This window comes from uncultured Shimia sp. (assembly GCF_947493595.1).
In the GTDB taxonomy this organism is placed as follows: Bacteria; Pseudomonadota; Alphaproteobacteria; order Rhodobacterales; family Rhodobacteraceae; genus Shimia.
Window position 1 is genome coordinate 1 of record NZ_CANLRL010000006.1, and the last position, 113033, is coordinate 113033.

The following is a 113033-nucleotide window of genomic DNA, read 5'->3' on the forward strand; positions in this document are numbered from 1 at the left end:
ACCGCAGCCGTTGTTGGCCTGGCCGTTGCAGCGTTCACCGCTATCGAAACCACAACTGGCAACCTGACAACCGAAGCAGCGCAGGCTCTGAACGCTGCTGACGCAACTTCCGGCGCCATCGCAACCGAGTAATTTCGGCTGACACACTTGGTTGAGCGCGGGGTGTTCCATCCCGCCTCCCATGTCTGACACAAAATTTCTGGAGAATTCCAATGATCAAGTTTTTCAAAAACTTCCGCAAAGACGAAGCTGGCGCAGTAACCGTAGACTGGGTTGTTCTGACCGCAGCCGTTGTTGGCCTGGCCGTTGCAGCGTTCACCGCTATCGAAACCACAACTGGCAACCTGACAACCGAAGCAGCGCAGGCTCTGAACGCCGCTGACGCGACTTCCGGCGCCATCGCAACCGAATAATTTCGGCTGACACAATCAGAAAGGGCGCCAGGTGAGCGCCCTTTCTTCTAAAGAGGCCATCCCTCAAACATTGTCGGAGAACGCAAATGAACACGTTCATCAAAAACTTCCGCAAAGACGAAGCTGGCGCAGTCACTGTTGACTGGGTGGTTCTGACCGCAGGCATCGTTGGTCTGGCCGTTGTTGTTTTCGCAGCCATTGAGTCCGCAACAGCAACCCCTGTGACCGCCGCAGCAATTACAATCAACGCTGCTGACGCGACAAGCGGCGCAATTGCGACCGAGTAATCTGCTTCCAAGCTTTGAACTTTGTACAGGCGCCCAGAACGGGTCGCCTGTTCGCGTTTTTAACGACGGCAACTGATAAAATTGCCCTCAAACCAGCCCTGTGGCTCCCAGAATTCGCCACATTTGCCGGACAGACTGTCCTGGAACCATTCCCGCCGCGCGTTTCGTGCCGGGATAAAAATACGAGGTGGAACCCATGCGTGCTATATTTGCAGCCGTTTTGCTTTTTGGATTGGGGATCGCGGGATTCGCAGTCTACATGGCGCAGAACTACATCAAGGGCTATGAAAACGCTCTGGCTCAACAGAAGACCGAGAACCCAACCGTCGAACTGGTGGATGGCTTTGTGGTCGCGCGTCCCATGAAATTTGGCGAGAAACTCGAACTGAAAGACGTGCGCCGGGTGGCATGGCCCAAGAAGGCCGCGCCAGAAGGCATGTTCACTGATGCGGAGGTCCTGTTCCCTGACGGCAACAACCGCCAGCGCGTGATCCTACGGTCTATGGAAAAAGGCGAGATCCTGTTGGCCGCCAAAGTGACCGAGCCAGATGAAGAAGCCGGCATCACCTCGCGCCTGAAAAATGGCGAGCGCGCCTTCACCATCAAAGTGGACGTGACCAGCGGTGTCTCCGGCCACATTCGCCCCGGTGACCGTGTGGACATCTATTGGACCGGCCGCATCGAACGGGACGAAACCAACCGCGGTGAATTCACCAAGCTGATCCAAGCCAACGTAAAATTGGTCGCTGTGGACCAGTCCGTGAACGAAGAGCAGGCAGAGGCCAAGGTTGCCCGGACCGTAACTGTTGCCGCCACAACCGAGCAGGTGCCAGCCCTGACCCAGGCGCAAAGCTCTGGCCGACTGTCGCTGTCTTTGGTGGGTGCAAACGATGACACCATCGCGGAAGTGTTTGAGGTAGACCAACGCATTTTGCTTGGCATCGAAGAGGCTGAAGAAGCGCCAGAGGTGCAGAAAATCGTTCAGGTTCAGCAGCCAAAGGTCTGCACAATCAAAAACCGCAAAGGCGCGCAGGTCGTCGAAATTCCGATCCCCTGCACCAACTAACGCAAATTTTAACGATCTGACCTGCCGCAGGTCATCAAAGGCGCCCGCCACCTCGGGCGCCTTTGTTTGTTTGGGCAACGCGATCTCATCCCCGTTTCCCCTGTGACACTTGTCCCACAGCCCAGCACCTCAACAGACCGCGCGAAACCATTGATTCTTGCAATATTTCGCCACTTGGCGCAGAGTGACGGAAAATGTGGGCAAAAGACCCGCGAACCGAGGCGTGATCGAGAGGCAGGTCACAATGACACTGAAAAGATTTTTTGGGGCGGCCCTATTGGGAGTCGCCGTTGGGGTTTTGCCGCTTGTGGCTCCCCCGTCCTTCGCAGAATCCCTGCGTGTGGTGCGAAGCGGGACATCCTCTTCGCTCAGCGTTCCAATGAACCGCGCTGTAGTGGTTGAAAGCGACGTACCCTTTGCGGAACTGTCGATCGCCAATCCGGCGATTGCGGATATTTCGTCGCTGTCAGACCGCACAATCTATGTTCTGGGCAAATCGCCAGGGCTGACCACGCTGACGCTGCTGGATGCCACCGGCAAGCTGATCACCAACGTGGATGTGCGCGTGGCGCCGGATCTCTCCGAGTTCAAAGAACGCCTGAAGCAGATTTTGCCCAATGAGAAGATTGAGGTACGATCTGCCAATGACGGTATTGTCATGTCCGGCACCGTTTCCTCCACCCAGCGTTTGCAACGTGCGTTGGATCTGGCGGAGCGCTATGCGCCGGAGCGGGTCTCCAATCTGATGGTGGTCGGCGGCGTGCAGCAGGTGATGCTAAAAGTACGCTTTGCCGAGATGCAGCGGTCCGTGTCCAAGGCCCTCTCAACCGATTTCCAGATCACCGGCAACGGGAACATCTTGCAAACCGGCTTCTTTAATCAGGTGCCAGATGCAGAAACAGGCACCCGTCCACTGAACGAGGGGACTCGTGGTGCTGGTTTCTTCAACTTGAATGCCGGTGCCTTTGAGATCAACCTGATGCTTCAGGCGCTGGAAAGCAAAGGCATGGTGCGCACACTGGCGGAACCAAACCTGTCGGCTCTTTCAGGGCAAGAAGCGAAGTTCCTGGCCGGTGGCGAATACCCAATTCCGGTCGCTCAAGACGGCGGCGAGCTGTCGGTTGAATTCAAACCCTTCGGTGTGGAACTCAACTTTGTGCCACGCGTTGTGGACGGCGATCTGATCAACCTGGAACTGGCGACCGCCGTGTCCGCCCTGGACACTGCCAATGGCTATTCTGACGGCAGTGTGACCATCGCAGCCTTCAGCCGCCGCGAAGCCTCCACCACCGTGGAAATGCGCGACGGGGAAAGCTTTGCCATCGCTGGACTTTTGCAGGATAACTTCCTGGACAACAACTCTCAGCTGCCATGGCTTGGGGACGTGCCTGTACTTGGAACCCTGTTCCGCAGTGCCGACTACTCCCGTTCACAATCCGAACTGGTTGTGATTGTAACTGCACATCTTGTGACACCGACCCGCGGAGAAGCGCTGGCACTGCCAACCGACCGGATCAAGCCCCCCACCGAACAAGAGCTGTTCCTGTTTGGTCACACAGCCGGCGGCCCCAAAAAGCAACGCGGAGCGGCAGGTGAAGTGGCCAAACAAGACTTCACCGGCTCCTACGGCTACGTGATGGACTAAGGAAAGGCTGAGAGATGTATAAGAAACTCGCCGCACTTGCGCTCCTACTGATCTCCGCCTGTTCGGACGGCGACAACAGCGCCCTGCCCTCCTGGGTCCGTGAAGCCGGCTCCGTGGTGGACAGTGGCACCTTTGGTGAAGCCACTGCCAACAACATCGGCATTCACAACGGGGACAAGTCTTACGTTCTGAGCCTGGCCACCCGATTTGCCGAAGAAGTGCCCACTATGGTGAACTTCGACTTCGACAGCGCTGTACTGGATGAGAACGCCCGCACCATTCTGCGCCAGCAGGCCGTGTGGATCCGTCAATTCCCGGAAGTGCGCTTTAAAGTCTATGGTCACACTGATGCGGTTGGCAGCAATGCCTACAACAAATCCCTCGGCCAGCGCCGCGCCCGGGCTGTGGTTTCTTACTTGTCGAGCCAAGGCATCGGCCGTGAGCGCCTGGAAGCGGTTGTTTCCCTTGGCAAAACCCAACCTCTGGTCGTGACGCAAAACCGCGAACGCCGGAATCGCCGCACGGTCACTGAAGTGACCGGATTTGTCTCAAATCATCCAAACATTCTGGATGGGCGGTATGGATCGGTCATCTACCGCGAATATCAAGCCAGCGCGATCCCGCCATCCAAAATTACCGGACTGGCCCTGGGCGGCGACGGCGGAGAATAACGCACAACTTCAACACTTTAGAGAAAGCCGACCCTTGGGTCGGCTTTTTTGTGTTCCGGAAACGATCCGCCGCATTTGTCCGGATCGTCGCATAATACCGCACAATTTCGGCTTTTTGGCCCCAATGTTGCCCAAGTTGAGGGTGATCTTCAGTCCCGAGGCAAGCTGTGTCTGGCGCGAGTCGGTCCGCCATCAATCGGGGTGATTGACTGGCATCTGCCAAAAAGAGGTGGGCACCTCTGCACAACAACAGGCGCTCCATGCGCCAGAGGACTTGAGGCTGAAGATGAGTAGCGAAGCGCTGCAAACCGATCAAAATCCAATCCTGGCATGTACAATCTGCCGGGACGTGCAGAATTTTGAACTTCTGATCGTGGATATGGAAGAGGCTCTTGGGGAACAATGGGGCGACCTCGGCTTTGAGGACGCCGTGCCATTCATGGCGCAACCCGAGGCCGAACAGCTTGAATTCATTGCCATCGCCATGGACGACATGGACGAAGATTCGCTCGACGAGTTGACCGCGATCATCACGGAAGCGCGCAACCGCAACATCCGCACCCTCTTGATTGCCGAAGATGTGACCCCGGCGTCGCTGCACACTTTGTTGCGCCACGGAGCCGACGAATTTATCCCCTACCCGCTCCCACCGGGCGAGCTGCAGGCCGCGATTGACAAGATCCGCGCGGCCGCCAAAGCCGCAGAAATTCCCGCCGCGTCACAAGTGAAGCTTGCCGCCTCCGAGGACTCCCGCGAAGGTGTCTTGATTGCGGTGCACGGCCTTGCCGGCGGCACCGGCGCCACCACGTTGGCCACCAACCTGGGATGGGAATTGGCCACAACCGGATCAGAACCGCCAAGCGTCTGCCTGGTGGATCTGGATCTGCAATTTGGCACCATGTCCACCTATCTGGACCTGCCCCGCCCGGACGCCGTTTTCGAATTGCTGACAGACACAGAAAGCATGGACAGCGAAAGCTTTGGTCTGGCGCTGCAAACCTATGAAGAAAAATTGCATGTGCTGACCGCGCCAGCTGAGATTATTCCTTTGGACCTTGTTGCGCCGGAAGACATCGAACGCATGTTGGAAATGGCGCGTAAGCACTATGACTATGTGATTGTCGATATGCCATCGACCCTGGTGCAATGGTCCGAGGTCGTCTTGCAAGCCGCGCATGTGTACTTCGCCACCATGGAAATCGACATGCGCTCAGCACAAAACGCGATGCGCCTGAAGCGGGCTTTGCAGGCCGAAGATCTGCCGTTTGAAAAGCTGCGCTATGTGATGAACCGGGCGCCGAAATTCACCGATCTGGCGGGTAAAAGCCGCGTGAAACGCTTGGCAGAGAGTCTGGGCATCTCGATCGACCTGAACATGCCGGATGGTGGCAAACAGGTTTCGCAGTCCTCAGACCACGGTCAGCCTCTGGCCATCAGCGCGGCCAAAAACCCGCTCCGTAAAGAAATTGCAAAACTCGCCGCCAGCCTGCACGCGCTGGATCAATCCAGCGACAAAGCTGCGTAACAAAGGACACAGGTAATGTTTTCCCGCTACAAAAAGTCCGATGCAAAACCAGCCGCGGCGGTGGCCCAGAAGGTTGCCAAAACCGACCCCCAAAAGGCGGCTCCAGCGCCAAAAGCTGCGGCCCCTGTTGTGACTCCCGACGCGGTGGCCGCCGAGAAGAAGGTGATGCGCCGCCCTATTGTTGAGAAAGCGGCGGGCGCGGTCGCGCCGGGCGACAAAGAGCGCCGCCGCAAAGAACGGTTGGGTGAGATCAAGCTGGAGCTGCACCGCGAGCTGCTCGACAACCTGAACCTTGCCGCATTGGACAAGGCGTCTGAGCGCGAGTTGCGCGCGGAAATCACCGCCATCGCCACGGAAGTGCTGCAGGAAAAAGCGATTGTTCTCAATCGTGAAGAGCGCACCACCGTGTTTCAGGAGCTCTATGACGAGGTCACCGGTCTTGGCCCTCTGGAAACCTTGCTTCAAGATGAAACCGTCAACGATATTCTGGTCAACGGCCCCAAGCAGATCTTTGTCGAACGTGCGGGTAAGCTGGAACTTACAGACATCGTCTTCAAAGACGAGCGCCACTTGCTGCGCATCATCGACAAAATTGTGTCCGCTGTGGGTCGCCGCGTCGACGAATCCAACCCTTATGTGGATGCCCGTTTGGCTGATGGCTCACGCTTTAACGCGATGGTGTCCCCCATTGCGGTGGACGGCTCGCTGGTCTCCATTCGTAAGTTTAAGAAAGACAAGCTGGGCATTGATGACCTGGTGAAGTTTGGCGCGTTTTCCGAAGAAATGGCCGCCTACTTGCAAGCCGCTGTGTCCACCCGCCTCAATGTGATTGTGTCCGGTGGTACCGGTTCCGGTAAAACCACAACCCTGAACGCGCTAAGCTCGTTCATCGACAATGCTGAACGTATCCTGACCATCGAGGATACGGCAGAACTTCAACTGCAACAGACCCATGTGGGCCGAATGGAAAGCCGCCCGCCAAACGTCGAAGGCAAAGGCGAAGTATCCCCACGGGACTGTTTGAAAAACGCCCTGCGTATGCGCCCTGACCGCATCATTGTGGGTGAGACCCGTGGCGAAGAAGTGATCGACATGCTGCAGGCGATGAACACCGGCCACGACGGCTCGATGACCACCATTCACGCCAACAATGCGCGCGACGGTATTTCTCGACTGGAAAACATGATCGCCATGGCTGGTATCGAGATGCCCCTAAAGGCCGTGCGCTCTCAGATTTCTTCGGCTGTGAACCTGATTGTACAGGCGTCGCGCCTACAGGACGGGTCGCGGCGTATGACCTCGATCACTGAGATCACCGGCATGGAAGGCGACGTGATTTCCATGCAGGAGATCTTCCGCTTTCAGCGTACCGGCCTGACACCGGAAAACAAAATTATCGGCCACTTCACCGCCACCGGCGTGCGCTCTCACTATTCCGAGCGCTTCCGCCTCTGGGGATACGACTTGCCGCCTGAAATTTATGAACCTTCTGCGGGGTAATCAGACATGCCATTTTCACCCGAACTCATTGTCTATGCCCTTATTTTTGTCGGCGTCTTTATATTGGTCGAAGGCGTCTACCTGACCGTCTTTGGCAAATCCATCAGCCTCAACAGCCGCGTAAACCGACGTCTGGAGATGCTGGACAAGGGAACCAAACGCGAAGAGGTACTGGAGCAACTCCGCAAGGAGATGAAACAGCACAGCGAGAACAAAGGCATCCCGCTGTACTCCATGCTCGCCGAGAAGGCGCAGAAAGCGGCCATTGCGTTTACGCCAATCCAACTCATCATGATGATGGGCGCGGTGACCGTGTTTGCGTTTATGGGCCTCACCGTTGGCACCCAAACCGGTGTGATCACTCGTGCTGCCATCTCCGTGATGATGGGGGTGGGTGGCGTCTACACCTGGGTCTCGATGAAAGCTGGCAAACGCATTTCGATGATCGAGGAGCAGCTCCCGGACGCCATCGAATTGATGGTGCGTTCCCTGCGGGTTGGGCACCCTTTCTCAGCCGCGCTTCAGATTGTGTCCAAAGAAATCGAAGATCCGCTGGCCACCGAGTTTGGGGTGATTTCTGATGAGGCTGCCTACGGGCGTGACCTTGGCGAAGCTCTGAAAGACATGGCCGAACGTCTCGACATGCAGGATATGCGTTTTTTGTCCGTGGCGGTGACCATTCAACAGCAATCCGGTGGTAACCTGGCCGAAATTCTCGCCGGACTGTCCAAAGTGATCCGCGCCCGCTTCCGCCTGTTTCGCCGGGTAAAAGCGATTACGGCCGAGGCTAAATGGTCCGGCAAGTTTCTGTCCGCCTTCCCGTTGCTTGCGCTGATCGCAATCAACGTGATGGATCCAAATTACTATGACGAAGTGAAAGATCACTGGCTCTACATCCCAGGCTGTATCGCCGTTGGCGTATTCTTGGGCATGAACCTCATTGTCATGAAAATTCTGACCAACATCAAAGTTTAAGGAGATCCCGCTATGACTATTTTGGAAGCCCTGAACATGATGTTGACCGACATGCTTGGCCCCCGTGGTCCGATGATCGCGATCCTGGTCCTGGGTTTGTTTTTTGGCCTTCTCGTGGCCGCCGGCGTAATGGCGCGCCAAGACGACCCCATTGCCAAACTGAACAAAGCTAAGAGCGCAAAAACGTCTGCGCGGTCCACAAAAGAAGAGCGCCTGCGCCGCAAGGCCTCAAATGCCAAGCTTGATAAATACAAAGCCTTTCTGGAGCCGCAGAGCGAAGAAGAGCTGAGCTCGGTGCGTCTTAAGCTGATGCAGGCTGGATACCCATCTCGTGACGCGGTTCGGGCTTTCCACTTGGCACAGATGGTGTTGGGCATTGGCGGTTTGGCGCTTGGTGTGGCCTACTTTATCCTTGTGAAGCAGACCGATCAGTCCACCCCCACGGACATTTTGTTCTGGACACTCGGCCCTGGTGGCGCTGGATATTTCCTGCCCAAATACTGGGTCACCCGCCGTGTCGCAGAACGCAAAGAAGAGATCACAGCCGGTTTCCCCGACAGCCTCGACATGATGCTGGTCTGCGTCGAAGCGGGTCAGTCGTTGGATCAATCCATTGTGCGTGTGGCCGGTGAACTGCGCGCCTCCTACCCTGCGCTGGCACAAGAGTTCGAGATTGTGGCCCACGAAATGAAGGCCGGTAAGGAAAAATCTCAGGTTTTGGCTGATATGGGCGAACGGTGCGGCGTGCAGGACGTGTCCTCCTTTGTGACGGTTCTGATCCAATCGGCCACATTTGGTACCTCGATTGCCGAAGCATTGCGGGTCTATGCCGGAGAGATGCGTGACAAACGGGTGATGCGCGCTGAAGAGGCGGCAAACAAGTTGCCAACAAAGATGACTTTGGCCACTATGGGGCTCACTGTGCCGCCGCTGTTGATCATCTTGGTCAGCCCATCTGTGATTGGGATCACGCAGCTCGGCCAGTGAGGCAAAACGAGCAAAAAAAGCGGCCCAAATGAAACACTTCCGGGCAATCGCCCTGATGACACTGTCTCTTGCTGTAGCCGCCTGTAACACGGGCGGCTTTGGCGCATCCAGCGACAGCCCCTATGCGCCCGCTGTCGACCCCAAAGGCGAGGCCGTGGACGGGCTGGTCGTGGGTTGGCGCCTGATGGATGCGGGCGAATACGATCTGGCGATGGACTCTTTTGTGCGCGCTGGTTTGGAACAAGGCCTGACACCGGATGTTCTGGCCGCAGTCGGCACGGCCAATTTGGTCATGGGCCGTTTGGGCCAGGCCGAAGACCTTTTGCGACAAGCCTTGGAGGCAGACGACAGCCATCCGGAAACCTGGAACAACCTGGGCATTACGCTCATGGAACGGGGCAAGTATGCCGAGGCGGAACAGATCCTGCGTCGGGCTTATGCGCTGGACAATGGCGAAAGTGACGCAATCCGCGATAATTTGCGCTTGGCACTCGCAAATTCGAATCAACCGGTCTATGGTGACGAAAAAGAACAAGAATATAAATTGGTGCGGCGGGGTAGCAGCGACTACGTGATCCGTCAGACGCCATAAATTGAGAGCAAGAGCAGCAAAGGACGCAAACATGCGCCATCCTGTTTTGGGGACAATTTGTGTGGCCGGGCTTGTCGCGTTGACAGCCTGCGCTGAAAAAGACGGTGAAAACGTCGAGCGCGCCATTCAGGACGTGAACGCCGTGGATGAAGCCAACCTGTCCGACGTGATGTTGACAGTGGCCGATCCCAATGAAGGCATCGCCTATTTCAAACGCACGTTGAAAGACAACCCAGATCGCATTGATATCCAACGTGGTCTTGCGGTGTCTTATGTGCGGGCCAAACGCTTCACCGAAGCTGTCCCTGCCTGGAAACAGGTGACCAAAAACAAAGCCAGCACCGCAAACGACCGTGTTGATTTGGCAGACGCACAAATCCGCGCCGGTCTTTGGGACGACGCCGAAAAGACGTTGGACAGCATTCCGCCCACCCATGAGACCTTTAAGCGCTACCGCCTTGAGGCCATGATTGCGGACAGCAACAAAGAGTGGAACCGTGCCGACAGCTTCTATGAAATTGCCGTTGGTCTGACCACGCGCCCTGCTGGTGTGATGAACAACTGGGGCTATTCCAAGCTGACCCGTGGTGACTACACCGAAGCCGAGCGTCTGTTTGGCGAGGCTGTGCGTCAGGACAACACCCTGTTCACCGCCAAGAACAACATGGTTCTGGCCCGTGGCGCCCAACGTCAGTACACGCTGCCGGTGATCCCGATGGTGCAAACCGAGCGCGCGCAGCTGCTGCACACGCTGGCGCTGTCTGCGATCAAACAAGGTGACACCGAAACTGGCAAAGTGTTGCTGCGTGAGGCTGTGGAAACCCATCCACAACACTTTGAGGCCGCCGTGCGCGCCCTGGATGCGCTTGAAAACGGCTAAGGTTTCGTGATGCAGGTTTCCAGCACCTTTGCGCTTTGGGCTTTGCTCCCGGCGCTGCCGCTTTGCGTGTTCATCTTCTGGGTGGACATGAAACACAAACGCATCAGCAACCTGTCCGTCTGGGCCTTGTTTGCGATCTTTGTGGTGGTGGGACTTCTGACCTTGCCAATCATGGAATTTGCCTGGCGTTTTGCCAACTACGGCGTGGTCTTTGCCGTTCTTCTCGTGATGTGGATGGCCCGCCAAGTTGGCGCCGGAGACGTAAAAATGGCCGCAGTGGCAGCCCTTTACGTCAACAAAGGGGATGCCAGCTACATGCTGATGATCACCTTTGGCGCGATCATTGTTGCCACTTTGGCCACACTGATTGTACGCATTACCCCTTTGCGCAACTTGGCGCCGGACTGGGCCGCCTGGAAGCTCAAGGCCTCTGAGAGCGGTGTGAATGTTGGCAAGGGCGACCAGATGACTTTGCCCATGGGCACCGGCATTGGTGTGGCGCTCTGCACCTACCTCATCTTGGGCGTGATGCACGGCCAATAAAAACACATCCTCCACGATGCCGGCCTACTGCGGCCCAAAAAACGCCACCTTTTGATTGTCTATGGGATGGAAACAGACCGAGGGCCCCGCGGCCCTCAATCAGGAGTGTTGCGTCGATGAACATGCAGACCACCAACGTGATGGCCCCACCGCCACCCAAGCGGATCGAGGATATGAAACTTCCGCTGGTGATGATGCGGGACATCCTCTTGAAAACCATGTTCCGCAAAAACGTGGACATGGTGGGTGACATCTCCAAGGCCATCTGCCTGCCCCGTGCTGTGACACAAGAGCTTGTCGACATGGCCCGCGAGCAGCGCCTGCTGGAGGCAACCGGCACGCTTAATGCCAACTCTGGCGACGAAATGGGATATCAGCTGACCGATGCCGGCAAAGGCCGCGCACAGGACGCTTTGGCACAATCCGAGTATTTTGGTGCCATGCCGGTGCCGCTGGATGTCTACCGCGAGCAAGTCAAACGCCAGTCGATCCGCAACATTCAGATCACCCGCGACCAACTCACCGGCGCGATGGGGCACCTGATCCTGCCGCCAGACCTGCTGGACCAGTTGGGACCAGCCGTGGGCTCCGGCCGCTCGATCCTGATGTATGGTCCGCCCGGCAACGGTAAATCCTCAATTTCCAACGGCATCCGCGACGCGATGGGCGACAAGGTCTATGTGCCCCACGCCATCGAATACGCCGGCCAGGTGATCACAGTCTATGACCCGATTGTGCACTCCGCCGCCGAAGGCGACGAGCAAGACGAAAACAGCCTGCGCCGCACCGCGCGGTTTGACAGCCGCTATGTGAAATGTGACCGCCCCACCGTGATCACCGGTGGTGAGCTGTCTCTCAAAATGCTGGATCTGGTCTACAACCCGACCGCGCGCACTTATCAGGCGCCGTTGCAGCTTAAATCCACCGGCGGCATCTTCATCGTGGACGACTTGGGGCGACAGGAAGAACCCCCTCAGGCGCTGGTCAACCGTTGGATTGTGCCCTTGGAAGAGAGCAAGGACATTCTCGCCCTGCAATCCGGTGAGAAGTTCGAAGTGCCGTTTGACACGCTGGTGATCTTCTCCACCAACTTCCACCCAAACGAGATCTTTGACCAAGCGGCCCTGCGCCGGATCTTCTACAAAATCAAAATCGACGGCCCAAGCCAGGAGAACTTCCTGAAAATCTTTGCCCTTGTGGCGAAGAAAAAAGGTCTGCCGTTAGATGAGACATCGCTCATTCACCTGCTCAAAACCAAGTATCCAACAATTGACAACACCTACGCCAACTATCAGCCGGTGTTCCTGATCGATCAGATTATCTCGATCTGTGAATTTGAGGGCATTCCCTATCAAATGCGGCCTGATCTGATTGATCGCGCCTGGGCCAATATGTTTGTGAAAGACGAGCACATCGTGAAGTGATCCAAAAGGCCGCATGACGCGGCCTTTTTTATGCGCCCTGTTTCGCCTACATAGGCCACATGTCGCCACTTTCCCATATCGCCGCCTTGCCTGTTCGCGCGTACCGCTTGCTATTCAGCCCGTGGGTTGGCTTCAATTGCCGCTATCAGCCCACGTGTTCTGCCTACGCGTTGGAAGCGCTGGAAAAACATGGTGCCATCAAGGGCGGCTGGCTGACCCTGCGCCGCCTTGGCCGCTGTCACCCCTTTGGCAGCAGCGGCTATGATCCTGTGCCGCCCTGCTGTGGCGACAAAAATGACGCATCCAGCGACAGGCCAAACCGCGAAACCTGACTGGACACCACCCAAGAGAGTGCTAGCCTGTGCGCGTTCAATTGTCCTTTCAGGAGATTTCCAATGCGCCTTTCACACATCTTGGCCACAACGGCCGCTTTGACCTTGGGCAGCACCGCTGTACTGGCTGACAAATTTGTAGGATACGGCGCGGTAGACGGCTGGAACGTGCACATCGACACCGAAAAAGGCACGTGCTTGGTGGAGACCAAAGACGACTTTGACAACGTGATCCAAATGGGCCTGACCAAAGATCGCGCGATTGGCTATATCGGTATCTTCACCAAGGCCGAAACCAACATTCGTACCGACGTGAAACAGGACGTGGCGCTGCTGATTGGCGAAAACCTCTATGTCGGCGAGGCCACCGGTATGCGCGGCAACATCACCAAAGGCTACAGCGGCGGCTACGTGTTGACCGATGATCCAGAGGTGTATGACGCTATCCGCCGGGCGCCGACCATGACCGTGTTCCCTGAAAAGGAATACTCCTTCATCGTTGACCTGGCTGGCACCGCCAAGGCACTGGATCTTGCCAAGAAGTGCAACGAAGACCAGCTTCAGTAAACCTTTGCTTTTTCCTGTCTGGGCGCCTCTCCATGCGCCCGGATGCGCACTGCGGACGCAGGGAAACACAGTGTTTCCCAAACCGCCCCCCCCCCAGCTGGTCACTGTTCCGTGAACTGCGCTTGGCCTGCCGCCCACAAACACCGCCAAATGGGCCGTAAACCCTCATAAAAACAGGGCCTTACCACCTCAAGTTACCCGCACATCCGAAACCAAAAGCCATGCAAGCGACGTGTGCCCGAAATCACACGGGGTCCGGTTTTCCTTAGGAACGCTTGCGGTCGTCTCCCAACCTGTGGATATCCTTGGGGATAGATTGACCCTGGAAGACCCCTCGCATAAGGCACGGCATGTTAGACGACCTCAATGATATTCACCCGCTGTTCCAGGACGCGCCTTCTTCGGCCAATTTCAAGAAGTTGCGTAAACGAATCGTGCGCCAGACGCGCGAGGCGATTGAACAATACGGCATGATCGAACGCGGCGCGAAGTGGCTGGTTTGCCTCTCCGGTGGTAAGGATTCCTATACCCTGCTCGCAGTTTTGCATGAGTTAAAATGGCGCGGCCTGCTGCCGGTCGAGCTTCTGGCCTGCAATCTGGACCAAGGCCAGCCCAACTTTCCGGCCACCGTCCTGCCCGCCTTTCTGGAGAAGATGCAGGTGCCGCACCGCATCGAGTATCAGGACACCTATTCCATAGTGAAAGACAAAGTCCCGGAGGGGCGGACCTTCTGTGCGCTCTGTTCCCGCCTGCGCCGTGGCAACCTGTATCGCATCGCCCGTGAAGAGGGCTGTAGTGCTGTTGTCCTGGGTCACCACCGCGACGATATCCTCGAAACCTTCTTTATGAATCTCTTCCATGGCGGCCGCCTGGCAACCATGCCGCCCAAGCTTGTTAACGAAGAAGGCGATCTTTTTGTCTATCGCCCGCTGGCGCATGTGGCCGAAGAAGATTGTGAGAAATTCTCCAAAGCGATGAACTACCCGATCATCCCGTGTGACCTCTGCGGATCTCAAGATGGCCTGCAACGCCAACAGGTTAAGCAGATCTTGGATCAATGGGAAGCCAACAGCCCAGGACGCCGCCAGGTGATGTTTAAGGCCCTGACCAACATCCGTCCAAGCCACATGATGGATCCAAAACTGTTCGATTTTGCCGGATTAATTCGAGAATCAGTAAAATTTGAACAAAATTCGGATACGATCCCTAAGCTACGTTAACTGATCACTTAAGAGAATCGCTGACACTAGACCAAGTTTTATGCGTCATAGGACACCTCATATGCAGTCGCGACTGGACACATTCCTGACTTCATTTCGGGCTTTTTGGACCCGGGAGTCCTCTATGCGTCGGGTAGTGCCTCTTCTGTTTCCGCTGGTGACCTTGGCCGCTTGGTTGGGATTTGGTGAGATGGGCCTTTTGATCTGCGCCTTCTTGCTGCCCCTGCCCCTATTGATGTTCTCCCCAATGGCCGCAGCCAAACGCCGCAAGAAAAGCGAAGTGGACGGGCTGACGGGTTTGTTGACCCCCGCTGGGTTTGAGCGCCAGATGCAGGAAAAGATGGAAACCCTTGAGGAAGATGGCCGCACCACCGCTTGCTTCTCGATCAAGATCGACAATTTTGCCCGCCTGCGCGAAAACCACGGAGATCAAGCCGCCGAAGAGGTGCTGCGCTATGTGGCTGAGCGCCTAAAAAATGCATTGCGGTCAGGCGATTTGGTGTCACGCTCCGGCGACGCATCGTTCACGGTTGCGCTTGAACCAATTGCGTATTTTGACGTCGAGAGCGGCATTCAGATGGCAACGCGTTTCCAAACCGCCATTGAAGAGCCTGTGCCGCTGCAAATGGCGTCGATTTATGTCAGCTGTTCCATAGGCTTCTGCCTGTCTTCCCGACTGAACCGCCCCTCCGCCACCGCCATGATCCAGGCGGCCGATATGGCGATGTGCGAAGCACAGCTGACCGGTGACAGCAACATCCGCGCCTATTCCACCGACATGGGCCGCAAGGTGATTTCGCGCCGTAAAACCCAAAGCGAAGCAGCCCGCACCCTGCAACGTGACCAAATTCGCGCCTGGTTCCAACCTCAGGTGTCCACCGACACCGGCCTTGTCACAGGTTTTGAGGCCTTGGCCCGCTGGGAACATCCGGAGCGCGGCATTCTGGCGCCAATCCAGTTCCTTGATGTACTGCACCAAACCGGCCAAATGGGCCAATTGGCCGACTTGATGCTGCGCCAGTCGCTTGATGCGGTACGCGCCTGGGATGACGCGGGCTTCACCGTGCCAATGGTTGGCGTGAACTTCGCTGGTGAGGAGCTGCGCAGCCCCACCCTGGTGGAACGTATCCAATGGGAGTTGGACCGCACCGAGCTGGACGCCAAGCGCCTCGGCATCGAAGTGCTGGAAAGTGTTGTCGCCGGAACACCGGATGACATGGTGGTGCGCAACGTCGAAGCGATCAGCGCTTTGGGCTGCACCGTGGATTTGGATGATTTTGGCACAGGCCACGCGTCTATTTCCTCAATCCGCCGCCTGCCGGTGAAGCGCATCAAGATTGACCGTTCTTTTGTGACCAACATCGACAAAGACCCCGATCAGCAGCGCATGATTGCCGCTATTGTCACCATGGCGGAGCGTCTTGGGCTGGAAACATTGGCTGAAGGTGTTGAAAATCCAGCAGAACACGCAATGCTGGCACAGCTTGGCTGCTCTCATGTGCAAGGCTATGGCATTGCCCGTCCGATGCCATTTTATGAGACCATCAAATGGATGACCGAGCATCAGGAGAAAATCGGTCCTGCGCTTCAGATTGGCAATAAGCCACATTAAGCACGCTTCGCCAGTGCAACTGCGCTTTTCCCACACGCAACGAACCGCCGCGTTTCGTGCCAATTGGGTCGAATCCCCTTGACCTTTGGTCGCCACCTCTGTTGAACCTCCCCAACCTTTCAACGACAGATGGCTTGTGGCAATGGACGATCAGAACAAGAACCTCATCCTCGCGACGGCGCTCAGTTTTGGCGTCATCCTGATTTGGTTCGTCTTGTTTCCCCCTCCTGAGGCAACTCAGGACCCCAACGCACTGACAGCTGTCGAAAGCACCGACGCAGTCACACCGTCCACCGCGCCGGTCACAGCAACCACGGACTCTGCAAATTCCGGTGCCGCCACCTCGGTGGAAGCGACCGAAGTGGCCAATGCGCCCCGCGTAGAGATCGACACCGCGCGCCTGTCCGGCTCTGTGTCTCTGCTGGGTGGCCGTCTGGACGATCTGAAGCTCAACGACTACCGCGAGACCCAGGACGAAGATTCACCCATCGTCACCTTCCTCTCCCCCAACGGGGAGCCAAATGCCTACTACGCGCTCTATGGTTGGGCACCGGGTGCAGGTCTGTCGTTGGATCAAGTTCCAGGTTCCAACACGCTTTGGACTGTAGAAACTGGCGAAACCCTCACAGTTGAGACGCCAATCACCCTGAAATGGGACAACGGCGCAGGCCTGATCTTCCGCCGCACCATTTCGGTGGACAAGGACTACATGTTCTCCGTTGAACAAACCGTGGAAAACAAAGGTGCGGGCACAGTTTCGCTGGCGCCTTACGGCATTCTCGCGCGCTACGGCGAACCTGAGGATTTGAAGAACTTCTTCATCCTGCACGAAGGCCTGATCTCCATGGCTGACGGCGAGCTGACCGAAACCGACTATGACGGCATGACCGATTACACATTCGATCAACGCGAAGGCGCGCCAGCGGAAGTGACCCAAGTCGAAGCCAACGGCTGGATCGGCTTCACCGATCACTACTGGATGGCTACACTGATCCCAGAACAGGGCAAGCCGTTTAAATCCGTGGCCAAATACGACGCCTCCCGTGACATCTACCAAACCGAAGCCGTGATGCAGACCATGCAGGTGGCCGAAGGTGAAACCGCAACTGCCAACTCCCGTCTGTTTGCGGGCTCCAAAGACTGGGGCAAAATTCGCAACTATCAGAACGACGAGGGTGTTGAAGGCCTGCTGGAGTCCATCGACTGGGGCTGGTTCTCCTTCCTCACGAAGCCAATCATGTGGCTGCTGATGTGGCTCTATGGTGTCATCGGCAACATGGGCTGGGCGATTATCGCGCTGACCGTGGTTCTGAAAATCATCGTCTTCCCGCTGGCGTACAAATCTTATGCCTCCATGGCGAAGATGAAAGAACTTCAGCCGCAGATGGAGAAGCTTAAGGAAAACGCTGGCGACGACCGTCAGAAGATGCAGCAGGCGATGATGGAGCTGTATAAGAAAGAAAAGGTCAATCCGGCAGCGGGTTGTTTGCCCATCCTGATCCAGATCCCGATCTTCTTCTCGCTCTACAAAGTAATCTTTGTGACCAAAGAACTGCGGCACGCGCCTTGGTTTGGCTGGATCACCGACCTGTCTGCGCCGGACCCAAGCTCGATCTTCAACCTGTTTGGCATGCTGCCTTTCGGCGTTCCAGAACTGGGCTTCTTCGAGATCTTCAGCCTTGGCATTCTGCCAATTCTGCTGGGTATCTCCATGTGGCTGCAGCAGAAGCTGAACCCGGCCCCAACCGATCCAACGCAAAAAATGATCTTTGCGTGGATGCCATGGGTCTTCATGTTCATGCTTGGCAGCTTTGCCTCCGGTCTGGTGGTGTACTGGATCACCAACAACGTGATCACCTTCACCCAGCAGTACGGCATCATGCGCATTCACGGCTATAAGCCTGACGTGTTTGGCAACATCAAATCGAGTTTCAAAAAGAAACCCGCGGAGGATGCCAAATAATGGGAACCGTCTCCGCTCTTTGGCGACACCCGATCAAGGCCCACGGACGCGAGTCCGTGGGTCATGTCTCTTTGGTGGAAGGGCAAACCTTCCCTTGGGATCGCCGCTACGCCGTCGCGCATGAACGCGCCAAAACCGAAGGTGGGGAATGGGCGCGTTGCGTGAATTTCTCCCGCGCGGCAGGCGCCCCTTCGCTGCAGGCGATCACCGCCAAGGTCGACGAAGCCAGTGGCAAAATCACCTTGCAGCACCCGGATCTCTGGGAGCTGACCTTTGATCCGAAAACCCAAGGCGACAAGCTGATCGATTGGGTGCGTCCCATCATGCCCAAAGACCGCGCCGCCAGTGCCAAGCTGGTGCCCGCAGGTGAATTCGGCATGACCGACAGCCCCTTCCCATCGATCGCCATCCACACCACCGCCAGCCACCGCGCCATCGAAGGCCGTCTGGGGCGCAAGCTCGCCACCGAGCGCTGGCGCGGCAACGTCTGGCTTGATGGGTTCGCCCCATGGGAAGAGTTTGACTGGATTGGCAAAACGCTGCGCATTGGCGGCACCGAAATTGAGGTGCGCGAGCGCATCACGCGCTGCAAGGCGACCACCGCCAACACCGACACAGGTGTGCGCGACGCGGACACTTTGGGTGTTTTGAACGAAGCCTTTGGTCATCAGGACTTTGGCGTCTACGGTGTGGTGACCAAATCCGGCGACATTACCGTCGGCGACACAGCAGAGGTGCTCTGATGCAACTTCCCTTCCCATTTGTCGAAGATCCAGAACCAATCGCGATGGAACGTGGCCGCAAGCTGTTTGACGGCTCCAACTCCGACTTCCTCAAAGGTGTGGTCGCCATGGATGGCCTGCCAGCGGGTGACCGCGTTGAGGTCTGTTTCGCGGGGCGCTCCAATGTAGGTAAATCCACGTTGATCAACGCGCTGACCAACCGCAGCCGTTTGGCCCGAGCCTCCAATACGCCGGGGCGGACGCAGGAAATCAACTTCTTCACTTTGACAGAGAGCCATTATCTCGTCGACTTGCCGGGCTATGGTTACGCCAATGCCCCCTTGGCCGTGGTGGAGAAATGGCAGCGCCTGCTGAAGCAATATCTCTCCGGCCGCGCCAACCTGCGCCGGGCTTTTGTGCTGATTGACACCCGCCACGGCATCAAAGACGTCGATGAAGAAATCATGTCCCTGATGGACAGCTCCGCGCTGACCTTTCAGGTGGTGATGACCAAGGCCGACAAGGTCAAAGAGAAAGACCGCGAGAAGACTTTCAAGCAGGTGCGCGAGAAGCTCTCCAAGCACCCGGCCGCCTTTCCCGAGATCGTACTGACCAGCTCCGAAAAGGGCGACGGTATCGCGACGCTGCGCTCCATTATCGCTGGACTTGAATAAACCATGCGTTATCTGACGTCTTTGTTGCTTCTGCTGGCCGTTTTGGCCTCAGCGGCCATCCCAACAGGATGGATGCCAAAGACGTTGGGTGATGGCCAGATGGTGCTTGTGCTTTGTACAGGTGACGAGATGGTCGAAGTGCTTGTGGACCACACCGGAGCGCCGGTGCCACTGCATGAGCAAACCGAGGATAAGCGCAGCCCCTGCGCTTTCTCCACAATTGCCGAAGCTGTTCAGGTCCTGAACGGTCCCTTCCCAATGCCGCTCGCGGCATCCCTGACCGACCGCTGGCAGCATCAAGATTTCACCCACAATAGCGCCGGCTTTCACCGCCGCTATGACGCCCGTGGTCCCCCAACTCTCTCCTGAGTTTCCAACACAATCAATCAATACATAAGCCATCCCGACGTTTCGGGTGTGGCCCATCAGGAGATGTCTATCCCATGGCCAAGGACAGCCAATTTGCCGACGTGCGCACAGAGCAACCCAGCGCAACGTCCCTTTCTCAGAAACTCTATTTCGCCGCCTGGCGCTGGCATTTCTACGCCGCGCTCTATGTGGTGCCGTTCCTGATCATGCTGGCCGTGACCGGCTTGATGATGATGTTCATCACCCAGTTTGACGGACGCGATGGTGAAAAGATCGCCGTCACCCCACAAGGCTCCGCGTTAAGCGTCACGGACCAAGCCGCCGCCGCCACATCCGCTGTGCCCGGTGACGTGGTCGAATACATCGGCCCCAAATCCGATGCGCTCGCCACCGTGTTCCGCATCAACACCGGCGACACTCACCAGATGGTGGCCGTGAACCCCTACACTGGCGATGTGCTGGGCAATTGGGACCGCCGCACCGGCTGGTATGATTTTGCCGACAATGTGCACGGCTCGCTCTTGCTAGGTGACACCGGCGACCGTTTGATCGAAATCGCAGCAGGCCTTGGCCTCGTGCTTGTGCTCACAGGCCTCTACCTCTGGTGGCCCCGCGGCGGCGACACATCGGTGTTTATTCCCAACTTGAAGGCCCGAGGTCGCGCCTTGTGGAAAAGCCTGCACGCGGTCACCGGCTTCTGGATTTCAGCCTTGCTGGTGGTTTTCCTGATCTCTGGCCTCGCCTGGGCCGGCATCTGGGGTGGCAAATACGTGCAGGCCTGGTCCACCTTCCCGGCGGAGAAGTGGAACGACGTGCCCCTGTCAGACAGCACCCACGCCAGCATGAACCACGGCAACCAAAACGATGTGCCTTGGGCGCTGGAACAAACGCCTATGCCAGTCTCCGGCTCTGATGTGGGTGTGACCGGCACTGCGGAAGGCGCGCCAGTTGATCTTAACAGCCTCGTGGCCTTGGGCCGCAACCTGGGCCTCGAAGGCCGCTTCCGGGTCGCTTATCCACGCGATGAAACCGGCGTTTGGACCATCAATCAGGACAGCATGAGTGGCGACAGCGCGACGCCAACAGTTGATGCAACCATTCACGTGGATCAATACACCGGCAAAATCCTCGCGGAAGTCCGTTTTGCGGACTATTCCGTGGCAGGCAAATCCATGGCGGTTGGCATTCCTCTGCATATGGGGCTCATGGGCCTGTGGAACCTGCTCCTGAACACAGCGTTCTGCCTGATGGTGATCTTTGTCTGTGTCTCCGGCGTGGTCATGTGGCTCAAACGCCGCCCCGCCAAAGCCCTGCGCCTGGCTGCACCTCCCGCGCCAGCGGACATGCCCCTGTTCAAAGGTGTTTTGTTGATTGCGGCGTTGCTCTCCGTGGCTTTCCCGCTGATTGGCGTGACCCTGCTGGCTGTGCTGGCGTTTGACGTGTTAGTGGTGGGCAACATCCCCGCGCTCAAACGCGCTTTGTCCTAACCCTCCCGCCCCGTCCGCGACGGTGGGCGGGGCACTTTTGGAGAGCCTATGGACTTCACAGGAATTGGTGTCGCAGGTTGCGGCCGGATGGGCGCGCCAATGTTGGCTGCCCTGCGCTCTGCCGGATTTGACGCCACAGGTTTTGACGTGCGTCCACCCGCAGACTTTAGCGACCTTACCCCACACATGCGCACATTGGATGACTTCCGCACAGACCTGCGCGTGCTCATCACCGTGGTGCGCGACATTGCGCAAACGGATGACGTGTTGTTTGACGCTCAAAACCTGATCGAAACCGCGCCCAATCTGCAAACCGTGATCATCTCCTCCACCCTGTCACCCAAATATGTCCGTGCTCTACGGGACCGCGTCCCTACCCACATCACCCTGATTGACGCCCCCATGTCCGGTGCCGCCATTGCCGCAGAGCAGGCGCGACTGTCATTTATGCTGGGCGGCAACGTTGGTGCGCTCAAACAACACCAGCCACTGTTTGACGCCATGGGCGCGCATTTTCATATCATGGGCGACTTTGGCGCAGGCATGCAGGCCAAGGTGCTCAACAACCTTCTGGCCGCCTCCAACACCGCCATGACACGGCTGGTTCTGGATTGGGCTGATCAATCCGGCATCGACGAAGACGCGCTTCTGAACCTGATCCACACATCGTCCGGGCAAAACTGGCTCGCTTCCGGTTTCAACACCATCGAATTTGCCCGCGATGGCTGGGACGCGGACAACACCATAGGCATCCTGACCAAAGACGTGGCCTCCGCACTCGATGCCGCCCCTGACGATGCCGACACCACGCTGCCGGAAACTGTGCGCCAGGCAATCTTTGCGCTCAAACCACGGCCCTAACGCGCCCCTCTTCATTTGGCCCAAAATATCCCCGCCGGAGGCTCCCGTCCGCGCCCACCTCATTCCGCAGCAGGGGCGCACAACCGTTGCAACCATACGCTATTTCCGGCATGACACCCCCATGAACATTCGTACCCGCGCCCTCGCCGTCCATCTCCTCACCGCCACCGGTGCTGTCTTTGCCATGCTGGCCATGCTGGCTGCTGTGGATGGCAAATGGAGCTTGATGTTCCTTTGGCTGGTGGTGGCGTTTTTTGTGGATGGCATAGACGGGCCGTTGGCGCGTCACTACCATGTAAAGAAAAACGCACCTGAATTTGACGGCGTCTTGCTCGACCTGATCATCGACTACCTGACATACGTCTTCATTCCGGCCTATGCCCTCTTCAAATCCGGGCTGATGGACGGTTGGACCGGCTGGTGTGCGATCATCATCATCACCTTTGCCTCCGCGCTGTACTTTGCGGATACGCGCATGAAAACCAAAGACAATTCCTTCTCCGGCTTCCCCGGATGCTGGAACATGCTGGTGATTGTGATCTTTGCGGTGGAGCCTAATTTCTGGGTCAGCCTCGCGCTTGTGACCGTGCTGGCCGTCACCATGTTCCTGCCGATCAAATTTGTGCACCCCACCCGCACCAAACGCTGGCGTTTGGTGACCTTTCCGATGGCACTGGCTTGGACCTTCTTTGCCGGTTGGGCCGCCTGGGTAGATTTCCATCCGGAAAGTTGGGCGCATTGGGGCCTGGTTGCCACCTCGGTTTACTTGACCGTTGCCGGCGCCGCGCAGCAGCTCATCTACCGTGAAACGCTGTAGGCACACCATCAAGATCAGATCAACAGGTTTCCCGCCCGCTCATGCTTGAGCAACCAAACCTTGGTCTCCACGCCCCCTAGGCCGGAAAACCCGCCCAGCCCATTTGCGCCTAGAACGCGATGGCAGGGAATGATCACCGGGATTGGGTTGCCGCCACAACCCTGCCCTATAGCTTGCGCCGGCACACCCAGGTCTTTGGACAGCTCGCCATAGGTGCGGGTTTCCCCAAGCGGGATCGCTAACATGGCATCACAGACACGTTGTTGAAATTCAGACGCCTCCACCTTCAGGGGCAGATCAAATCCCTGCGCGGGGTCGTCAAAATACGCCAGTAACTGCGTAGCGGCTTCGCGCAACAGAGGCGTATCATCGACCCCGCCGCTCTCCCATTCGGCGCGCACAATCGCGCCATCCTTCTCGCAAAGGGTCATCGGGCCGGTCGGCGTGTCTACGGTCAGTCTCAACATGCACCTACCCTGCCCAAGCAAAAGGCGCCCCGCAAGCGGGACGCCTCAGAATGCGCATCATTTGGAGCGCAAATTAGCTCAATGCGTCGTTACACCGACCACAGACACCGGCGTGGCTGTGCTGGCCAACATCCGGCAGGATTTTCCAGCACCGCTGGCATTTCTCACCGTCGGCTTTTTCAAACACCACACCCACACCCTCGATCTCCGGCAGGCGGAAGGCCTCAGCTGGCATCGGATCGTTGCTCACCTCGATGGTGGAAGTGATGCAGATGTCGGCAAAGTTCACCGATTTGAGCGCCGCAACTACATCCGCGTCACGCACATGCACAACTGGTGCCGCCTCAAGCGATGCACCAATCACCTTATCGGTCCGCTGGATTTCCAACGCTGCGGTCACCACACGGCGCACGTCACGTACACCAGCCCATTTGGCGGCCAGTGGTTCGTTGAGCCAATCCGCAGGAGTCTCCGGGAAGTCGATCAGGTGCACAGAGCTGTCATCACCCGGGAAGCGCTCCAGCCAGACCTCTTCCATGGTGAACACCATCACCGGTGCCAGCCATGTGGTCAGGCGGTGGAACAGGATGTCGAGCACGGTACGGGCTGCGCGACGGTTCAGCGTGTCGCCATCACAATAGAGCGCGTCTTTGCGCACATCGAAGTAGAACGCAGACAGCTCTACCGTGGCAAAGTTGAACACCGCAGAGACAACGCCCTGGAAGTTGAACTCCGCATAGCCTTTGCGCACTTGATGGTCGAGTTCCGCCAAACGGTGCAGCACCCAACGCTCCAACTCCGGCATCTCCGCCACATCCACACGATCCGCCTCGGTGAACTCAGACAGCGAGCCCAGCATAAAGCGCATGGTGTTGCGCAGACGGCGATAGCTGTCCGCCACACCTTTCAGGATCTCCGGACCGATCCGCTGATCCGCGGTGTAGTCAGTCTGAGCCACCCACAGGCGCAGGATATCCGCACCGTACTGCTGCACAACTTTCTCCGGCACAATGGTGTTGCCCAAAGATTTGGACATCTTGTTGCCTTTGGCATCCAGCGTGAAGCCATGGGTTACAACGTTGCGATAAGGCGCGCGGCCTTTGGTGCCACAGGCCTGCAACAGCGAGCTGTGGAACCAGCCACGGTGCTGGTCGGTGCCTTCCATGTAGACATCGGCAATGCCGTCAGCCACGCCGTCTTCGCGGTCGCGCAGCACAAAGGCGTGGGTGGAGCCGGAGTCAAACCACACGTCGAGCACGTCAAACACCTGCTCCCACTCATCCGCGTTGTAGTTTTCACCCAGGAAGCGCTCTTTTGCGCCGTCAAAGTACCAGCAATCCGCGCCTTCTTCTTCAAACGCCGCTTTCACACGGGCGTTCACCTCTGGATCACGCAGCAAGAAGCCTTCGTCGGTTGGCAGAAGACCTTTTTTGACAAAACAGGTCAGCGGTACGCCCCAGGCGCGCTGGCGGGACAGCACCCAATCCGGGCGGTCTTCGATCATCGAGAACAGACGGTTACGGCCCTTTTGCGGGGTCCATTTCACCAGCTCATCAATCGAGCGCAGCGCGCGTTCGCGGATGCTGTCGCCCATTTCGCCCATGCCGTCATCCAGCTTACGATCCACAGAGGCAAACCACTGCGGCGTGTTGCGATAGATGATCGGGGCCTTGGAGCGCCAGCTGTGCGGATAGCTGTGCTTGATCTTGCCGCGCGCCAGAAGACCGCCCACTTCGACCAGCTTTTCGATGATCTTCTTGTTGGCGTCGCCTTCCTTGCCCTTGCGGTTCAGGATGTAGGTGCCACCAAAGAACGGCAGCTCTTTGCGGAAACCACCGTCATCCATGACGTTATAGGTGATCATCTGCTCCAGCATGCCGAGGTCACGGTAGAGTTCAAATTCCTCCATACCATGAGACGGCGCACAGTGCACAAAGCCGGTGCCTTCGGTGTCGGTCACAAACGGCGCCGCGCGGAAATCGCGCAGATCGTCCCATTCGCCTTCAGAGCCTTCGGCGCCATGCAGCGGGTGTTTCAAATCCAGACCGGACAGTTCGTCAGCAGACACGTCGCGCACGCGTGTCCACATGTCTGCGTCAAGACGCGCACGTGTCATCACGTCACTTGCAAGGTTGTCAGCCAGCAAGAAGCGATCGCCTACATTGGCCCAGCTTTCTTCCGGCGTGCCGGTCACTTCATACAGGCCATAGGCAATGTCCGCGCCGTAGACGACGGCCTTGTTGGACGGGATGGTCCAAGGTGTGGTGGTCCAGATCACAACCTGTGCGTCTTTCAGATCGCTGTCTTCGTTGGCGACCTTAAACTTCACCCAGATCGTGAAGCTCTCTTTGTCGTGGTATTCCACCTCGGCCTCGGCCAGCGCGGTTTTCTCCACCGGCGACCACATCACAGGCTTACTGCCCTGATACAGCGTTCCGTTCATCAGGAACTTCATGAACTCATCGGCAATCACAGCCTCGGCGTGATAGTCCATGGTGATGTAAGGGTCAGGCCAGTTGCCGGTGATGCCCAGACGTTTGAATTCCTCACGCTGGATGTCGATCCAGCCTTCGGCAAACTTGCGGCATTCCTGACGGAACTCCACAATATCAACCGCGTCTTTGTCTTTGCCTTTTTTGCGGTACTGCTCTTCGATCTTCCACTCGATGGGAAGCCCGTGACAGTCCCAGCCCGGCACATAGCGCGCGTCGCGGCCCATCATCTGATGAGAGCGCACGATCATGTCTTTGATGGTTTTGTTCAGCGCGTGGCCGATGTGCAGGTGGCCGTTGGCATAGGGCGGGCCGTCATGCAGGATAAACGGCTCGCGGCCCTCTTTCTCGCGCAGACGGTCATACACGCCCATCTTCTCCCAGCGTTCCAGCCACGCAGGCTCACGCTTGGGCAGCCCCGCGCGCATCGGGAAATCGGTTTTTGGCAGGTTCAGCGTATCTTTGTATTCGGGTGTATCGGCACACATGTGTCCGGTCCTTTTCAGGCGTCGTATCTGGAATGGTCAAGGGGCGGCGCGGTCTTCCATACGCCTTGTCCCGGCGGCTCGATCACTTAGAGCGCCGGGCTGATAATTCGAATGATAATTGCGAATATCTGCGTCATATGCGCCTTATAGGGCGCTCTGTGCATATGGTAAAGCGGCGATGCTTGTCGCCCACGCACCGATCCCCTATCTCTCCCGCAACAGGGAGAGATCTATGGCACCACTGCCCCCCAAATTTGATGTGACCCGCGACGAGATCGCTCGCGTGGTAGCCGCGTTTTACGAAATGGTGCGGCAGCATCCCGGCTTGGGGCCGGTCTTTGCTGCGCATATTGAAGATTGGCCCAAACATGAGGCCAAGATTGTGAATTTCTGGGCCAACGCAATCCTGTATGAGCGCTCCTATGACGGCAATCCGCTCAAGGTACACCGCGACGCAGGCAATGTGCGCCCCGGTATGTTTGATGCCTGGCTGGGTCTGTTTGATCTGACCCTGCGAACTGAGCTGCGCCCGGATCAGGCCGCCGCATGGTCCGCGCTGGCGCATCGCATCGGACGAAGCCTGCGCGCGGGTGTTGTGGAGCAGATGAAGGGGCCGGGTGGCGTGCCGATTCTAAGGTAACAATTGGTGCCGTGCTGCAAGCACGGTACGCGCCCGACCCTCCCCACGGGAGGGCGCTTTCAGCCCCCACCCAGGGTCAGGCGCCTCCCTCAGCGATTTTCATCCTCCGTTGAACAAACTGCCCACCCCATAGGCAATCGCCGCTGCCACACCGCCAATCGCAAGTGTCTCCAACCCAGAGCGCCACCACGGATCCAGCGACCACTTGGCTTTCATTGCTCCGATGCAAAAGAAGGTGGCGCAGGTCAGTACAGCTGACACCCGAAACGCCTCGGGCACACCAAACAAAAACGGTAAAAGCGGGATCAGCCCCGCAATCAGGAATGCCAGAAAGGTTGCAATGGCTGCCCGATGCGGGTGCGGATCAACACCCGCCAGCCCGTATTCGCCCTCCAGCATCAACTGAACCGCCGCCTCTTCATTGACGACAATGGCATCTGTCGCTGCTTCCAGCACCTCGCCGTCTAACCCCTTAAGCCGCAAAATCTCGCGGATTTCTCGTCGCTCGCCTTGGGGATGCTCTGACAAATGCTGCTTCTCAACAGCCCGCAACCGTTTGGCATCATCCAGCTCCGCTTTGGTGCCTAAGAAGTTCCCGGCAGCCATGGAGAACCCATCAGCCAAAACGTTGGCTATCCCCAGCGCCACAATCACAAACGGCGACAACCCTGCCCCGGCTACACCCGCCACAATCGCAAAGGTCGTCACCGATCCGTCAATGCCGCCATAAACGACGTCGCGCAAAAGCCCCCGCCCCGGCGGGTTTGCGATCCGATCTTCGATCTCTTTCTGGCTATGCCCATGGGACTGGCTCATATGGCAAGCTTATCAGGCACGCGTGCCTCTGTATTTGCGCCCAATCAACTGGCCGCCGGTTTACGCCTCGCTTTCACTCTTTGAAAACAGCCCGGTCAGCGCGCGTTTCACCAAGCCCGCCACCGAGGGCCGACGCCCCGTGCCAAACGGCAGTGGACGACAGACTTCCATGGCCGCAACCCCCACGCGCGCGGTCAATGCGCCATTGACCAGTCCCTCGCCAAAGCGACGGCTCAGCTTCGCCAAAGCCCCGCCACCCGCGATGGTCCCAATCAGGTCATCGCCCGCCGCCACAGCGCCAGTGGCCACCAAATGTGTCATCACCGCGCGAAACAGCCGCCAGCTGCCCAGCGTGCCTGAGCGCCCACCGTAAATCTCCGCAATCCGCCGGATCATGCGAATGTTGGATGTCAAAGCCGCAACCACATCCGCCAACGCCAATGGAACCAAGGCCGTAACAGCCGCCACTTGCCGCGCCGCCGACTCGACCTCACGCTGGGCTGCCTGATCCAGCGGTGTCATCAATTCACGCTCCGCCAAAACCATCAACGCATCCACATCCAGCACGTCAGTGCGCTGTTTGGCCAGGCTGTCCCGCCCCCAGGCGAGATCCTCGCGGCCCCGATAAAACCGCAACAGCTCGTCAACAATGTCCCGCGCCTGCCCCATCTCGTGGCTCTGCGCCGCCGTATCCGCGCGGGCTTTTAAGCCGTCCACGCGCTTTAGCCGCGCCAGACCAGCCAGCTCTTTCAGAATGATCAGCAGCGCCAGCAAAAGCGCCGCCCCGCCAATCGCGGTCACAGCCCAGCCGAGGTATTGATTGCGCGCCACCATGCCTGTGGCAAAATCCCAGGCCGCCATAGACACAGCGGCACTCAAAAACATCCCAACCAGCGCCCAGAACCACCGCGTCAACCGGCTTGGCTTACGCGCCGCCAACTGCGCCGCCACCTGCATCGCCTGCCCGCTTGGCGCTGGCGCATGCATCTCCGGCACCGGCGCAGCCTCCGCCACCTCCGGCGCCGCCTGATCCTCCAATTCAATCAAAACCGGTCCATTGGTCACAACATATCTCCAATCAAAAACTGCGCCGCGCGATCCATGCGGATATGGGGTGGCCCATCTCCGGGCCGCAACGTGTTGGCGGCGGGCGCAAATTTCATCACCTGATAATCCTGATCGAGCCAAGTATTGGCCCCAGCTTTGGCCGGGTTTAGCAAGGCACTGGCGTCTTGCGGCAGGGCACCGGGATAAAACGCCGCCTGCCGCCCGTCTTCCAACAAGCGCCCGCGCACACAGTCGAGTTTGCGCCCTTCATGTGTCACCGCTTCTTCCACTGTGGCCCGCAACGACGCCAAGGAAAGCGCCTCAGTGCTGGCACCGGCAAACTGCGCCCGATCCGCCGCCTCGCGGGTCAGCGCTTGCATGATGTTCGTGAGCTGAGGATGCTGACTGTGATGCAAATGATCCGCCTTGGTCGCCGCAAACAGGATCTTTTCCACCCGTTTGCCCATCAGCAACCGCTTCAGAAACGCATTCCGCCCGGGCCTAAACGCCGCCAGCGTATCCGCCAACCCGCTGCGCATGTCTTCCACCGCGCGTGGTCCTGCGTGGATCGCGCCCAAGACATCCACCAACACAACTTGCCGGTCGATGCGCGCAAAATGATCACGGAAAAACGGCTTTACGACCTGCGCCTTGTAAGCCTCAAACCGCTTCTCAAAGGTCCGCCACATAGACCGCCGCCCCGGCTTTCCCACCGCGGCCAAAGGCGCAAAAGTCAACACAGGCGAGCCTGCCAAATCCCCGGGCAACAAAAACCGCCCTGGTGTGCAATCCGAATACCCAGCCCCGCGCGCCGCGTGCAGATACTCGGTAAAAGCCGCCGCCAAGGCCTTTGCCTTAGGCTCATCCAAATCAGCGCCGCCATCCATAGCCGAAACAAGCCCGAGATACTCCGCCGCTTCTTCGCGCCCAGCAATGCGGTCCAAAACCTCCGCACTCCACTGCGTGAAACTTTTGTCCATCAAGCCAAGGTCCAGCAGCCACTCCCCAGGATAGTCGACAATATCCAGATGCACCGTGCGGGCGCCCTGAAAGCCGGACAACAGCCCACTGGGCCGCACCCGCATGGACACCCGCAACTCGCTGATCGCGCGCGTGCTCTCCGGCCAATGCGGCTCGCTGCCTGTCATCGCCGCCAGATGGGTCTCAAAATCAAATCGCGGCACAAGGTCATCCGGCTGCGGCTGCAAAAACGCCGCCTCGATGCGGCCTTCAGCATTGGCCACCAGCTGCGGCATCCGCCCACGATCGAGCAAATTGGCCACCATGGAGGTGATAAACACCGTCTTGCCAGACCGTGCCAAGCCGGTGACGCCCAGCCGCACCACAGGCTCAAACACGCCTGTGACGCTGTCTGTGACCGCTTCGATTTGACGGGCGACCCCGTCCGCAAGTGTGGAAATGACCAAGCTTTTGGCCCCTTTGCCTGTTTCGCCCTCAACCTATGCGCGGCCCAGCGCCATTTCCAGTGGGCAGAAAGGCTTCAATTTCCCCGCCCGATGGGCTATCGCACGCCCCATGCCCAGATACGCCTTGCAAGTTGAATACCACGGAGCCCCTTTTGCCGGATGGCAAAGGCAGGCAGATCAGCCTTCTGTACAAGGCGCGATTGAGGCTGCCTTGGCCAAACTGGAGCCCCGCGAGCACACTATTGCTGCCGCAGGCCGCACCGACGCAGGCGTACATGGCTTGGCGCAAGTGGCGCATTGCGACATGGAAAAGGACTGGGATCCGTTTCGCCTCTCGGAAGCACTGAACTTTCAGCTCAAGCCCGCCCCCGTGGCGATCACCAACTGCGCCAAAGTGGCCGATGACTGGCACGCGCGGTTCTCCGCCACCGAGCGCCGCTACCTGTTCCGCATCCTGATGCGCCGTGCCCCGGCCACCCATCAGGCCGGATTGGTCTGGCAGGTCAAACATGATCTGGACCCGGAGGCCATGCAGGCCGGGGCGGATCGCCTGATTGGCAACCACGATTTTACGACTTTCCGCAGCTCAATCTGTCAGGCCGCCAGCCCGCAAAAAACCCTCGACGCGTTGCGCATCGAGCACATCGACACCATCGGCGGTCCGGAAATCCACTTCCACGTCCGCGCCCGCTCGTTCCTGCACAATCAGGTGCGCAGCTTTGTCGGCACTTTGGAACGGGTTGGCGCCGGTGCCTGGACGCCAGACGACGTCACCGCCGCGCTGGAAGCCCGCGACCGCGCCGCTTGCGGCCCGGTCTGCCCACCACAGGGGCTATATCTGGCAGGCGTCACCTACCCCGACGCGCCGTTCTAAACGGTTGCCGGGCGGACCTCTCGTAGCCGGAGGCCCATCAAAAGTGCAACACCAAACACCACATCAATCCCGGCAAACATCAACAACAGCGGCTGTCCCGTCTGCACAAACGCCCCCAAAAGCGTTGCAGCCACCAACAGGCGCAACCCGCCTTCAAAAATACCAATTTCCCGCGACACATTGCGCCACCGCCACACCGTCCACCCGGTGCCAATCACCCCCAACAGCTGCACCATCATCAATTGGATCGGATCAAACACCGGCCAGACATCCCCGCCGAGCAGCGCATTGACCTGCCCCATGGTCGCCAAATGCTGCACATTCACAAACGGCAGCGCAAACGGCAACAGCGCCAGAATATCATAGCCGCATACGGCTTTTTGTAGGGTCACATATCGGCTTGGTGTCATGTCTCTTATTCCTGTCATTCGCCTGAAAAGGAGTCACCTTCCGGTGGCCGGCATCCGCAGGCTTCTGTATTGAACTCACACCTGCCACTAGCCCGCTACAACGCCCAAAAAAACGACACGCCTCCGACGTGTTGACCGTTATCCAACACCAAGAGCCAACCGTGTCCGAAAAAACGCCAGATCGCCGCATTGCCCGCACCCAGAACTCCTTATGGACCGCCCTTCAAAGCCTGCTGCAAAGCCACAGCTGGGACGACATCACCATCAAAATGATCTGCGCGCGCGGCGACGTGGCCCGTTCATCGTTTTACGCGCATTTTGACACCAAGCTCGATCTGCTCGACCTTGGTTTCTCCATGGTTCTGGCCGATCTGCTCCCGCTGGCGGAGGCCAACACCACCGCGTCCGGCACATTTGTCACCACAGATTGGATGGTGGACCACATCCTGGAAAACCCCGGCTTCTTCATGCGTGTGTCGCGCAGCCAGTCTGACGTGGTGCTGTTTTCTCGCTTCACCAAAGCCCTCGAAGACCTGCTGGCCCAAGAGCTAACCGCTATGGGCATTGCGGCACCGGCCACAACCGTGACCTTCTGCATCGGCGGCGCTTTTGCCCTAGTGCGCGATCACATCGAAACCCGCGCGCCCACACCGCCCGCCACCCTCAAAGCCCTTCTCGCCGCTCAAGTTCACAAGGCGTTGCTTTAATCCGCTTTCTCCTTCCTCAATATCTCGGGGGTGCGCTTGCAACCGCAAGCGTGGGGGCTGGCCCCCTCTTCCTTCCACTCCTTCCACCAATCAGCAAAACAAGGCCGACAACGGATCTGACCTAGGGGAAACTCTTGACCTTTTGGTGCAAATGACGCCTAGCTGCGCCCCAGCAGAACTTAGTGAGGCCCAGTATGTTTAAGCCTGCCATCACCGGCACCGGTGTTTTCACCCCCGAGCAAATCATCACCAACGACGAGCTTGTGGAAGCCTTCAACGCTTACGCCGACAAAGTGAATGCACAGAACGCAGACGCGATTGCCGCAGGCGACATGCAGCCCCTGCCTCATTCCTCCAGCGAGTTCATTTTTAAGGCCTCCGGCATCGAACAACGGCATGTTCTGGACAAGGACGGCGTGTTGAACCCCGACGTGATGCACCCGCTGCTGCGCCAACGCAGCGACGATGAGCCGGGCGTGATGACCGAAATGGCGCTGGATGCTTGCACCAAAGCTTTGGCGCAGGCAGGTGTGGACGGGTCAGAAATCGATCTGGTGATCTGTGCCGCTTCCAATATGGAACGCGCCTACCCAGCGGTGGCGATTGAAATTCAAAAAGAACTGGGCGCCGGTGGCTTTGCTTTTGACATGAACGTCGCTTGTTCCTCCGCCACCTTTGGCCTGCAAGCTGCGGCCGAAATGATCCGCTCTGGGTCTGTGCGCAAAGCGATTGTGGTGAACCCGGAAATTTGCTCCGGCCATTTGGAATGGCGCGACCGCGACTGCCACTTTATCTTTGGCGACGTCTGCACTGCCACGGTGATCGAACGCGACGAAGATGCCAAAGGCGCTTATTTCGAAGTCATCTCAACCCGCTGCGCCACGCAATTCTCCAACAATATACGCAACAACAACGGTTTCCTGCGCCGCTCCCGTCCGGACGGTGTCGAGGATCGTCGTGACATGCAGTTTATGCAAAACGGCCGCAAAGTGTTCAAAGAGGTGGTCCCGATGGTCTCCGCCCATATGCTGGCCCATATCGAAGCCGAGGGCGTGGCGCCAGACAACCTGCGCCGCCTCTGGCTGCATCAGGCCAACAAGTCGATGAATGACTTTATTGGCAAAAAGGTCTTGGGCCGCACGCCGGAAACTGACGAACAGCCCAACATCCTGCAAGACTATGCCAACACCTCCTCCGCGGGCTCGATCATCGCTTTCTCGAAATATTCGGATGACTTACAGCCCGGAGACCACGGCGTGATCTGCTCTTTTGGCGCCGGATACTCGGTGGGATCCGTGCTTGTGAAGCGTCATTAACATACCAACGATTCGCAAGTCTCGGTATACCACGGCATTCAGCCTGTTGTTTTTAACAGGGTAAATCGCAAAACCTATCATAATTGGCAGGTGTGGTAACAATGGTTGCTCAAATGTGAACAAGAGACAGTAAGACCAATTTGCGCTAGCATAGTTCTTGGAGGGAGCCGTTGTCTCGTCGTGATGCTTCCCCAGGCATTCTGAGACAATGGGTTCGTGAGGTGATTGTCTGCTGATCCCCTTCCACTCTGCGCTGTCCCGTGCGGAGGTTTATATGCACACCCGTGCACATTTTTTCCCTAAGGTCTTTTTATGACGCAAGGGTGGGCCAGGTCTCTGGGCCACCCTTTTTCGTAGCGGCGCTACTGATGCCGATACCGTGTCTTGGTGGTGGTGGGCACCCCCATCTCCACAAGAATACTGCCATCATCATCGCTCATCCGATGCAAAGGGTCTTCCACCAGTCCGGCACTCATCGCCAAGGCCGCCAAATCCGCCCGGTTGGACAGGCCGGTCTTGCTCAGAATGTTGTTCATGCGCTGGCGCACCGCAGACACCGACACCCCAAGGCGTTCGGCGATGACCTTGTCCTGCAACCCGGCGCCAATCATCTCAAGCAACTCGCGCTGCTTATCCGAAATCTTGTTCCGCTCGGTGAATTCTGCAGCGAAATGTGCCAGATAGGTCTGATGCCCCATCATCGCCACGGCCTGTAAAACCCAGCCATGTGTCTGGATGATGTGCTTCATCTCCCGTCGGCTATGGTCGCCGCAAAAAGTGATCAAGGCCGCCTGAGGGGGCGCATGAGAACGCAGCGGAATGGAAAACCCCGCTCTGATGCCGCGCCGGGCGGCTTCCTCCAGCACCTCATGCCGGGCCTCGGGCATGTGATGGTATTCATCCAGAAACTCAATGCCCACTGCGATCGGCGTCAGGTGATGCAACGCATGCATGCGGAAATAGCTCCACTTGGAGACTTCCGGATCCTTGTTAAACGCGTTGAGCCAAGTGCTGTCATACGACGTGCGAATGAACAGCGTCTTTTTCCAATCCTCAAAATTGCTGGCACTGATGAAGTCAATGTGGGGCAAATTCAACGTCCGCCCAACCTCAACAATCAATGCCCAGACCTCCGCCGAACTTTGCGTGGCTTCCAGATCCACCAGAAACCCTTGCAACAGATCCGGAATGTGGCGCTCCGCTTGTAGTAACGGACGACGCCCGGCGGGGTCTCGCATTGTTTAGACGGATTCCTCTTCTAGGTGCAGCTTCATGTCGACCAGCACCTGCTGCAACGCCACGGTCTCCCGCAGAAGCCGTTTGGCTTCGGTCATGGTGATAATCCCGTCCTCGATGGACTGGTTGTATTCCGCCATCAACATCGCAAACCGCTGACTGAGCGCGATCACGTCAGAGTTGACCCCGCCTTTGTCGTCGGAGTTGCGCCGACCCTGTTCATGGTTCAGCGAGTTGCCTTTCAACTCTGCCAATGCTGACGTGACATGCGGATATGACGCGGCCTCTTCCAACGCCGCCACAGCGTCAATTGGCATAAACCGATCCGCGTGCTCGTCGTGCGAAGAATAATACCGCCCCAACGTGGCTTTAGATTTCCCGGTCAACTCACAGGCGGCTTCGATTCCAACGTCTTTTACCAAAGCCTCGGAGTGTTTCTTTAGATAGCTGTGCACCACGCTCATGTGCTTTATTCCCAAACCGTACATTCAGTGACCTCCCCCCAAAAATGCGCGGTCTGACGCCCGAGGGGGAAAGCAGTCTTTCTTTTCCCATATATCGCTTAACCCGAATTTGGCATTTGAGAAAGACCGGATGCATTACATCCGACTGTGAGTGAATCGGGTACTTATCCGAACGTATTAGTTTCCGGCTGTTGAGCCGGACCCAGGAAAGCGGAGCGTGGTCTGTCACCCACACACCGTTGGCCCTTCGGCCACGCGACCCGGCCTCATCATCCCCATGGCTATGCCACGATGTGACGGGTCGCGTTTCACATTTAGGACGTGCGCAACGCGGCACCAATACGACGCTTCAAATTTTCCGCATCAATCCGCGCAACGTGTTCTTGATCCCCGCGCCCATTGCGGCCTATCACGCCGCTATGGCCAAGCTCTACTTCAACTACTCCACCATGAACGCCGGCAAATCCACCGTGCTTTTGCAGGCATCCCACAACTATCGCGAACGCGGCATGCAAACTTACCTGCTCACCGCACAGCTCGATCACCGCGCCGGAGAGGGCCGCATTGCCTCTCGCATCGGCATTTCCGACAAAGCAGATACCTTTGACAGAGTCACAGATCTGTTCGCGACCATTCAAACGCGCCTGAACGCAGGGCCGCTTGCCTGTATCTTTATCGACGAGGCACAGTTCCTCAGCGAAGATCAAGTCTGGCAACTGGCCCGTGCGGTGGATGACCTCAATGTGCCGGTGATGTGTTACGGGCTGCGCGTCGACTTCCAGGGCAAGCTGTTCCCTGGGTCTGCTGCGCTTCTGGCCCTGGCAGACGAAATGCGCGAAGTGCGCACCATTTGCCATTGCGGCAAAAAAGCCACCATGGTGGTGCGCCAGGATGAGCACGGCAATGTGCTCCACGACGGCGCGCAGGTGCAGATTGGCGGCAACGAAAGCTATGTCTCGCTCTGCCGTCGCCATTGGCGCAAAGCCATGGGCGACAGCGCCGAAGACTAAGGGCGTATGGGGGCGCTGCCCCCGTCCCGCCGGGACTCCCCCGGGATATTTCTGGCCAAATGAAGCGGGTTTAGACCAGATTGGGCGGGGTCTCACCTTGCTCATAGGCCAGGAGGTTGTCCACCGCCATCAAGCCCATATCTGTGCGCACTTCCAACGCAGCCGTGCCAAGATGGGGCAGCAACGTGGCGTTGTCGAGCTTGCGCAGGGCATCTGGCACCCGGGGCTCAAATTCGTACACATCCAACCCGGCGCCGCCAATTTCATTGTTTTGCAACGCTGCGATGAGGGCACTTTCCTTGACCACTTCTCCGCGCGAAATATTGATGAAATGGGCGTGACTCTGCATCGCGCCAAACACGTTGGCATCAAACAAATGTTGGGTCTCCGCACCACCCGGCACCGCCGCAACCAGCACATCCACCTGCGCCGCCAGCGCCGCCAATTCCTCGATCCGGTCCGCCGCGAATGGCAGCTCCTTTTCCGAGCGGTTCCAATATTTTACGGCCATGCCAAAACCATAGTGGCACCGTTGCGCAATGGCCTGACCAATGCGGCCCATGCCGGCGATGCCAACGGTCTTGCCGCTGACATGCATGCCCAACATCTGCGTCGGGTGCCAGCCTTTCCACTGCCCGCTGCGCACCAGGCGCTCGCCTTCGCCAGCCCGCCGTGCGCTCATCAGGATCAAGGTCATTGCCACATCCGCCGTGGCCTCGGTCACAGCCCCCGGCGTGTTGCTCACCAGCACATTGGCCTTGGCGGCGGCCTCCACATCAATGTGATTGTAGCCCACCCCAAAGTTGGCCAGCAGTTTACAGCGCGGTGCCGACACATCGGCAAACACCTGGGCATCAAACGCATCGCCCAGGGAGGGCAGCACCATATCAAAGTTGCGCAGCGCATCGCGCAGCTCATCACTTTGCATCGGCATGTTGTTAAGCCGCACCGTGGTCTGAAACGATGCACGGGCTTTCTCCAAAACCGCATCTGGCAACGGCCGCGTGATCAAAAGGCTTTTCAATGTAGACGTCCTCCATTCGGGACCGACCCATCCGGGCCTATCAATGTAATCTCGCCGGTCTCATCCGGCAGCCCAAGCACCAGCACCTCGGACATGAATTTTCCGATTTGACGGGGCGGGAAATTCACCACCGCCAGCACCTGTTTGCCCACCAAACTGGCGGGGTCGTAATTGGCGGTGATCTGCGCGGAGGTCTTACGCGTGCCTATGTCCTCGCCAAAATCCACCCAAAGCTTGATCGCAGGCTTGCGGGCTTCCGGATAAGGTTCCGCCTGCACAACCGTCCCGACACGCACATCAACCTTCAGAAAGTCGTCAAAATCAATCGTGTCAGTCATTGCCCAGCTCCCGGCTGCGCTCTGCGGCTGCCCCCACGGTTTTTATCATCAACGGCGGCAGGCCATCAGAGGTGTCCATCAACACCTCAAGCCCGGCCTCTGTGGTCCCGTTTGGGCTGGTCACATTCACCCGAAGTTGCTCTGGCGTTTCCTCGGACGTCTCTGCCAGAACCCCTGCCCCCGCCACGGTGGCTTTGGCCAAGGCCATCGACAACTCCGGTGACAGGCCCTGTGCCTTTCCAGCCGCCGCCATGCATTCAATCATATGGAAAACATAGGCCGGCCCGGAGCCACTCAGCCCAGTGACCGCATCCATCTGCCCTTCATGTTCCAAACGCACCACTTGTCCCACCGCTTTCAACAAGCTTTCAGCGGCATCCAATCCGGCCTGACCGGCAGGTCCGTTGCCGACTATTGCGGTGATGCCTTTGCCCACCGCCGCAGGCGTGTTGGGCATGGCGCGCACAATTGGTGTCTGCGCGCCCAGCATGTCTTCATAGGTGGCAATTGAAACGCCTGCCGCAACCGAGACAAACAAGGTTTCCCCATTGCCCATGGCCGCCAGAACCGGCAACGCCTCCGCCATCATCTGAGGTTTCACGGCAATCAGCACCACCGCTGGGGCCGTTGGCAGGTCGGCGTTCACATGCACGCCGCTGCCTTGCACCCAGTCGCTGGGAAACGGGTCTTGCACCCACACGCTGCTGGCAGGCAATCCATCCGCCAACCAGCCTTGCAGCATGGCGGACCCCATCTTGCCGCAACCCAACAGCACCAGGCCACGTTTGGCCACATCTTTGACGGTCATGTTTGCCCCCTCTCATCCATATGGGGGCAAGTGTTACGCCCGCCCGTAAGCCTCTGCAATGGCAACTTGCATCGCATCTTTCACACTTCGTTCACCCCAAACCACAAGCTGAAACGCCGGGTAAAACCGCTCGGAATTTTGAATGGCCTCCCGGATCAATGTGTCGATCTGATCCGGACTGGCAACCTGCCCACCAGTCAGCACCAAACCGTAGCGATAGATCATCAGCTTCTGTTTGTCCCAATAGGTAAACGCCCCCGCCCAGCACTCATCGTTGACCGCATTCAGGGTCTCATACAGCGCGGGCAGACGCTCTTTCGGGGGCTCTGCCTCGTGAGAGCACACAAGCTTCAAGGTCTCATCATACGCCGACCAGGCCAAAGTGATGGAGTAGGTTTTCCACTGACCTTCCACTTCCATGGCAATCTGATCGTCCGCAATACGTTCAAAGGTCCAATCCCGCACGCCCGCAATATGCTCAACAATGTCGATTGGATGCAGGTCTTCCTCAAGAAACTGCTCGGATAATGCCATGGCGCCACCTCATTTGTTATCGCGTTTAGGGAGTGGCAGCTCTCTAACGCTTGGTGTCTGCTCTAAGACCTGTGGATAACTCCACGTTCATTACAACATATGGTGGTGGGCAAGGAGTCGCCTGTAAAGCAAAATATCTGTGGATAACGCAATAAGTTGTGGATTAAACTATGTTAACCACAAGTCTTCGTCCTTTGGTCGCAGGCCCAAGGAGAGACTTGCCCTCCCCAGCCCCAATCCTATGATTTTGCCATGACCAGTGTTTTTCCTTTCGCCCAGGTTGATGTGTTTTCCGAGCAGCCCAGTTTTGGCAATCCGCTTGCTGTGGTGGCCGATGCCGAGCGGCTCAATCAAACGCAGATGGCCCAATTTGCCCAATGGACCAATCTCAGCGAGACCTGCTTTCTGCTGCACCCAACAGACGAGGCCGCTGATTACCGCGTGCGGATTTTCACCCCGCTGCAAGAGCTGCCTTTTGCGGGCCATCCAACATTGGGCGCCTGTCACGTTTGGCTGGCGCAAGGTGGCCAGCCACAAGGCGCGGACGTGGTGCAACAATGCGGCGCGGGTCTGATCCACATCCGCCGCGACAAGGACCGCCTGTTTTTCTGTGCCCCGCCTTTGCGGCGCAGCGGCCCGCTTGAAAACGCCCTTCAAACGCGTGTGGCCACAGCGTTGAACGTCCCCCTGGCTCAGGTGGAAGCCGCCGCATGGGTCGACAATGGCCCCGGTTGGGCCGCGCTGTTGCTCAAGGACCGTCAGGCCCTCCTGCAAGCCAAACCTGACTATGCCGCGCTCAAAGGCATGCGCATTGGCTTGGTGGCACCCGTGAACGAAGCAGGCCACGGGTTTGATTTCGAGGTCCGGGCCTTCTCGGCCGGCGGCTTTGAAGATCCTGTCACAGGCAGCCTCAATGCTGGCATCGCCCAATGGCTGCTGGCAGACGGCATTGCCAAAGGCGATTACATCGCTGCTCAAGGCACATTTTTAGGGCGCAAAGGCCGCGTGCATGTTGTACAAGATGGTGACAAAATTTGGGTAGGCGGCACCGTGCAAGATGGCATCACCGGAACCCTAAAACTCTGAACCCCAAGACAACAAAAAAGGCCAACCCCAGGGTCAGCCTTTTTCACATCATCCTGTCAGCGTGCCTTAGCCCGCTTTGCCTTCCAACGCTTCAATCCGCGCCTTCAGAGCTTCGTTTTCCTCGCGGGCCTTCTGCGCCATGCCCCGCACCGCATCAAACTCTTCGCGGGTGACAAAATCCCGATCCGCCAGCCAACGGTCCATCAACGACTTCATCGCGTTGTCGGCCTCATCCTTGGCGCCCTGAGCCACACCCATGGCGTTGGTCATCAACTGAGACATGTCGTCCATGAATTTGTTCCGGGTTTGCATCGCTCTCTCCGCTTTATGATCCTGACTGCCTATATGGGCACCATCTTGCTCAGACACAAGGTTGACTTTGTCGCAAGGGAAAGGCCACTTGTGGCGAAACCCACGCGGCCAGACAGCGACGGAGCAGTCCCATTCAGTTCCCCAATATCTCCCCTGAAATCTTCTCCATCTCTCTGTTTGGCATGGAATTTGCCCTGCGCTGGTACGCACTGGCCTATATCGTTGGCATCCTGATCGGCTGGCGCATTGTGGTGGCCACCGTGAACCGCCCCACGCTCTGGCCCAACGACACCGCCCCCATCACCGCGCGCCAGATCGAAGACCTGCTCACCTGGGTTATTCTTGGCGTGATCGCCGGAGGCCGCTTGGGCTACGTGCTGTTTTACAAACCGGCCTTCTACCTCGCCAATCCCGGTGACATCATCCGCATCTGGGACGGCGGCATGTCATTCCACGGCGGCATGTTGGGCGTCATCGTGGCAGGCTGGCTCTATTGCCAGAAACATGACCTGATCAAACTACAGGTTGGCGACGCCATGGCGCTTGGCGTGCCAATCGGCCTGTTCCTGGGCCGCATCGCCAATTTTATCAACGCCGAGCTTTGGGGCCGCCCCACCGACCTGCCATGGGGCGTGATCTTCCCCGGCCACGCCGCGCAAGACTGCGGCCAGCTCGCTGCCCTCTGCGCCCGTCACCCCTCCCAGCTTTATGAAGCCCTGATGGAAGGTCTGATCCTCGGCGTGGTCATGCTCTACCTCGCCTACCGTCGCGGCGCATTGAAATCCCCGGGCACCATCACCGGCACCTTCTTTGTGGGTTACGGCCTCGCCCGTTTCATCGTCGAGTTCTTCCGCCAGCCAGACGCGCAGTTCATCTCTGACGGCAACCCACTGGGCCTCGCGCTACAATTTGGCGGCTACGGCTTCACCATGGGTCAACTGCTGTCCCTGCCGATGATCGCCCTTGGCGCCTACCTGATCCTGCGCGACAAACGCCACCCATGAGTGATCTGACCCAACATTTGCTGGCCCGCATTGAAGCCCACGGCCCCATGACCGTGGCCGACTTCATGGGCGAAGCGCTGCTGCATCCCACGCTGGGTTACTACACCACTCGCGATCCCTTTGGCACAGACGGCGACTTCACCACCGCCCCAGAGATCAGCCAGATGTTTGGCGAACTCGTCGGCCTCGCATTGGCACAAAGCTGGCTCGACCAAGGTGCCCCCGCCCCCTTCACGCTGGCTGAACTTGGCCCCGGTCGCGGCACGCTCATGGCCGATATCCTGCGCGCTACCCGCGCCGTGCCCGGCTTCCACGCCGCCGCGCAACTCCACCTTGTAGAAGCCTCCCCGACCCTGCGCGCCATACAGCACAAGACCATCAACGCCAAAATCACCCATCACGACACCGTCGACACGCTGCCTGAACAGCCACTGTTTCTGGTCGCAAACGAATTTTTTGACGCGCTGCCCATCCGCCAGTTCCAACGCGGCCCCACCGGCTGGCATGAACGCCTAATCGCCATGCGTGACGGTGCGCTGACCTTTGCTTTCGGCCCGGAACTACCGCAGCCGCAGCTCGAACACCGCCTCGCGGACACCTCACAGGACATGATTGTCGAAACCTGCGCACCCGCGTTTTCCGTGGCTTCCGAGATTGGCACCCGCATCCACGACTCTGGTGGCGCGGCGCTCCTGATCGACTACGGCGACTGGCGGTCACGGGGCGACACCCTGCAAGCGCTCAAAGACCACGAATACGCCAACCCGCTCGCCACTCCCGGCGAGGCGGACATCACCGCCCATGTTGATTTTGAGGCCCTCGCCCAAGCCGCCCCCTGCGCCCACAGCAAACTGACCCCGCAAGGCGTCTTTCTGGAGCAACTCGGCATCACACCCCGCGCCCAAGCCTTGGCCTCCCGCCTGACTGGTGACGCCCTGCAGTCGCACATCGCAGCCCATCGCCGCTTGACGCACCCCGAGGAAATGGGAAACCTGTTCAAAGTGCTCGCGCTCTATCCGGAAAACGGCACCCCTCCACCAGGATGCACCTTATGACGCTTGAGATTCTGACCTCGGACTTGCTTGCCCCCGTGCGCCACGGGTTCTTCACCCGTCGCGGCGGTGCCTCTTCCGGCGTGTTTGCCGGGTTGAACTGCGGCATTGGTAGCTCCGATCAGTCCGAGATTGTCACCATCAACCGCCAACGTGTCGCCAGCGCAATGGATGTAGAGCTGTCCCACCTCGCCTCCGTGCACCAAGTGCACTCCGCTGACGTGGCCACGATTTCTGCCCCGATCGAAGGCGAACGCCCGCGTGCCGACGCGATTGTCACCGCCACACCGGGCCTTGCCCTGTCGATTCTCACCGCTGATTGCCAACCGGTGCTGTTTTCCGACCCAAACGCCGGTGTGATTGGCGCTGCCCACGCGGGATGGCGCGGCGCCTTGGATGGCGTGCTTGACGCAACATTGGACGCCATGGAAGCCCTCGGTGCCTCCCGCGCCAACACCCACGCTGTCATCGGCCCCTGCATCAGCCAAGAGGCCTACGAAGTTGGCCCGGAATTCCTCGATGCCTTCCTCCGCGAAGACGCCAGCAACAGCCGATTCTTCACAGATGGCGAAGGCGATCGCAAAATCTTCGACTTACCCGCCTACGGCCTGCATCGTTTACACGCCGCAAACATTGGCAAAGCCGAATGGACGCGCCATTGCACCTATTCTGACCCGGACAGATTCTACTCTTACCGGCGCACAACCCACGCCAAAGAGGCCGACTACGGCCGCCTGATCGCCTCTATCTGTCTGTAAACAAAGGCTTTCTGCCAATACCGCAGATTTGTCTCTCTATTTTCCTCAAATCTGACCAATCCTGCCGCATCTCTGCCCCATTTCGACACGAGACTGATCTCAAGTTGGAAACAATGGTCCACAAGAGACCAAGACATGCCAAGGAGAGCAGACATGAAAACCCAGAGCCGCTTCGTTAAATCCGTAGTTGCAGCATCCCAAAAAGACGCGCCACAAATGCCATGGGCTCGCGGCGCACGCCGCGCCGCTTTCATCGCCAAGCGCAAAGGTGTGACGCTGAAACAGGCGGCCTGATCGCCCAAGAGCACCCGCCTTACCTCGTATTTTCGCAAAGCATCTTGCAATTTGGCAGGGTGCTTTTGCGTTTTTGCCGCCGCCCACATGTGCAATTTTCAAGCACCAGGTCGCGCGAGCACCTCCAAGCACCCACATTTTCGCAACCCCAACCCGCCGCATTGCTTAAATCCTTGAACCGTCTATAACGCGAGCCAAATTCTCATCTCAGAGGCGCACATGACGGACACACCTCAAGTTGGAATCATTATGGGCAGCCAGTCTGACTGGCCCACGATGAAAGAAGCAGCCACCATTCTGGAAGAGCTGGGCATTTCTTACGAAAAGAAAATTGTCTCCGCCCACCGCACCCCGGATCGTCTCTGGTCTTACGGCAAGGAAGCCGCCGGTCGTGGCCTTCAGGTGATCATTGCTGGCGCCGGTGGCGCTGCGCACCTGCCCGGCATGATGGCCTCCAAAACCCGCGTACCAGTTGTGGGTGTGCCGGTTCAAACCCGCGCCCTCTCTGGTGTCGACAGCCTTTATTCCATTGTGCAGATGCCCAAGGGCTTCCCGGTTGCCACCATGGCCATCGGCGCCGCCGGTGCCGCCAATGCAGGCCTCATGGCCGCCGGTATCCTGGCCCTACAGGACGCCGATCTGGCAGAGCGTCTGGACGCCTGGCGCGACGCCCTCTCCGCCTCCATCCCGGATGAACCCCAAGATGACTGAAACGCTTAAACTCGGCGCCACCATTGGCATTCTTGGCGGTGGCCAACTTGGCCGCATGTTGTCCGTCGCAGCCTCCCGTCTGGGCTACAAAACCCACATCTTTGAGCCCGGCGCCAACCCGCCCGCAGGCGAGGTGGCCAATGCCGTCACCACCGCGTCTTATGAAGACGCTGACGCCCTGCGCGCCTTTGCGGCTTCTGTGGATGTCATCACCTATGAGTTTGAGAACATCCCCACGGCGGCACTGGACATTCTGGAAAGCCAAAAGCCCATTCGCCCCAACCGCGAAGCACTGCGGGTCTCCCAAGACCGCCTGACGGAAAAGACTTTCCTACAAGAGCTCGGCCTGAAAACCGCACCATTTGCGGATGTCACCGACGCTGCGAGCATGGCCAAAGCCGTTGCCGAAATAGGCGCGCCGTCGATTTTAAAAACCCGCCGCTTTGGTTATGACGGAAAAGGTCAGGCCCGCCTAAAAACCGCCGACGATGCTGACGTGGCTCTGGCCGACATGGCAGGCGCTCCAGCGCTGCTCGAAGGTTTTGTCGACTTCTCCCACGAGGTCTCGGTGATCGCCGCCCGTGGTATCGACGGTCAGGTCGCCTGCTTTGACCCCGGCGAAAACGTACACAAAGACGGCATTCTCGCCACCACCACCGTGCCTGCGCGCTTGTCTGCGGGGCAACGTATGGACGCGGTGCTGCTCGCCGCCAACATCCTGAACAAACTGGATTATGTCGGCGTCATGGGCGTGGAGCTGTTTGTCACCAAAGACGGCCTCATCGTGAACGAAGTGGCCCCTCGGGTGCACAACTCCGGCCACTGGACCCAAAATGGATGCGCTGTGGATCAGTTTGAACAACACATCCGCGCCGTCACCGGCCTGCCTCTGGGCGACGGTCAACGGCACAGTGATGTGGTTATGGAAAACCTGATTGGTGACGACATGGACCAACTGCCCGAGCTGCTCACCGAGCGTGACACGGCCGTGCATCTCTATGGCAAAGCGGAAACCAAAGCGGGCCGCAAAATGGGCCACGTCAACCGCATCAAACGCGATTAATCCCGCATATCCAGCAAAAACCGGCGGAAGGTCTGCCCGCCATAGCGGACCTCCCCCACCTCTTCGGCTCCCATCCGCGCCAAGGCCTTCACCGAGCGCCGCGTGGGCGCCAGCAGGAACTGCACCATCTCAACCCGCGCATCCCCCCGCGCAAAATCAAGTGCCTGCCGCGTGATCGCCAAACCTTGTCCAAAGGCCTGCGGCGTCAGCACCAGCCCAAAGTCCCAGACGTCCTCTTCTTTCTCAAAGCCGCCCCAGCCGAGAAAGACATCGCCCTGCCAGATCGCCCAATGGCCCAGCCCATCCTCTTCCCAACGCTGCGCCTTGGCCTGCAAAAAACCGTCCACATCAAACGCGCCATCGAGCAACGGCAAATGTTCCGCCACCCGCGCATCCGCCATCTGCGCCGCCAAAACCTCCCGCGGCACCGCTTGCAAATCTCCAAACTCAAAATCACGCACGGGTCCGCCCTTCAAAGTCATCAAATATCCTGGGGAGTCACTGCGCTGCGGTGACGGGGCAAAGCCCCTACCCCATAAACCGCCTAGCCACATCGCCTGCCATAAAGCTCACCTGCCCCTCCACCAAAGTGGCCCCAATGCGCCGACTCTCTGCATCCACAATCACCAGATCCGCCCGCTTGCCGGCGTCCAACGTACCGCGATCATTCAGCCCCAATACCGCTGCAGGCTTGGCTGACACCAAGGCCCAGGCCTCGGCAAACTCACACACGCCATCTTCCACCAGTCGCAACACCGCCTGCCGCGGCGCGGGGTAGTGATAGTCTGACGCCAACCCATCCACCAATCCCGCCGCAACCATATCAGCTGCCGAAGCCTTGCCGGAATGGCTGCCGCCACGCACCACATTGGGGGCACCCATCACCACCGGATCACCCGCCGCCTTGGCCGCCTCTGCCGCCTCCAAGGTCTCGGGGAACTCACTGATCGGCAGCCCGCAGCCGCGCCAAGCCTCCCGTGTCGCGGCGCTGTCGTCATCATGGCTGCCAAGCTTCACGCCTTTCTCCGCCAACCGGGCCGCCAGCCGCGCCACCGCTTCCGGAACGGACTCCGTCACCGCATGCAGCGCCTGTAGCAACGCCAAATGCGCCTCAGGACTGCGCCCGCTTTTGAGCGCCTGCCCGGTCAGCCGTGGCGGCTTCTTACCCTTGGCCAAGGCGGCATGGGGCAAGTGATCGTTGAACACCACATAAGGCACATCAAACGCGGCAACCGCCGCCTCAAACGCCGTGTAGTCCTCCAACAAATGGCTCTCAAACCGCAGCTGTACCAACATCTCGGTGCGCAGCCCTTCAGTGGCGGACAGAGCCTCTAAAAACCGCCGTGCAAACGCGGGCGAGCGCATCCCACCTTCCCAGCTCCAGAATTGCGCCAGCACAGCCGTGGTAATCCCATTGGCCGCCAGCTCCGCATCCACAGACACCAGCCCGTCGCCAAGGTTTTTCATCGCCCCACGACGTGGCGCAAGATGGCGCTCAAACCCGTCGCCATGCAGATCCACGATGCCCGGCAAAATCTGATACCCGCGCAGGTCCACCTCCCGCGCACCGTTTGCCTCACCAATCTTGCCCGCAACAATCCCCAGCGGCACCTGCACAAAACCGTCAGGCAACAGCACCTCTGCGCCTTGCAAAACCAAATCCGTCATTTGTCGCTCACACCATCCTGTGCTGCACTGTCCGGCCCCATGATCTCGCTCCAAATCCGGTCCCACAAGTCATCTTCTTTTTCCGCTTCTGGGTCTCCATCCACGTCAATGATCCGCTGCAACTCACGCAGGGTGGCGTCCGCGTCGCCCCACTCCAGATCATGATCAAACGCACCGTTTTCCAAAAACTCGCGCACCTGCACAATCACCATCGGATTATTCATCATAAACGTATGGGTCACCGGCAGCACAATGTGATCCGCCATGCCTTCAACTTTGGTGCTTTCCACCGAGACTTTGCCGTCATCCGGCCCGGCAATCAGGCTGCTGTAATAGGGGTTCAGAGATTTGTCGCCGGCAATCACACCCAGCTCAAAGTCCACCGGCGGCAGGTTGGCAGGTAACCCATCGGTGCCAAGTTGCATCCCCGCCGGACCGTTGAGCCAGACAAACGGCTCCAGGTAACTGAATTCATCCACCAGTTCCGAGCCCTTGTTGGGCGGCCCCAACATCACCACGCGGCCCAACTCCGGCGGGCGGTGGTTTTCAAACCACACACGGGTCAGGATGCCGCCCATGGAATGGGTGACAAAATGCACCTTGGTCCAGCCACACTTGGCCACCGCCTTGGGCAGCGTCATGTCCGCGAGGCTCTCTATCTCTTTCTCTGTCGAAGGATAGCCCAGCCGCACCACTTTGTAGCCATAACGTTCCAGCGCCAATTCCATCAAAACAAAGGAACTCTCAGAACGCGCCAACCCGTGCAGCAGGATCACACATTCCTGCGGTGTGTCCCCTGCGACCTCCGCTTGCTGCTCTGCCAAACTCTGCGTGCTCAGCCCCAAGGCCAGCACCGCTGCCATTTTCAAAAATCGAACCATAGACTTGAGATAGGCCCTAAGCGGGGCCTACAAAAGCAAAAACCTTACGGAAAGCGCCCCAATGGCAACCCTTCGCCCACCAAAGTCGCGCCCGTTGCGTCTCGCCGTCCGCGCCGTGATCCTGCATCAGGACCGCCTCTTGCTGGTCAACGCCTACCCAGAGCACAAAGGTGCGCTCTGGTGTGCGCCCGGCGGCGGTGTCGAAAAACACAGCAGCCTAGCCGACAATCTGATTCGCGAAGTGCACGAGGAATGCGGGCTCACAGTCTCCGTTGGTGCGCCCTGCCTGATCAACGAGTTCCACGACGAGGAGAGCGATTTTCATCAGGTAGATCTGTTCTTCCGCTGCACCATCATCAATGGAGCGCTGGATGAACGCTGGCAGGATCCGGAAAACATCGTCTCCAAACGCCGTTTCTTTAGCCGCGCAGACATGGACCAAATCTCTTACCGCCCGCTCAGCCTGCCGGATGTGGCCTGGGGCATTGGGGTGCACTACGACGCTTTGGAACCTTTGTTGAAGTTTTGACCTAGGCTTTGCGCATCGACACCAGCACACCGCTGATCACCAACACAGCCGCGCCAACAAAGCGCAGGGTCAGCGGTTCGCTCAAAAATGCCATGCCGCCCGCCATGGCAATCACCGGCACCGACAGTTGCGCCACAGCCGCCCGGCTCGCGCCCAGGCCTGGCAAAATCGCGTACCACAGCGCATAGCCCAGACCCGAGGTCACCACGCCGGAGACCACGGCCAGCGCCACGCCAGCAACCGGCATCTCCATATCCATGCCCAGCATAGCCCCCAATGCCAAAGCCACAGGTGCCGCCAGCAAGAAATTCATCGCCGTCGCCTGCGTCGCATCACGTTCCCGACGCCCCTGCAGCGAATAGATGCCCCAGCCAAGCCCCGCGCCCGCCATCATCACCACATGTGCAACAGACATCGCGGGGCCACCGGTCGGCGCCAACAGCCAGACCAAGCCGCCCAGCGCCAAACCTGCGCCCAACCAGCGCGTGGTTGGCACCGCTTCGCGCGCCACCACAGCACCGCCAAACATGGTAATTTGCACCACACCAAACAGAACCAACGCGCCCAGACCGGCATCCAATCCGCGATACGCCAGCGAAAACCCAAAGACATAAGCCAGCAAGCCTGCCACCGCCACGCCACGTCCGACACCGCCCAGCGCAAAACCGCGCTTTTGCCAGCCCACCAAGGCCGCCAAAGCCAATGCCCCGCTGACCAATCGCAGCACGCCAAAATCCACCGCCTCCATACCCGCGCCACTCACAGCAGCCCGGTTGAGAACAGAGTTCGCGGCAAAGGCCGTCATTGTCACAGCGGTCAGAAGAAACAATTGCATACTGTCTTACGTGACACGTGTGACCCGGCGGAGCAAGCAAGCCGGGCCACACGCTTGCCCCGCCTTCGAAGGACCAAACTCTCAGGCGGGGTCGATTGGCCCGTCAGTGAAATTGCACCCCTTTTTTCCGGGCACCATGGACAACGGTCCATAGTGCTGGGGATAACAGGTGGGTCCGGAAAGGAGTGCTATTTCTGACGGGCCAATACCTGTTGCGCAAAGCCGCGATCACGTGCTTTGCCGCTCAACCAGATCGCCATATAGCGATCCCGAATTCCATTGTGTTGCAAGGTGCAGGTGCTCTGACCATTCACCCAGAACTTCAGCGCGTTTCCACCTTTCGGCGATGCCACTATCCTGTCGCCCGGCTGAATATCACGATAGCAAGCCGTCAGCTTTTTCTGGATTTGCCCATGATCGGATCTCTCACCTTCAATCCGTATCATCTCGTCCATGCTGGCTTTCAGCAGGATCTTGCGTTTGATCTTGCGGGCGTATTCGATCTCCAGCGCATAAGACCCGTTGCGGTCAAACCCCTGCCCTTGTGGCGCAAACAACTGCGCGTCATAGACCTTGAAACCCAGCCACCGGAACTGCCCTGCTCCCAACTCCTGCGGTTGGCCCAGTAGGCTTCGCACCTCCGGCGCGGGTGTTGCGGGATTGGCCGAGGCATTTGCCGCCCACCCCAACAACACAGCGCCGCTCAACAGCGCCATCAGAACCCGTTCACGTACTGGCAATCTCATATGCATCCGGCCCGCGCCTCCCTTCGCATGTTAGGATGAATTATTTAGGATACGCAGCAAAACGGCGCCCGGATCACTCCGCACGCCGCAATCGCCTGATCGATCCACCGTCAAAGCTGCCTAACGGCGCCCCTTGCGGCCTTTGTGCGCTTTGGTCACGGTCTTGATCATCTTGCCAAAATTTTTGTCATAAGCCCGTTTTTCCGCCAGCGAGGCGGTATTGTGCCGCTCTTCCGCTTCCAGCTTACGCCACCGATCCAACCGCGCCACATCCAACGTGCCTGCTTCGATGCCCCCCCGTATCGCGCAACCCGGCTCACTTTCATGCGCACAATCCCGGAATTTGCACTGAGTGGCCAGTTCCACCACGTCAGAAAACAGGTCTGCCAGACCATCGCCCGCCTCCGCCAACTGCAATTCGCGCATGCCCGGCGTGTCCAGAATGGCCAAACCAGCGTCGGTGAAATGCAGCTGTCGGCTGGTGGTGGTATGCCGCCCGCGGCTGTCATCTTCGCGGATGCCGCCGGTTTCCGCCTGCTCAGAGCCAAACAGCGCGTTTACCAATGTCGATTTGCCGACACCGGACGTGCCCAGAAAGGCAATGGTCTGCCCCGGCGCACACCAATCCGCAAGCTTCTGCGCTGGTTCCTCGCTTTTGGCATTCAAAAGCACCACCGGCACCCGATCCGAAATCGACTGCGCCTCCGCCACATAGGCCGCCGTATCATCACACAAATCCGCCTTGGTCAGCAGGATCACTGGCGTCACATCCGCCTCAAAGGCTAGTGCCAGATACCGTTCAAGCCGCGCCACGTTGAAGTCGTTGTTGCAACTGGTGACCACAAAAGCCGTGTCCACATTGGCCGCAATCATCTGAATGCTGCGATCATGGCCGGCGGCCCGGCGTTTGAACAGGCTCTTGCGCTCCAGCACTTCACTGCGCATCGGCAGCTCCGCGTCATACAGCAGCCAGTCCCCCACCGTGGCGTCCGGCCCCGGCGGCACCAAAGCGTCAATGCCATCGCCGCGCACCCGCAACCCGTTGCGATGCACTTCCACCACCCGAACCGGCGGGGTGGCGTCCAAGATATCCAGATCGGTTTGTTGGGCAAAAAACGATTGCCAGCCCAGAATGTCTAACGGCGCGCGCTTAGGTGTTTCCGCTTCAGACGCGCCATGTGTTGGCAAAAATTGGGAATAGTCCCGTGTCATTGTTGAGGTACTCTCATGGAAGGGCCGCGCCTGTTTGGGCTTGGCCGTAACGTATCAGAAAAAAGAAGAGGCACAAACCAACAGCCCCGCGCATCTGCGCCGGTTTTGCCGTTTTGAATGTGCATCGGGTGGGCGCTCTGCCACCCGCCAAAATCAGGCATCCAGTTTCTGGGCCATAAAACCTCCATCAAAGCTGCGTTTGATATAGGCCTGCGCCACCAACACAACAACCCAGCCGCTTAGGACGCACGCCGGGTGATGAAATCCTGCATCATATCAATCAGCATCGGCGCCTGTTTGGGCGTGATCACATGCCCCATGCCTTCGATCTGATGGTGGTCGCAATTCGGGATCAACCCGGCAATCTCCGCCCCGGCTTCCGGCGGGATCAACGTGTCCGCGGCACCGTGAATAACCTGACACGGCAGGGCCACTTTGGTCAGATCCTGCCGCCGATCTGTGGAGGCAATCACCGCCAGCACCTGCCGGTTGATGCCTTCCGGATCAAACGCCCGGTCAAATGCCCATGCGGCCTGCGCCGCGACCGCTTCTTCCGTCATCGGATAAGCTGGACTGCCCCAATTTGCGTATTCCGCAATGCCGTTTTCTATGTAGGTGTCACGATCCACATCCCGCGCCAGCAGGGTTGCCAGCCACTCCGCATTGCCCCCCCGCGCCGCAAATGGCCGCGCCGTGGCCATCACAATGCTGGCACTCAACAGACGCTCCGCATGATCCATGCACAAAAGCTGCGTGATCGCGCCGCCCATCGACATGCCAAACACATGGGCTTTCTCAATGCCCAGCGCGTCCATCACGCCCAGCACATCTTTTGCCATGTCATTGAGCCTATAAGCCGCTGGCACAGGTTCCCCGGCCAAAGCCGCCGCCGTGATCTCACCCGCGCCGCTGGCCACCCCCTCCTTGGGACAGCGTTGCGACAAGCCCACATCGCGGTTGTCAAACAGCACCACACGATAGCCCGCCGCCGCCAACCCTTCATAAAGTTCCGCAGGCCAATGGATCAGCTGCGACCCCAACCCGCGAATAAGCACCAAAGGCACGCCACCTTGCGGACCATAGGTCTCTACCTCAATCTGAATACCATTTGCGGTGATCTGCATGCAGGTGTTCCTTGCTTCGTCATTTGTCTCCGAAAACCTTAGAGCGCAAAAGCGGTTTGTAAATCCATGAAGGTACAAGTCGGTCACATCGTGTTAGGCTGGCCCTAACTGCACTTCACCAAGGTCCCGCATGCCACGCCCCCTTCCCCATCAAGGCACTCAAACCTTTCTGACCTACACGGGCATGGAAACCGACCTGATTTTCACCCAAGGCGTCGACTTGCCCGGCTTTGCCAGTTTCCCCCTGCTCGAAACACCCGAAGGCCGCGCCCATCTCTCCCGCTACGCCACCGACCTCGCCGCCATCGCATCCCGCGCCAACCTCGGCGTGATCCTGGAAAGTGCCACCTGGGTGGCCAGCGCGGACCGTGCGGCGCCTTTGGGGTATGACGCCCGCGCCGTCGCAGCCGCCAACCTCGACGCCATCGCCCTTCTGTCAGACCTCCGCCCCACGTTTGGCGACCTCCCGACATTGATCAGCGCCAACATCGGCCCCCGCTTTGACGCCTATGCGCCAGCAAGCCAAATGACCGTCGACGAGGCAGCGGCCTATCACATTCGCCAAATCGCCACACTTGCCGCAACCGACACCGACCTGATCACCGCCTACACATTGGCAGACCCAATCGAAGCAATTGGCATCTTGCATGCGTGCCGTGACTATTACATGCCCTGCGTGATTGCCTTCACAGTGGAAACCAATGGCCACCTGCCAACCGGCGGCACTTTGGAGGCCGCCATCCGGCAAGTTGATGCCGCCACGGACTCCTACGCCGCCTACTACATGGTCAATTGCGCCCACCCGGACCATTTCGCGGATATCCTGACCGACGCGCCGTGGTCCCGCCGTATTGGCGGTATTGTCGCAAACGCGTCACGATGCAGCCATGCGGAACTGGACAACGCCACAGAGCTGGACGCAGGGGATCCTGCCGAGTTCGGCCAACAATTGGCGGAATTGCAGCACAACCATCCCCATCTCCGTGTGCTTGGCGGCTGCTGCGGTACGGATATGCGCCACATGGAAAGTCTGGCAAAACACCTTTCCAGCTAAGGCCTTGCAGGCCTCCGAGCCACCTTCTTTCTCCCTCCCCACACAGCGCCGCGCCCATTCCGGACAAAAAACTTCACGCAACGCCGTTGACTCCCCCCCAAACGCCCCCTACCTCTTTCGCCGTTAGCACTCGCCTACAGGGAGTGATAACGACTCCGCTGAGGAGTCAGGGAGATACTCTAGATAGGGAAACCTAGTCATGGCTTTTACACCTCTGCATGACCGCGTGCTTGTACGCCGCGTTGAAAGCGACGAGAAAACCGCCGGCGGTCTGATCATTCCAGAAAGCGCCAAAGAAAAACCAGCCGAAGGCGAAGTTGTATCCGTGGGCGCTGGCCTGCGTGACGACAAAGGCGCGCGCGTTGAGCTCGACGTCAAAGCAGGCGACAAAGTCCTGTTCGGCAAATGGTCCGGCACCGAAGTCACCGTTGACGGTGAAGAGCTGCTGATCATGAAAGAATCCGACATCATGGGCATCATTGCCTGATCGTCTGACCGACATTTACGAATTTAGGAGCCAAACCAATGGCAAAAGACGTCAAATTTGACACCGATGCGCGCAACGCAATGCTGCGCGGCGTGAACGTACTGGCAGACGCCGTTAAAGTGACCCTCGGCCCAAAAGGCCGTAACGTTGTTCTGGAGAAATCCTTCGGCGCACCACGCATCACCAAAGATGGTGTTTCTGTCGCCAAAGAGATCGAACTGGAAGACAAGTTCGAGAACATGGGCGCACAGATGGTGAAGGAAGTTGCTTCCCGCACCAACGACGAAGCAGGCGACGGCACAACCACCGCGACTGTACTGGCTCAAGCCATCGTTAAAGAAGGCCTGAAGCAGGTTGCAGCTGGCCTGAACCCAATGGATCTGAAGCGCGGCATCGACCTGGCAACTGCCAAAGTTGTTGAAGGCATCGTATCCTCCGCACGCGAAGTCAAAGACTCCGACGAAGTTGCGCAGGTTGGCACCATCTCCGCCAACGGCGAAGCAGAAATCGGCCAGCAGATCGCAGACGCGATGCAGAAAGTTGGCAACGAGGGTGTGATCACCGTTGAGGAAAACAAAGGTCTGGAAACCGAGACCGATGTTGTTGAGGGCATGCAGTTCGACCGCGGCTACCTCTCCCCTTACTTCGTGACCAACGCAGACAAAATGATCGCTGATCTGGACGACTGCATGGTGCTGCTGCACGAGAAGAAACTGTCTTCCCTGCAGTCCATGGTGCCACTGCTTGAGCAGGTAATCCAATCCCAAAAGCCTCTGCTGATCATTGCCGAAGACGTTGAAGGCGAAGCCCTGGCAACTCTGGTTGTGAACAAACTGCGCGGCGGCCTGAAAATTGCTGCTGTTAAAGCGCCTGGCTTCGGCGACCGTCGCAAAGCCATGCTGCAGGACATCGCCATTCTGACCGGCGGTCAGGTGATCTCCGAAGATCTCGGCATGAAGCTTGAGTCCGTAACCATGGACATGCTGGGCACAGCCAAGAAAATCGAAATCACCAAAGACGAAACAACCATCGTTGACGGTGCTGGCGAGAAAGCTGAGATCGAAGCACGTGTGGGCCAGATCCGCACTCAGATCGAAGAAACCTCTTCCGACTACGACCGTGAGAAGCTGCAAGAGCGCGTTGCCAAACTGGCAGGCGGTGTTGCTGTGATCCGCGTTGGCGGCATGACCGAAGTGGAAGTGAAAGAGCGCAAAGACCGCGTTGACGATGCCCTGAACGCGACCCGTGCGGCCGTACAGGAAGGCGTGATCGTTGGTGGTGGTGTTGCTCTGGTTCAGGCCGGTAAAGCACTCGAAGGTCTGGAAGGCGCAAACGCTGACCAGAACGCTGGTATCGTGATCGTTAAGAAAGCCATCGAAGCGCCTCTGCGTCAGATCGCTGAGAACGCCGGTGTTGACGGTGCGGTAGTTGCGGGCAAGATCCGTGAATCCGCAGACGTAACCTTCGGCTTCAACGCACAGACCGAAGAATATGGCGACATGTTCTCCTTCGGTGTGATCGACCCAGCCAAAGTAACCCGCACAGCTCTGGAAGACGCAGCCTCCATCGCGGGCCTGCTGATCACCACCGAAGCTATGGTTGCTGACAAGCCAGCCAAAGACGGCGGCGCACCTGCAATGCCTGACATGGGCGGCATGGGCGGCATGGGCGGCATGATGTAAGACGAACTTTCGCAAGAAAGTTCTGTCTAAGCGTCAGGCGATTGGCCTTCGGGCCAATCTGCCGAGAGCTCTCGCCAGACAAGTTTAAAGGGTCGCCTCCGGGCGGCCCTTTTCTGTAAATGGTGTTGGTGAGACGACTTGAAAGCTCAATACGCAATGGCAGGTGTGCGCCCTTTTCTAACCAATGCTATGCGAGGCACGAACAGCAGCAATGCGCAGTAGAGTTAGCTCTGCAGTGTTACTCAAAAAGCCGTCATCCCATTATAAACTGTCATTTTTTCAAGCAAGGTGTTAGCTCATAGATGAGCACTGTGGGCAGCAAAAATCTCCTGTTTCGCGTAGACCTCAACTCGCCAGTTCGCGTTAGGGCGAGAACAAAAAAGCCCTTTATGCTAGACACCTTTTTTCGGATTTTGGTGTTTGTGTAGAGGGCTTTCACCGAAGTTCTATGGGAAGAGACGAATGAAAATTCGTTGGACTATTTCGAATTAAAACCCCATTTGGCCAACCAGATCTGGTTTGGGTGAAGGATCAAGGACTAGAATTCGAAATCCCCGAAGATCGATACCGCACGGGAAAGTATCAGCCAGACATATCTGCACTTGGTTGGAGCGAAAGTGAGAACGTTTGACCGTTCTGACACTGGCACAACGCTGTTTTGCAGCGACTGCGTCAGACCAATTCAACAAAACTAAGCAGGATAGTTATGACCAATTCCAAGCCCACGAACGAAGTTGAATTCGAAAACCTCGATCCGCTGTCGGTCCGCACCAAGGCTGGCCTCAACCTCACGGAAATGGCGCACCTGATGGGCATGAGCGAGGCAGGCTACGAAACCTGGGAAGACGGCACTCGACAACCCGGCGGCCCCGCTTACAAATTGCTATTTCTATTAGACAATAACCCTGACGCTATTGTCGCACAGCTCGGTACGCGCAAGACCAATACCGGAGTTATTGAAAACTAGCAGTCGATCGGATCACTTCCTGTCCGTCATGTCGAAAAGCACGGTCTGCTTTTAACCGTACCCGTCGTTCCCGTGCGAAATGCTAAAGCCCGCTTTGTCCGCACAGCCGCCATCCGACCATTGACTGCTTTCGACGCATTGCAGGACGACACCGCTCCTCCTAAGCCCACCACCCGACGTCGCGGGGGAGCGCCGCACCAAACAATTTCCACAATACCGGCCTCTCACGCTAAGCTTTGCTCACACAAACCAAGTCAAAGGCCCACCATGATCAAACACCTCACTCTCGCTGCCACCACCGCTGCAACACTCAGCACAACCGCACCCGCTCAGGCAGGCGACGGAGATTTCATCGGAGAAATTCTGATGTTTGGTGGCACGTTCTGTCCCCGCGGCTACATCAAGGCAGACGGCCAAATACTTCCCATCGCTACGAACCAAGCCCTGTTTAGTCTGTATGGCACGAACTATGGCGGCGATGGCCGCACCACTTTTGGTGTCCCTGATCTGACGAGGTTTGCACCGGAGGGCATACTCTATTGCGTAGCCGATCAGGGTATTTATCCATCGCGCAGCTAAATTTGCCAGGAGTGTCCAGATCGGGCACTCCGACGCGCTACCTGATAAACGCCGAAAAACGCTCCGCCCCGGCCTTCAACCGCCCGCTCTCATCAAAATCACTGTCGGTGTTAAACCGCATCAACGCGCGATCACTCAATCCGGCCACAAGCCCCGCCTGACCTTCCAGCACGCCCGCCAGCCGCGCCTGCAATGCCGCTTCTTCAGCGCCCTCGAAATACCCGTGCACCCCGTGCACGACCTCAGGCTGATACACGTCAAATCCCAGATAGCGCAGCGTATAGGCCGACGGCCACAGCAGCAGGTTCACGTCCCCCTCTTTGCCACCCGGCCCGCACTCCGCCGCGCTCGCTCCGGTGGTCACACAAAACAGCGCCCGTTTGCCACAACACCGGCCCGTGTCAAACCGCTCCTCGACCGTGTGCAAATCGCCATGCACCAGCGCGCGGTCAAACCAACCTTTGAGCACGGCGGGCGGCGCAAACCACCACAGCGGGAAGTGAAAGATGATCTGATCCGCCTGCCGGATCTTTTCGGCCTCTGCTGCCATATCCACCGGCACAGTGCCCGCGGCCATTGCCGCCTCATGCGCTTTCAACGGATCAAACGGCCCGGCTTCATCCTGCCCAAAATGGCGCGCGCCCTCGGTGGCATCAAATTGATGCGCCGACAGGTCGCTCCACAACACCTCATGGCCTGCCGCTGCGCAGGCTGCCGCCGAAGCTTCCGCCCAGGCGCCATTAAATGACTGTCGGCTGGGGTGGGCCAAAACGATGAGCGTGGTGGTCATGGGCTGTCCTTCAGCATGGTCCCAAACCGCCTACACCCGTTGCGCCAATGTGCGCAACACCGCGCGGTGCGTGAACGATCAAAGCCGCCGCAGTACGCCCCAAAACACACCTCCGCAAAACAGTCGTGATACCGACAAAATACCGACGTGGTTTTTGCGCCAAACCGACTCGGTTAATCCCCGCCCTGCGCCAAGGCCGTCACCCCGGCCTCGCTCAGCATGTAGACGCCTTTGTCGACCTTCTCAAACCAGCCATAGTGATTGTCCCGCATCATCGTCGTGGCCTTCTCCACGCCCGTACCTTTGACAACATCCCGCCCACGCGACGCCCCGTTTTCATTGAGAAACACCGCACATTTTTCGGCGTCCTGCCGATACACAGTGACTTTCTCACCCCGCATCCCGCCGGTGTTCGGATCACCTTCAAGGCGGGAAAAAGCCTTCAAAAGCCGCGCCTTACGGACCTTCGACTTGCGCGGCTGAAATGGCGCGGGGTCGCAATGCACCTCCACCGCGCTGTCTTTGAGCCGCACAGAAAGCACCCCAAGTCCAAGCCGTTTGCACAGGCCGATGTTGCCAGAAAACGCCTTCCACCCGGTGCGCCCCTTCCAACGCGGAACTGCAACGTAAACAGCATCTGTCACCGCCTGCCGTGCGACGGCCTGTTGCAGCAACACGAGGGAGAAAGAGGTTTTTAATTCAATGATAACAGGATCTTCGCCATCTTTCATCGCGACAACATCCGCCGCACCAACTTCGGCTTTCACCTCAAAGCCCCGCGCCTCCAACCACGCCTTTACCGGCGCATAAAGATCGGTTTCTGCCATCTTGCCCATGCCCTTTGGTAACGCCAAACCGTCACCTTGCCCACATCATTTCCTGCACCCAAGGCATTCGCCCTTGAGCCTCAAAAATGCCCTGCTACCTTGGCGCAAATGTCACCTGCGAGGTTCCGATGCGGTTTCTGACTACACTTTTGTTTTTGCTGTCCTTTTCCAGCGTTGCCTCGGCCAATTGCGCGGGACCCAACGTTTACCCAACCTTGCCGGAAAGCGAACGCCAAGCGCTTGAAGCCAAGGCCGCAGCAGTGCCTTTCTCCGAAGGCCTGCTCTGGCGTGCAGAGAAAGACGGCGTGGTCAGCCACCTGATCGGCACCTTCCATGTGCACCTGCCGGAACACGCCACCATGGTCGCGCGCCTGGAAGAGCTAACCCCGCAACCGGAAAAGGTTTTCCTCGAACTCACAGACGAGGATCAACTTGGCTTCCAACGTCACCTCACGCAAAATCCCGACAGCTATCTGATCCAATCCGGCCCTTCCCTAATCGACCGCCTCGGCCCCGACCTCTGGGGTCGCGTAGCGGTTCAACTACAAGAGCGCGGCATGCCGCCCTTCCTCGCCGCTCGCTATCAGCCTTGGTTCCTCGGCATGACCCTCATGCTGCCACCCTGCGCCTTTGATGTTGTAAAGTCAGGCAAAAAGGGCCTCGATCAGCAAATCGCGGCCATGGCGCAAACCAAGAACCTGCCTGCCGCATCGCTCGATAGCATCGACGGTCTCCTTGCAATGCTGGCCTCCGATCCAATTGAGGAGCAGATGGAAGACCTGCGCTGGAGCCTGTCGCTCAATACCGATCTCGCCGCGCCCGATCTGATTGGCTCGGTGATCTCTATGTATCTGGATGAAACCATTCAGCTTATCTGGGAATTCAACACTGCAGAAACCTACAAAAACGCCGGTGAGGATGAAGACAAAGCCCGCCTGGCAACCCTGCTAAAACAAGCCGAAGATGACCTGATCATCGCCCGCAACACGGCTTGGGCCGAGGTGCTGACCAAAGAGTTGGCGCGAACCCCGTCTCTCGTGGCCGTAGGCGCCATGCATTTGCCAGGGGACCAAGGCGTGCTCAACCTGCTGCAAAACGCCGGTTTCACCCTCACCCGCCTGCCCCTTGAAGCACCAAGAAACAACTGACCACCGCGCCGCGAGGTCGCAGGGCCAAAGCCGCAGGTGACAAACGCAACGCGCGCTTCTATAAGGCGCGCAACTTCACCGTTTTCTTTGTTTTTAAGGACGTCGCGACATGACAATTCAGGTTTTTGGCCACAAATCCCCCGACACTGATTCCACCGGCTCCCCAATCATCTGGGCGTGGTATCTGTCTGAAATCAAAGGCACGCCAGCCGAAGCAAAGCTGCTGGGCGAGCCCAACACCGAAGCCGCATGGCTGCTGAACCGCTGGGATTTGCCAAAGCCAGCGATCATTGAAAATGTGGCAGATGACGCGGCTGTTGTGATCGTGGACACCAACAACCCGGCCGAGCTGCCCGCAAACATCAACGGCGCAGACGTTCAGGCGATCATCGACCACCACAAATTGGTCGGCGGTCTGGAAACCAAAGGTCCAATCGACATCACCATCCGCCCTGTGGCCTGCACCGCGACCATCATGTTTGACCTGATGGGCGACATCGAGATGCCGGACTGGGTCAAAGGCACCATGCTGACCTGCATCCTGTCTGACACGCTGGAATTCCGCTCCCCAACCACCACCGACCACGACAAAGCGGTTTGTGAGAAACTGGCGGCGGATCTGGGCATCGACATTCCCTCTTATGCCGCTGAAATGTTTGCTGCAAAATCCGACGTGTCTTCTTTCTCCGACGCAGAGCTGCTGCGCATGGACTCCAAAGAATACGCTGTAGACGGCACCAAGTTCCGCGTGTCCGTTCTGGAAACCACCAGCCCCGCCACCGTACTGGACCGCAAAGCGTCCCTGATGGACACCATGACCACCGTGGCCTCTGAGGACGGCGTCGAGCAGGTTCTGTTGTTTGTTGTCGACATCCTGAACGAACAATCCACTCTGCTGGTGCCAAACGATCTGGTAAAAACTGTGGCTGCCAAGTCTTTTGACGTGGAAGCCTCCGGCGATACCGTTGTACTGCCAGGTGTTGTGAGCCGCAAAAAGCAGATCATTCCAAACCTGAAGGTCTGATCCTGATCTGATGGAAATCCAAAGGCCGGTTCCTTCGGGAGCCGGCCTTTTTTGTTGTGCTGCGGACATTTACTGCGGCGCTGCCCCGTCTGGCAAATGCCCTTCCGCTAGCCAATCCCACAGTTCCGCCCAAAGCGCTTCCCGCCCTTTGCGAAACGCACCGTCATGGCCCACCTTCCTGGTGCCCATCTGCTTTGGCTCCCGAGCCACCAAGTGCTTCTCAGCCTTGCTATAATGGCTCAGCGTGTCACCACAGGCGGTCTCTGTTGCAATCGGATCGTCATTCATAACCCAAGCACTGATGGGGCTGCACGGATCATCAAAGTGATGCGGATAGCGACCTTCGGCCAATTCAGGCAACAGGTAGCTGCGCCGCGCACTCCACCGCCGCCAGGTGCGGAACACATCCGGCGGCAAGGCTTCGCCGCCCCACAAGCCTCCCGCCGGAATATACCCATACCGCGCTAGGCAATAGCTGCCGAAGCCCCACCAGAAGAACAACTCCAACGGCATATTGCGCAGCTTGTGCACGCCCCAATGCCCATTGCCCACCGCGACAAAAGCGTGGCGCGTTGCTTTGTGATGGTTCTGCATAAACCCAACAAACTGCCCGCCAATGCTGTGCCCTAATGTGGTCAGCGGCACTCCGGGCGCAATGTGTTCCAGATGCGCGAGCGCCGCGGTCATGTCCAACCGTCCCCAGTCCGGATAATCGATGCCGCTCACCGCGAGGTTTTCGGGTCCAGACTCGCCAATACCTCGGAAATCATAGGTCAGAACCACGGCGCCACGCTGAGCCAAGTACCCCGCCACATGGCGATAAAACCGCCGGGGGAACCCCGTGCCTGCGGAAATCAAAACAGCCACACGTGGCGCGGCACCACGAAAGACCGTGCCCGCCAACTCCCAACCGTCCTCAGCGCGAAATTTGATATCCTCGACGGTCACATCACCTTGATCCAACATCACTCTTGTTCCTCACGCCATTCCGCCTGATCAATCACGTCTTCGGCGTTCTCTGCCAAATGGGCCAAAAACCGGCCAATGACCTCCTGCTCCTCCACATCAAATGGCGCCAGCAAAAGACCATTTACGTGCTGCACAAAGGGCACCGTGCGTTGCACTAAGCTTTCCGAAGCTGGTTCCAGATAAATTCTCACAACGCGCCCGTCCGTGTCTTCACGTGCACGACGTACAAATCCACGATCCACCATGCGGTCAATCAAGCCGCTCAGGCTGGATTTGCGCATCGACAGCGCTTTGGCGAGCTGTGTGACAGTTTGCCCGTCTTGCTTGGACAGGAGCACCAACACGCCATGTTGCGGCATAGAAAGCTCCGCCAGCGCCTGCGTCTTGCGCTCCGACGCGCGTGTGATTGCAGCGTAAGCTCGATTCATCAGTAGAAATATCTTGGGGGGTTTTGCCATGATTGGTTCGCATCCGAATTACCTACATCTAATTCGTATACGAACCTTTCAGTTAATCAATCCCCACGCGCCATGACGTTGCGGGAAGCCTGGAAGCAAAACGGGCGCTGCTTTCGCACCGCCCGCTTCAATTCATCTGCGCCGAAATCCCGTTAGCCAGAACTCAGATCACAGGCCACAACCGGCGTATTTCCTTCAAACACCAGCACGCCACAGGCTGGCACGCGATGACCGGAAACACTGGCGGAGAAGCTGTTGTAGTTGACCACAAACTCATAAGAGCCAAATCGGCGACGGCGCACACCGTCCTGCATCGGCGACATGGCAACGCCAGCCTGTTCACAGGCCATGGACACAACCCGATCCCAAAGCGCCTCATCCGGGAAACTGCCCAAGTACCAGCGCCCGTTCTGCCCCATCAGGACAGGCGCCCCATCTTGGGACTTTAGCAAAACCTCAGCCTCACCGGACAAGCGCTCATGCCAATGTTCAACCTTGCCGCCGCCAGACACATCCATGCCAGCCTGTGGCGGTAGGCTTTCGATCAGATCCACCCGCACATCCAGGCTGGGCACACCCGGACGACCTTTGGCCGGGATCGAGAACTCTTCGGTGATCGCCCCTGTGCGCGGCCCCACCACGGCCAGCGCGTCCGCTTCGGAAATCGCTAGAACCAGCGCTGGATCAAGAGTGGCCAGTCCCGGTGCAAACACCGCTTTGTAGCCAGAGAACTCCCGACACGCCGCGCTCACGATGTCCACGGACAGTCCCGCCCGGCGCAATCCGCGGTAGGCAGAAAACACCAATCGGAAGTAATCAAACCCGGCGCCTTGCGGCTGGGTTTTCCAAGCCCAATCAGAGGCATAGTCAAACACCAGCGCCACATCCGCCTGTTGGGTGTCCTGCTCTTTCAGCATGTCGAGCACACCGGCCACGGCCCGCGCCTGGTCCATGCCCGGCGCGTCTACGCCATCTGGCGCTTGAAGGCCCGCGTGCATCTGTTCCTGCGCAAACGGCGCCTGCCGCCAGCGGAAGTAACTCACCACCTCTGCCCCATGGGCAAAGGCTTCCAACGCCCAAAGCGCTACCATGCCCGGCAAAGGTGCAGGGTTATACGGCGCCCAATTCACAGGCCCGGGTTGCTGTTCCATGACCCACCAGCGGCCTTTGCCAACCGCGCGATAAAGATCATGATGGAAGGCTTGAAAATCGGGATCGCCCTGCCGCAAGAACCGCGCCTTGTGCTCATCCGTGGCTTCCAGCCGGTCCGACAAGAACCCAATTGGGTAGCTGTCCCAGCTCGCAATATCGAGATCTTCGCCCACATCAAAATGGTCAAATTCCAGAATGCGCCCCATGTAGTTGTGGATCAGCGGGGCATCCGTATGCGCCTTCAAAATGTCAGCCTGCACCTTGTTGAACGCCACAACCTGATCACTTGAAAAGCGACGGAACGCCAGCACGTGAGCCGGGTTTGGGTCTGTCACGGTCAGGTTTGGCAAATCGATCTGATCAAACGCCGCATACTCCATCGACCAGAACACATTACCCCAGGCCTCATTGAGCGCTTCCACCGAGCCATAACGCGCCTTACACCAGTTCTGAAACGCTACCTTGGCGGACTCTGAGTAGCTGATTGTGGTGTCGTGGCAGCCATATTCATTGTCGGTCTGCCAGGCAGCCACATGCGGGTTCTTACCATAACGCTCTGCCACAATCTGCGTGATGCGGGCGCATTCCTGACGATAACCTTGATGGCTGAAACAATAGTGTCGGCGTGAGCCAAATTTGCGGGGTGCGCCGTTCTCGTCCACCGCCAGCATATCGGGGTGATTATCGATCATCCAACGAGGTGGCGTTGCCGTTGGTGTGCCCAGAACCACTTTCAGCCCCGCAGCACCCAGAACCTCAATTGCCCGGTCCAACCACTCCAGCGTCATCTGCCCAGGCACAGCTTCCATCCGGCTCCAGGCAAATTCACCAATCCGCACCCAACGGATGCCAGTCGCAGTCATATCCGCCGCATCCTTGGCCCAGTTCTCTTCCGGCCAATGCTCAGGATAATAACAAACGCCCAATTCTTGTTTCATAAGATCACCCGTGGTTCCGCCACCCCTTGGGCCGCGTTGTCTATTGCAAAGACCATGCCGTTCTCCGGCGTCTCTGCCAATGCCTTTTCGTCGATACCCTCGCGGGCGGAGGTCACAAACAGCGTGGTCAAATCATCGCGACCAAACGCCGGACAACTGCTGTGCTGCCCGCCCACGGCTACGGATTTCAGAAAGTTGCCCTCCGGGTCATAGGCGGCCACACGCGCCGCCCCCCATTGTGCAATCCAGATATTGCCTTCCGCATCCACAACCGCGCCGTCGGGGTTCAACCCATCCTCATTGAGATCGAGAAAAACCTCTGCTTTGCCAATCGGCCAACCTGTCTCCGCATCTACAGTTTGACGCATGACCAATTTGGTGACCGTGTCGGTGTAATAGGCACAGTCACGCGACTTATCGAAACAAATCGCATTGGAAATTGTCACCTTTGAGACCAGCTTGCGCAACGCACCGTCAAAGTAACGATAGATCGCACCGGCTTTGCGTTCCGCATTTTTTCCCATGGTGCCGATCCAAAACCCACCCCACGGGTCTGCGCGTCCGTCATTGGAGCGTGTCACCGGATTGTCCGCCTCCAATGAGCACAGGTATTCCTGCTCTTCCGTGTCGAGGTAAAACAGCCAAAGCGCCGTTTCAGACGCAAGGATCAGCGTGTCATGATCTACCCAACCAGCCGCGGACACATATTCGTCAAACTGCCATTCCAACGGATTCCCATCGGCTTGGCTCAGCATACGTTTGCCAACAATATCAAACCAAAACAGCTGCTTGCGTTCGGGATGCCACAGTGGCCCTTCCCCTAGCGCACACGGCCTGTTGTCAAAAATAGTGCTCATGCAAGTGCCTCGTCATAGTCGGCCACAATGGCCTCTGCCCGTTGACGCACATCCTCCACGCTCATGCCGGATTTGTAAATTGCCGAGCCAATACCAAAGCCATCTGCTCCGGCGGCAACCCACTCGCCAAAATTCTCAGGCCCAGCGCCACCCACGGCGTATACTTTGCTGTCTTTGGGCAGCACCGCCCGCACAGCTTTGAGGCCACCCGGCCCGGCCATATTGCCGGGGAACAGCTTCAGCCCAGTTGCACCAGCTTTCAATGCAGCAAAGGCTTCCGTCGGCGTAAACACCCCTGGCCAACTCTCCAAACCAAGTTTGGCGGTATGCGCTATCACGTCGGTATCGCAATTGGGCGAAACAATCAGCTTGCCGCCCACGCCAGCCACCGCATCCACCTGTGCAACCTCAAGCACCGTACCCGCCCCAACAAGCGCGCGATCCCCAAAACCCTTCGCCAAGAGTTCAATGCTCTCCAATGGATCAGGCGAGTTCAGCGGCACCTCGATCTTATCGATACCCGCTGCAATGATGGCATCCGCCATGGCTTCGATCTCGCCCGGGGTTACCCCGCGCAAGATAGCAATAATCGACCGGTTCATATTGTTATCCTAAAAGGTTGCGCGCGGCCGATAGCCCCGCAAGTGTCATGTCCTGACAGTCCACAACGGTCACCCAACCGCCCTGGGCCTTCAGGGCCTCAGCATAAACGTCGGACAGCTGCTGCTCCCCGATCACTGCAATCTGCTGCCCCAGCCAATACGGCCGCGACGCCGCCAGTTCAGCGCCCAACAACAGCCCCGACAGGCGCGAACGCGCCGCCGGAGAAGGCGTGGCATTCAACAGATCACTGGCGCGAATACCAAACAGTTCTGAGGCAAGGTTTTCCGGCCGCGACAGGGTCATATCCATGCCCGCCGCAAAGGCCTCCGCGTCCCAGCCCTCACCTACCGAGTGCTGAAGCACAGACTGCTTACTCAGAAGAGAAAACAGCTCACCGGTCATGAAGGTGCGGAAACTCACCACTTCATCGGCGCTCACGTGCGCCCATTTGGTGTGGGTACCCGGCAAACATAGCACGCCGTCCCAGCTCTCATTCCGCGATAGAAAGCCCGCAATCTGTGTCTCTTCTCCGCGCATCACATCGGCCGGTTTGACCTGTTTCAGGCCGGGAACCACATGCACCCGCAACCGGACATCGGTACCTGGCACCAGCACCGGCTTGGGCGCCAATGCGGATGCTGGTACCGCCGTATAGGGCGCCTCAACCCAACCTTGGCGTGCCCCCACCATACCGCAGGCGATCACATCCGTCGGACCATCGCCAAGCCAGCCCTCGACCAGCTCCAATAATGCCGCTTCAAAGCCGCCAGCCACCAACCGAGCCATGCCTTTGTCCGACTGCGCCGTCGTCAAAAGTGTGTCACCTTCCATGGCAAAGGCACGCAGCTTTGACGTGCCCCAATCCACTCCAATCCATTGTGCTTGCACAGACATATCTTACCCCGAAACCACAACGCCGCCGTCAACCGCCATGCATTGCCCCGTCATCATTCGGCTGGCGTTTGACGCCAAATAGAGCGTGGGGTCAATCATATCTTCCGGCGTCAAATGCTCCTTCAAACACTGCCGCTCCAAATGCGCCGCCAATCCCTCCGGATCCGCCCACATATCCAGCTGCTTCTGGGTCAGAACCCAGCCCGGCGCCAGCGCATTCACGCGAATGCCTTTTGGCCCCAACTCCCGCGCCAGCGAGCGCGTCATACCGGTTATCGCTGCATTGGCGCTGGTGTAAATCGGATAGCCTGCGTTGCCCATGATGTAGCTGATCGAGCTGTAGTTGATGATCGCGCCACTGCCGTCCATCTGCCGTGCCGCTTCCTGACAGGCAAAGAAATAGGCTTTCTGGTTCACCGCCTGCATCCAGTCGTAGAATTCTTCGTCCACCTCATCGAGCGCGTGGCGTTGATCATTGGCCGCATTGTTCACCAACACATCCAACCCGCCATGTTGCCCCACCGCCTGCTGAATGGTCTCCCGCAGGCGCGGAATGTCGGAGATATCTCCTTGCATAAACAATGGCGTTGCGCCGTGCTTGGTCTCCATCTCTGCGATGAAATCGTCTGCCGCCGAGCGTCCGATGATCGCCACCTTGGCTCCTTGCGCCATGAATCCATCGGTCAAGGCCGCGCCGATGCCGCTGGCCCCGCCGGTGATGTAAACGGATTTGCCTTTCAGATCAGGAAAAATCGTGCCGGTCATCAGTGGCTCTCCCGTGTGACAAGCCGCGTGTCCTTGCCCACAAGGAAGTCCAAATCGGCGCCCTTGTCAGCCTGCAACACATGGTCGTAGTAAAGTTTCGCATAACCGCGGGTGTAGTGCTCTGGATCAGGCTCCCAAGCCGCGCGACGCGCTTCAAGCTCTGCCTCATCCACCAGCAATTCCAGCACGCCACCTGACGCCGAGACTTTGATCCGGTCGCCAGTTTTCACCAGAGCTAAAGTACCTCCGGCCTGCGCCTCCGGGCTCACATGCAAGATCACCGTGCCATACGCCGTGCCAGACATCCGCGCATCCGATACCCGGATCATGTCGCGCACGCCTTCTTTCACAAGCTTGCCTGGGATCGGCATGTTGCCGACTTCTGGCATGCCCGGATAGCCCTTAGGGCCGCAACCTTTGAGCACCAGAATGGTATCGGCAGTTACCGGCAAATCAGGCTTATCGATGTTGGCTTTCAAGTCCTCGATGTTCTCAAAGACATAGGCCTCGCCTTCATGCTCCAGCAGGTGATCAGTAGCCGCAGACGGCTTCACAATCGCCCCATTGGGAGCAAGGTTGCCATGCAACACCCGCAGGCCTGCCGCCGGTTTCACCGGGTTGTCCAGCGGGCGAATGACGTCGTCGTTGTAGATTTCCGCGCCATCGTGATAGGCCGCAATGTCCTTGCCCAATACCGTGTTCGCTGGGCGCACATGCTCTTTCAATTGGCTCAGCACAGCAGGCACGCCACCGGCATAGCAGAAATCCTCCATCAGGTATTTGCCCGACGGCATGCAGTTCACCAGAAGCGGAATCTCTGAACCAATCTCAAAGTCTTTCAGTGTCAGATCGACGCCCACACGTCCAGCCAGCGCCAACAGGTGCACCACTGCATTGGTGGACCCACCCACGGCAGCATTTGCCAGAATGGCGTTTTCAAACGCTTCTTTGGTCAGGATGTCAGACGGCTTCAGATCCTCATCCACCATCTCCACAATGCGTTTGCCTGTCAGATGCGCCAAGGCCATCCGCCGCGCATCCACTGCAGGCAGCGCCGCATTGGTTGGCAGCGCCATACCCATCGCCTCGACCAAAGAGGCCATGGTCGAAGCGGTGCCCATTGTCATACACACGCCCGCGCTGCGGCTCATACCGCTTTCCGCGTTCATGAAGTCCTGCAGGGTCATCTCCCCCGCGCGCACCTCTTCGGAGAACTTCCAAACATCCGTGCCGGAGCCAATATCCTTGCCCTTGAACTTGCCGTTCAGCATCGGACCGGAACTCACCACGATGGTTGGAAGATCCACCGAGGCGGCGCCCATCAGCTGACCCGGCGTAGTTTTGTCACAGCCGCCCAGCAGCACAACACCATCAATGCCATAGGCCCGGATGCTCTCTTCCACATCCATCGCCAGCAAGTTGCGGAACAGCATCGCAGTCGGCTTCATCTGGGTCTCACCCAGCGACATCACCGGGAATTCCACCGGAAAGCCACCAGCCTCCCAAACGCCGCGTTTCACACCTTCCGCCAAGGTCCGCAAACCGGAGTTACACGGCGTCAGCTCAGACCAGGTGTTGCAAATGCCGATGATCGGCCGCCCATCAAATGCGTGATCGGGGAACCCCTGGTTCTTCATCCAACTGCGATGGATGAACCCATCCTTGTCTAGCTTGCCATACCAATGCTGGGAACGACGCTTCTTGCTCATTTTTTCTTTCCTTCGATCACCCACATCCGGTCCGGGAAGGACCAAGGCAATATGAGACCGTGTTGCATCAATAGCTGACCACTCAGGTTCACAGGACCGTCTTTCAACGGCATCTCGCGACGCGACAAATGATGCGCCTCGTCCCTGTTGATCAGTTCAATTTCATATGTGGCATCCGGCTCCAATCCGGTCAGCCGCAAAGGACGCGGCATGATTTGTGTGCCGGTCAATGCCTTGCCTGCAAATACCACAAACCGCTGTTTGTCTTGGGATAGCTGCTGTTCGGCAATCACGCTTGGATCCGCAACGTCCAGCCGCAAGATGTCCGCCGTCTGCCGCCAATCGCGATTGCTTTTCCACCAGGCCGTGACTTGAGACAGCACTGTGGCCTCTTCCTGAGTAAGCTCACGCGGATCCATTTCAAATCCCATGTGCCGTTGCGCCGCAACCCAAGCCCGGAAGCGAATATCATGCACCCGCCCTGACGTGTGGCAGTGGCGTGGGCCAACGTGACTACCGGCGATCGCCATTGGCAACATCAACGCCGCATCATGCTGAATGCGCAGCCGCTCCAGCGCGTCATTGCTGTCGCTGAGCCAAACCCGCTGTGTATGCTCCAAAATACCGGCATCAATCCGTCCACCACCGGAAGCGCAGCTTTCAATTTCCACTTCTGAAAAATCCGCACGCAACCGCCCCAGAAGCGTGTAGACACCGTCCGCCTGCGCTGCATCCGAGACAGGCAGCAACCGGTTGTGATCCCATTTGATGTAGTCAATGTCATGCGCGGACAACACGGCGGCAATCTTGTCATAGAGATAGTCACGCACCTCTGGATTGCTTACATCCAGTACCCGCTGTTGACGCCCTTCGACCTGATCCACCGGCCCCAAAATCCATTCCGGATGCGCGCGCGCCAGATCGCTGTCCATATTAACCATCTCCGGCTCAAACCAGAGACCAAACACCATGCCCAGCGATTTCACGTGCTCAATGATCGGCGTCAAACCATCCGGCCATTTGCGCGGATCAATGTCCCAATCCCCCAGTGAGCTGGTGTCATCGTCGCGCTTGCCAAACCAGCCGTCATCCAGAACAAACCGCTCTGCGCCCAGTTTGGCGGCCTGTTCCGCAATGTCTTTCAGCACGTCGACATCATGGTCAAAATACACCGCTTCCCAGCAGTTGTAATGCACCGGACGCGGCCGCTCCGGATGGGGCCAGGTCACAACGTGATCGCGCAAATGCCGCTGAAACGCGGTTGCGCAGCCATTTAGTCCCGTTTCAGAAACGGACAGATACAGCTTAGCCGTTTCAAAGGTCGTGCCTGTTGCCCGCGTGCCAGTCGCATGCCCAAACTGGATCTGTCGCCGCCCATCCGGCAACTCCTCAGCGTACATCACATGCCCGCCGGACCAGCCATAGTGCATGGCAAATACAGTGCCAGAGGTGTTTTGCGCCCCACGTTCCGGGAAATACGCAATCGGCGGATGTTCATGACCAGATCGCCCCCCACGCGCCTCACGCATGTGGATGCCTGCCCGCCAAGGTGCACGTTCCACCTGAAACTCGCCAATCCACCGACCGGAGAAATCCAGAATTCCATCGCCGTTTTGCGGTCCCGGCATCACAGGCGCTGCCAGATGGTGCACGGTGATCTCCGCCTCGGACACCAGCGTTGCCCGTGCCGCAATCACATCGCCTTCAATCGCAAAAGCAAAGGTAGTCGTCAGCCCAAGCGCCTCATCACGGCACACAAACCGCGTGCCATCTGCCTCAACCAACGTCAACCGAGGATACAGCGGCTGACAATCACGATAGGCCACCAGCCCCGCCTGTCCCTGAAAGCTATGCCCCGCTTCCGGGCACAGCGATACGTCTGGCAAACGATCAATCATCCCGCCAGTCACATCCCGCGCTGCGATCAGGCCAATTTGCGACAGGTCTTGCCTCGTTGGCAAAGCCGCCCCCCAGTAGAGCGCGCTGGGCACGCCTCCATCTGAGGCCAGAACCAAGGTCTGACCCGGCGCATCAATGCGCCAGGTTTGCATCTCTTGCGTCACTTCACGGCTCCAAGCGTCAGACCGGCAATGAAGTGCCGCTGCATCAGGAAGAACATCGCCACCGGCGGCAGCGCCGCCACTATCGAGCCCGCGCTCATCAGGTGATACGCGGCGCGGAATTGCGCGTTAAACGAGGTAATGCCGGCGGTCACGGGCTGGCTTTCGATGCCTTGTGTCAACACCACAGCCCAGAAGTAGTCGTTCCAGATGAAGGTGAAGATCAGCACCGACAACGCCGCCAACGCCGGTTTCATCAACGGCAGCACCACATACCAGAAGATGCGCCATTCGCTCACCCCTTCAACCCGCGCGGCCTCAATCAGTTCAAATGGCAGCGCCCGTATAAAGTTGCGCATAAACAAGGTGCAGAAGCCGGTCTGGAACGCCACATGGAACAACACGAGGCCGGTCTTGGTATTGTAGAGCCCCAACTCCAGTGTCAGGTCACGTACCGGCACCATCAGGATCTGAAATGGCACAAAGTTTCCGGCCACAAACATGAAGAAAATCCACAGGTTGGCACGGAATTTGTAGATGCCAAGCGCAAAACCCGTCATCGCGCTGAGCGCCACGGCCCCAATCACTGTTGGCACCGTGATCATGAACGAGTTGAGCAAATAGCGCGGCATATCGGAGTTGAAGAACACCTGCCCGTAGTTGGCCGCGCCTTCAAAGCTCGACGGCAGCCCCCAGTAGTTGCCCGAGGTAAAATCCGCATCCGGCTTTACGGAAAACAGAGCCACCGCCAGCAAGGGTGCCAGCCAGAAGGCCAGAGCCACTGGAAGCAGGGATTTGTAAGCAACCTGCGCGGCCTGGGATTGTTTTTCGATCGGTTTCGGAAACATCTCAGTGCCCCTTCTCTTCGCGATACATCGACCACAGGAAGTAGGTGATGAAGCACAGCATAATCAGGAACAGCACCACCGCGATGGCCGCGCCGTAACCCATGCGGAAGCCATATTCCGACAGAGCCACTTCGAACATGTAGTAAGCCAACACACGCGAGCTGCCAAACGGGCCGCCCTGCGTCATAATGGAGATCAGATCAAACGACCGCAGCGCGCCGATGATCGTCACCACGAAAGCAATAAACGTTGCTGGACGTAGCTGTGGCAGGATGATGTTCCACAACATCGACCAGCCTTTGGCCCCATCCAACCGACCCGCTTCGATCTGTTCCGGGTCCACCGCATTAAGACCGGTGAGATAGAGGATCATGCAATAGGCGGTCTGCGGCCAAAGCCCCGCCGCCACGATGCCATAGGTGACCAGATGTTCATTGCCCAAGACGTTTATGGGGCCCATGCCAATCCAGCCAAGCATCGTGTTCAGCAACCCAAAGTTTGGGTCATAGAACCAGGTAAACACCAGACCCACCACCACTTGTGAAATCACAAAGGGGAAGAAAAACAGCGACTTATAGATGCGGATGCCACGCACGGTCTGGTTCAGAAACAGCGCAATGAACAGGCCCGCAGGAATGGCAAGTAGGTAGAGAAACAGCCACATCACGTTGTTTTTCAACGAGGTGAAAAAAGCGTCTCGATCCACGTACTCCCAATAGAGATCTTCGTAGTTGCGCATCCCCACATAGGTCTTTTCGCCCAGCCCGTCCCATTCGTAGAGCGAGAGATTGAAAGACTGAAACACCGGCGCGATCACGTAGACCGCAAAGAACAGGATGCCAGGCGCCAGAAACAACCATGGCGCAATGCGCTGTTGGTTGCGATGGAACCAGCTTTCAGTGTCAGGAATGTCAGAGGAAACGGTCATGAGAAAACCCGATAATTGAGGCTGACAAGGCGGAAGTCTTCCCCCGCCTTGTCGATTGAACGAAGCCCAGAACAGCTTTTTGTCCTAACGGCTCATCACTTGTAAATGCGGCCGCGGGCTCGCTCCAGCTTGGCCAGGATCTTGTCCATCTGGTCTGGCTTGACCATGAACTCCTGGAAACCTTCCATGGACACTTTTGCCATTTCTGCCGGTGCATCGCGATCCCAGAACTGGGCCACGCCACCGGTGGAGTTATTGGACAGCATCTCAAAGCCCATCTGCAGGAACTTATCATCATCCACGGAGGACGCTGCGTTTACAGGCAGCTGGCCCAGGTTTTTGCCGTTGTTGATGATGGTCTGTTCCGCCGGCGAAGTGGCAAAGCGCAGGAATTCACGTGCGGCTTCCTTGTTCTTCGCGTTAGCTGGAATGTGGAAGGTGTCGGTTGGCGCATCCTCAGACAGCGCAACTTCGGGGTTGATGACCGGGAATTGGTAGAAGTCCAACTGATCGTCGGTCAGACCGGCTTCGCGCAGCGGTGCCACTGCGAAGTTGCCCATCAGGTAAGACGCAGCCTCGCCATTCACCATAAACGGCAGCGCTTCCTGCCAGCTGTAGGTCTGGTGGTCAGCAATAAAGCCGCCCATGTCGATCAGCTCTTTCCAGTTCATGAACGTCTGCTTCACGCGGTCGTCTTCCCAAGACACGTTGCCCGCGGCCAGATCCATGTGGAAATCAAAGCCGTTGGTGCGCATGTTCAGGTAATCAAACCAGCCGCCAGCGGTCCACAGGTACTTGGTGCCAATGGTGTAGCACGCACGACCAGAGGCAACGATCTTACCACAGTTGGCTTTCTCTTCTTCCCAATTGGTTGGCTCAGACAGGCCAAGCTCAGCGAAGATATCTTTGCGGTAATACACGCCCCACTGGTAGTAGGTGTAGGCCACACCCCACTGTTTGTCGTCGATGGTCAGCGCACCTTTGGTGGAGGCCAGGCCTTCGGCAATTTCTGGCTCTGCATAAAGGTCAGAAACATCCTCAAACAAACCGGCTTCCACATAAGGACGCATGCGGTTTGCCGCGTACCAGGTCGCCACATCCGGCGCATTTGCGGTCAGGAAGTTGCGGATCTGGGTTTTGTAGGCTTCGCGGTCAATCACCGTGGTTTCAACGTTCAGCCCAGGGTGCTCCGCTTTGAAGCGGTCTATCATCGCCTCCATGGTCGCGCGCGGCGCCGGGTTGGATGTGTCCAGGAAAATACTCAGGTCGCCGGTCAGCTCCGCAGAAGCCGGTACAGCAAACGCAGAGGCAACCGCAGCGGCGGCGGCAGTGGTTTTCATTTTGGAAAGCATTTGTTCCTCCCTGTCTCCAAAATTATGCAATTAGCAGTTCCATTATTTGAAACCATGTTTTACATATTGAAATCTACACACAGAGTCGATTAGGTTGTCAACAGATTCCTAACGGCTGACGGACTCTATGGAGGAGAAGAAATCCACATGTCTGGAGACGGAACAGTTGGCAAAGCCCTTGATGTGCTTGAACAAGTTGCTGCTTTTGAGCGACCAGTGCGCTTTGGCGAATTGCAGGAAAAAAGTCCCTACCCCAAGGCGACGCTGTACCGATTCCTACAAACCCTGACCAATCAGGGCATGCTGTCGTATGAGCCTGAGCGCCAAACTTATGCCATGGGCATGCGGCTGGTGCGGCTGGCCCACGCCGCCTGGACCACCAGTTCTCTGGCGCCCATTGCACGCCCCTTTTTGGATCGGCTGTCTGCTGAGACCGGCGAGACCGTGCACCTCGCGCAACTGGACGCCTCTCAGGTCCTCTATGTCGACAAACGCAACGCCGCAAAGCCGGTCGAAATGTACTCCCAAGCGGGCAAAGTTGGCCCCGCCTACTGCACCGGCGTTGGCAAAGCCATGCTCGCTTTTGTTGAAGGTGAAGCGCTTGAACGCGCCATTGCGCAGCAAAGCTTTCACCGTTTCACGCCCAGCACGCTGGATTCGCCGGAAAGCCTGCGCGAAGAACTGACCGCCATTCGCGCGCGCGGCTACGCGTTTGACCGAGAAGAACATGAACCCGGCATTGTCTGCATTGCTGTGCCGATCCTGACCAACGGCGGCCGGATGCTCGGTGCGCTGTCTGTGACCGGCCCCACCAGCCGCACATCCCTGGACCAACTCGAAAACCTCGCCCCCCGCGTTTTGGCAACCGCAAAACGCATCGGCGAAGAGGCGGAAGCTTGGCGCTTCCCGGAAACGCGACAACAAAAGGTAGAGACAACATGACGGGTGTAACCCTTCAAGGCGCCATCAAGAAGTACGGCGAAACGCAGGTCATTCATGGCATTGACCTAGAGATCGAAGACGGCGAATTCTGCGTGTTTGTCGGCCCCTCGGGCTGCGGCAAATCCACATTGCTGCGCATGATTGCCGGCCTTGAAGAGACCACCAACGGCCAGATCAACATCGGCGCGCGGGACGTCACCCACATGGATCCCGCCAAACGCGGCGTGGCAATGGTGTTCCAAACCTACGCGCTTTACCCACATATGACCGTGGCAGAGAATATGGGCTTTGGCCTGCGTATGAACGGTCACCCCAAAGCGGAAATCGAAGAAAAGGTGCAAAAAGCCTCTTCGATTCTGAAGCTCGACCAATATCTCAAGCGCAAACCCAAAGCCCTGTCCGGTGGCCAACGCCAGCGTGTCGCAATTGGCCGCGCAATTGTCCGTGGCCCAGAGGTGTTCCTGTTTGACGAACCCCTGTCCAACCTCGACGCTGAGCTGCGCGTCGACATGCGTGTGGAAATTGCTCGCCTGCATCAGGAAATTGGCGCAACCATGATCTACGTGACCCACGATCAGGTCGAAGCCATGACCATGGCGGACAAGATTGTGGTGCTGCGGGATGGGCGCATCGAGCAAGTTGGCGCACCGCTGGAGCTCTACCGCAACCCGAACAACCGGTTTGTTGCAGGCTTCATCGGCTCCCCTGCCATGAACTTCCTCGAATGTGACGTGGTCGACGGCAAATTGGTGCATGCCGCTTTCTCCGCCCCGCAAGAATGCCCAATTGCGCTGCCCTCCGGCCTGACAAAAGTGACGGTGGGCGCCCGACCTGAACACATCGCGCTCGACCACTCACTAGATCAGCTCAAAATTGATCTCACTGAAGCCTTGGGCGGTGTGTCCTACTGCTACCTAGCGGGGCCTGACGGCAGTCGCCTTATCGTCGAAGAGCGTGGTGACACCCGAAGCGCGGAAGGCACAAGTGCTGGCCTCTCCATCCCCACCGAACGCCTCTACCTGTTTGATCCGGACACTGGGCTGCGTTTGCGCTGATCCATCCACCACTCACATTGGATGAAACACAAAACGCCCGACGGATCATTCGTCGGGCGTATTTGTTTGTACCACGCTGTCCGCACCGTCAGTCTTCGATCACCCAATCATCGGCAAAGGCCAGCTCGCCAATCGCCAACCACGACATGCGCACCCGCGCCACACGGCTGTCACCCCAGGTGCGGAATACAAGATGGAAGCCAAGGTTGGTCACCTCCTCGGCCACCACTTCGGCCCGAATGTTGGCCTGCGCATCCATATCCCACAAAGACAGGCTCACATGTACGGATGGCGGAACGCGGTATTTCGATGAGAATTTGATCAGCTTCCGACGCTCGCGGGTGCCGTTGCCGGTCCACATGTCGCCGTCTGTTTCAAAGTCCGAAAACAGCGCTTCGTCGCCCTGATCCACACCAACAAAGTTATTTCGTATCCGTTTCATCGTTGGCCAATCTGTAATTCAATTACGCCGCTTTCAAGGCCTTTTCACCCCATCAAACGCAAAAGGCCCCGCCTGTGTCGGCGGGGCCTCTTTATCTTTACGATCCGTGTCGGGATCAGACCATGTCGTGCATCAGCTGCTCAAGGTCTGCGACAAATTTCTCTGCCCCGTCCTTGTGCTCTTCAGGCGCCTCCGCTGCAGCTTTGCGAGCGTCAGCAATGACGTCCTCCAAATCTGCTTTGGTCACATCTTCGCCTTTGTGCGCATGCTCTGCGATCACCGAGATCGAATCCGCTGTGATGTCCGCGAAACCGCGGGTCACAACAAAGTCCTTTTCACCTTCTGCGGTCTGAACACGCACGACGCCAGGGCGCAGCGAGGTCAACAGCGGAGAGTGACCTGGCATGGCGGTCAAGTCACCTTCCGCGCCGGGGATCTTCACGGCGGTTGCCTCAAGCGAAGCAAGGCTCCGCTCAGGGCTAACCAGATCAAATTGCATCACGTTTGCCATTTCGGGCCTCCTAATAGCGTTTCGATTACTTGAAATTGACTGTCTCGTCTGGCGCGTTGAAATCTCCGATTTCAGGCAGCGCCAGGCGAGTCATTTCAAATCGACAACGCTTAAGCCGCTTCAGCAGCCATCTTTTCGGCTTTTGCGATCACTTCCTCGATGCCGCCAACCATGTAGAAGGCTGCTTCTGGCAGGTGATCGTATTCGCCAGCCACAACGGCTTTGAACGATGCGATGGTGTCTTCCAGTGGAACCTGAACACCGTCAGAGCCGGTGAACACTTTCGCAACGTCGAACGGCTGGGAGAGGAAACGCTGGATCTTACGCGCACGCGCAACGGTCAGCTTATCTTCTTCAGACAGTTCGTCCATGCCGAGGATGGCGATGATGTCCTGCAGCGACTTGTAGCGCTGGAGAATACCCTGAACTTCGAACGCCACGTTGTAGTGCTCTTCGCCCACAACCGATGGATCCATCAGACGGGAAGAGGAGTCCAGTGGGTCAACCGCTGGGTAGATGCCCAGCTCGGAGATCGCACGGTTCAGAACCGTGGTCGCATCCAAGTGCGCAAAGGTGGTTGCTGGCGCAGGGTCGGTCAAGTCATCCGCAGGTACATACACAGCCTGGATCGAGGTAATCGAACCAGATTTTGTGGATGTAATGCGTTCCTGCATCGCGCCCATGTCGGTTGCCAGGGTTGGCTGGTAGCCCACCGCGGACGGGATACGACCCAGAAGCGCGGACACCTCGGAACCAGCCTGTGTAAAGCGGAAGATGTTGTCCACAAAGAACAGAACGTCGGTACCGGACTGGTCACGGAACTGTTCCGCCAGGGTCAGACCTGTCAGAGCAACACGCGCACGCGCACCGGGAGGCTCGTTCATCTGGCCGTAAACCAGAGCCACTTGGGACTCTTCGAGGTTGTCTGGCTTAATCACGTTGGATTCGATCATTTCCCAGTAAAGGTCGTTACCTTCACGAGTACGTTCACCAACACCCGCGAACACCGAGTAACCGGAGTGCACTTTTGCGATGTTGTTGATCAGTTCCATGATCAGAACGGTTTTACCAACACCGGCACCACCGAACAGACCAATCTTACCACCTTTGGAGTAAGGCGCGAGAAGGTCGATCACTTTAATGCCGGTCACCAGCACTTCAGATTCAGTCGACTGTTCGGAGAATTCCGGCGCCGGCTGGTGGATGGAGCGGGTTTCGGTTGCGTTAACCGGACCACCTTCGTCAACCGGCTCGCCGATGACGTTCAGGATACGACCCAAAGTCGCGTTGCCAACCGGGATCGAGATCGGAGCGCCAGTGTCTTCTACTGGGGCGCCACGAACCAGACCTTCGGTCGCGTCCATTGCGATACAGCGAACAGTGTTTTCGCCGAGGTGCTGGGAAACTTCCAGAACCAGTTTCTTGTCGTTGTTTACGGTGTTCAGTGCGTTCAGGATCTCTGGCAGAGAGTCGTCGAACTGCACGTCGACAACAGCGCCGATGACCTGTGTCACCTTGCCTTTTGCGTTGGCCATGTTTCGTCTCCGGTTCTTAGAGCGCTTCCGCGCCCGAGATGATTTCAATAAGCTCGTTAGTGATCACAGCCTGACGCGAGCGGTTGAACTCGATGGTCAGCTTGTCGATCATGTCGCCTGCGTTGCGTGTGGCGTTGTCCATTGCGGACATCCGCGCACCCTGCTCCGAGGCACCGTTTTCTAGCAGAGCGGCAAAGATCTGTGTTGCGACACCGCGCGGCAGCAGGTCAGCCAGAATGGCCTCTTCGCTGGGCTCGTAGTCATACAGAGTGCTTGCACCATCTTCTTCCGCTTCAAACGCGGCTGGGATGATCTGCTGTTCGGTTGGGATCTGGCTCACGACGTTCACGAACTTCGCGTAGAAGATCGTTGCAACATCAAACTCGCCCGCATCAAAGCGCACAAGAATGTCACGGGCAATACCCTGAGCGTCGTCATAACCCACGCGCTTAACCTCAGTCAGGTCAACGTGGCCTACAAAGTCATCACCCAATTCACGTTTGATCGCGTCGCGGCCCTTTTTGCCAACAGTCAGAACCTTAACGGTTTTGCCTTCGGCCTTCAGTTCCGCTGCTTTCGCACGTGCCAACTTAGCAATGTTTGAGTTGAAGCCGCCACACAGGCCACGTTCCGCGGTCATCACCACCAACAGGTGGGTCTGATCGCTTCCGGTGCCCGCAAGCAACTTCGGAGCAGTGTCGGAGCCGCCAACCGAGGCCGCGAGCCCACCCAGAACGGCATTAAACCGTTCTGTGTAAGGCCGTGACTGCTCAGCAGCTTCCTGCGCGCGGCGAAGTTTCGCCGCGGCAACCATCTGCATGGCTTTGGTGATCTTCCGAGTGTTTTTCACACTCTCGATCCGATTTTTTAGGTCCTTCAGACTAGGCATGGTCCGAACCCCTTATGCGAAGTCAGCGGCGAATGCGTCCAGCGCGGCTTTCACTTTGTCTGCGGCGTCGCCCTTGATTTTTGGATCTTCGTTGGTGATCCACTCAAGCAGGTCAGCGTTCTTGGTGCGCAGGTGTGTCAGCATGGCTTCTTCGTAGCGGCCAACGTCAGATACGTCGATTTTGTCGAGGTAACCGTTCACACCGGCGAAGATCACGCAGACGATTTCAGCGTTGGTCAGCGGCGAGTACTGTGGCTGTTTCATCAGCTCGGTCAGACGCGCACCACGGTTCAGCAGTTGCTGAGTTGCGGCGTCGAGATCGGAACCAAACTGCGCAAACGCAGCCATTTCACGGTACTGAGCCAGAGACAGCTTAACCGGACCGGCAACCGAAGACATCGCTTTGGTTTGAGCCGAGGAGCCAACACGGGAAACCGACAGACCGGTGTTCACCGCAGGACGGATACCTTGGTAGAACAGTTCGGTTTCCAGGAAGATCTGACCGTCGGTGATCGAAATCACGTTGGTTGGAATAAACGCGGAAACGTCGCCACCTTGGGTTTCAATGATCGGCAGCGCGGTCAGCGAGCCGGAACCGTTGTCTTCGTTCAGCTTCGCGGAACGCTCGAGCAGACGGGAGTGAAGATAGAAAACGTCACCTGGGTACGCTTCACGTCCGGGTGGACGACGCAGCAGCAGGGACATCTGACGGTAAGCCACAGCTTGCTTGGAGAGATCATCATAGATGATCAGAGCGTGACGGCCGTTGTCGCGGAAGTGTTCTGCCATTGCGGTCGCGGCGTATGGCGCCAGGAACTGCATTGGAGCCGGGTCGGATGCGGTAGCGGCCACAACGATCGAGTATTCAATCGCACCGGTTTCTTCCAGCTTTTTCACCAGCTGAGCAACAGTGGAGCGCTTCTGGCCAACCGCAACGTATACGCAGTACAGCTTCTTGCTCTCATCGTCGCCGGCGGCGTCGTTGTAGGATTTCTGGTTCAGGATCGCGTCCAGAGCAACGGCAGTTTTACCGGTCTGACGGTCACCAATGATCAGCTCACGCTGGCCACGACCAATTGGGATCATCGCGTCAACGGACTTCAGGCCAGTGGCCATTGGTTCGTGAACGGATTTACGCGGGATAATGCCCGGCGCTTTTACGTCCGCAACGCCACGGGTGTCCGATTTGATCGGACCCTTGCCGTCCAGCGGGTTGCCCAGACCGTCAACAACACGACCCAGCAGGCCGTCACCGGTTGGCACGTCCACGATGGAGTTGGTGCGCTTAACTGTGTCACCTTCTTTGATGTCACGGTCAGAACCAAAGATAACAACACCAACGTTGTCATTCTCAAGGTTCAGCGCCATGCCTTGAATACCACCAGGGAATTCAACCATCTCACCGGCTTGAACATTGTCCAGACCGTAGACGCGCGCAATACCGTCACCGACGGAAAGCACACGGCCGACTTCGGCCACTTCGGCCTCCTGGCCAAAGTTTTTAATCTGCTCCTTAAGGATCGCAGAGATTTCGGCTGCTTGGATACCCATTATCCGACCTCTTTCATTGCATTCTGGAGGGAAGCGAGCTTGGAGCGGATCGACGTGTCGATCATCTTCGAGCCCACTTTAACTACAAGACCACCGACGAGGCTCTCGTCGACGGTCGCGTTGATTTTGACGTCTTTGCCCACACGAGCTGCCAGCGTTTTGGCCAGCTTGTCGCTTTGGGTTTTGGTCAAAGCTTTGGCGGTGGTGACATCTGCGGTCACTTCGCCTTTGTTCTCGGCAATCATTGCCTGCAGGTGCTCAATCAGCTGCGGCAGCACAAACAGACGGCGCTTCTGCGCCATCAGTGCCAACGACTTGCTCAGCACGGGCTGCAAATCAAGCTTGGTGGCTACTGCGGTGATCGCAGCTTCCTGCTCATCGCGGCTGATCAGCGGCGAATGAATCAGATCACGCAGCTCGGCGCTTTCGCCCAAAGCTGCGTTGAGGTCTACAAGACCGCTTTCCAATTTGGTCAGCGCCTTATTCTCGAGTGCGATCTCAAAGACCGCAGTGGCATAGCGTTCCGCAATGCCGGAGGAGATCGAAGCTGGTTCGGACACGTCCACCCTTCCGCTTGCTTGCCTCACACTCTGCATACAATTGTATGCATCGCGTAAGGACGTTTCATTACCTCGGGACTAACGAGGCGTTAAAATCCGTCGCGGGTGTAGCAGAGGCTTGCGCAGCTAGCAACATTGTTTGGTGTAATCGCCCATGGCGGGAAAGGCCTATTTTATAAGGCTTTGGTCTAAGTGCGACCCTTTGCCTGTTAACTCTAGGGCAAAAAGTGTTTCCCAAACATCCGTTTTTGTCGAATCCCGCCTGCCAAACGAACCTGACGTAGAGACAATTTTTTCTACTTCAAGAGTTGAAAACATATCCACACAGCGCAGTGAACCGGCTTCGTCAACACAATCTCAATGCAAATCGGCCCTTATGACATGTGGGGGTTTAGTACCTGATTCTAAGTGTGGGGACATTATGGGACCATTAATTCTACTGTCATTGCTGGGCCTCGGCGCAGCCACCGCCTTTGTTGACGTCGGTGAAGAAGAGACAGCCGAGGATCCGGTGCGCGACAACACCGATTCCGAAACCGATGAAACGCAATCCGAAGCGCAACAATCCGCCAACCTGATAGAGATGCTTGGCATGCCGGAAACGGGCGACGCGGAAACGCTGGAAGACCCGGACGTAGTCAACGAGGATGTCGAACTCGACGGGCCCACCCTCTATGGCACCGAGGAGGCCGACACGCTTTATGCACGCGGCACGGAAAACATCGACGCCGGCGCTGGCGACGACAGCCTGAAATCCTTTGGCGATGGCATGATTCTCGGTGGCGAAGGCAACGACGTCTTTACCCTGGGCGGCACGGCCGAAGGCCAAGGCGGCGACGGCGAAGACTACATGTATATCTCTGACGCTGCCTCCGGCTTTGGCGGAGAGGGCGATGACACTTTCTTCCTGAAGCACAACAACTCAATTGACGATGGCGCGGCAACCGCAGACGGCGGGGACGGCGATGATACCTTCATCATGAAACCGCTCTCCGGCCTGCCGGAAGAAACCGTGTCTCACGTCTTGACCGGTGGGGATGGCGCGGACGTCTACGCTTTTGACATCGACGGTGCCACCGCGATCCGCGATGGGGACGAAGAAGACAATCAGATCATCGCCACCATCACGGACTTCGATCCCGACGAAGACATGTTGCTGCTCGACATTGGCGCAAAGCCCAGTTTTGACGACGTTGACGAGTTGCCTTTGCCCGAGGTCTCCACCACTGAAGACCCTGAGGGCGGCTACGTGGATGTCCACTTCAGCTGGACCAACCCGCTGAACGAAGACAATGTGGAAACTCGGACAGTACGCCTTGAAGGGCTGACGGAGTTCGACACGGAAGATGTGCAACTGTCCAGCATGTTTGATCCGGACGGCCATCTCAACGAAGAGGACACCGCAGAGGCAGAGGCGCATCGCCCGATGTCCTTGACGCCAACGGAAGGCAGCGATGACGCCGACGACATGACACTCAGCGAGAATTCCGCCACAGTCCTGAAAGACGGCGATGACAGCGTTGAGATCACCGGTGGCTCCCATCTGGTCTACGGCGGAGAAGGCAACGACAACATCGAAGTCACCGAGGCCAATGACGGCGTAACGCAGCTGTTTGGTGGCGAAGGTGACGATGTGTTGACCGCAGATCTGGTGCAAAACAATGACACCGCGCTGATCGGTGGCGATGGCGACGACACCATCACATTTGGCATGGGGCATTACGTTGAAGGCGGCGAAGGCAATGACACGCTGGTGCTGAACCTGCATGAAAATGCCATGGAACAAGGTCCTGCCGTGTTGAAACAGCTCACCGGCAACCATCTGACCATCAACATCCCTGCGGATATGGAAGGTGAAGTGGACGTGGTGAACCACACCTACAGCAACGGATTTGAGGTGGCTTACTCCGAGATATTTGTCGGCGACGTCTCCATCCTGAAAATCATGGAAGAAGACTTTGCCACTGGCGTCGGCATCGCCGAAGAAGATCCCCGCCTGGAGATCCTACGCGCAGCCTAAGCCAATCGCTTTACGCCGGAGCCACCTCTGGCTTGGGGTTCAACACGCTCAGCGGCTTCCTGACACGCGCCGACACCCCTGGTCCGGTTGGCGCGTGCACCCGCTTGCTGGCTTCGACAATCAACACCCCGCCCGCCATCACTGGCGAGACGGTTTTGCCAATACTCTCCCAAAGCGCGCCGGTCTTGCGCCAAAATCGCCTGTGGCTTGGCGGTTGATACAGCGTTGCGCGATGGCGCTCGGGCATAAACCCATGCTGACGCAGCTGAGTCTCCAACTGCCCGGCCGAATACGGACGACCAAATCCAAACGGGGTTTTGTCACTGCTCGACCACATACCGGTGCGATGTGGCACCACAAACAATGCCCGACCGCCCGGCCCCAACACGCGATGCGCTTCCGCCAACACATCACTGGGCCGCTCGCTGGTTTCCAGCCCATGCATCAGCACAAGTCGATCCACCCGCCCGGTGTCCAGCGGCCAAAGCGTTTCCTCACAAAGCACCGACACATTGGCCATCCCCGCCGGCCAAGGCATCACCCCCTGTGGCCCCGGCATCAGGCCAACCACCCGTCGCGCCTCTGACAAATAGGGCCGCAGCAACGGTACGGCAAAACCAAACCCGGCCACGGTCTGGCCTTTGACTTCGGCTTCAGGCCAAAGCTCCAGCACCTCATCTCGCACAGCCTTTTGGGCCGCACGCCCCAGGGTGCTGCGGTAATAGAAATTTCGAAGATCCTGTACGTCAAGATGCATTGCGCCCGGCTCCCCGATCGGCAAATCTAGATCTAACATAACAATGCAGAGGCGGATTTCCATGCCCCATCAGATTGTCACCATTCCCTGCCTGTCAGACAACTACGCGTTTCTCATCCACGACGACACCTCTGGCGCCACCGCGCTGGTGGATGCCCCCGAGCCCGGTCCTATTCTGGATGAACTCAAAACACGCGGCTGGACGCTCAGCCACGTCTTGCTCACCCACCATCACTGGGACCACATCGACGGTCTGCCCGATATCCTTGCCGCCCATCCGGCCAAAATCATCGGAGCCAAGGCGGACGAACATCGCCTGCCGCCTCTCGATCTGGCGGTGACCGAAGGCGACACTTTCGAGTTTGCCGGCGAATCCGTTTCTATCTTGGATGTATCCGGCCACACCGTAGGTCACATCGCCTTCCATTTCCCCGACACCGCCGCCGTCTTCACCGGTGACAGCCTGATGGCCATGGGCTGTGGCCGCTTGTTCGAAGGCACACCGGCACAGATGTTTGCCAGCCTCTCAAAACTTGCCGCCCTGCCCGACGCCACCACCGTTTGCTCCGGTCACGAATACACCGCCGCCAACTGCGCCTTTGCCGTGTCCCTTGGCGAAGACAACGCAACCGTGGCTCAACGCATTGCCGACACAGCCGATAAGCGCGCCAAAGGCATCGCCACAGTGCCGTCCAATTTGGGCCTGGAAAAGCAGACCAACCCTTTCCTGCGCAGCGCTAGTCTTGCTCTGCAAAAGGCCCTCAGCATGGAGGGGGCCGCGCCCGTGGACGTCTTCACCGAAGTCCGCAAAAGAAAAGACACCTTTTGATCTGAAACCAAAACGCAGGCGCAAACCCTTAACACACGTGCCCAACGGGGCGGCGGCTCACGAGAGAGTGACCCAACCAGAGGCTGAATAGAGAGAAATCTGTATCAAATTTTGCAGAAAGTCCTTGAAGACCGCCGTCAATCGACCAAACTTTAACCATAAGACCCTATGGTGAAGGCAGGCCCACCCGCCTTCATCGAAACCCGGAGGGAGCAGTCACACCGTGCCGTCATTTTCGAACTCACTAGAACAAGCCATCCACGCCGCGCTCGCGCAGGCCAACCAGCGCAAACATGAATTTGCCACGCTGGAGCATTTGCTCCTGTCGCTGCTGGATGAGCCCGATGCCCTGCGCGTGATGCAGGCTTGTGGCGTGAACATCGACGAATTGCGCAAGGATCTTGAGGACTTCATTGACGATGACCTGTCCAATCTGGTCACCGATATCGAAGGCTCAGAGGCCGTGCCAACGGCTGCGTTCCAGCGCGTGATCCAGCGCGCCGCGATCCACGTTCAAAGCTCTGGCCGCACCGAAGTGACCGGTGCCAACGTGCTGGTCGCGATCTTTGCCGAACGCGAATCCAACGCCGCTTACTTCCTGCAAGAGCAGGACATGACCCGCTATGACGCGGTGAATTTCATAGCCCACGGCGTGGCCAAAGACCCCGCCTTTGGCGAGGCCCGTCCTGTGAGTGGCGCGGACGATGAGCAAGACCAGCGCATCGAAGGCACCGCGGATGGCGGCGAAGCCAAAGAAAGTGCGCTGGCAAAATACTGCGTTGATCTGAACGTGAAAGCCAACAAAGGCGACGTTGATCCACTGATTGGCCGCGATCACGAGGTCGAACGCTGCATTCAAGTTCTGTGCCGCCGCCGCAAAAACAACCCGCTTCTGGTTGGCGACCCCGGTGTGGGCAAAACCGCCATTGCCGAAGGGCTCGCGCGCAAAATTGTGCAGGGTGACATTCCAGAGGTTCTGTCTGAAACCACCATCTATTCGCTTGATATGGGCGCATTGCTGGCAGGCACCCGCTACCGCGGTGATTTTGAGGAACGCCTGAAAGCTGTGGTGACCGAGCTTGAAGACCACCCCGACGCCGTGCTGTTTATCGACGAAATTCACACCGTGATTGGTGCTGGTGCCACATCCGGCGGCGCGATGGATGCCTCCAACTTGCTGAAGCCTGCGTTGCAGGGCGGTAAGCTGCGCACCATGGGGTCCACCACCTACAAAGAGTTCCGTCAGCACTTTGAGAAAGACCGCGCATTGGCCCGTCGCTTCCAAAAGATCGACGTGAACGAACCCAATGTGCCGGACAGCATCAAAATTCTCCGCGGCCTCAAAGAGTATTTTGAGGAACATCACAGCGTGAAATACACGGCTGATGCGATCAAAACCGCCGTGGAACTGTCCGCGCGTTACATCAATGACCGCAAGCTGCCGGACAAAGCCATCGACGTGATCGACGAGGCTGGCGCCGCACAGCATCTCGTGGCCGCCTCCAAGCGCCGCAAAACCATTGGCGTGAAAGAGATCGAGGCTGTTGTGGCCAAGATCGCGCGCATCCCGCCCAAAAGCGTCTCCAAAGACGACGCCGAAGTGCTCAAGGATCTGGAAAAATCCCTCAAGCGCGTGGTGTTTGGTCAGGACAACGCCATCGAGTCGCTCAGCTCTGCAATCAAACTGGCCCGTGCTGGTCTGCGCGAGCCTGAGAAACCCATCGGCAACTACCTTTTCGCTGGTCCAACCGGTGTTGGTAAAACCGAAGTGGCCAAACAGTTGGCCGACACGCTGGGTGTGGAACTGCTGCGCTTTGACATGTCCGAGTACATGGAGAAACACGCCGTCTCCCGCCTGATTGGCGCGCCTCCCGGCTATGTTGGCTTTGATCAGGGCGGTTTGCTCACCGACGGCGTGGACCAACACCCGCACTGTGTGTTGCTGCTTGATGAGATGGAGAAGGCGCACCCGGACGTCTACAACATCCTTTTGCAGGTGATGGACAACGGTGAGCTGACGGACCACAACGGCCGCACCGTGAGCTTCCGCAACGTGGTTCTGATCATGACCTCCAACGCCGGTGCCTCGGAGCAGGCAAAAGCCGCCATTGGCTTTGGCCGTGACCGCCGCGAAGGCGAAGACACCGCCGCCATCGAGCGCACCTTCACACCGGAGTTCCGCAACCGTTTGGACGCTGTGATCTCCTTTGCCCCACTGCCTAAAGAAGTCATCTTGCAGGTGGTCGAGAAGTTTGTGTTGCAGCTTGAGGCGCAGTTGATGGATCGCAACGTGACCATTGAGCTGACCCCCAAAGCCGCACAATGGCTCGCGGACAAAGGCTATGATGATCGCATGGGCGCCCGTCCACTTGGCCGTGTCATTCAGGAGCACATCAAAAAGCCACTGGCCGAGGAGCTGCTGTTTGGCAAACTGGCCAAAGGTGGCGTGGTCAAGGTGAAGGTCAAAAACGGCGACCTGCTGCTTGATCTGTCCGGCCCTGACAGCCCGCGCATCACCGGTGACAAACCACCGCTGCTGACGGCGGAGTGATGCGGACACACAGTTTTGCACTGATTAGCGCGCTCGCAGCTTTTCCGGCTGCGGGCGCGCCGACGTTTTCGCTGCCTGTCGACTGTGAGTTGGGTGAAACCTGTTTCATTCAAAACTACGTCGACCACGATGAAACAAGTGGTCACCGCGACCACACCTGCGGCCCGCTCTCTTATGACGGCCACAAAGGCACCGATTTTGCCCTGCCCACCACCGATGCCATGGGTTCCGGTGTTAACGTGCTGGCGGCGGCAGAGGGTGTGGTGTTGGGCACCCGGGACGGCATGATCGACAAGGTGATCGCCACCAAAGACATCCCCAAACTGAACGGCAAAGACTGCGGCAACGGCGTCTCCATTGACCACGGCGACGGCTGGGTCAGCCAATATTGCCACATGAAACAAGGGTCCGTGGCTGTCTCTCAGGGCGATCAAATCGCTCGCGGGCAAGTGCTTGGCCAAATCGGCCTGTCCGGCCGCACGCAATTTCCCCACCTGCACATCTCGATCCGTGATGGCAACCGCGTGGTTGATCCCTTTGCGCCCGACCAGCAGGGAGTCTGCGGCGAAGGTCAAGACACGCTCTGGGACCATGGTATCGACTACGTAGGCGGCGGGTTGATCCGGGTTGGCTTTGACGTCGGCGTGCCCAAATTTGATTCAATAAAATCGGGCATGGCCGGGCGTGTCCGCGTGCCGTCGCAAGCCAAAGCCTTGGTGCTATTTGGCTACGCCTTTGGCAGCAGGCCTGACGATGAAATGACGCTGACCATCACTGGACCGCAAGGATCGGTGTTTGACCACACGGTCACCCTGGAGAAGACCCAGGCACAGTATTTCCGCGCGGGCGGCAAACGCACCCCAATGGGGGGCTGGCCCAAGGGCATTTACCGTGGCGAGGTCTCCATCACCCGCGATGGCGCGCAACTGGACCAACAGACCATAACTCTAACGGTCGAGTAGAGCGCTTATTTCTCGGTAAACTTCAGCTCAATCCGGCGGTTGCGCGCCCGTGCCTCTGCCGTATCAGCCTGATCAACCGGCTGGAACTGCCCAAACCCATTGGCCGACAACCGCTGTGGTGGCAAGCCCAGCACATCGATCATGTACCGCACCACAGACAGCGCCCGCGCCTGGCTCAACTCCCAGTTATCCGCAAATGCGCCGCCGTAGATCGGCACATCATCGGTGTGGCCGTCCACACGCAAAATCCAGTTGATGTTGCTTGGGATGTCATCAATTACGCTTTGCAGGATACCGGCCACCTTGGCGACCTCCGCCTGCCCCTCAAAGGACAGGTCCGCCCCACCCGGTGGAAACAAGACCTCTGAGGAGAACACAAAGCGGTCGCCGACAATGCGCACCCCTTCCTGCGCCCCAAGCAAGCTCCGCAGCTGTCCAAAGAACTCAGAACGATATTGCTCAAGATCCTTGGTTTGGTTCTCAAGCGCGATCTTCTCTTGCTCAAGCCGGATGCGCTCTGCCTCTTCCAGAAGCCGCCGTTTACGTTCTTCCGCTGCCGCCCGAGCCAGCGCGGCGTTGAGGTCTGATCCCAGCGCCTCCAGCTGCACATTTGCCGCCGCATCTCGCTCCGCATATTCATCCAGAATGGTCTGCAATTGCCCCAACTGCGTGCGCAACGCGCCAATCTGTTGGTTGAGCGCCGCTATCTGGCGCAGGCTCTCCGCCGATTTTGCCTCTTCTTCCGACAACGCTTTGTTGGCTTCTGCCAGCAAGGCATCCCGCCGCTCCGCTTCGGTCAGTGCGTCAGCCTGCGCATTCTCCGCCGCCTTCTGCGCCGCCAAAGCCTTGGCGAGTTCTTCTTCCACGTTCAGCGTATCACGCAGCTTTTGCTCTGCGGCCAGCTTTGCCGCCAGCGCGGTTGCCAGCCGTTCGCGCAACGATGACCCGCCGTCAGCGGCTTCAGCCTGCGCCGCGACCGCCGCTGCCAGTTGTTCTTCCAGCTCCGCCACCTGCAACGCCAGGCCATCAACCTGCGCCGCGGCTTCCGCACCCTCTGTTTCTGCCGCAAGCTTCGCCGCCAAGGCCTCCGACAACCGCGCCTCAAGCTCCTGCAAATCAGACCGCCGCTCACCCACCTGCGCTTCTGCCGTCGCCCGCGCGGCAACCTCAGCAACCAATTGGCTCTGCAATTCACTCACAGTGCGCCGGTTTTCTTCCAACCCTAACAGCGCCGCCGCCAACTCGGCCTTCACAGAGGCAAGTTCGCCTTCACGCGCATCACGCTCCGCTTCTGCGGTGGCCAGCAAAAGCACAGTTTCTTCTAAATTGGCATCCACGCTCTGCCCCGCCACCAACGCCGCCGCCAGCTTCACGTCCAGATCATCGCGCGCCGCTTCAGCCGCCGCCAACAAGGTCAAGGTGTCCTCAGCCTCTTTACGCTGCGCCTCCAGCGCCAATGTCATCGCCGTCAGTTCCGCATCCGCAGTCTCCAACCGCTTGCGCAGCTCTTCCGTCGCTGCCGCCTCCAACACGCGGCGCTGCTCTTCGGCAGTCAAGGCCTTGTCCAGCTGATCCGCCTCAGCCACCAAGTTATCGATCTGCTGTTCACCAGCCGCTACCTCAGTACGCAGACTCTCAATCAACGCCTGCATGGCATCCGCTTCCGCCGCCGCCAGTCGCGCCGCTTCCGCACCTGCATCAATTTCACTCCGCGCCTGCGCCAATGCAAGGTTCAACGCTTCACGCTCGTCAATCAGCGTCTCACGTTCGCCTTCCAACGTAGCAATATCGGCCCGCGCCTCATCGCGCTGCGCCAATAAGGTCGCCACCTGCGCTTCAAAGCTGGTGATCTGTGTTCGGGCTGCGTCCAGCGCCGCGGCTTGAGCATCACGCGTCGCTGTCAGCGCTGAAATCAACGCGTCCTGCTCTCGCAATTGCGTCTCGCGATCTCCCAACGTGGCAGCCAAACCGCCAAGCTCTGTTTCAAGCTCCTGCGCCCGCGTCCGCTCCAGCCCCAAAGCATCCGCCAAAGCAGCCACCTCAGATTGCAGCGTGTTTAGCTCCGAGTCTTTTTCAGTAATGGTTTCTGAGAGCACAAACTGCACAATCATAAAGATCGTCAGCACAAACATCAGAACCAGCAAAAGGCCGGTCATTGCGTCTACAAAACCGGGCCAGATACTGGCTTGAAAGCGTTGTCCGGTGCGTCGGGACAGGGCCATGGTTTAGCCCTCCTTGCCGCCCTTGGGCGCCGGTGGACGTTTCAATTGCACCTTGGTCACAGGCCCCTTGGTGTCGCCATCCATCGCATTACCAACCCGGCGCAACACCCGCGCAATCCCATTCAGCTCGGTGCGCAGCTCGGTCATGCTCTCCTGACGACCGGCCGAGATCTCTTCCAGAATGCGCAGCATCTGAACATCAATCGAGCGCAGCCGCATCCGGCTTTCCGCATCCATACCGCCGTCAAGGCCGCCGCCGTCTGACAATTGCGCAACCAGTTTTTCCTGCCCTTCGGCAATGCGCAACAAGGCCTGCGTGGACGCATCCTGTGTTTCAAGCCGGTCAGTCATGCGGTGCATTGCCTCAAGCAGTGCAGCCATGTCTCCACCGCTTTCGCCGCGCACCTGTGCGGTTTGCACCATGGTTTCGCGCAGCTGATCCAACTGGCCGGACATATGTTCAAACGCAGCGCCCAACACCGATATGTCACCGCCGTCAGCATCACCTGAGGAAAAGCCAACACGCGTGAAGGAGCTCAACCACTCCTCCAATTCACGGTAGAACCGGTTTTGCCCGTGGCTTGCGAACAGCTCCAACAACCCCACCACCAAAGAGCCTGCCAGCCCCAGAAGCGACGATGCAAACGCCACGCCCATGCCGCCCAACTGGCTTTCCAAACCGTCCATCAGGCGGCTCACCACGTCGATACTGGATTCGCCCCCGCCCAAATCGAGGCTTTTAATCGTGTCCACAACAGCAGGAACCGTGGTTGCCAGGCCATAAAAAGTGCCCAACAGGCCGAGAAAAATCAGCAGATTGACAATATAGCGCGTGATCTCACGCCCTTCGTCAACGCGCGTCGCCACAGATTCCAAAATGGAACTTGTCGAGGTCGAGGAAATTTGCCCATGCATCCCGCGCTCACGCAGCAAGCTTGCCAAAGGGGCCAACAATGTTGGTGGGTTGTCGGCATCATGGCCTTCCACACGCCCGGCAAACCCTTCGATCCAGCGCACCGATCGGAACAGTGAAAGCACCTGTGCAAAGGTTGCCGCCACACCAATCAAAAACACCAAAAAGATAAAGCCGTTGAGTTCAGGGTTGGCGGTGAACACCGGCAACACTTGAGGCAAGGCCACGTAACCCACGGCGGCCACAAGCCCTAGGACAACCAGCATCTGAAGAATCTGGAAAGTCGGTTTAGAGAAATGCGGCTCGACTGTACGGTCCGGCTGATCCATTGAGATGGGTCCTGACGCTTTGTTTTTCTGCGCTCACCCTACTGCCATGTCCCTACTCTGCCAAGGAATTTCGCCGCCTTTGACATTGGCACTTTCAGGCAGTGGTCAATCTGCGCACTTCTTGAGACAGCCATTTCAGATCCGCATCTTCAATGCCGAGCTCAAAAAGATGGCTGGCCGTGTTGTGCAAGTACTCTGTGTTGGGCCCGCGCCCACCCACAGCCGTTGAAATGATCCGTGCCTGCTCGTCCAACGACAGATGACAATACTGCACATGATCGGGGTCAATTACATAAGTCACCGCCTCTACCGCGCGCCCATCGCACAGGGTCAATGGCAGTGTCGCTTCCAGATAGGCTGAGCTCACCAACTCCCGCTCACGCAGGTAGTCCAATGTGCGCGTTTCATGCCCGTCAGCCACCTTCAATGCCAAACCCTGGCAATGGGCCCCAACCTCTGCATCCAACGCCAAAACAAGCCCAGGATCCTCTACCGTGCCACGGTGGTGAATCGAGCGCATGCAAAAGCTGCGATGCCACCCGTCCAGACGTGCAACCGCCTGTTCCGCGACCTCAAATCCCGGGTTCCACAAAAGCGATCCGTATCCAAATACCCACATAGTCTGCCTCTGGTCCTGCTGGCTTTGCGCCGTTAAACACCAAACTGACTCAGTGAGAAAGGCCCCACCATGATGAGATTGCTGACCCTGCTTGTGCTTTTGGCCGCTTTGGCGTGGTCTGGCTTCTGGCTTGTCGGCTACGGGGCGCTCACAGCGGCCATGCCGAAATGGTTCGAAGACCGCCGCGCCGAAGGCTGGGTTGCAGAATATGATGATCTCTCGGTTTCCGGCTTCCCGTCTCGGCTGGACAGCACCTTTGAGAACCTCACGCTGGCCGACCCGCAAACCGGCGTCGCCTGGGACGCACCATTTTTTAATTTGCACGCGCTGACCTACCGCCCCAATCACGTGATTGCTGTATGGCCCAACAGCCAAACCCTCGCCATTCCAGGCGAAAAACTCTCTGTCACCACCGGCGATATGAGGGCGTCCCTGGTGCTTGACCCGGGCACGGACCTCACACTCAATCGCGCAAATGTAGCCATTGAAAACCTCGGCGTGACATCCACCGCCAACTGGCAACTGGCCGCCAGCGGGGTGAACCTCGCCATGCACCGCGATTCAGCTGACACCAGAGCCTATCGCCTTGCCTTCAAAGCGGACGACCTCACACCGCCCGCCGGTTACGCTCTTCCCAATGGCATCGACCTACCGCGCAGTTTCTCTAGCTTCCGGGCTGATCTCACCGCAACTTTCGACCGTCTCTGGGATCGCACCGCCATCGAGCACGCTCGCCCCCAGCCGGTGTCTCTTGATCTGACTTTGGCGGAAGTCATTTGGGGCGATTTGCAACTGCACGCCGCTGGCAAAGTTTCCATTGATGCTTCTGGCTATCCAACGGGCGAGGTTACCATACGCGCCGTCAACTGGCGTGACATCCTGAATGTGGCCCGTCATTCTGGCCACCTGCCTGTCTCTGTGCTCGACACGGTGGAACAGGCCCTTGGTTTCATTGCCCAACTGTCCGGAAACGCCAAAGAACTCGACATTCCCCTCACATTTTCAAATGGTGCAACAAAATTGGGACCGCTGCCCATCGGCCCGGCCCCTCGCATTTTTCTTCGCTAACTTGGCGCTCAGCGGCAGTACGGCCCACCGCGATGTTTCGCGATGTCAAAGTGGAAGTGATCTTTGTGATAGCGGTCCGCGTTGGGCCCCAAAACCGTGCCAAACGGCCCACAGGCCTGTTTGTGCATTTTCTTGAGAATGCGGCCTTTTTTGCCGTTGTTCCAATCTTTCAGAACCGAGATGCTCTCACCGTTCTTCAGCTTGATGGCTGAGATATCAATCGCCTTGCCGCGACCATGCTCACTGATCTTCGCGCCGGGGCGGTTGTTGCGTGTGCGGCAGGAATAGCCGGCCGCCACTTTGATTTCCTTGGCTCCGCCACCAAAACTGCGCACGGATTTCTTCAGGCCTTTATCCACCCATTTTTCCAGTGCCTTGGCCGTGTCACAGGTCATCACCGCAGGTGTGGACAGCTTCACACCATCCACTTCATAAAGCTTGATGGCACCTTTTTTTATGCCACAGCCACGCAGTTTGGCCGGAACAGGCGGCACCTCTTTGCCAATCAGGCGCTTGTTGCGGCACACTTTTCCAATACCCGCGGCCTTACGTGCCTTTCGCTCAGCCCGCGTCACGCGCACAGGCTCCGGATCAGCCATCTCAATCACCGCCGCTGCGGCGGCTGGGGCAGGTGCCACAGCGGCCACACGGGTGACCGTTGCGTCATTTCTGCCAGGGCGCAACACAGGCCGCAATGAGTGGTCCGGCGCAAAGCTTGGCAAAGCCACCGGATAAACCACACGCAAAACAGGCCGCAAACTGCGCTCCGGTGCATTGGCCAGTGCAGTGCTCAACGCACCCGCCCCAACTGTCACCGCAATCGCCAAATATGCCGCCGACCATTTCATGCCTTGGGTGCCTCACGGCCAAAGTTTGGCGCCGCCGTATCCTGCCCGGCTTCAATAATCCCGCGGCGAATTTCCCGCGTGCGGGTGAAATACTGATGCAGGTGCTCGCCATCCCCAGTGCGGATCGCGCGTTGCAGCGCAAACAGCTCTTCGGTGAAGCGCCCCAAAATCTCCAGCGTCGCGTCTTTGTTGGTCAAAAATACATCCCGCCACATGGTTGGGTCAGACGCCGCAATCCGGGTAAAATCCCGAAAGCCCGCCGCGGAGTATTTGATCACTTCACTGTCGGTCACGCGGCGCAGATCATCGGCCACACCCACCATGGTGTAAGCAATCAGGTGCGGTGTGTGGCTGGTCACGGCGAGCACCAAATCATGGTGGTCCGCATCCATCTCATCCACGTTGGCGCCCATGCCTTCCCAAAGCGCGCGCAGCTGCGCCACGGCCTCTGGGTCACTGCCTTCCACCGGCACCAACAGACACCAACGGTTGTCAAATAGCTCGGCAAACCCACTTTCCGGCCCAGAATGCTCAGTCCCCGCTAATGGGTGCGCCGGCACAAAATGCACGCCGTCTGGTAAATGCGGACCAACAGCCTCAATCACATCGCGCTTCACGGAGCCTACATCGGTCACCGTCGCGCCCGCTTTCAGATGCGGCGCGATCTCTTTGGCCACGGCCCCCATCGCACCCACCGGCACACAGAGCACCACCAGGTCTGCATCCGCCACAGCCTCGGCCGCGCTGTCACAGACCCGATCACACAAGCCAATCCGCCGCGCCGTTTCCCGAGAGGCCTCCGATTTGGCAAACCCGGTCACTTCACCGGCCAGTCCACCACGCTTCATCGCCCAGAACATCGAGGAGGCAATCAGCCCCAACCCGATCAGCGCCACGCGGTTGTAGACTGGTGTGCTCATCGCGCGCCGCCTTTGAACTGGCCAATCGCATGTGCCACCCGACGACAGCTAGGTTCATCCCCAACGGTGATACGCAGACAATTTGGCAAGCCGTAGCCTGCCACCCGCCGCACAATCAGCCCTTGGGATTTCAGGTACTCATCACAGGCTTCCGCCTCCGCCTGATCCGCAAACCGCGCCAAAATGAAGTTGGTGCAAGAGGTATCAGACGGAACCCCATGCTCCATCAACGCTTCTGCCAACCACGCCCGCAAACGGGTGTTGTCGTTGCGGCACTTGGCCACCCATTCCTGATCACGCACAGCCGCAGCCGCCAGCTTCATTTGAATGTCGTTCAGGTTAAACGGCTGGCGCACACGGTTGAGCACATCAATGATCGCCTGCGGGGCATAGCCCCACCCAACCCGCAATCCGCCTAGACCGTAAATCTTGGAGAAGGTCCGCGTCATCACCACATTGTCACGCGCTTCCACCAGGCCCGCGCCCCCGTCAAACCCCTGCACATATTCCGTGTAGGCGCCATCATGCACCAGAATACAGCCATCCGGCAAACCATCGGCCAGGCGCGCCAGATCATTGCCGCCAATCATTGTGCCGGTTGGGTTGGCCGGGTTGGCCAGAAACACAATCTTGGTTTTCTCGGTGCAGGCTGCCAGCAAGGCGTCTACATCCACAACCCGCTCGCGCTCTTTCGCCACAACCGGTGTCGCGCCGACCATCTTGGCCAGGATCGGATACATGGAGAAGCCGTGCTCGGGATACACAATCTCGTCGCCCACTCCGGCATAGGCCTGGGTGATGAACTGTAACACCTCGTCACTGCCCACACCACAGATGATGCGGTTGGCGTCCAACCCGTGCACCTCGGCTATAGCCGCGCGCAGCTCGGCGTGGTCGGTGTTAGGATAGCGATGCAGGTTCAACCCCGTTTTGGCATGCATGTCGGTCACCGCCTCACTGCATCCCATCGGGTTTTCATTTGACGACAGTTTCACAACGTCTTTGACGCCGTCCACTGACGCGCTGCCGCCCACATACAACTCAATATCCATGACACCGGGCTGCGGCTCAATTCGTGACATCACGTTACTCCCTCGTTGCCTGCTGTTTAGCGAGGCACCCGAGGCTTGGAAAGACAGGAAGCCGGTGACGCGGGGAATTGCCTCAACAAAACCCCTCCGGCTGTTGCAAACGGGCGTCACGTAGACAAAATGTCCACCCTGCACCCAGGCGTGCCATCGGCGGCATGCCCAGCACGCCCCCGCTTCTTCTTGCCACAAAATATCCCGGAGCGCGAGGCAGCGCCTCGCACCACGCAGCCCATATGGCTGCGCTCCTGCAGCGTACCAAAGGCGCACTGCGACCTTACCTTCAACAGGCCCTCATCACAGGCCCGCAAGGCATCTGTCTTATGCGTAGTAATCGACCACGGATTTGGAGCTATCAATGCCCGCCGCATCCAACTTGCTGCGCAAAACCTGCGCAAAGTCGTTGCCGCCGGACGTTTGATAAGAGGCCACCGCCGAGCGGATCGCGCTCATTACCGCGCCATCCATCGTCTTCTGCCGCTGCGGCTCATGGCCTTGCAAGTGGCTGCGCGCGGCTTCCTGCACCGGCTCAACTTTTTCAGACTTTGGCGCCTCTTTGGGCTCCTGCACTGGCTGCCCGGCGTATTTCGCCAGCGCTGCGTGCAACATCGCATTCTGCGTTGCGCTCAATCCGGACCACCCTGTGGTCTCTCCTAATATGCCTACCGCTTCTACCATAGCGATGTCTCCTTCTTGCACTTACCCGTGTGAACGGAGCCGCCCCCTAAAGCCGCCGTGCGCGAGGTTCAAAAACCTTGCCATCTTTTTAACATCCAGACAACCAAACCGCTAAAATTGCAGGTAAAATTCTAATTTTCTTAACCCAATAGCGCTGGACAATTTGCACCTGATCGGCCTCCAAAACGCGGAGGCATTCGCATTTTTTTGCCACCCCACAAATTATCCATATTGCTTTTGTTTGATCAAATATGCTCAAACCGAGTCACGAACCCTGGCAATAAAGGCATTGCGCGCTGCTGCCTGGGTGAGCGGAGCCACTCTGCTCAAAAGAGACCTAAGCCGGTCTCGCGCGTGCACTTGGCTCCCTTCATGTAACTTTTTTAGGCGGCGCGCCGCCACAAGCACGAGGGTTTTGCCATGCTGCATAACGACAAACTTGAACAATGGGATCGCGAAAACTTCTTCCACCCGTCCACACATTTGGCTGAATTTGCCCGCGGCAATGTTCCCCATCGTGTGATCACCGGCGGCACCGGCTGCCACATCGAAGACCGCGACGGCAACCGCCTGCTCGATGCCTTTGCCGGTCTCTACTGCGTCAACGTCGGCTACGGCCGCAGCGACATTGCCGATGCGATTTCGGACCAAGCCAAAGAGCTGGCCTATTACCACTCCTACGTGGGTCACGGCACCGAAGCCTCCATCACTTTGGCCAAAATGGTGCTCGACCGCGCGCCAGACCATATGTCCAAGGTCTACTTCGGCCTCTCTGGCTCGGACGCCAATGAAACCAACATCAAACTGATCTGGTACTACAACAACATCCTGGGCCGCCCAGAGAAAAAGAAGATCATCTCCCGCTGGCGTGGCTACCACGGCTCCGGCCTGATGACCGGCTCCCTGACCGGCCTGGAGCTGTTCCACAACAAATTTGACCTGCCGCTGGCCCAAGTTGTGCACACCGAGGCGCCGTTTTACTTCCGCCGCGAAGATCAAAGCCAGTCTGAAGAGCAGTTTGTCGCCCACTGTGTTGCCGCGCTGGAAGAAACCATTGCCCGCGAAGGTGCTGACACCATCGCCGCCTTCATCGGCGAGCCGGTTCTCGGCACCGGTGGCATTGTACCGCCGCCTGCTGGCTACTGGCCTGCAATCCAAGCCGTTCTGGACAAGCACGACATCCTGCTGGTTGCAGACGAAGTTGTCACTGGCTTTGGCCGTCTGGGTTCGATGTTTGGTTCCGACCACTACGGTCTGAAACCGGACCTGATCACCATCGCCAAAGGCCTGACCTCTGCCTACGCGCCGCTGTCCGGCTCGATTGTCTCCGACAAAATGTGGTCCGTGCTGGAAAAGGGCACCGACGACAATGGTCCGATCGGCCACGGCTGGACCTACTCGGCCCACCCGATTGGCGCCGCCGCAGGTGTGGCCAACCTCAAGCTGATCGACGAACTCAACCTCGTAGAAAACGCAGGCACCGTTGGCGCTTACTTCAATAAAACCATGTCTGAGGCTTTGGGCGCACACGCCAATGTTGGGGACATCCGGGGCGAAGGCATGATGTGCGCCGTGGAGTTTGTCGCTGACAAAGACAGCCGCACCTTCTTTGACGCTGCGGACAAAATTGGCCCACAGATTGCCGCAAAACTGCTGGAGCAGGACAATGTGATTGCCCGCGCCATGCCACAGGGCGACATTCTGGGCTTTGCCCCACCGTTCTGCCTGACCCGCGAAGAAGCCGATTTGGTGGTCGCCGCCACCGTGCGCGCCGTCGCAACCGTTCTGCCGTAAGCCCAAGGAGCACGAGATGACACTGTCCAAAGCCCCGTTCAGCAGTGCTGAATATCAACGCCGTCTCTCCAAAACCCGTGCCGCTATGGCAGAGGCGGGTCTGGAGGTTCTCTTTGTCACCGACCCCTCTAACCAGGCGTGGCTGACCGGATATGACGGCTGGTCATTTTATGTCCACCAAGGTGTGATTGTGACCATGGAAGGCGAGCCCATCTGGTGGGGCCGCTACATGGACATGATGGGCGGCCGCCGCACCTGCTGGATGGATCATGACAATATCCTCGGCTACGCAGATCATTTCGTGCAATCCACGGTCGTGCATCCGATGCAGGACCTCGCAGAACAGCTCAAAACGCGCGGTTTCACTGCCGCGCGGATTGGCGTGGAGATGGAGAACTACTACTACTCCGCCAAAGCCCATGCCGTACTCACCGAAGAATTGCCAGACGCGACGCTGGTGGACGCAACTGCGCTGGTGAACTGGCAGCGTCTGGTGAAATCCGATGTCGAAGTGGACTTCATCCGCAAGGCCGCCCGCATCACCGAAAAAGTCATGTTGACCGCCATCGACCGTGCCGCCCCCGGGGTGCGCAAAAACGATGTGGTGGCCGACATCATGAAAGCCGGCATCGAAGGCATTGGCGACGATTGGGGCGATTACCCCGCCATCGTACCGCTCACCCCCTCCGGTCTGGACGCCACCGCTGCCCACCTCACCTGGGACGGCACGCCGATGCGCGAAGGCGAAGCCACCTTCTTCGAACTCTCCGGATGTTATCGCCGCTACCACGCCCCGATCAGCCGCACTGTCTTCCTCGGCACACCGTCCGATGACATGCTGCGCGCCGAAGAAGCCCAACTCGAAGGCATCGCGGCGGGTCTGGAAGCCGCCCGCGCCGGCAACCGCACCTGCGACATTGCCAATGCCTTTATGGATGTGCTCGCCAAACACGGCATCGAACGCTCTGGCCGCATGGGCTACCCAATTGGTCTCAGCTACCCACCGGACTGGGGCGAACGCTCTGCTTCGATCCGCTCTGAGGATGAAACTGTGCTGCAACCCGGCATGGTCTTCCACTTCATGCCCGCGCTCTGGATGGACAGCTGGGGGCTTGAAACCACCGAAACCATCCTGATCCGTGAAGATGGCGCCGCAGAGCCACTCTGTAATCTGGAGCGCAAGCTCATCGTCAAAGGCTGACCCATGCTGGAGACCACCAAACAAATCCTCTCCAACCTGATCGCCTTCCCGACGGTCTCGGTCGACAGCAACCTCGACATGATCGCCTACCTCGCCGCACGTCTCAAAGACTGCGGCGCCAAGGTGGAGATCTTCCACGACGAGACCGGCAAAAAGGCCAACCTCTTTGCCACCTTAGGGCCTGAGGTCGACGGCGGCCTTGTACTCTCCGGTCACAGCGACGTGGTGCCGGTCACTGATCAGGACTGGACCAGCGATCCCTTTGTCATGGAGGAACGCGACGGGCGTCTTTACGGACGTGGCACCTGCGACATGAAAGGCTTCATCGCCGCCACCGTCGCCATGGCGCCCCACTTTGCCCAGCGTGTCACCGACACGCCGGTGCATTTTGCCTTCACCTATGACGAGGAAACCGGCTGCATTGGTGCCGGTCATCTGGTCGAAGCCCTCAAAGAGCGCAACATCAAACCGCGGCTGGCCATCATTGGCGAGCCGACCTCCATGCGCATCATCGAAGGCCACAAAGGCTGCCATGAGTACAGCACCCGCTTTCAGGGTCTTGAAGGCCACGGCTCCGCCCCTGATCTTGGCGTAAACGCGGTGGAATACGCCGCGCGCTACGTCTCCCGCCTGCTAGAACTGAAAGCCAAGCTCACCACCATGGCACCCGCAAGCAGCCGCTTTGAGCCGCCCTGGACCACCGTGAACGTCGGCGCCATCCATGGCGGCAGCGTGCACAACGTCATCGCCCCCAAGGCGCAGGTGGATTGGGAAATGCGCCCCGTGCAAGCGAGCGACGCCAGCTTTGTGAAAGAGGCCCTGAAATCCTACTGCGAAGACGAGCTTCTTCCCGCCATGCGCAAAGTCTACCCCGACGCACAGATCTACACAGAGGTGGTGGGCGAGGTCGCCGGCCTCATCCCGGAGGACGACAACGAAGCCCGCAAACTGCTGATGGAGCTCACCGGTGCCAACGGTGCGGACCTGGTACCTTTTGGCACCGAGGCAGGTCTGTTCCAGTCGATGGGCATGGATGTCGTGGTTTGCGGCCCCGGTTCCATCGAGCAGGCCCACAAAGCCGACGAGTTCATCGCGCTGGATCAGCTGACCGATTGCCTCAAACTGCTGGAAAAACTCGGCGACACACTGGCCAAGGGTTAAGCCCGCCCAGCGCCGCAGCAACCTCCAAAACCTGAACAAACAAAAAGGGCCGCGATATTCTCGCGGCCCTTTCCGTATTCTGTAACCTAGGTCGGCGAAGATTAGTTCTTCGCGTAGAATTCCACGACCAGGTTTGGTTCCATAACAACCGGGTATGGCACGTCGGACAGGCCTGGGGTGCGCACGAAGGTTGCGGTCATTTTGTTGTGGTCGGCGTCGATGTAGTCAGGCACGTCGCGCTCGTTCAGCTGAGTGGCTTCCAGCAGAATTGCGAGCTGCTTGGACTTCTCACGCACTTCGATCACGTCGCCTTCTTTGACGCGGTAAGACGCGATGTTCACACGCTTGCCGTTCACCAGAACGTGGCCGTGGTTCACAAACTGACGGGCAGCAAACACAGTGGCAACAAACTTGGCGCGGTACACAACCGCATCCAGACGGCGCTCCAGCAGGCCGATCAGGTTTTCACCGGTGTCGCCTTTTACACGCTCCGCTTCGGCATAGATGCGGCGGAACATTTTCTCGGTCATGTCGCCGTAGTAGCCTTTCAGCTTCTGCTTGGCGCGCAGCTGAGTACCGAAGTCGGACAGTTTGCCCTTGCGGCGCTGACCGTGCTGGCCTGGGCCATAGTCACGACGGTTCACTGGGGATTTTGGACGACCCCAGATGTTTTCGCCCATCCGGCGGTCAATTTTGTACTTGGCAGCAGTTCTTTTTGTCATCTGCTGATCTCCTTCGTTCAGGTTTCGAAGGGCGTTGTCCTCTTGCCGGATTTTGCCGACATGACAGGCATCCTCTTGCGAGGGCCACCAACACCAATGAAGCCGCGCTTATACGGGGGATTCTGGGGGAGTCAAGCGGGGAGTGGCTCGCCGCGATAAGTGGCGGTCACACGAGGTCGACAAAAGGCCACAATCCCTCCCCACCGCTGACAAAGCCGCCAATCAAGATAAACGCATTGGTTGAATTGGTGCAGTATGAAACGCGTATTTCTCCCCATTATCGTTTGCCTACTGACATACACTGGCGCCCTGGCCCTGATGCGCCCGGCTGATCCCACATACGCGCAACTTGCCGATCAGTTCTGTCCGGCGGAGTGGGCCGCGCTGAACGCCTTTGATCCGCCACTGTATCTGCAGCACTATCACGATCAGAAAGCCGCCCGCGAACCAGGCACGTCTCTGGCAACCAACGCCGTTTTGCACCGCCCTTTCATCGGCGCGCTGGCAACGGCGGACTTTGTGGGTCATTTTGTCAGCCTGGACAAAGCGGAAAATCACACGCCCCATACCATTGCGCACACCCAAGCGCGGCTTGATTTTGTGACATGTCTGGACCCTTCTGAAGAAGAACGCCAAATAACTCTAGACACGTACAAAACTGTGTATCCTGTCGAGACATACGGGCCCCCTACTGAGATCGCGCACCTTTTTGCAGAAACAGACAAAATGTTCTGCATGGGCGTCGACCGCGCCTTCGAGGGCATCAAGAAACTCGACCCAACGAACCCGTTTTATCATCACAGCCATTATCATCTGACCAAAACAACGATGACCGTTTGCCCAAAACCTACCCCGCCAACCCAATCACCTGACTAATCCGCGCCCCGGCGTTCACCGCCTGATAGGTCGGAAAGGGCACCCGCTCGGACAGATCAATCTCCCGCGCGACCCACTCTTGGGCCTCCAGCGTCTGCAAAGACGTTGAGAGCGCCCGGTCCGTGATAGCGCCCAATCCGGCCTTGAAGCCGGAAAACCGCTGCGGCCGCGTCGCCAGAGCCAAGACCGGCACGGTCCAGCTTTTGCGCAACAGCTTGGTATCGCTCTCCGCCGCTTCCCGCAGAATCTCATCCGCCTTAGCCGCCGCCGCCACGCCCAGATCTGTCAAAACAAACTCCGGCCGTAACGGATGCCCGTGTCCGGGATTGCGCATCACCACCCCCAGCTCCATCAAATGCGCCAGACTGGCCCCAAAGGCCGTGCGCCCTGCCCCTGTGGCCGCAATCAACGTCGCCTGCCGCCCCGGCACGCCGCGATGCATCTGCGCCAGAATGTCGAGCGCCCAGGCCCGAGAGGTGATCTTGACAAGCAACTTAATGTCCATAAAGTATAGTAACTACATTTTGTGAAATCAGCAACCACTAAGGACCGCATCATGGCTCTCGCCGCATTAACCAACATCATCACGCTCTCAATTTCTGTGAGTGATCGCCACGCCAGCGCCGCCTGGTTCAAAGAGAAGCTCGGCTTTGAGCTGCGCTACCACATTGACGAAGCTGGCTGGAGCGAGCTCGACACCAAAACCGAGGGTGTGATCCTTGGCCTAGGCGAACAATCCGAGCCCAAACCCGGCAACTGCGTGCCCGTGTTTGGCGTTGATGACATCGACACCGCCCGCAGCGCGCTTGAAGCCGCAGACGTGAAGTTTGACGGCCCAACACAAGTGATCCCGGAAATGGTCAAGCTGGCGACCTTCTATGACCCGGACGACAACGCCTTCATGCTGGCAGAAGACCTCTCCAGCTAAACAAAAACCCCGCCAATCCGGCGGGGTTTCTTTTTGTCGCCGCTTTAAGTCCCCACTAGGACACTTCCCAACTGCGCATCAGCCCCGCCGCCGCCGCCGCATAGGACCGCGCCATCGCATCCTCGGTGCGCGCTTTGATGACGGAATGCAATCCCAACAAAAGCCCGACCAGAACCTGCGCCGCTGCCTCCGGGGATTGCGGCAGATGCACTGTTCCAGCCTGCGCCTCCCGCGTCAGAATCGCTGCGAATCTACCCTCAAGTGTTTCGAGGTAACGGGCAATCCGAGCATTCACTTCCGGGTCAGAGCGCTCAAATTGACTAATTGAGTTAAACGCCAAACACCCCGCATCCTCGACCCTCGGGATCTTCTGCTCCGACGCAATACTCTCAAACCATTCCGCCAACTCCGACAACGTAAACGTCTCCGCATCGGGGAAATGCTGCGCTTCGGCGTTATTGAGGTAACTGTCTAAAGTTGCGAGGAAAAACGACTCCTTGCCGCCATAGGCCGTCTGCAACGTAAACCGCGTCAGCCCGGTTTTCTCTTCAATCTCCCGCGTGCTCGCGCCGGTGTATCCCTTCTCCCAGAAGAGCGCCAACGCGCCCGCAATCGCTGTCTCGTGATCGGCCTTTCGTTTGCGCGCCACAGTTTCCCCCTTGCCATTTCTATCCAGCTGGATAGTTTAATTTCTATCCACATGACTAGCATAATTCGCGACGCCCCTCAATGCGCCGCACCAAACACCAAAGGAGACCACCATGACCGCACTTGACCCACAGCTCGGCGCCACAAAACCCATCCTGCTTCGGGTGATCTTCATCCTAAACGCCGCAAAAATCCTGCTGACAGTCGGCTTTTTTGTGGCCTTCAAATTCTACGGCCTGTCCGTGCATGGCCTTGAAGGCAACAGCGCCGCCAACCTGATGCTGCTTGCACTTGGTGGCTACGTGCTGGCCTTTGCTGGCCTCGTCCGTTCGATCCTGAAACGCCACATGCTGGGCCTGCGCATCGCCCTTCTGGCCGACCTCGGCATCTCGCTCTATGTCGGCGCCCCCATTGGCTTCCTGACTTTTGCGATCAGCATGGCGTTGACCTTCTCCGCACCGGTGCGCGCCTTCTTTGCCTACCGCGCTTAAGCCCTTCTTGAAGGACCCTGAAATGACAATCCCCCAACCGATCTCCGCCGATTTCCCCTTTCAATCTCGCTTTGTCGAGGTGAATGGCCACAAAATCCACTACGTCGATGAGGGCGAAGGCCAGCCCATTCTCTTCATGCATGGCAACCCCACCAGTTCCTATCTCTGGCGCAACATCATCCCACATGTCCTACCCCATGGCCGCGCCATTGCCCTCGACCTGATTGGCATGGGCAAATCCGACAAGCCGGACCTGGCCTACCGCTTTGAGGATCACGTGCCGTATCTTGACGGCTTCATCGAGGCTCTGGGGCTCAAGGATGTGGTGCTGGTGATCCACGACTGGGGCTCCGCCCTTGGATTTCACTACGCCCGCCGCCATCCAAACAACGTACGCGGCATTGCCTTCATGGAAGCCGTCATCCGCCCAATGACCTGGGACGGCTTCCCGCCCGACTTCCGCATCGGGTTCAAAATGATGCGCACGCCGGTCCTGGGCTGGCTGATGATCTCCGCCGCCAATATGTTTGTGAACAAGATCCTGCCCAGCGCCATGATCCGCAAACTGTCAGCCACGGAAATGGCCGCCTACCGCGCACCTTTTCCCACTGTGCGCAGCCGAAAACCGCTGCGCATCTGGCCAACGGAAATCCCCATCAACAGCAGCCCCAAAGACGTCTCTGACGTGGTACAAAACTATAGCCAATGGCTTGGCCAAACCGACACCCCGATGCTGCTGTTCTACGCCACGCCGGGCGGCACCATTCAGGAACCAGAGCTGACGTGGTGTCGCGACACCATCAAGAACCTGCAAACTGTCGATATTGGCGCAGGCATCCACTACCTGCAGGAGGACAACCCGCATCTGATTGGCGCTGAGCTGGCCAAATGGTTGCCCCAAGTCCTCCCTGCCAAAGCCGCTGCCGAGTAACCCTCAAAAACAAAAGCCCCGGAAATGACCGGGGCTTCCTAACTTCATGCATTTAGGCCGCGTCGTGCATCAAAATCGCCGCCTCACTGGCGGTCAGATTGCGCCGCGCGTGCGGCCCGTACCCATGCGGATTGTGTTGCAACTCGGGCTGCCGATCAAACAACCGCGCCCGATCTTCTTCCTTCAGTGCATCCAGTGCCGCATTGGCCGGATGGAAGCTCTCCGTCTCCACCCCATTGGCCCAAATCACTTCATGGCACGGCAACAGCAGATGCACATAGGTCACTTCCTTAAGTGCCGTATCCACTCTGATGCTATTGCCGTTCACCAAGTCCTGCGCCGCCACAAGCACTTCGCTCTCGTTAAACAAGGCCCGCGCCGTGGCACCCCGCACCAGCATTCGATGCTCCGGGCTGACCAGCAATTCCTGATCCGGCCGCTCAATGCCCAGCGCACCGGGGCGTATGCGGATTGGCCGCAGTTTTGGCATCGCGAACAATCGCGCCCCGGTCATACGCCGCGCCCCGATCCACTGGACCTCCTGCGCGCCATTGTCCCGCGTCTGCACCTGATCGCCTTCGCGCAACTCTTCAATCAACCGTGGCCCCTGCGGCGTTGCAATCCGCGTGCCCGGTGTAAAACAAATCACTCCGTTACCCTCTTGTACTGATTTTGGCCGCTGCAACGTGCTCATGGCACAATGCACCACCCATAAGCCCTTATTCTTTGGCGGAAGTTCGTCCAGAAACATCAGCAATGGCGCACTGCCATCCACTTCAATCACGGTAGCGGTGTAGCTTTCCGCCCCATCGGTCACCACAAAACCGCCCTCCATCAAGGGCAGTTCAATATCGACCGCATCCAGGTTCTGAATGCCCGTTTGATGATTCACTGCCGCGCCAACCAGCTTGCGCACCATATGCGCCGCACGCTTGCGGATGTTTGCCCCTTCTTCCCCACGGTCCAGACGCAATAACCCATTGGGGCCGTCCACGCGGACGGCATCCCTCGACCAGGACCACACCACGCCTGTTTCCAGCGCCTGCAACGGTGCGGCCTTCTGACCATCTATTTCTGTCTGTGACCAGGAGATGACAAACGTGCCACGAAAGCCCGTTTTCATTGCCTGATTACCTGCCTAGTAGTTTTTTTATTACGGACAGGTTAACAAAGCGAAGGTCAGCTGCCTAGCCGGAAGTTTCAAAAAAACCGAGGTGGCTCAGTGTGTTGCAAAAAACACCCCACCTCACCCTAAAAGCGAATATCCAAACGGACCGCGCCGACAAGTTGTCCCTGGTACTGCATATCGAACTCTTCGCCCAAATATGTGAGGCCATAAAACAGGTGGTGGTTCTTTCCCTGCCAGTGCAGCCCCGCGCGCACACGACGGCGCGTATCAGTCAGCCGATAGCCGCGATCTTCGGGCAAATAGATGCTGCTGAACACTTTGGCGATGTCCGCTCCCACAACAAAACTCAGGCCCTTTTCCTGCCGCGCACCGGAGCGATAACGGTGCCCCGTGACCCAATCGCGCGACACCAACTCGCCGCGGCCAAACCGGCCAAAGGTGAAATCCACACCGGCGCGCACCAGATTTTCATCCCCCGCACGCGCCTCCACAAAGGGGCGCATGCTGGCTTGACCGCCAAGATCAAAATTACGCCCGGTTTCCCCTACAAAGCGCAAGCGCCACTGGTTTGGGATCTGATGCGCCAACACTTCATCTGACGGACCATCAATGCCGATCACATCGTGGATTGCCTTTTGCAGGCTGTTCAGCCCGGTCTGCGGACCAATCATCAAAACGTCACCACCAAAAGCAAACTCGGTGCCATGCCGTTGAAACTGCGTATGTAAGCCTGCGGTCAACATGCCAGCCCAGGGGCGGTCCAACGGAATGTGAGAACTCAGGCAGGCCGGGGCCATGATCTCGCCGCCGACACGCAACTCCAGAAGGTCACCAGCTGACTGCGGCAACGCGCCATTCCAGCCATAGCCCCAGAAACGGCTGGTGCCATAAGAGCCGGACCGCCAACGGTCATAACCATCACCAAGAAAGTCATTCACAAACAGACTGCCAAACCCGAGGTACTCCCGCTCGCCAAAAGGCGTGAAGGAAGCGTCACTGTCTTCCGCTGCCACAGCATGAACGGAAAGCACCCAAACAAAAAACAAAGCAGCAATACGATGCAGCATAGTCAGTCCCCAATAACGCCCCCCGGCTAGGTTCTGATAGCGCGCGCAGGATACCCGCGTCAGCGAAAGACTGACATAATGGTAAATGCCGTAAAAATTGTCCTTAATTCATTAAGGGATGGGAAAGACCGGCACAGAGCAGGAGACCTGCGGTCGTAAGCCTTTCGCATACTGGACATATAATGACATATAATACGGTCAGAACAGGCCGGCTTCTTTGGCGATCAGCGCCGCCTGCGTGCGGTTGCCCGCGTCAATTTTCCGGTAGAGGTTTTTCACATGCAGTTTGATTGTCGGCTCTGACAGATCAAGGTCTCGGGCAATTTCTTTATTGGACTTGCCCACCGACAAACCTTCCAAAACCTGCATTTCACGGCGCGTGAGTTTCTGCGCAATGGGATGCGGCTCAGCAGCCTCCGCTGCCTGCATCAACTCCGCTGGAATAAACTGCTCACCGGCAGCCATAAATTTTATGGCATTGACCAACGAAGACGCGGGCAAGGTCTTTGGCACAAACCCTGAGGCCCCAACCGCCATCGCCTTTTGCACAATATCCCGACTGGCCTCCCCGGAGATCAGCGCCACACGCGGTGACGATGTATGCGCCAACACGCGCTTGACGCCTTCGACGCCTTGCATCCCCGGCATATTGTAATCCAGCAAAACAAGGTCAAACGGCCCCTTGCTGTCCAGCGCCTGCATCGCCTGATCCAAATTAGACACCCCCACGGACCCCATTGTACCGGTGGCGTCAACAAACGCAGTCACCGTGTCCAACAACAAATCATGGTCGTCAGCGATCAAAATTTTCAAAGCGGTCCTCCAAGGGGCCGGAAATCAGCGCGTAAATCGCACCCTACCAAGGCCACATATTACCATACCAATGGTGACTTATACCCGACAATACTGCCCTAGTGTCTCCTGTTGTCCCGCCTCCCCTAGGGAAGATACGGAAAATTTTAAACAAATTCCAAGCTTTACCTAACGGCAAACCTACCCTTTTGTATAGGGGGTTTATCCCCTTGACCAGATGCGCGTATGACGTGTTTTGCCTATTAAAGAAGTTAAGCATAACGAGGCGGTAAGACATGCGTAAAACCACACAAACAGTTTTCGCGCTTGCTGCTTGGCTTTTGCTACCACTCACAGGCCCAGTTTGGGCATCTGACGCAATGGACGTTCCGTCCGGCGATGTCATCCTGACCGTGTCGGGCACGATCGACGCCACAAACGTCGACGACACGGCTCAGTACGATTTGGAGATGCTGCGCACATTACCCGCAGTCTCCATTTCAACCACGACCATATGGACCGATGGGGTTCTTATGTTCACGGGTGTACCGCTAGCGTCGCTGCTGGAAACTCTGGGGAGTTCCGGCAGCACGCTGCGGGCTTCCGCCATCAACGACTACACCATTGAAATTCCGGTCGACACGCTGGAAGGCGAAGCACCGATCTTGGCCTATGAAATGAACGGCGTGCCCATGCACCGCCGTGACAAAGGCCCATTGTGGGTGATCTACCCCTTTGATTCCGATCCCAAATACCGCACGTCGCAGGTGCACTCCCGTGCCGTCTGGCAACTCGACAGGATCGAAGTCGTCGACTAAAGTTTGCGCATGACACTCATGCGCGTACCTTCTTGTAAATCGCTCTTCACCGTTCCGCCCAGGCTGTTGACGCCACGTCGCGCAACCGGCCCGCTGCTGTGAGCCGCCTGCCCACATCCGCCTTTGCAGTGGGCTTACCAAGCTCTCAGCGCAAAAGCCGCCCGTTGCGCATTCTCGGCCTAATCCTCACCGCCCTCATCGCAGTCTTGCTGGTGTTCGCTTTTGTCACCGCCTCGCAAGTTTTCACCAATCTGCGCAACATCAAGCTGCTGGCCTCCAATGATCTGGAATGGTCCCTCGCGCAGATCGAACTGGAAACACGGGACTTTGCAGGTGCCCTCGAAGCCGCAAGGCTCTCGCCAGAGCCGGATTTCGACCGCTTACGTCTCCGGTTCGACATCCTCTACAGCCGCGTCGGCTCCATGGCCACGGCACCAGCTTACCTGCGCCTCGCCGTGGTGCCCGATTTTGACGCCGCACTGAAACGCATGAACACGTTTATGGACGGAGCCATCCCTCACATCGACGGTTCCGATGAAGCTTTGGCGGACGCGCTCCCGCTGCTCTCTGTGCAATCCGCCCACTTGCGCGCAGATGCCCGAGCCATGTCACTCTCCGGCATCGCACTCTACGCCGCTGAAAACGACGCTGCCCGCCAACGTATCACCAACACGCTGTATCGACTGGCCACCATCGCGCTCCTGCTGATCGTCGCCGTGGTCGGCCTGCTGATCAACTTGCTTTACGCCAACCGCGCCGCCCGCCAGAAAGGGCACGCCTTGTCCCAGGCAAACCGCCGCATGAGCACCATCCTCTCCACCTCAATGGATGGCGTGCTTGTGGTCGATGGCACCGGCGCAGTGCTCGAATTCAACAAAGCGTCCGAGGCCATCTTTGGCTACCGCTACGAAGACATCCGCGGCAAGAATGTGCAGGATCTGATCGCCCCCCCCGATCTGCGCGATTCCCACTTTCGCGCCATGGAACGCATCCTCACCGGTCAGGACCGCCACGCCGCAGGCAAAGGCCGCGTGCGCATGGACGCCAAGCGCTCTGATGGCACCATCTTTCCCATCGAGATCGCCATCGAAATGGCCGAGGACAACGACGAGAAGATCCTCATCGGCTTCCTGCACGATATCTCAGATCGTGTCGCGGCGGAGAAAGAACTGCTCGAAACCCGCGACCGCGCTCTGGCAGGCGAGCGTGCGAAAGCCGAATTCCTCGCCGTGATGAGTCACGAAATCCGCACCCCACTCAACGGCATCCTAGGCAACCTCAGCCTGCTGAACGACACCGCACTCGGCCCGATCCAGACCCGCTATGTGCGCAATATGGAAATCTCCGGCCGCGTTCTAATGCGCCATGTCGACACCGTGCTCGACATCACCCGTTTTGAGGCCGGTAAGCTTGACGTCAACATTGCCTGCACCGACCTCTCCAAGCTTCTGCAAGAACTGGTCGACAGCCAACTCTCCGCCGCCAACCGCCACGGCACCACGCTCAGTTGGCGCTGGGAAGGCCCCGCCCGCACCTGGGTCCGCACCGATCGCGCAGCCTTGGAACAGGTGCTGCTCAATCTCGTAGGCAACGCCATCAAATTCACCGACAACGGCACCATCACCATCGAAGCCGAGGCCCTGCCAGAAACCATCAACGGCCATCCCGCAGTTGAACTCAGGGTCGGCGACACCGGCATCGGCATTTCCGAAGACCGCCTGCCCAAAGTGTTTGACGACTTTGTCACCAACGACCCGACGCTGGGCCGCGTGCCCGGCGGCACCGGCCTGGGCCTTGGCATTGCGCGGCGCATCGTCACCGCCTTGGGTGGCGAGATTGGCGTGGAAAGCACGCCCGACGTCGGCAGCACCTTCTGGGTGCGCCTGCCTATGGAAGAAGGCCGCCAACCGCCTGCCCCACAAGCCAGCGAACCAGAGCCGGAACTCGCACACCTGCACATGCTGGTGGTCGAGGACAACGAGATCAACCGTGAGCTGGCACAAGAATTGCTGCAACGAGAAGGCCACTGGGTCACGCTGGCCTCCAACGGTGCCGAAGGTGTGCAGCTGGCCCAAACCAAACAATTCGACATGATCCTTATGGACATTGCCATGCCGGTCATGGACGGCCTCGCAGCCACCAAGCAAATTCGCGCCGGCGACGGCCCGAACAAGGACACGCCCATTGTGGCTGTCTCCGCCAACATCCTGCCGGAAGACCGCGACCGCTTCCTCGCCGCCGGCATGAGCGCCTTCCTGGCCAAACCCATCAACCGGCCTTCACTACAACAAATGTTGCAAGACAGCTTCGCCACAGCAGAGATGTCCGCGCCCGAGCCAACCACCCGCGCCGGTGTGCCGCAAGGCACCTACATTCGCCTTCAAGCGCGCTTTCTGGACGAAGGCGACGCCCTCCTGGCCGCCGTCACCGCGCCGTACCGCGATGTTCAGGATGTCGCCAAACGCTGCCATGACCTCTCCGGCGCTGCCGCGATCTTTGGCGCCCACGCCCTGCATGATATTCTGGCGCAGGCCGACACCGCCGCCAAACAGGGCAACAAGCGCCTGTTTGAAGAGCTGATCACCCAGAT

At 58.2% G+C, this 113033-nt stretch carries 114 protein-coding genes (1 of these 114 running past the window's edge); 60 read left to right on the forward strand and 54 right to left on the reverse strand.

Translation table 11 applies throughout. The features are described from left to right. Nucleotides 1-212 precede the first annotated feature (212 nt). The 24 genes from Q0955_RS14160 (at nt 213) to Q0955_RS14275 (ending at nt 23132) form a co-directional block, all read left to right on the forward strand. A complete protein-coding gene (locus Q0955_RS14160; RefSeq protein WP_299425185.1) occupies nt 213-413 on the forward strand; it encodes a hypothetical protein in 201 nt (66 codons plus the stop codon). Between the two features lie 86 nt (nt 414-499). Next, the gene (locus tag Q0955_RS14165; protein ID WP_299425186.1) at nt 500-700 is read left to right on the forward strand and encodes a hypothetical protein; all 201 of its coding nucleotides are present in this window, start codon (nt 500-502) and stop codon (nt 698-700) included. A 196-nt stretch (nt 701-896) separates the two neighbouring features. After that, entirely contained in the window at nt 897-1766 is an 870-nt protein-coding gene (gene cpaB, locus Q0955_RS14170) for a Flp pilus assembly protein CpaB (RefSeq protein WP_299425188.1), read from the forward strand. A 244-nt stretch (nt 1767-2010) separates the two neighbouring features. Further along, nucleotides 2011-3411 carry a type II and III secretion system protein family protein gene (locus tag Q0955_RS14175; RefSeq protein WP_299425189.1) on the forward strand — a complete coding sequence of 467 codons (1401 nt, stop codon included), beginning with the start codon at nt 2011-2013 and terminating at the stop codon, nt 3409-3411. 14 nt (nt 3412-3425) lie between these two features. Continuing rightward, nucleotides 3426-4082 carry an OmpA family protein gene (locus Q0955_RS14180; protein WP_299425191.1) on the forward strand — a complete coding sequence of 219 codons (657 nt, stop codon included), beginning with the start codon at nt 3426-3428 and terminating at the stop codon, nt 4080-4082. A 286-nt stretch (nt 4083-4368) separates the two neighbouring features. Beyond that, the gene (locus Q0955_RS14185) at nt 4369-5607 is read left to right on the forward strand and encodes an AAA family ATPase (RefSeq protein WP_299425192.1); all 1239 of its coding nucleotides are present in this window, start codon (nt 4369-4371) and stop codon (nt 5605-5607) included. A gap of 15 nt (nt 5608-5622) precedes the next feature. Beyond that, on the forward strand, nt 5623-7107 hold the full coding sequence (locus Q0955_RS14190) for a CpaF family protein (RefSeq protein ID WP_299425194.1): 1485 nt from the start codon (nt 5623-5625) through the stop codon (nt 7105-7107). A gap of 6 nt (nt 7108-7113) precedes the next feature. Further along, the gene (locus Q0955_RS14195) at nt 7114-8082 is read left to right on the forward strand and encodes a type II secretion system F family protein (protein ID WP_299425196.1); all 969 of its coding nucleotides are present in this window, start codon (nt 7114-7116) and stop codon (nt 8080-8082) included. A gap of 12 nt (nt 8083-8094) precedes the next feature. Beyond that, on the forward strand, nt 8095-9069 hold the full coding sequence (locus Q0955_RS14200; RefSeq protein ID WP_299425197.1) for a type II secretion system F family protein: 975 nt from the start codon (nt 8095-8097) through the stop codon (nt 9067-9069). Between the two features lie 55 nt (nt 9070-9124). Then, a complete protein-coding gene (locus tag Q0955_RS14205; protein ID WP_299425199.1) occupies nt 9125-9661 on the forward strand; it encodes a tetratricopeptide repeat protein in 537 nt (178 codons plus the stop codon). A 31-nt stretch (nt 9662-9692) separates the two neighbouring features. After that, complete coding sequence (locus Q0955_RS14210) at nt 9693-10541, forward strand: tetratricopeptide repeat protein (protein WP_299425201.1); 849 nt, start codon at nt 9693-9695, stop codon at nt 10539-10541. Between the two features lie 9 nt (nt 10542-10550). Then, on the forward strand, nt 10551-11084 hold the full coding sequence (locus tag Q0955_RS14215) for a prepilin peptidase (RefSeq protein ID WP_299425203.1): 534 nt from the start codon (nt 10551-10553) through the stop codon (nt 11082-11084). 116 nt (nt 11085-11200) lie between these two features. Then, nucleotides 11201-12508 (forward strand): ATPase, encoded by a 1308-nt coding sequence (locus tag Q0955_RS14220; RefSeq protein WP_299425204.1) that lies wholly within the window; start codon nt 11201-11203, stop codon nt 12506-12508. 59 nt (nt 12509-12567) lie between these two features. Next, nucleotides 12568-12840: a membrane protein insertion efficiency factor YidD gene (yidD, locus tag Q0955_RS14225; protein ID WP_299425205.1), complete on the forward strand. Its 273-nt coding sequence runs from the start codon at nt 12568-12570 to the stop codon at nt 12838-12840. Nucleotides 12841-12903: 63 nt separating this feature from the next. Further along, entirely contained in the window at nt 12904-13407 is a 504-nt protein-coding gene (locus Q0955_RS14230; protein WP_299425206.1) for a hypothetical protein, read from the forward strand. Nucleotides 13408-13757: 350 nt separating this feature from the next. Continuing rightward, nucleotides 13758-14627 (forward strand): tRNA 2-thiocytidine(32) synthetase TtcA, encoded by an 870-nt coding sequence (gene ttcA / locus Q0955_RS14235; protein WP_299425207.1) that lies wholly within the window; start codon nt 13758-13760, stop codon nt 14625-14627. Nucleotides 14628-14751: 124 nt separating this feature from the next. After that, nucleotides 14752-16239, forward strand: a complete 1488-nt coding sequence (locus tag Q0955_RS14240) for a bifunctional diguanylate cyclase/phosphodiesterase (RefSeq protein WP_299425209.1) — start codon at nt 14752-14754, stop codon at nt 16237-16239. A 142-nt stretch (nt 16240-16381) separates the two neighbouring features. Beyond that, complete coding sequence (yidC, locus tag Q0955_RS14245) at nt 16382-18202, forward strand: membrane protein insertase YidC (protein ID WP_299425211.1); 1821 nt, start codon at nt 16382-16384, stop codon at nt 18200-18202. Next, nucleotides 18202-18945 (forward strand): MOSC domain-containing protein, encoded by a 744-nt coding sequence (locus Q0955_RS14250; protein WP_366140692.1) that lies wholly within the window; start codon nt 18202-18204, stop codon nt 18943-18945. Before yidC ends, Q0955_RS14250 begins: the two co-directional genes overlap by 1 nt. Continuing rightward, a complete protein-coding gene (gene yihA, locus Q0955_RS14255) occupies nt 18945-19598 on the forward strand; it encodes a ribosome biogenesis GTP-binding protein YihA/YsxC (protein WP_299425213.1) in 654 nt (217 codons plus the stop codon). The genes Q0955_RS14250 and yihA overlap by 1 nt, the downstream gene beginning before the upstream one ends. A 3-nt stretch (nt 19599-19601) precedes the next feature. Further along, nucleotides 19602-19967: a DUF2946 domain-containing protein gene (locus Q0955_RS14260; protein ID WP_299425214.1), complete on the forward strand. Its 366-nt coding sequence runs from the start codon at nt 19602-19604 to the stop codon at nt 19965-19967. A gap of 74 nt (nt 19968-20041) precedes the next feature. Continuing rightward, nucleotides 20042-21454: a PepSY domain-containing protein gene (locus tag Q0955_RS14265; protein WP_299425216.1), complete on the forward strand. Its 1413-nt coding sequence runs from the start codon at nt 20042-20044 to the stop codon at nt 21452-21454. 48 nt (nt 21455-21502) lie between these two features. Further along, complete coding sequence (locus Q0955_RS14270) at nt 21503-22315, forward strand: NAD(P)-binding domain-containing protein (protein WP_299425217.1); 813 nt, start codon at nt 21503-21505, stop codon at nt 22313-22315. A gap of 121 nt (nt 22316-22436) precedes the next feature. After that, complete coding sequence (locus tag Q0955_RS14275; RefSeq protein WP_299425219.1) at nt 22437-23132, forward strand: CDP-alcohol phosphatidyltransferase family protein; 696 nt, start codon at nt 22437-22439, stop codon at nt 23130-23132. A 14-nt stretch (nt 23133-23146) separates the two neighbouring features. Here Q0955_RS14275 and Q0955_RS14280 read toward each other — a convergent pair whose 3' ends face one another. Both Q0955_RS14280 and ileS read right to left on the reverse strand, forming a co-directional pair. Next, nucleotides 23147-23599: a methylated-DNA--[protein]-cysteine S-methyltransferase gene (locus tag Q0955_RS14280; protein ID WP_299425220.1), complete on the reverse strand. Its 453-nt coding sequence runs from the start codon at nt 23597-23599 to the stop codon at nt 23147-23149. A gap of 73 nt (nt 23600-23672) precedes the next feature. Next, on the reverse strand, nt 23673-26579 hold the full coding sequence (gene ileS, locus Q0955_RS14285) for an isoleucine--tRNA ligase (RefSeq protein ID WP_299425222.1): 2907 nt from the start codon (nt 26577-26579) through the stop codon (nt 23673-23675). Nucleotides 26580-26811: 232 nt separating this feature from the next. Here ileS and Q0955_RS14290 point away from each other — a divergent pair, with 232 nt between their 5' ends. Beyond that, complete coding sequence (locus Q0955_RS14290; protein ID WP_299425224.1) at nt 26812-27219, forward strand: group III truncated hemoglobin; 408 nt, start codon at nt 26812-26814, stop codon at nt 27217-27219. Between the two features lie 99 nt (nt 27220-27318). On the opposite strand, the gene Q0955_RS14295 is transcribed toward Q0955_RS14290, so the two are convergent. The 3 genes from Q0955_RS14295 to Q0955_RS14305 are packed head-to-tail and all read right to left on the reverse strand — an operon-like array spanning nt 27319 to nt 30509. Continuing rightward, nucleotides 27319-28035, reverse strand: coding sequence for a VIT1/CCC1 transporter family protein (locus Q0955_RS14295; RefSeq protein WP_299425225.1), 717 nt, complete (start codon nt 28033-28035; stop codon nt 27319-27321). A 60-nt stretch (nt 28036-28095) separates the two neighbouring features. Next, nucleotides 28096-29100, reverse strand: coding sequence for a TIGR01620 family protein (locus Q0955_RS14300; protein ID WP_299425227.1), 1005 nt, complete (start codon nt 29098-29100; stop codon nt 28096-28098). Further along, nucleotides 29097-30509: a YcjX family protein gene (locus Q0955_RS14305; protein ID WP_299425228.1), complete on the reverse strand. Its 1413-nt coding sequence runs from the start codon at nt 30507-30509 to the stop codon at nt 29097-29099. Before Q0955_RS14305 ends, Q0955_RS14300 begins: the two co-directional genes overlap by 4 nt. Before the next feature lie 109 nt (nt 30510-30618). On the opposite strand from Q0955_RS14305, the gene truA reads away from it, so the two are divergent. Continuing rightward, complete coding sequence (gene truA / locus Q0955_RS14310; protein ID WP_299425230.1) at nt 30619-31383, forward strand: tRNA pseudouridine(38-40) synthase TruA; 765 nt, start codon at nt 30619-30621, stop codon at nt 31381-31383. Here the strand turns inward: truA and Q0955_RS14315 are convergent. After that, a complete protein-coding gene (locus Q0955_RS14315) occupies nt 31380-31793 on the reverse strand; it encodes a hypothetical protein (RefSeq protein WP_299425231.1) in 414 nt (137 codons plus the stop codon). The genes truA and Q0955_RS14315 overlap by 4 nt on opposite strands. Nucleotides 31794-31954: 161 nt before the next feature. Here Q0955_RS14315 and Q0955_RS14320 point away from each other — a divergent pair, with 161 nt between their 5' ends. Next, nucleotides 31955-32500: a TetR/AcrR family transcriptional regulator gene (locus tag Q0955_RS14320; protein WP_299425233.1), complete on the forward strand. Its 546-nt coding sequence runs from the start codon at nt 31955-31957 to the stop codon at nt 32498-32500. Between the two features lie 194 nt (nt 32501-32694). Further along, a complete protein-coding gene (locus tag Q0955_RS14325) occupies nt 32695-33816 on the forward strand; it encodes a beta-ketoacyl-ACP synthase III (protein ID WP_299425235.1) in 1122 nt (373 codons plus the stop codon). Between the two features lie 362 nt (nt 33817-34178). Here Q0955_RS14325 and Q0955_RS14330 read toward each other — a convergent pair whose 3' ends face one another. Beyond that, on the reverse strand, nt 34179-35054 hold the full coding sequence (locus tag Q0955_RS14330; RefSeq protein WP_299425236.1) for a LuxR C-terminal-related transcriptional regulator: 876 nt from the start codon (nt 35052-35054) through the stop codon (nt 34179-34181). 3 nt (nt 35055-35057) lie between these two features. Then, nucleotides 35058-35516 (reverse strand): hypothetical protein, encoded by a 459-nt coding sequence (locus Q0955_RS14335; RefSeq protein WP_299425238.1) that lies wholly within the window; start codon nt 35514-35516, stop codon nt 35058-35060. 419 nt (nt 35517-35935) lie between these two features. On the opposite strand from Q0955_RS14335, the gene Q0955_RS14340 reads away from it, so the two are divergent. Next, nucleotides 35936-36526 carry a thymidine kinase gene (locus Q0955_RS14340; RefSeq protein WP_299425774.1) on the forward strand — a complete coding sequence of 197 codons (591 nt, stop codon included), beginning with the start codon at nt 35936-35938 and terminating at the stop codon, nt 36524-36526. A gap of 70 nt (nt 36527-36596) precedes the next feature. On the opposite strand, the gene Q0955_RS14345 is transcribed toward Q0955_RS14340, so the two are convergent. From Q0955_RS14345 to Q0955_RS14360, 4 genes are read right to left on the reverse strand one after another with little or no spacing between them, the layout of a single operon-like run. Further along, the gene (locus tag Q0955_RS14345; RefSeq protein WP_299425239.1) at nt 36597-37550 is read right to left on the reverse strand and encodes a D-glycerate dehydrogenase; all 954 of its coding nucleotides are present in this window, start codon (nt 37548-37550) and stop codon (nt 36597-36599) included. After that, complete coding sequence (locus Q0955_RS14350; protein WP_299425241.1) at nt 37547-37888, reverse strand: tRNA-binding protein; 342 nt, start codon at nt 37886-37888, stop codon at nt 37547-37549. Before Q0955_RS14350 ends, Q0955_RS14345 begins: the two co-directional genes overlap by 4 nt. Next, the gene (gene proC, locus Q0955_RS14355; protein ID WP_299425242.1) at nt 37881-38696 is read right to left on the reverse strand and encodes a pyrroline-5-carboxylate reductase; all 816 of its coding nucleotides are present in this window, start codon (nt 38694-38696) and stop codon (nt 37881-37883) included. The genes Q0955_RS14350 and proC overlap by 8 nt, the downstream gene beginning before the upstream one ends. A gap of 33 nt (nt 38697-38729) precedes the next feature. After that, nucleotides 38730-39230, reverse strand: coding sequence for a YbjN domain-containing protein (locus Q0955_RS14360; RefSeq protein WP_299425244.1), 501 nt, complete (start codon nt 39228-39230; stop codon nt 38730-38732). A 252-nt stretch (nt 39231-39482) separates the two neighbouring features. On the opposite strand from Q0955_RS14360, the gene Q0955_RS14365 reads away from it, so the two are divergent. After that, the gene (locus Q0955_RS14365) at nt 39483-40316 is read left to right on the forward strand and encodes a PhzF family phenazine biosynthesis protein (RefSeq protein WP_299425246.1); all 834 of its coding nucleotides are present in this window, start codon (nt 39483-39485) and stop codon (nt 40314-40316) included. Between the two features lie 66 nt (nt 40317-40382). On the opposite strand, the gene Q0955_RS14370 is transcribed toward Q0955_RS14365, so the two are convergent. Continuing rightward, the gene (locus Q0955_RS14370) at nt 40383-40628 is read right to left on the reverse strand and encodes an accessory factor UbiK family protein (protein ID WP_299425247.1); all 246 of its coding nucleotides are present in this window, start codon (nt 40626-40628) and stop codon (nt 40383-40385) included. A gap of 131 nt (nt 40629-40759) precedes the next feature. On the opposite strand from Q0955_RS14370, the gene lgt reads away from it, so the two are divergent. From lgt to Q0955_RS14400, 6 genes are all read left to right on the forward strand, one after another. After that, entirely contained in the window at nt 40760-41632 is an 873-nt protein-coding gene (lgt, locus tag Q0955_RS14375; protein WP_299425777.1) for a prolipoprotein diacylglyceryl transferase, read from the forward strand. Beyond that, nucleotides 41629-42687 carry an SAM-dependent methyltransferase gene (locus Q0955_RS14380; RefSeq protein ID WP_299425249.1) on the forward strand — a complete coding sequence of 353 codons (1059 nt, stop codon included), beginning with the start codon at nt 41629-41631 and terminating at the stop codon, nt 42685-42687. Before lgt ends, Q0955_RS14380 begins: the two co-directional genes overlap by 4 nt. Then, nucleotides 42684-43442 (forward strand): peptidoglycan editing factor PgeF, encoded by a 759-nt coding sequence (gene pgeF, locus Q0955_RS14385; RefSeq protein ID WP_299425251.1) that lies wholly within the window; start codon nt 42684-42686, stop codon nt 43440-43442. The genes Q0955_RS14380 and pgeF overlap by 4 nt, the downstream gene beginning before the upstream one ends. A gap of 153 nt (nt 43443-43595) precedes the next feature. Further along, complete coding sequence (locus Q0955_RS14390; protein WP_299425252.1) at nt 43596-43736, forward strand: hypothetical protein; 141 nt, start codon at nt 43596-43598, stop codon at nt 43734-43736. A 219-nt stretch (nt 43737-43955) separates the two neighbouring features. Beyond that, complete coding sequence (gene purE / locus Q0955_RS14395) at nt 43956-44447, forward strand: 5-(carboxyamino)imidazole ribonucleotide mutase (RefSeq protein WP_294113046.1); 492 nt, start codon at nt 43956-43958, stop codon at nt 44445-44447. After that, nucleotides 44440-45510 carry a 5-(carboxyamino)imidazole ribonucleotide synthase gene (locus Q0955_RS14400; RefSeq protein WP_299425254.1) on the forward strand — a complete coding sequence of 357 codons (1071 nt, stop codon included), beginning with the start codon at nt 44440-44442 and terminating at the stop codon, nt 45508-45510. The genes purE and Q0955_RS14400 overlap by 8 nt, the downstream gene beginning before the upstream one ends. Here Q0955_RS14400 and Q0955_RS14405 read toward each other — a convergent pair. The 3 genes from Q0955_RS14405 to Q0955_RS14415 are packed head-to-tail and all read right to left on the reverse strand — an operon-like array spanning nt 45507 to nt 48059. After that, the gene (locus Q0955_RS14405; protein WP_299425256.1) at nt 45507-45992 is read right to left on the reverse strand and encodes a GNAT family N-acetyltransferase; all 486 of its coding nucleotides are present in this window, start codon (nt 45990-45992) and stop codon (nt 45507-45509) included. The two genes, Q0955_RS14400 and Q0955_RS14405, sit on opposite strands and share 4 nt — an antisense overlap. A gap of 46 nt (nt 45993-46038) precedes the next feature. Continuing rightward, nucleotides 46039-47178 (reverse strand): alpha-D-ribose 1-methylphosphonate 5-triphosphate diphosphatase, encoded by a 1140-nt coding sequence (locus tag Q0955_RS14410; protein WP_299425258.1) that lies wholly within the window; start codon nt 47176-47178, stop codon nt 46039-46041. Continuing rightward, nucleotides 47175-48059: an alpha/beta fold hydrolase gene (locus Q0955_RS14415; RefSeq protein WP_299425260.1), complete on the reverse strand. Its 885-nt coding sequence runs from the start codon at nt 48057-48059 to the stop codon at nt 47175-47177. Before Q0955_RS14415 ends, Q0955_RS14410 begins: the two co-directional genes overlap by 4 nt. A gap of 61 nt (nt 48060-48120) precedes the next feature. On the opposite strand from Q0955_RS14415, the gene Q0955_RS14420 reads away from it, so the two are divergent. After that, nucleotides 48121-48588 (forward strand): NUDIX hydrolase, encoded by a 468-nt coding sequence (locus Q0955_RS14420; RefSeq protein ID WP_299425263.1) that lies wholly within the window; start codon nt 48121-48123, stop codon nt 48586-48588. A 1-nt stretch (nt 48589) separates the two neighbouring features. Here Q0955_RS14420 and Q0955_RS14425 read toward each other — a convergent pair whose 3' ends face one another. The 4 genes from Q0955_RS14425 to Q0955_RS14440 all read right to left on the reverse strand — a co-directional run bounded on the left by Q0955_RS14425 (nt 48590) and on the right by Q0955_RS14440 (nt 52505). Continuing rightward, the gene (locus Q0955_RS14425; RefSeq protein ID WP_299425266.1) at nt 48590-49423 is read right to left on the reverse strand and encodes a DMT family transporter; all 834 of its coding nucleotides are present in this window, start codon (nt 49421-49423) and stop codon (nt 48590-48592) included. Nucleotides 49424-49611: 188 nt separating this feature from the next. After that, nucleotides 49612-50175 carry a chalcone isomerase family protein gene (locus Q0955_RS14430; RefSeq protein WP_299425268.1) on the reverse strand — a complete coding sequence of 188 codons (564 nt, stop codon included), beginning with the start codon at nt 50173-50175 and terminating at the stop codon, nt 49612-49614. Nucleotides 50176-50289: 114 nt separating this feature from the next. After that, nucleotides 50290-51381 carry a ribosome small subunit-dependent GTPase A gene (gene rsgA, locus Q0955_RS14435; protein ID WP_299425271.1) on the reverse strand — a complete coding sequence of 364 codons (1092 nt, stop codon included), beginning with the start codon at nt 51379-51381 and terminating at the stop codon, nt 50290-50292. Between the two features lie 239 nt (nt 51382-51620). After that, nucleotides 51621-52505, reverse strand: a complete 885-nt coding sequence (locus Q0955_RS14440; protein WP_299425273.1) for an alpha/beta hydrolase — start codon at nt 52503-52505, stop codon at nt 51621-51623. Between the two features lie 130 nt (nt 52506-52635). On the opposite strand from Q0955_RS14440, the gene Q0955_RS14445 reads away from it, so the two are divergent. From Q0955_RS14445 to Q0955_RS20905, 5 genes are all read left to right on the forward strand, one after another. Continuing rightward, complete coding sequence (locus Q0955_RS14445; protein ID WP_299425276.1) at nt 52636-53559, forward strand: homocysteine S-methyltransferase family protein; 924 nt, start codon at nt 52636-52638, stop codon at nt 53557-53559. Nucleotides 53560-53758: 199 nt separating this feature from the next. Beyond that, complete coding sequence (locus tag Q0955_RS14450) at nt 53759-54046, forward strand: co-chaperone GroES (RefSeq protein WP_108888197.1); 288 nt, start codon at nt 53759-53761, stop codon at nt 54044-54046. Between the two features lie 38 nt (nt 54047-54084). Then, nucleotides 54085-55728: a chaperonin GroEL gene (gene groL / locus Q0955_RS14455; protein ID WP_299425280.1), complete on the forward strand. Its 1644-nt coding sequence runs from the start codon at nt 54085-54087 to the stop codon at nt 55726-55728. A 706-nt stretch (nt 55729-56434) separates the two neighbouring features. Further along, nucleotides 56435-56695 carry a hypothetical protein gene (locus Q0955_RS14460; RefSeq protein WP_299425282.1) on the forward strand — a complete coding sequence of 87 codons (261 nt, stop codon included), beginning with the start codon at nt 56435-56437 and terminating at the stop codon, nt 56693-56695. Nucleotides 56696-56962: 267 nt separating this feature from the next. Continuing rightward, entirely contained in the window at nt 56963-57274 is a 312-nt protein-coding gene (locus Q0955_RS20905) for a phage tail protein (protein ID WP_366140693.1), read from the forward strand. A 37-nt stretch (nt 57275-57311) separates the two neighbouring features. Here Q0955_RS20905 and Q0955_RS14470 read toward each other — a convergent pair whose 3' ends face one another. Both Q0955_RS14470 and Q0955_RS14475 read right to left on the reverse strand, forming a co-directional pair. After that, complete coding sequence (locus Q0955_RS14470; protein ID WP_299425285.1) at nt 57312-58064, reverse strand: NAD(P)H-dependent oxidoreductase; 753 nt, start codon at nt 58062-58064, stop codon at nt 57312-57314. 173 nt (nt 58065-58237) lie between these two features. Further along, nucleotides 58238-58891, reverse strand: coding sequence for a DUF2161 family putative PD-(D/E)XK-type phosphodiesterase (locus Q0955_RS14475; protein WP_299425780.1), 654 nt, complete (start codon nt 58889-58891; stop codon nt 58238-58240). Between the two features lie 128 nt (nt 58892-59019). On the opposite strand from Q0955_RS14475, the gene Q0955_RS14480 reads away from it, so the two are divergent. Beyond that, on the forward strand, nt 59020-60039 hold the full coding sequence (locus Q0955_RS14480; RefSeq protein ID WP_299425287.1) for a TraB/GumN family protein: 1020 nt from the start codon (nt 59020-59022) through the stop codon (nt 60037-60039). Nucleotides 60040-60148: 109 nt separating this feature from the next. Next, the gene (locus Q0955_RS14485) at nt 60149-61063 is read left to right on the forward strand and encodes a manganese-dependent inorganic pyrophosphatase (protein WP_299425289.1); all 915 of its coding nucleotides are present in this window, start codon (nt 60149-60151) and stop codon (nt 61061-61063) included. A gap of 69 nt (nt 61064-61132) precedes the next feature. On the opposite strand, the gene Q0955_RS14490 is transcribed toward Q0955_RS14485, so the two are convergent. The 12 genes from Q0955_RS14490 to Q0955_RS14545 all read right to left on the reverse strand — a co-directional run bounded on the left by Q0955_RS14490 (nt 61133) and on the right by Q0955_RS14545 (nt 74596). Beyond that, nucleotides 61133-62029 carry an alpha/beta hydrolase gene (locus Q0955_RS14490; protein WP_299425291.1) on the reverse strand — a complete coding sequence of 299 codons (897 nt, stop codon included), beginning with the start codon at nt 62027-62029 and terminating at the stop codon, nt 61133-61135. Further along, nucleotides 62029-62460, reverse strand: a complete 432-nt coding sequence (locus Q0955_RS14495; protein WP_299425294.1) for a MarR family transcriptional regulator — start codon at nt 62458-62460, stop codon at nt 62029-62031. Before Q0955_RS14495 ends, Q0955_RS14490 begins: the two co-directional genes overlap by 1 nt. 182 nt (nt 62461-62642) lie before the next feature. Then, nucleotides 62643-64580 (reverse strand): beta-galactosidase, encoded by a 1938-nt coding sequence (locus Q0955_RS14500; RefSeq protein WP_299425296.1) that lies wholly within the window; start codon nt 64578-64580, stop codon nt 62643-62645. Then, nucleotides 64577-65437: an SMP-30/gluconolactonase/LRE family protein gene (locus tag Q0955_RS14505; RefSeq protein WP_299425299.1), complete on the reverse strand. Its 861-nt coding sequence runs from the start codon at nt 65435-65437 to the stop codon at nt 64577-64579. Before Q0955_RS14505 ends, Q0955_RS14500 begins: the two co-directional genes overlap by 4 nt. Then, the gene (locus Q0955_RS14510) at nt 65434-66039 is read right to left on the reverse strand and encodes a 2-dehydro-3-deoxy-6-phosphogalactonate aldolase (protein ID WP_299425301.1); all 606 of its coding nucleotides are present in this window, start codon (nt 66037-66039) and stop codon (nt 65434-65436) included. Before Q0955_RS14510 ends, Q0955_RS14505 begins: the two co-directional genes overlap by 4 nt. 4 nt (nt 66040-66043) lie before the next feature. Beyond that, nucleotides 66044-66934, reverse strand: a complete 891-nt coding sequence (locus Q0955_RS14515; protein WP_299425304.1) for a 2-dehydro-3-deoxygalactonokinase — start codon at nt 66932-66934, stop codon at nt 66044-66046. Between the two features lie 3 nt (nt 66935-66937). Continuing rightward, nucleotides 66938-67699, reverse strand: coding sequence for an SDR family oxidoreductase (locus Q0955_RS14520; RefSeq protein ID WP_299425306.1), 762 nt, complete (start codon nt 67697-67699; stop codon nt 66938-66940). Continuing rightward, entirely contained in the window at nt 67699-69408 is a 1710-nt protein-coding gene (locus tag Q0955_RS14525; protein WP_299425309.1) for an IlvD/Edd family dehydratase, read from the reverse strand. The genes Q0955_RS14520 and Q0955_RS14525 overlap by 1 nt, the downstream gene beginning before the upstream one ends. After that, the gene (locus tag Q0955_RS14530) at nt 69405-71459 is read right to left on the reverse strand and encodes an alpha-galactosidase (RefSeq protein ID WP_299425783.1); all 2055 of its coding nucleotides are present in this window, start codon (nt 71457-71459) and stop codon (nt 69405-69407) included. The genes Q0955_RS14525 and Q0955_RS14530 overlap by 4 nt, the downstream gene beginning before the upstream one ends. Before the next feature lie 8 nt (nt 71460-71467). Further along, the gene (locus Q0955_RS14535; RefSeq protein ID WP_299425311.1) at nt 71468-72316 is read right to left on the reverse strand and encodes a carbohydrate ABC transporter permease; all 849 of its coding nucleotides are present in this window, start codon (nt 72314-72316) and stop codon (nt 71468-71470) included. Between the two features lies 1 nt (nt 72317). Beyond that, nucleotides 72318-73244 (reverse strand): sugar ABC transporter permease, encoded by a 927-nt coding sequence (locus Q0955_RS14540; RefSeq protein WP_299425314.1) that lies wholly within the window; start codon nt 73242-73244, stop codon nt 72318-72320. Between the two features lie 95 nt (nt 73245-73339). Then, on the reverse strand, nt 73340-74596 hold the full coding sequence (locus Q0955_RS14545) for an ABC transporter substrate-binding protein (protein ID WP_299425315.1): 1257 nt from the start codon (nt 74594-74596) through the stop codon (nt 73340-73342). A 147-nt stretch (nt 74597-74743) separates the two neighbouring features. On the opposite strand from Q0955_RS14545, the gene Q0955_RS14550 reads away from it, so the two are divergent. Together Q0955_RS14550 and ugpC are read left to right on the forward strand one after the other, a co-directional pair. Then, a complete protein-coding gene (locus Q0955_RS14550; protein WP_299425317.1) occupies nt 74744-75538 on the forward strand; it encodes an IclR family transcriptional regulator in 795 nt (264 codons plus the stop codon). Further along, the gene (gene ugpC, locus Q0955_RS14555) at nt 75535-76593 is read left to right on the forward strand and encodes a sn-glycerol-3-phosphate ABC transporter ATP-binding protein UgpC (protein ID WP_299425319.1); all 1059 of its coding nucleotides are present in this window, start codon (nt 75535-75537) and stop codon (nt 76591-76593) included. The genes Q0955_RS14550 and ugpC overlap by 4 nt, the downstream gene beginning before the upstream one ends. An 88-nt stretch (nt 76594-76681) precedes the next feature. Here the strand turns inward: ugpC and Q0955_RS14560 are convergent, their stop codons facing one another. From Q0955_RS14560 to Q0955_RS14585, 6 genes are all read right to left on the reverse strand, one after another. Continuing rightward, on the reverse strand, nt 76682-77035 hold the full coding sequence (locus Q0955_RS14560) for an H-type lectin domain-containing protein (protein ID WP_299425322.1): 354 nt from the start codon (nt 77033-77035) through the stop codon (nt 76682-76684). Nucleotides 77036-77150: 115 nt separating this feature from the next. Then, complete coding sequence (locus tag Q0955_RS14565) at nt 77151-77546, reverse strand: F0F1 ATP synthase subunit epsilon (protein ID WP_299425324.1); 396 nt, start codon at nt 77544-77546, stop codon at nt 77151-77153. A gap of 110 nt (nt 77547-77656) precedes the next feature. Further along, complete coding sequence (gene atpD / locus Q0955_RS14570) at nt 77657-79081, reverse strand: F0F1 ATP synthase subunit beta (protein WP_299425327.1); 1425 nt, start codon at nt 79079-79081, stop codon at nt 77657-77659. Nucleotides 79082-79097: 16 nt separating this feature from the next. Next, nucleotides 79098-79970 carry a F0F1 ATP synthase subunit gamma gene (locus tag Q0955_RS14575; protein WP_299425330.1) on the reverse strand — a complete coding sequence of 291 codons (873 nt, stop codon included), beginning with the start codon at nt 79968-79970 and terminating at the stop codon, nt 79098-79100. A gap of 12 nt (nt 79971-79982) precedes the next feature. After that, nucleotides 79983-81521: a F0F1 ATP synthase subunit alpha gene (gene atpA, locus Q0955_RS14580; RefSeq protein ID WP_299425333.1), complete on the reverse strand. Its 1539-nt coding sequence runs from the start codon at nt 81519-81521 to the stop codon at nt 79983-79985. Next, the gene (locus tag Q0955_RS14585; protein ID WP_299425335.1) at nt 81521-82081 is read right to left on the reverse strand and encodes a F0F1 ATP synthase subunit delta; all 561 of its coding nucleotides are present in this window, start codon (nt 82079-82081) and stop codon (nt 81521-81523) included. Before Q0955_RS14585 ends, atpA begins: the two co-directional genes overlap by 1 nt. 421 nt (nt 82082-82502) lie before the next feature. Here Q0955_RS14585 and Q0955_RS14590 point away from each other — a divergent pair, with 421 nt between their 5' ends. Continuing rightward, nucleotides 82503-84101, forward strand: coding sequence for a hypothetical protein (locus tag Q0955_RS14590; protein ID WP_299425338.1), 1599 nt, complete (start codon nt 82503-82505; stop codon nt 84099-84101). A gap of 10 nt (nt 84102-84111) precedes the next feature. On the opposite strand, the gene Q0955_RS14595 is transcribed toward Q0955_RS14590, so the two are convergent. Then, on the reverse strand, nt 84112-84858 hold the full coding sequence (locus Q0955_RS14595) for a class I SAM-dependent methyltransferase (protein ID WP_299425341.1): 747 nt from the start codon (nt 84856-84858) through the stop codon (nt 84112-84114). A 61-nt stretch (nt 84859-84919) separates the two neighbouring features. Between Q0955_RS14595 and gloB the strand changes: the two genes are divergently transcribed. The 3 genes from gloB (at nt 84920) to Q0955_RS14610 (ending at nt 89200) form a co-directional block, all read left to right on the forward strand. After that, nucleotides 84920-85687, forward strand: a complete 768-nt coding sequence (gene gloB / locus Q0955_RS14600; protein ID WP_299425344.1) for a hydroxyacylglutathione hydrolase — start codon at nt 84920-84922, stop codon at nt 85685-85687. 223 nt (nt 85688-85910) lie between these two features. Further along, the gene (gene clpA, locus Q0955_RS14605) at nt 85911-88238 is read left to right on the forward strand and encodes an ATP-dependent Clp protease ATP-binding subunit ClpA (RefSeq protein ID WP_299425347.1); all 2328 of its coding nucleotides are present in this window, start codon (nt 85911-85913) and stop codon (nt 88236-88238) included. Next, on the forward strand, nt 88238-89200 hold the full coding sequence (locus Q0955_RS14610; RefSeq protein WP_299425350.1) for a M23 family metallopeptidase: 963 nt from the start codon (nt 88238-88240) through the stop codon (nt 89198-89200). The genes clpA and Q0955_RS14610 overlap by 1 nt, the downstream gene beginning before the upstream one ends. Nucleotides 89201-89205: 5 nt before the next feature. Here the strand turns inward: Q0955_RS14610 and Q0955_RS14615 are convergent, their stop codons facing one another. From Q0955_RS14615 to Q0955_RS14625, 3 genes are all read right to left on the reverse strand, one after another. Next, on the reverse strand, nt 89206-91422 hold the full coding sequence (locus tag Q0955_RS14615) for a peptidoglycan -binding protein (protein ID WP_299425352.1): 2217 nt from the start codon (nt 91420-91422) through the stop codon (nt 89206-89208). A gap of 3 nt (nt 91423-91425) precedes the next feature. After that, on the reverse strand, nt 91426-92664 hold the full coding sequence (locus Q0955_RS14620) for a biopolymer transporter ExbB (RefSeq protein WP_299425355.1): 1239 nt from the start codon (nt 92662-92664) through the stop codon (nt 91426-91428). A gap of 94 nt (nt 92665-92758) precedes the next feature. Further along, nucleotides 92759-93283, reverse strand: coding sequence for a gamma-glutamylcyclotransferase (locus tag Q0955_RS14625; protein ID WP_299425358.1), 525 nt, complete (start codon nt 93281-93283; stop codon nt 92759-92761). A 72-nt stretch (nt 93284-93355) separates the two neighbouring features. On the opposite strand from Q0955_RS14625, the gene Q0955_RS14630 reads away from it, so the two are divergent. After that, complete coding sequence (locus Q0955_RS14630; RefSeq protein WP_299425361.1) at nt 93356-94351, forward strand: DUF2125 domain-containing protein; 996 nt, start codon at nt 93356-93358, stop codon at nt 94349-94351. 8 nt (nt 94352-94359) lie between these two features. Here the strand turns inward: Q0955_RS14630 and Q0955_RS14635 are convergent, their stop codons facing one another. From Q0955_RS14635 to Q0955_RS14650, 4 genes are all read right to left on the reverse strand, one after another. Continuing rightward, nucleotides 94360-95199, reverse strand: a complete 840-nt coding sequence (locus Q0955_RS14635; RefSeq protein WP_299425363.1) for an extensin family protein — start codon at nt 95197-95199, stop codon at nt 94360-94362. Next, complete coding sequence (locus Q0955_RS14640) at nt 95196-96119, reverse strand: prephenate/arogenate dehydrogenase family protein (RefSeq protein WP_299425366.1); 924 nt, start codon at nt 96117-96119, stop codon at nt 95196-95198. Before Q0955_RS14640 ends, Q0955_RS14635 begins: the two co-directional genes overlap by 4 nt. Further along, a complete protein-coding gene (gene hisC / locus Q0955_RS14645) occupies nt 96116-97201 on the reverse strand; it encodes a histidinol-phosphate transaminase (RefSeq protein ID WP_299425368.1) in 1086 nt (361 codons plus the stop codon). The genes Q0955_RS14640 and hisC overlap by 4 nt, the downstream gene beginning before the upstream one ends. Nucleotides 97202-97528: 327 nt before the next feature. Further along, entirely contained in the window at nt 97529-97885 is a 357-nt protein-coding gene (locus tag Q0955_RS14650; RefSeq protein WP_299425371.1) for a hypothetical protein, read from the reverse strand. A gap of 420 nt (nt 97886-98305) precedes the next feature. Here Q0955_RS14650 and Q0955_RS14655 point away from each other — a divergent pair, with 420 nt between their 5' ends. Genes Q0955_RS14655 through argE form a run of 3 tightly spaced genes read left to right on the forward strand, consistent with a single transcriptional unit; the run spans nt 98306 to nt 102041 of the window. After that, nucleotides 98306-99679 carry an aspartate aminotransferase family protein gene (locus Q0955_RS14655; RefSeq protein WP_299425374.1) on the forward strand — a complete coding sequence of 458 codons (1374 nt, stop codon included), beginning with the start codon at nt 98306-98308 and terminating at the stop codon, nt 99677-99679. Nucleotides 99680-99695: 16 nt separating this feature from the next. Beyond that, the gene (locus Q0955_RS14660) at nt 99696-100880 is read left to right on the forward strand and encodes a M24 family metallopeptidase (RefSeq protein WP_299425376.1); all 1185 of its coding nucleotides are present in this window, start codon (nt 99696-99698) and stop codon (nt 100878-100880) included. 3 nt (nt 100881-100883) lie between these two features. Continuing rightward, nucleotides 100884-102041, forward strand: a complete 1158-nt coding sequence (gene argE, locus Q0955_RS14665; protein ID WP_299425379.1) for an acetylornithine deacetylase — start codon at nt 100884-100886, stop codon at nt 102039-102041. Nucleotides 102042-102142: 101 nt separating this feature from the next. Here the strand turns inward: argE and rpsD are convergent, their stop codons facing one another. Beyond that, entirely contained in the window at nt 102143-102763 is a 621-nt protein-coding gene (rpsD, locus tag Q0955_RS14670) for a 30S ribosomal protein S4 (protein ID WP_299425382.1), read from the reverse strand. Between the two features lie 255 nt (nt 102764-103018). Between rpsD and Q0955_RS14675 the strand changes: the two genes are divergently transcribed. Further along, the gene (locus tag Q0955_RS14675; RefSeq protein WP_299425385.1) at nt 103019-103639 is read left to right on the forward strand and encodes a hypothetical protein; all 621 of its coding nucleotides are present in this window, start codon (nt 103019-103021) and stop codon (nt 103637-103639) included. Here Q0955_RS14675 and Q0955_RS14680 read toward each other — a convergent pair. Then, a complete protein-coding gene (locus Q0955_RS14680; protein WP_299425388.1) occupies nt 103611-104144 on the reverse strand; it encodes a winged helix-turn-helix transcriptional regulator in 534 nt (177 codons plus the stop codon). The two genes, Q0955_RS14675 and Q0955_RS14680, sit on opposite strands and share 29 nt — an antisense overlap. Before the next feature lie 51 nt (nt 104145-104195). On the opposite strand from Q0955_RS14680, the gene Q0955_RS14685 reads away from it, so the two are divergent. After that, on the forward strand, nt 104196-104567 hold the full coding sequence (locus Q0955_RS14685) for a VOC family protein (RefSeq protein WP_299425391.1): 372 nt from the start codon (nt 104196-104198) through the stop codon (nt 104565-104567). A gap of 55 nt (nt 104568-104622) precedes the next feature. Here the strand turns inward: Q0955_RS14685 and Q0955_RS14690 are convergent, their stop codons facing one another. Beyond that, on the reverse strand, nt 104623-105216 hold the full coding sequence (locus Q0955_RS14690; protein ID WP_299425393.1) for a helix-turn-helix domain-containing protein: 594 nt from the start codon (nt 105214-105216) through the stop codon (nt 104623-104625). 112 nt (nt 105217-105328) lie between these two features. Here Q0955_RS14690 and Q0955_RS14695 point away from each other — a divergent pair, with 112 nt between their 5' ends. Further along, nucleotides 105329-105706 carry a hypothetical protein gene (locus tag Q0955_RS14695; RefSeq protein ID WP_299425396.1) on the forward strand — a complete coding sequence of 126 codons (378 nt, stop codon included), beginning with the start codon at nt 105329-105331 and terminating at the stop codon, nt 105704-105706. A 22-nt stretch (nt 105707-105728) separates the two neighbouring features. Then, nucleotides 105729-106637: a haloalkane dehalogenase gene (locus Q0955_RS14700; RefSeq protein WP_299425399.1), complete on the forward strand. Its 909-nt coding sequence runs from the start codon at nt 105729-105731 to the stop codon at nt 106635-106637. 52 nt (nt 106638-106689) lie between these two features. Here Q0955_RS14700 and Q0955_RS14705 read toward each other — a convergent pair whose 3' ends face one another. The 3 genes from Q0955_RS14705 to Q0955_RS14715 all read right to left on the reverse strand — a co-directional run bounded on the left by Q0955_RS14705 (nt 106690) and on the right by Q0955_RS14715 (nt 109646). Beyond that, nucleotides 106690-107760, reverse strand: coding sequence for a Hint domain-containing protein (locus Q0955_RS14705; RefSeq protein ID WP_299425402.1), 1071 nt, complete (start codon nt 107758-107760; stop codon nt 106690-106692). A gap of 128 nt (nt 107761-107888) precedes the next feature. After that, a complete protein-coding gene (locus Q0955_RS14710) occupies nt 107889-108833 on the reverse strand; it encodes a lipid A-modifier LpxR family protein (RefSeq protein ID WP_299425405.1) in 945 nt (314 codons plus the stop codon). Nucleotides 108834-109031: 198 nt separating this feature from the next. Next, nucleotides 109032-109646, reverse strand: coding sequence for a response regulator transcription factor (locus Q0955_RS14715; RefSeq protein WP_299425408.1), 615 nt, complete (start codon nt 109644-109646; stop codon nt 109032-109034). 275 nt (nt 109647-109921) lie between these two features. On the opposite strand from Q0955_RS14715, the gene Q0955_RS14720 reads away from it, so the two are divergent. Both Q0955_RS14720 and Q0955_RS14725 read left to right on the forward strand, forming a co-directional pair. After that, a complete protein-coding gene (locus Q0955_RS14720; protein WP_299425410.1) occupies nt 109922-110443 on the forward strand; it encodes a molybdopterin-dependent oxidoreductase in 522 nt (173 codons plus the stop codon). Nucleotides 110444-110541: 98 nt separating this feature from the next. Next, a protein-coding gene (locus tag Q0955_RS14725) for a PAS domain-containing hybrid sensor histidine kinase/response regulator (RefSeq protein ID WP_299425413.1) crosses the window boundary here: on the forward strand, nt 110542-113033 show its 5' portion. Its footprint extends 58 nt past the window's final position; 2492 of the gene's 2550 nt are visible here — the first part of the coding sequence; the start codon lies at nt 110542-110544; its stop codon lies beyond the right edge, outside the window.

Excerpts from the sequence above, each read along its gene's own strand:
- Q0955_RS14160 (WP_299425185.1), top strand. The coding sequence starts at position 213 with ATGATCAAGTTTTTCAAAAACTTCCGCAAAGACGAAGCTGGCGCAGTA.
- Q0955_RS14165 (WP_299425186.1), top strand. The coding sequence starts at position 500 with ATGAACACGTTCATCAAAAACTTCCGCAAAGACGAAGCTGGCGCAGTC.
- cpaB (WP_299425188.1), top strand. The coding sequence starts at position 897 with ATGCGTGCTATATTTGCAGCCGTTTTGCTTTTTGGATTGGGGATCGCG.
- Q0955_RS14175 (WP_299425189.1), top strand. The coding sequence starts at position 2,011 with ATGACACTGAAAAGATTTTTTGGGGCGGCCCTATTGGGAGTCGCCGTT.
- Q0955_RS14180 (WP_299425191.1), top strand. The coding sequence starts at position 3,426 with ATGTATAAGAAACTCGCCGCACTTGCGCTCCTACTGATCTCCGCCTGT.
- Q0955_RS14185 (WP_299425192.1), top strand. The coding sequence starts at position 4,369 with ATGAGTAGCGAAGCGCTGCAAACCGATCAAAATCCAATCCTGGCATGT.
- Q0955_RS14190 (WP_299425194.1), top strand. The coding sequence starts at position 5,623 with ATGTTTTCCCGCTACAAAAAGTCCGATGCAAAACCAGCCGCGGCGGTG.
- Q0955_RS14195 (WP_299425196.1), top strand. The coding sequence starts at position 7,114 with ATGCCATTTTCACCCGAACTCATTGTCTATGCCCTTATTTTTGTCGGC.
- Q0955_RS14200 (WP_299425197.1), top strand. The coding sequence starts at position 8,095 with ATGACTATTTTGGAAGCCCTGAACATGATGTTGACCGACATGCTTGGC.
- Q0955_RS14205 (WP_299425199.1), top strand. The coding sequence starts at position 9,125 with ATGACACTGTCTCTTGCTGTAGCCGCCTGTAACACGGGCGGCTTTGGC.
- Q0955_RS14210 (WP_299425201.1), top strand. The coding sequence starts at position 9,693 with ATGCGCCATCCTGTTTTGGGGACAATTTGTGTGGCCGGGCTTGTCGCG.
- Q0955_RS14215 (WP_299425203.1), top strand. The coding sequence starts at position 10,551 with ATGCAGGTTTCCAGCACCTTTGCGCTTTGGGCTTTGCTCCCGGCGCTG.
- Q0955_RS14220 (WP_299425204.1), top strand. The coding sequence starts at position 11,201 with ATGAACATGCAGACCACCAACGTGATGGCCCCACCGCCACCCAAGCGG.
- yidD (WP_299425205.1), top strand. The coding sequence starts at position 12,568 with ATGTCGCCACTTTCCCATATCGCCGCCTTGCCTGTTCGCGCGTACCGC.
- Q0955_RS14230 (WP_299425206.1), top strand. The coding sequence starts at position 12,904 with ATGCGCCTTTCACACATCTTGGCCACAACGGCCGCTTTGACCTTGGGC.
- ttcA (WP_299425207.1), top strand. The coding sequence starts at position 13,758 with ATGTTAGACGACCTCAATGATATTCACCCGCTGTTCCAGGACGCGCCT.
- Q0955_RS14240 (WP_299425209.1), top strand. The coding sequence starts at position 14,752 with ATGCGTCGGGTAGTGCCTCTTCTGTTTCCGCTGGTGACCTTGGCCGCT.
- yidC (WP_299425211.1), top strand. The coding sequence starts at position 16,382 with ATGGACGATCAGAACAAGAACCTCATCCTCGCGACGGCGCTCAGTTTT.
- Q0955_RS14250 (WP_366140692.1), top strand. The coding sequence starts at position 18,202 with ATGGGAACCGTCTCCGCTCTTTGGCGACACCCGATCAAGGCCCACGGA.
- yihA (WP_299425213.1), top strand. The coding sequence starts at position 18,945 with ATGCAACTTCCCTTCCCATTTGTCGAAGATCCAGAACCAATCGCGATG.
- Q0955_RS14260 (WP_299425214.1), top strand. The coding sequence starts at position 19,602 with ATGCGTTATCTGACGTCTTTGTTGCTTCTGCTGGCCGTTTTGGCCTCA.
- Q0955_RS14265 (WP_299425216.1), top strand. The coding sequence starts at position 20,042 with ATGGCCAAGGACAGCCAATTTGCCGACGTGCGCACAGAGCAACCCAGC.
- Q0955_RS14270 (WP_299425217.1), top strand. The coding sequence starts at position 21,503 with ATGGACTTCACAGGAATTGGTGTCGCAGGTTGCGGCCGGATGGGCGCG.
- Q0955_RS14275 (WP_299425219.1), top strand. The coding sequence starts at position 22,437 with ATGAACATTCGTACCCGCGCCCTCGCCGTCCATCTCCTCACCGCCACC.
- Q0955_RS14280 (WP_299425220.1), bottom strand. The coding sequence starts at position 23,599 with ATGTTGAGACTGACCGTAGACACGCCGACCGGCCCGATGACCCTTTGC.
- ileS (WP_299425222.1), bottom strand. The coding sequence starts at position 26,579 with ATGTGTGCCGATACACCCGAATACAAAGATACGCTGAACCTGCCAAAA.
- Q0955_RS14290 (WP_299425224.1), top strand. The coding sequence starts at position 26,812 with ATGGCACCACTGCCCCCCAAATTTGATGTGACCCGCGACGAGATCGCT.
- Q0955_RS14295 (WP_299425225.1), bottom strand. The coding sequence starts at position 28,035 with ATGAGCCAGTCCCATGGGCATAGCCAGAAAGAGATCGAAGATCGGATC.
- truA (WP_299425230.1), top strand. The coding sequence starts at position 30,619 with ATGCCCAGATACGCCTTGCAAGTTGAATACCACGGAGCCCCTTTTGCC.
- Q0955_RS14315 (WP_299425231.1), bottom strand. The coding sequence starts at position 31,793 with ATGACACCAAGCCGATATGTGACCCTACAAAAAGCCGTATGCGGCTAT.
- Q0955_RS14325 (WP_299425235.1), top strand. The coding sequence starts at position 32,695 with ATGTTTAAGCCTGCCATCACCGGCACCGGTGTTTTCACCCCCGAGCAA.
- Q0955_RS14330 (WP_299425236.1), bottom strand. The coding sequence starts at position 35,054 with ATGCGAGACCCCGCCGGGCGTCGTCCGTTACTACAAGCGGAGCGCCAC.
- Q0955_RS14335 (WP_299425238.1), bottom strand. The coding sequence starts at position 35,516 with ATGAGCGTGGTGCACAGCTATCTAAAGAAACACTCCGAGGCTTTGGTA.
- Q0955_RS14340 (WP_299425774.1), top strand. The coding sequence starts at position 35,936 with ATGGCCAAGCTCTACTTCAACTACTCCACCATGAACGCCGGCAAATCC.
- Q0955_RS14350 (WP_299425241.1), bottom strand. The coding sequence starts at position 37,888 with ATGACTGACACGATTGATTTTGACGACTTTCTGAAGGTTGATGTGCGT.
- proC (WP_299425242.1), bottom strand. The coding sequence starts at position 38,696 with ATGACCGTCAAAGATGTGGCCAAACGTGGCCTGGTGCTGTTGGGTTGC.
- Q0955_RS14360 (WP_299425244.1), bottom strand. The coding sequence starts at position 39,230 with ATGGCATTATCCGAGCAGTTTCTTGAGGAAGACCTGCATCCAATCGAC.
- Q0955_RS14365 (WP_299425246.1), top strand. The coding sequence starts at position 39,483 with ATGACCAGTGTTTTTCCTTTCGCCCAGGTTGATGTGTTTTCCGAGCAG.
- Q0955_RS14370 (WP_299425247.1), bottom strand. The coding sequence starts at position 40,628 with ATGCAAACCCGGAACAAATTCATGGACGACATGTCTCAGTTGATGACC.
- Q0955_RS14380 (WP_299425249.1), top strand. The coding sequence starts at position 41,629 with ATGAGTGATCTGACCCAACATTTGCTGGCCCGCATTGAAGCCCACGGC.
- pgeF (WP_299425251.1), top strand. The coding sequence starts at position 42,684 with ATGACGCTTGAGATTCTGACCTCGGACTTGCTTGCCCCCGTGCGCCAC.
- Q0955_RS14390 (WP_299425252.1), top strand. The coding sequence starts at position 43,596 with ATGAAAACCCAGAGCCGCTTCGTTAAATCCGTAGTTGCAGCATCCCAA.
- purE (WP_294113046.1), top strand. The coding sequence starts at position 43,956 with ATGACGGACACACCTCAAGTTGGAATCATTATGGGCAGCCAGTCTGAC.
- Q0955_RS14400 (WP_299425254.1), top strand. The coding sequence starts at position 44,440 with ATGACTGAAACGCTTAAACTCGGCGCCACCATTGGCATTCTTGGCGGT.
- Q0955_RS14405 (WP_299425256.1), bottom strand. The coding sequence starts at position 45,992 with ATGACTTTGAAGGGCGGACCCGTGCGTGATTTTGAGTTTGGAGATTTG.
- Q0955_RS14410 (WP_299425258.1), bottom strand. The coding sequence starts at position 47,178 with ATGACGGATTTGGTTTTGCAAGGCGCAGAGGTGCTGTTGCCTGACGGT.
- Q0955_RS14415 (WP_299425260.1), bottom strand. The coding sequence starts at position 48,059 with ATGGTTCGATTTTTGAAAATGGCAGCGGTGCTGGCCTTGGGGCTGAGC.
- Q0955_RS14420 (WP_299425263.1), top strand. The coding sequence starts at position 48,121 with ATGGCAACCCTTCGCCCACCAAAGTCGCGCCCGTTGCGTCTCGCCGTC.
- Q0955_RS14425 (WP_299425266.1), bottom strand. The coding sequence starts at position 49,423 with ATGCAATTGTTTCTTCTGACCGCTGTGACAATGACGGCCTTTGCCGCG.
- Q0955_RS14430 (WP_299425268.1), bottom strand. The coding sequence starts at position 50,175 with ATGCATATGAGATTGCCAGTACGTGAACGGGTTCTGATGGCGCTGTTG.
- rsgA (WP_299425271.1), bottom strand. The coding sequence starts at position 51,381 with ATGACACGGGACTATTCCCAATTTTTGCCAACACATGGCGCGTCTGAA.
- Q0955_RS14440 (WP_299425273.1), bottom strand. The coding sequence starts at position 52,505 with ATGCAGATCACCGCAAATGGTATTCAGATTGAGGTAGAGACCTATGGT.
- Q0955_RS14445 (WP_299425276.1), top strand. The coding sequence starts at position 52,636 with ATGCCACGCCCCCTTCCCCATCAAGGCACTCAAACCTTTCTGACCTAC.
- Q0955_RS14450 (WP_108888197.1), top strand. The coding sequence starts at position 53,759 with ATGGCTTTTACACCTCTGCATGACCGCGTGCTTGTACGCCGCGTTGAA.
- groL (WP_299425280.1), top strand. The coding sequence starts at position 54,085 with ATGGCAAAAGACGTCAAATTTGACACCGATGCGCGCAACGCAATGCTG.
- Q0955_RS14460 (WP_299425282.1), top strand. The coding sequence starts at position 56,435 with ATGACCAATTCCAAGCCCACGAACGAAGTTGAATTCGAAAACCTCGAT.
- Q0955_RS20905 (WP_366140693.1), top strand. The coding sequence starts at position 56,963 with ATGATCAAACACCTCACTCTCGCTGCCACCACCGCTGCAACACTCAGC.
- Q0955_RS14470 (WP_299425285.1), bottom strand. The coding sequence starts at position 58,064 with ATGACCACCACGCTCATCGTTTTGGCCCACCCCAGCCGACAGTCATTT.
- Q0955_RS14475 (WP_299425780.1), bottom strand. The coding sequence starts at position 58,891 with ATGGCAGAAACCGATCTTTATGCGCCGGTAAAGGCGTGGTTGGAGGCG.
- Q0955_RS14480 (WP_299425287.1), top strand. The coding sequence starts at position 59,020 with ATGCGGTTTCTGACTACACTTTTGTTTTTGCTGTCCTTTTCCAGCGTT.
- Q0955_RS14485 (WP_299425289.1), top strand. The coding sequence starts at position 60,149 with ATGACAATTCAGGTTTTTGGCCACAAATCCCCCGACACTGATTCCACC.
- Q0955_RS14490 (WP_299425291.1), bottom strand. The coding sequence starts at position 62,029 with ATGTTGGATCAAGGTGATGTGACCGTCGAGGATATCAAATTTCGCGCT.
- Q0955_RS14495 (WP_299425294.1), bottom strand. The coding sequence starts at position 62,460 with ATGAATCGAGCTTACGCTGCAATCACACGCGCGTCGGAGCGCAAGACG.
- Q0955_RS14500 (WP_299425296.1), bottom strand. The coding sequence starts at position 64,580 with ATGAAACAAGAATTGGGCGTTTGTTATTATCCTGAGCATTGGCCGGAA.
- Q0955_RS14505 (WP_299425299.1), bottom strand. The coding sequence starts at position 65,437 with ATGAGCACTATTTTTGACAACAGGCCGTGTGCGCTAGGGGAAGGGCCA.
- Q0955_RS14510 (WP_299425301.1), bottom strand. The coding sequence starts at position 66,039 with ATGAACCGGTCGATTATTGCTATCTTGCGCGGGGTAACCCCGGGCGAG.
- Q0955_RS14515 (WP_299425304.1), bottom strand. The coding sequence starts at position 66,934 with ATGTCTGTGCAAGCACAATGGATTGGAGTGGATTGGGGCACGTCAAAG.
- Q0955_RS14520 (WP_299425306.1), bottom strand. The coding sequence starts at position 67,699 with ATGACCGGCACGATTTTTCCTGATCTGAAAGGCAAATCCGTTTACATC.
- Q0955_RS14525 (WP_299425309.1), bottom strand. The coding sequence starts at position 69,408 with ATGAGCAAGAAGCGTCGTTCCCAGCATTGGTATGGCAAGCTAGACAAG.
- Q0955_RS14530 (WP_299425783.1), bottom strand. The coding sequence starts at position 71,459 with ATGCAAACCTGGCGCATTGATGCGCCGGGTCAGACCTTGGTTCTGGCC.
- Q0955_RS14535 (WP_299425311.1), bottom strand. The coding sequence starts at position 72,316 with ATGTTTCCGAAACCGATCGAAAAACAATCCCAGGCCGCGCAGGTTGCT.
- Q0955_RS14540 (WP_299425314.1), bottom strand. The coding sequence starts at position 73,244 with ATGACCGTTTCCTCTGACATTCCTGACACTGAAAGCTGGTTCCATCGC.
- Q0955_RS14545 (WP_299425315.1), bottom strand. The coding sequence starts at position 74,596 with ATGCTTTCCAAAATGAAAACCACTGCCGCCGCCGCTGCGGTTGCCTCT.
- Q0955_RS14550 (WP_299425317.1), top strand. The coding sequence starts at position 74,744 with ATGTCTGGAGACGGAACAGTTGGCAAAGCCCTTGATGTGCTTGAACAA.
- ugpC (WP_299425319.1), top strand. The coding sequence starts at position 75,535 with ATGACGGGTGTAACCCTTCAAGGCGCCATCAAGAAGTACGGCGAAACG.
- Q0955_RS14560 (WP_299425322.1), bottom strand. The coding sequence starts at position 77,035 with ATGAAACGGATACGAAATAACTTTGTTGGTGTGGATCAGGGCGACGAA.
- Q0955_RS14565 (WP_299425324.1), bottom strand. The coding sequence starts at position 77,546 with ATGGCAAACGTGATGCAATTTGATCTGGTTAGCCCTGAGCGGAGCCTT.
- atpD (WP_299425327.1), bottom strand. The coding sequence starts at position 79,081 with ATGGCCAACGCAAAAGGCAAGGTGACACAGGTCATCGGCGCTGTTGTC.
- Q0955_RS14575 (WP_299425330.1), bottom strand. The coding sequence starts at position 79,970 with ATGCCTAGTCTGAAGGACCTAAAAAATCGGATCGAGAGTGTGAAAAAC.
- atpA (WP_299425333.1), bottom strand. The coding sequence starts at position 81,521 with ATGGGTATCCAAGCAGCCGAAATCTCTGCGATCCTTAAGGAGCAGATT.
- Q0955_RS14590 (WP_299425338.1), top strand. The coding sequence starts at position 82,503 with ATGGGACCATTAATTCTACTGTCATTGCTGGGCCTCGGCGCAGCCACC.
- Q0955_RS14595 (WP_299425341.1), bottom strand. The coding sequence starts at position 84,858 with ATGCATCTTGACGTACAGGATCTTCGAAATTTCTATTACCGCAGCACC.
- gloB (WP_299425344.1), top strand. The coding sequence starts at position 84,920 with ATGCCCCATCAGATTGTCACCATTCCCTGCCTGTCAGACAACTACGCG.
- Q0955_RS14610 (WP_299425350.1), top strand. The coding sequence starts at position 88,238 with ATGCGGACACACAGTTTTGCACTGATTAGCGCGCTCGCAGCTTTTCCG.
- Q0955_RS14615 (WP_299425352.1), bottom strand. The coding sequence starts at position 91,422 with ATGGCCCTGTCCCGACGCACCGGACAACGCTTTCAAGCCAGTATCTGG.
- Q0955_RS14620 (WP_299425355.1), bottom strand. The coding sequence starts at position 92,664 with ATGGATCAGCCGGACCGTACAGTCGAGCCGCATTTCTCTAAACCGACT.
- Q0955_RS14625 (WP_299425358.1), bottom strand. The coding sequence starts at position 93,283 with ATGTGGGTATTTGGATACGGATCGCTTTTGTGGAACCCGGGATTTGAG.
- Q0955_RS14630 (WP_299425361.1), top strand. The coding sequence starts at position 93,356 with ATGAGATTGCTGACCCTGCTTGTGCTTTTGGCCGCTTTGGCGTGGTCT.
- Q0955_RS14635 (WP_299425363.1), bottom strand. The coding sequence starts at position 95,199 with ATGAAATGGTCGGCGGCATATTTGGCGATTGCGGTGACAGTTGGGGCG.
- Q0955_RS14640 (WP_299425366.1), bottom strand. The coding sequence starts at position 96,119 with ATGAGCACACCAGTCTACAACCGCGTGGCGCTGATCGGGTTGGGGCTG.
- hisC (WP_299425368.1), bottom strand. The coding sequence starts at position 97,201 with ATGTCACGAATTGAGCCGCAGCCCGGTGTCATGGATATTGAGTTGTAT.
- Q0955_RS14650 (WP_299425371.1), bottom strand. The coding sequence starts at position 97,885 with ATGGTAGAAGCGGTAGGCATATTAGGAGAGACCACAGGGTGGTCCGGA.
- Q0955_RS14655 (WP_299425374.1), top strand. The coding sequence starts at position 98,306 with ATGCTGCATAACGACAAACTTGAACAATGGGATCGCGAAAACTTCTTC.
- Q0955_RS14660 (WP_299425376.1), top strand. The coding sequence starts at position 99,696 with ATGACACTGTCCAAAGCCCCGTTCAGCAGTGCTGAATATCAACGCCGT.
- argE (WP_299425379.1), top strand. The coding sequence starts at position 100,884 with ATGCTGGAGACCACCAAACAAATCCTCTCCAACCTGATCGCCTTCCCG.
- rpsD (WP_299425382.1), bottom strand. The coding sequence starts at position 102,763 with ATGACAAAAAGAACTGCTGCCAAGTACAAAATTGACCGCCGGATGGGC.
- Q0955_RS14675 (WP_299425385.1), top strand. The coding sequence starts at position 103,019 with ATGAAACGCGTATTTCTCCCCATTATCGTTTGCCTACTGACATACACT.
- Q0955_RS14680 (WP_299425388.1), bottom strand. The coding sequence starts at position 104,144 with ATGGACATTAAGTTGCTTGTCAAGATCACCTCTCGGGCCTGGGCGCTC.
- Q0955_RS14685 (WP_299425391.1), top strand. The coding sequence starts at position 104,196 with ATGGCTCTCGCCGCATTAACCAACATCATCACGCTCTCAATTTCTGTG.
- Q0955_RS14695 (WP_299425396.1), top strand. The coding sequence starts at position 105,329 with ATGACCGCACTTGACCCACAGCTCGGCGCCACAAAACCCATCCTGCTT.
- Q0955_RS14700 (WP_299425399.1), top strand. The coding sequence starts at position 105,729 with ATGACAATCCCCCAACCGATCTCCGCCGATTTCCCCTTTCAATCTCGC.
- Q0955_RS14705 (WP_299425402.1), bottom strand. The coding sequence starts at position 107,760 with ATGAAAACGGGCTTTCGTGGCACGTTTGTCATCTCCTGGTCACAGACA.
- Q0955_RS14710 (WP_299425405.1), bottom strand. The coding sequence starts at position 108,833 with ATGCTGCATCGTATTGCTGCTTTGTTTTTTGTTTGGGTGCTTTCCGTT.
- Q0955_RS14720 (WP_299425410.1), top strand. The coding sequence starts at position 109,922 with ATGCGTAAAACCACACAAACAGTTTTCGCGCTTGCTGCTTGGCTTTTG.